This is a genomic window from Bradyrhizobium sp. USDA 4516 (genome assembly GCF_054055915.1).
This window is the reverse complement of sequence record NZ_JBSRXT010000001.1, coordinates 1-112,845: the sequence shown is the minus strand read 5'-3', so window position 1 is coordinate 112,845 and position 112,845 is coordinate 1. Positions and strand designations below refer to the sequence as shown.

The window sequence follows — 112,845 nt, the reverse complement described above, 5'->3', positions numbered from 1 at the left end:
CGGCTGGACCCGGAGGACTTGCGCTCGATAATCGGCGACTATCACGCCTGCATCGCTGAGGTTATCGCCCGGAGTGAGGGCGTTATCGCGCGCTACATGGGGGATGGCGTGCTTGCCTATTTCGGCTACCCCCTGGCGCACGAGGACGATGCCGAGCAGGCGACACGTGCGGGGCTGTCACTGGTCGATGCCGTGGCCAACCTTCAGACAGATATCGGCACCAAGCTGCAGGTTCGCGTTGGCATCGCTACCGGTATGGTCGTCGTGGGCGATCTGATCGGCGAAGGCGCCGCCAAGGAGCAGGCGGTGATCGGTGAGACACCGAATCTGGCTGCTCGTCTGCAGCAGTTCGCCGAGCCCGGTACGGTGCTGATCTCCGAGAGTACGCGCCAGCTCACCGAAGGATATTTCGAATACTGCGATCTTGGCTCGATCGCGCTGAAAGGATGGGCGGAGCCAATACCTGCCTGGCAGGTGCTCGGGACGACTGGAGTCGAAAGCCGCTTTGAGGCTCAGCACAGGACTCGATTGACGCCCTTGATCGGGCGAGACGAGGAGATCGAGCTGCTGTTGCGGCGCTGGCAGCACGCCTCTTCGGGCGAAGGTTGCGTAGTGGTTCTAACTGGAGAGCCAGGTATCGGTAAGTCGCACATCGCGCTGGCGCTTCAAGAACGGCTCCAAGCCGAACCACACATTACGGTCCGCCATTTCTGCTCGGCGCACCATACCAACAGTGCGTTGTATCCGTTCATCGACAATCTCGAACGTGCTGCCCGTTTCGAAAGAGGTGAAGCGCCGACGGAGAAGTTTGCCAAGCTTGAAGCTCTGCTGTTGCGGTCTGGCGCCGACGCAGATCGTGTGGTGCCGGCTCTAGCAAACCTTCTGTCGCTACCGGTCAGTGACCGCTACCAGCTGCCCGAGCTCAGTCCGCAGAAACGCAAGGAGATGACGTTGGCGGCATTCTCGGCTCAGCTCGAAGCGTTGGCGGCGCGGCAGCCAGTGTTCATCATCTTTGAGGATGCCCATTGGTCGGACCCGACTTCGATGGAGCTGCTCACGATTACACTGGAAAAGGTACCACGACTCCGAGTGCTGCTGCTCATCACCGCGAGACCAGAGTTCACGCCGCCCTGGCCTGGTCATGCACATGTGACGACCGTCTCGCTTACACGGCTGAACCGGCGCAACGGGGCGGCCTTGATCGAGCGCGTCACGGCAGGCAAGACGCTCCCGGAGGAGGTCTTGGACCAAATCCTCGCTCGCACCGACGGCGTGCCCCTGTTCGTCGAGGAACTGACCAAGGCGGTGCTCGAAACCGGCTTGCTGCAGGAGCGAGACGACCATTACGTGGTCAGCGGTCCGCTACCCTCGTTGGCGATTCCAACGACATTGAACGCATCGCTGATGGCTAGGCTCGACCGATTGGCCCCCGTGAAGGAAGTTGCTCAGATCGGCGCCGTTGTGGGGCGCGAGTTCTCGTACGAACTGCTGAGCGTGGTCGCCAAGCTGCCAAGGCAACGGCTTGAGGAGGCGCTTGCCCAGTTGGTTCAGGCGGAGTTGATATTCTGCCGAGGCGAGATACCCCGGGCGGTCTACACCTTCAAGCATGCGCTCGTGCGGGACGCTGCCGAAGCGGGACTTCTGAAGAGCCGACGTGCAGCGCTGCATGCCGCCGTCGCCAACGCTTTCGAGCAACGATTCCCGGAAATTGTGGAGTCTCAACCCGAGACTCTCGCACTCCACCTTACCGAGGCGGGATTGTTCGAAAAGGCGGGAGAATATTGGCTCCAGGCAGGCAAGAAAGCGGCCATGCGCTCCGCCAACCTCGAAGCGATCGCACACTTGCGCAAAGGCATTGAGGTCTCGGCCCATTTGGCCGACGGTGCGCTTAAAGACCGGCTGGAGCTTGATTTCCAGTACGCGCTCGGGCCCTGCCTCATTGCCACCCAGGGGCCGGCCTCGCCCCAGGCGGTGGCGACCTTTGCGCGAGCGCGCGAGCTGTGCCAGCGGCTCGGAGATCCCCCCGAGCGACTACAAATCATGTTTTGGTTGACCACCGCGAGCGTCATTCGCGGCGAGTTGCCGGTCGCCGAGGAAATGATCTCGGTGTTGCTCGATCTTGCGGAGGGTCGGGGTGATCGACCAACGTTGCTCAACGCGATGCGTGGGCAAGGGATGATACGCCTTTTCATGGGAAATCTCGTAGGTGCCCAGGAGGTGATCGAACGGGCCTTCGAAGCGTTCGAAGCGAGCAGCGAGCATGATAGATTGGCGGCGCGTGCTGCCGGCCAGGATGCGGGTGTGGCCGACCTGGCTCTGATGTCATGGGCGCTCTGGCTGCAGGGCCGTGCTGATACGGCACTCGCGCGTGTAAATGCCGCCCTTCAGCGTGCCGACGTCATCAGTCATCCGCATTCGCAGGCCTATGGATGCTATTATGCATCCATTCTCCACGCTCTTCGGGGTGACTTCCGAAAGGCACACCGTTATGCCGATCGTTGTCTCGCCTTGTCGGAAGAACTCGGATTCCGGCAGTGGCGAGGATTGGCTCGCGCCATCCGGGGGATAAGCGCCACCTTCCTTGATCCTTCGTTCGCCGCGCTCGAGGAAATCCGTACGGCGATGAACGAATATCGCGGCGCGGGCTATCAGCTTGGCATCACAGCACTGTATGTGCTCCTGAGTGCCGCTCTGTTGTCGAGCCATCAAAGCGAAGCCGCGCTCGAACTGATTGAGCAGGGTCTCGCTACAACCGGCCGCAATAGCGAACGGATATTTGAGGCCGAGCTGTATCGATTGAAGGCACGCGTATTGCTCGTCCGCGATGCACCGGAGGCCAGCACCGATGCACGATCACTGCTCGATCACGCATTGACAACTGCGAAAAGTCAGCGCGCCAAGGCCCTTGAACTTCGAGTAGCAGTTGACCTCGCCAACTTGTGGATCGATCAGGGCAGAACCAGCGAAGCGCTCGACCAGCTCGTGCCCATCTACGGCTGGTTCGTCGAGGGTCTTGAAACGCAGGATCTGAAGCAGGCAAAGGCATTACTCGACCGACTGCAGTAATTGCGCCTCGACTGCGGATATTGGAGCTTGGCTCAGCAGGTCGGCCTCAAGGCTGCTTTACCTTGCCGTTACGCAGCCCGCCTTCGACATTCGTGATATGCCTCCTTAACCTCTCGCCATCCCGCCTCATCGCTTTCCGCAGGATTCTCATTTATGAAATGTGGCCCGTCATGCGGCGGACGTTTTTCGTGTTCGTAGTATGCCTTGATTGCTTGTTCAGCAGCGATCCTTCCCAACTGTCTCCCGCTGTCCAGGTTGCTGTGGTTCCATTTGAAACTGATGTGCCCCGGCACATGAATCTCGACGATTGTGCCCTTCCACGGATGCTCTCCGGATTTTGGCTTGTCGTACCGCACGTGGTATTTGAAGAGCTTGACGTCATCTTCGCCAACGGTCGCTGCGAACAATTGGCAGAGATTGGCCAGGGCATCGTGAAGGTTTTCCGGTTTGCGGACTTGCTTTGAATCGACGATCCTGCTCACCCATATCTCGTCCAGCTCATCGCCCGGCTTATGATGCTCCTGGAGCAAGCTCTCGAAGTTGACCGTATCGACCAGTGCTCCTTCGCAGTAGGTAACTCCGTCGATCTCTACGGTTTCTTCCACGAAGGGAAGGGCTGAACACGCACATAAGCTGGATGCGCTGATAGGCACTTTGTACTCTTTCCCGTCGACCTTCTTGTTCTCATCGACCTTCTTGGGCATCGGGCGGTTGGAAAATAACGCGAGTTTATGCTCATCGAGATTCCAGGCGTTGTGGAATATGAATGGCTTTTCGGGTCTTCCCAGCGCGTCGAAATTTATGCTCTTCATAAACTGGCTGTGTGGATAGTTGATCCTGGAGAGGCCGGTGACTTGGGACAGATACATCATTGACGTGAGATAACGAACGAAAGGATTTGGGGCCAGCACCTGATTAAGAACCCATCTGTTTACGTCTCCCTCATCCGGGCTCGTGAACTTCTTCCCGCCGTCCGTGTCGGGCTGTTGAGCGAACCAGAGCGACATGGATTCCCTGAAGGCATTCGCGACCCTGTTTGGGTCCCACAAATCCTTATAGGTATTGGGATCTGCGACGAAGTTGGTCAGAGCCTTGCCGATGCTTTCCCAATCCGGGCCGAACACCGTGTTTATGGGAAAGCGCCTATAGCTTTCGTCGTCTCGAAACACGCCATTCTTGAAGAATTGATGGGTCTGTTTCGCCCTGTCTTTATTGTCAACGTTGTCAAACTGATTGTAGACGATCCCAACCCAGGCGCCGATGCAGGACAATGCCCACACGTCAAAGGTTATACCTGCGTTGGCAAGAGCTTCCAGAACTCCAATGTGCAGCCCTGCCGCCGGACCACCACCGCCGAGCGTAATCGCCCTCTTCACCATTGGTTCCTCCATCAAATTTTTTGCATGGCTTATTCTCTGATCAAGTTTCTGAACCGCGTAAAACTAAAAGACTGGTCGTTTGCTGGGTCCGCGGGCTTTCGGCCGCACCGAATGCCGTTGAATCCAACTCGACAACTCATTGATCGCAGCGTTGCGAAACACGATACGTGCGACGGAACGGTGGACGTCGAGGTTCGGCGCCTTCTCGAGCCTGCTGATCGCGCTGGGCGCACGCCGGCCGAGAGCTCGAGCAAGCATATCGCGGTCTGGCCCGCCCATTTGTGAACCAATTCACGGAAGATATTTATCGCCGATGTTAGTAGGGGAGATGTTGTCCAATTGTGGCTTCCGCTTCTGGCCCATCGCGACATATTGCGCTGCCGCACGAACCTGGTCGCTATAGGAGCAAAGCGGACGTAGTCACCAGTCACATGAGGCCGTCGGATCTATAGGCCACTCTATACGATGGGCAGGCCGAATGCGCCGCATGGCAAGCTCCATCTCTTCAGACAGACGGGTCGTGTTCGGCGTAGCAAGCAATGGTCGGTTGGTTCGACGCCAGGGGAAAAAGAGATACCTCCCTTATCTGCCGTGTTTGGGATCCTGTCCCGCCGAGGTGAAAGCTCAAGTATGACGACCGGGTTCCGGCTTACTTCTTTGGCCGAGGGGCCGCGCGGAAGATATAGCACGTCCAGCCTGTCGTAGACGTTGGCCAGACTGTTCCCGGTGACTCCGAATTCCTCGGCCGGCCGGATGATTCACCTAGCCATTGATGTAGAAGCAATAAAACATCAGCGCCAAGGCGTGGCGAGATCCCCCCTAACCTTCGCGGATCAGCCGCCTTCGCTTCTGGCAGATGCCCAGCTCGATACGTGTATAGGCCTGACGAACAAAATAAGCCGGGATTTCGAGAGGAAATCCCTGCCTAGACTAGAGCAACGTGACACCTGAAGTGCGTAGCCAAGGCAAATGGCGATCCAAGCGCCGTCGGCGAGCTCGCAGCGATGCTGATTTGACAATAGCAGAGCAAGATCTTGCCGATGGAGAAACGTCAATTCTGTGTCCTGGTTTCGGACAGCAGCCAGTCGCGGAATGCAGCAATCTCCGGCCTGCCAACGTCGGTTTCGCGGCCGACGAGGTGGTAACTGTCGGCGGTTCGTACCACCAGCGGATGGATCGCCAATAGTCGTCCCGCTTTGAGATCGTCCTGGACCAGTTCCAGATGCGCCACCGCGATGCCGAGCCCGTCGATCGCCGCTTGATAGGCTAGCGAGGAATTGCCGAACGACAGTCCTTCGCGAAAGCTCCCGGGTGTGACGTCCGCCGCCTCAAACCAGATCCGCCAATCGTGCGGGCGCTTCATTGAATGAAGTAACGTGCGGTCGAGCAGCTCTCGTGAATCGTGCACGGGTGGATGCTTGTTGAATTCGGCGGGGCTACAAACCGGCAGCAGCTCGATCGGAAACAGCGTGTCGTAACGCACGCCGGGCTTTGGAATGGCGGGAGTCTGAATGGTGAAGTCCACCTCGCCAGCGCTCACATCGACGAGATCGTTGGCGATCGTGACCTGCACATTGATGCTTGGGTAAAGGGTATGGAAGCGCGCGAGCCGCTTGACCAGCCATTTCATCGCCACCGTGGGAAACAGCCGTATCCGCACCACGCGATTCTGCTTGTCCCGGCGGCTGACCTGGGTCGCGAGTTCGATGCGATCAAAGGCTTCGGCAATGGCCTGCGCGTACTGTTCGCCCTGCGTCGTCAGCTTGACGTCGCGTTGATTACGGACGAACAGGCGCAGGCCAAGGAAGGCTTCGAGTTGGGCGATATGCCGGCTGACGGCGCCCTGCGAGACGTTGAGTATTTTGGCGGCGTGGGTGAAGTTCTCGGAGCGGGAGGCGACCTCGAAGACGCGAAGTGCATTCAGCGGGGGCAATTTTCGGGCCATCAGCGCCTCCCACTGAGGGCTGATCGCGTCCGCGCCGCATTCTCTGTGTTGCTCTGAAGATAAGTCATCGTCGTGATGAGTAAATTAGCATACTCGGCCCAAAGCATTCCGCTTATTTTGCCCGCATAAGCGGCGCTGAACGCCGCTACTTGCGGGAGAAACGCTTTCTATGACCACCCCCGTTAACGCCGCGGGCCGGCTTGACCGGCTCCCGATGGGCGCATTCCAGTGGCGGATTCTCAGCCTGATCGGCCTCGGGATGTTCTTCGACGGTTTCGACAACCAGATGGCCGCCGGCGTGTTGGGCGCCCTCGTTAAGGAGGGCTGGTCGAACATGGAGACCAATGCCCACTACATTTCCATCACCTTTGCCGGCCTCGCCATTGGCGCGCTGATGACGGGGTTGGTCGGTGACCGGTTCGGCCGGCGTTTTGCCTATCAGTTCAATCTTCTGATTTTCGGCAGCATGTGTCTGCTCTCGATGCTCGCGCCCTCGATGACCTGGCTGATGGCGATGCGTTTCTTCATGGGAGTAGGGATCGGCGCAGAATATGTCTGCGGTTACGGCATGGTCAGCGAGTTTGTGCCGCCGCAACGGCGCGGATGGGCGCTTGGCCTGATCAGCGTGGTGTCGATGGCATCGACATTCGCTGTGAATTTTACCGGACTATTCGTCATTCCGGCACTTGGATGGCGGCCGATGTATCTGATCGGCGGTTGCGGCGCATTATGGGTCTGGTTCCTGCGCCGCAAGCTTCCGGAGTCGCCGCGCTGGCTCGAAGCGCGCGGCCGTTATGAAGAAGCCGAAAAGATCATGCAGGATATCGAAGCTGAGGCCTCGAAGGCGGGGCCTCTCCCGCCGGTGATATCAGTGGCCGCGCCTGCGCCGGCCTGGGTACTGATCTCCATCCTGTTCTCGCGCGGCGTCGTCACCCGCACCTTGCTCGCGATGGCGGTTTGCATCACCTGCCTGGTCGGTTCCTACAGCTTCTCCTATTGGGTGCCGACCTTCTTCGTCAAACAGGGACTGAGTGTCACGAAGTCGCTCAGCTTTGCGACCGTCATGGCGCTGGGCAGTTCGCTCGGGCCGCTGGTCGGCATGCTGACCTCCGACTGGATTGGACGCCGTCGCGGCACCATGTTTGCGGCCTTATGGTGTGGCGTGTTCGCGCTGGCGTATTCCCAGCAGACCGATCCCGCCTGGGTGCTGATCTTTGGCTTCCTGTTGCAGGGCGGCATGAGCCTGATGATCGGCTTCGGTCTCGGCGGCTACACGCCGGAGTTGTTTGCAACCGAATATCGCTTCCGCGGCTCTGGCATCGCCCAAATGACGGGGCGGATTGCCGTCATCGCATCGCCCTACATGGTTGTGTCGCTCTATGACAATTATGGTCTCCCATCAGTGCTCTACGCCATTGCGTCGCTTTATCTGCTGTTAGCGCTTGGTATTCTCTTGTTCGGTATCGAAACCAACCAGCGCTCCCTGGAATCGATCGCGCCAGCGCGCGATGGCGAAGCGGCGGTGACAACATCGCGCTCCGCTGAAAGCGCGGCCTGATCTGGTCGCAATCCCGACACCCACACCAGAGCTCACGAAAAAGGAACTGCACATGGATCAAACGCTGCTCATCTTGGGCGATACCAACATCCAGAACCGCGAAGATCCTTTCAGCGCATTCGTCAATGTGCGTGACATGCTGACATCGGCCGATGTCTTGTTCGGACAGCTGGAAGGCCCGCTTGCCGAGCCCTCGATCGATCCCGCGCGGCCCGATATCCCGCACAAAAAGGGTTGGCGCCATTCGGGCGCCAAGGTAGGTCCGGCGCTCAAGAAGGCGGGCTATGTCGGCGTGAGCTGCGCCAGCAACGTCGCCTATCCCGCGCGCGCCGCCGTCGCCAGCGTCAAGGCGCTGGATTCGGCGGGGATCCTCCACTGTGGCGTTGGCGAAACGCTGGCCGAGGCCAGGAAGCCGGTAATCATCGAGAAGAACGGGGTTCGTTTCGGCTTCTTGAGCTACACATCGGTGTTCTGGCCGAGCAATCACGCCGCGTCAGCCAACAGCCCCGGATGCGCCACCATCAAGGCCCACGCCGCCTATGAGCCGGGCCCGCGCGCGCTGGAGATGCCGGGTGCTGAGCCGATCACGCATACATTCGCAGACGCCGACGAACTCGAGGCCATGCGGGACGATGTCCGCGTTCTGCGGACCAAGGTCGACCTTGTGATCCTTTCATGCCATTGGGGCGTGTCGTCCAAAGAGGAGCCAGTCGCATATCAGCGCGAAATAGCCCGAGCCGCCATCGACGTGGGGGCAGACATGGTGTTCGGCCACCATCCGCATGTGGTCCAGGCCGGCGAAATCTATCAGGGTAAGCCGATCTTCTACAGCCTTGGCAATTTTGCGTTCGACTGGGACGTTATGCGCGGCCGTCATCTCGATGGTCTGGCGCTGCGGTGCTTGATCGCGGGGAAGAAGATCACCGAAATTGAATTACTACCGGTCCGTCGCAACGAGCACAACGATATCTGCGTACATAGTGCAGACACCGGCGCGGGCAAGGACATTCTCGGCCGTTTCGAGCAGCTGAGCAGGAAACTCGGAGACTCAATCGTCTTGTCGAGGGCCACTCACCTGCGGCTTGAGGGTATGTAAGGTTAACGCGGCTGCTGACTCCCCCGAGCCGTTGTTTTGCCGAGCGATATCCAATCAGGGGAGCAAGAGGCCAGAAAGCGCCTGCCGCCAGTCAGACATTCTCCTTGGGCGGAAAAGCCCTGGATCTTCCATGTACCACCGTATCGCACTCACCATGCGATGCTAGTCGCCTTTGTGAACTTGCGCGCGAACGAAAAAGAAGCACGTATCTGTGCGGTCGCCGCGCTGGGGGACAACGAGTATCCAGTAAGATGTTGATCTTCTTGCACTCAATCCTGCAACCAGAACGTATGAGTGGCCGAACGAGGATCGTTGACCTTTCGTTTCAGGGGCGAAGTCGCACTGACGGTCTCATGCTCCGAGCACCGGCTCCTTGCCGGTGAAGGCCCTGAGTATATTCGCCGTCAGGCGCGAAAGACCGTTGTCGCAGCCGTTCCAGGCCAGGGCGCCGGCATAGGCGATGGAGCCGACCGAAAATACCCAGCCGCCTCCATCGATCGGAAACAGGACCATGTCCGATCTCACCACGTCAGGCCGCTGTGCGCCTCCCTGATCCGGGAGCGAAAGAGTGAGATCCTCGATGACGAGCTGATACTCGTTGCCAAGCCCGGTCGAAGTCCCGAGCACATAGGCATGCTCGGGACTTCCGAGCGTAACGTCGTACCTGTCGACCTCGTCTCCCACCGCTCCACCCAGCACATAGCCGTAATCGCCGACGATTTCCTCAGTGATGCCGTCGAACAATTTCGCGGCGGGCGAATTGTAGCTCGCCTCCAGACGCCGATAGCCGCAGCCCTTCGACCATCCCTCCGATGCGAAGCCCACGCCCAGCATCTTGTTCGGGGCGCGGCCGCGCGTGCGCCAGATGCCGCCGGCTTCAGTCGTCGCAACATGGGTCCGTTCGCCATAGGGGGCATCCCAGCAGCGCGTGCCGCTGTTGTCGCGGCGCACCTCGATGACCCAGGGCTTTGCACCGAGCCGGCTCGTTACCCAGTAGAAGCCGTTGCCGCCAAGATACATGACCCGTCCGCCGTCATGCAGGTATCCGTCGAGGATATCGAGGCCGGTTCGTGTCCAGTATTCCGGGTGCGAGCCCGTGACGATCGCCGCGTACCGGTCGGCCAGGTTGCGGCCGCCACGTTCGAAATCCTCGTCGGTTGCGACATGATATTCGATGCCGAGGTGCTCCAGCCATTCGACGATGTACATGTCGACGGGAAAGTGACGGTATGAGCCCGTTAGCCAGTTCGGAAAACCAGGGCGGACGTTGAACAGCGGTCGTCTGCGGCCCGAATAGCGAACCGGCGTTCCGTCGGCATGGGTATCGTAGCAGGAGCGGCCCGGCTCGGGATGTGAGAACAGGTACTGTTCGTCCTCGGGCACCACCTTGTCATGAGGCATCACCGATGAGAAATCGAGCGAAGCCAGGTGGTCGTTCGCATAGGCCAGATAGGTGTTGGTCGGCACCAGGAACAGCACGGGTGCCGAGGTGCCCAGGACCGGTCTGACAAACAGCGGAAAATGATTGCGGCGTCCGCCGGCCTCGAGCCGAACTGCGTAGACTCCGCTTTGAAGGTCCTCCGGCAGGCGGAATTCGAGATTATACCTCCAGCCGGCATCCACCATGTCGTCGTCGTGGAATTGCAGCGCACAGTACTGCTCGGGAACTTCGACGAAGGAGTCGCTTCGCCCGTCCCAGTTGCGTCCGGTCACACCGCGCTCGACGCCGTTGACAAGGTGCCCCTGTTCGCCTCCAGCGTCCGGCTCAATCGTCTCCGACGCGAAGTCCCTGCCGAGTTTCCATGCTGCCCATGCCGGCTGCGTGGGAGTCTTCCCCGCGTTCCATGCGGCGATCATCTCGGCGGATGGCTTCGCGAGGTGCAGCGTTGGCGAGTCGATCTTGCCATTATATGGCTCCAGCGGCGACCCGGACCGGCCGATGCCGGCCGCCGCGAGCAGGAGCGTTGCCGCATTTGCCGTCGCGCCGGTTGCCGCGCGGAGCGTGCGTTGTGCCCCAACCTTGGCATCAAGACGCCTGAGGTCGATGCAGACCTCGCCGTCGCCGATGGTAGTCAGGATCGAATACCAGTGTTTGGCGATGATCGCATCCGGCAAGACTGCGAGCGTTGCGCTGCCCATTCGAAGCGCAAGACCGCCTGAGATGATGACGAGCGCGACGTCGCCAATCGACCAGATGGCCTGGGGCGCGCTCCGCTCGGGGACAGTCGGCCATGCCCAGCAATGGACGCTGATCGCCGCATCGTTGATCGGTGAGGGAAGCGGAAATTCGGCGTGCGAGCCGACTACCGTGGATTGCACGCCGCCGGAAACGGTGCGGTCGAGCACCGACGAGAAATCGACCACCTTGCCCTCGATCGCTTCGTCGCGCCCGGGACCCGAGACCAGTCGCACGAGGCTTGCGCGGACGGTGGCGTGCGGCGTGCTGATCGCGAGCCGGACGACATCGCCGGGCTCGCAGGACCACTCCTCGAAATAAGCCTGGATATCCATCTGACGCCGCCCACGCTCGCTGGTTAAGTCCGCTTCGGACGCGCAATGTCCGAGCGCGCGCCCATCATTCGCGGATCAAAGCCGGCGGGGAAACATCTGTTGCGGCATTCTGGAGTCCGGGAGCAACAACACTGGAGAAACGGACAGGCGCGCCGCGGCTGGTCCCGAAAGTCCGCGTCACAATCCGCGCAGGAACCGGTCGCCGAGCGCGACCGTTCCGTCGGTGTAGCCCGTACCCAGGCGTCGTGCGGTTTCGGTGTCCGAATGCGAAGCGAGCCAGGCCGTCAGCAGCATGCGCCTGAGCATCACGAACGCAGGCAGCATGGCCTCGTCGTCGCGCGAGACCGGTGCGACGGTCCGGTATCCCGCAAGCCACGACTGCTGGAGCAGGTCCATCACCGGCTCGTGCTCGATGAAGCTGACGGCCGCGGCGAAGTCATAGAAGAACCACGAGAAGCCGCAATCGTCGAAGTCGATGACGCCGAGCCGGTCGCCTTCGACGAGCAGGTTGGCGAGGCGGAGGTCGGCGTGAACGAGGCCAAACCGCTGCTCGCCCCGTCCGTAAGCCTCGACGCGCCGTTCAAGTTCGTCGGCGACCCTCTGCAGCAGCCTGCGGCCATCGTCGCGCAGGCCAAGACCGGCGCGCCAGTCACCCCATAGTGGCCGGCGGCCCAGCATGGCATCGAAATCCCAGACCTTGCGCTGGAACGTTGATGGCAATGTCCATCGGCGGCTGTGCGCGTGAAGCCGCGCGCTGGTCGCGCCGAGCTTGCCGAACCAGGTGGCCAGATCGTCCGAGGCGTCCGGCTCCTTGCCGCTGAGGAATTCGAATGCAACGACGTGTCGTGTCGCACCACTCAGGGGAATGGGGCATAACAGGTGTCCCTCCCGATCGGCGACCGGGCGCGGCGTGAGCACCACGTTGTCTGCGATCACGGCGTCGATCCAGGCGAGCTCGGACGCAATCTCGTCAGGTGAGTGATAGCCGGGCCGCTGCACGCGCAACACGAGTTTTTGCCGAGCGGCCGGATCTTGCGCGAGAAAGGTGGTGTTCTCGGAATGGCTGAGAAAGGCGAGCGTCGATTGCGATGATAGTCCCCAGCGCGGCAGGCTAGCGGCAAGAGAGGCCTGCATGCTCTCGATGAGGCCGGGAGTCATCATCGCGGCCAACCGACCGTCTCGGGCTCCGCGAGGTCAAGAAGGCTCGCGATGATGCGATCGGGAACGACGTCCGCCACCGCATTGAAAGGGACGTCGCTGGCGAGCAGGATCGACCGCATGCCGGCGGCCTTTCCTGCTGCGATATCGGTGCCGATCTGGTCGCCGACCATGACGGTCTCATGCCGGGCGGTGCCGAGATGCGCCAGCGCCTGTTCGATCAGGAACGGTTGCGGCTTGCCTAGCACGATCGGCTTCGTATTGGGAACGGCCGCTGCAACCGCGGCCGTGATCACGCCGACGCAGGGATCGTAGCCGTCATGAACCGGCGTCAGGACATCGGGATTGGTGGCGATGACGGTTGCGCCGGCGAGTGCGGCCCTGACCGCGGTGCGCAGCTTGGCGTAGTCGAGCGTGGCATCGAAGCCGAGCACGACGATCTTGGGCTTGACGTCGGTCAGGTGATAGCCAATGTCCTCGATCGCCTCGAGCAGTGGTCGTTCGCCGATCGCAAACACGGGCGTGGTGCGCGGCCAGCGCCGTTCGAGCAGGGACGTGACCGCCGAAATCGTCGTGAAGACCTGTGACGGTTCGGCCGGAATGCCGATGCGGCTCAGCTTGGCGGCAAATTGCGCGGCGGATTTCGTCGAATTGTTGGTGACGAACGCATAGGGCAGGCCCCGCTCGCTCCATCCGCGAAACGCCTTGACGGAGTCGTCGATCGGAGTGTCACCGCGATAGGCGACGCCGTCGAGATCCGAGATGACGCCGCGAATGGGATGGTTGGCCGGAGCAACGCGCTGTTCCAATGCTGGGATTCCGTTCAGTTCCGCGAGCGTGATCATATGGTTGTCTGCATGGCGTTGCTGCTCTGTGCATCCATGATTTGTGTGCTGCACATTGGAAAGGCGTCCTTGCCTTGCCGGTGTGCGCCATGCTTCCGGGAGCGGAAAATCTCCGTGCGCGAACTGCGGCGCCCCGGGAGTGTCAGCAACGGAATCGTGGAGCAGCAGGAATCGGGCGATTGCGGCCTTTGGTCTAGGCTTTGCAGGCGTGAAAGCCACGATTTGTGCAAGACGATCGAAACGGCTGAGTGCCTTGCGGCCTCGAGAGCAGTTTCAGCGTTGCCGAAATCATCGAGGGATTACCATATGATCAACCGCAGAGACTTGATGTTAGGGGGATTGGCCGGGGTCGCGGCGTTCGGCTTCGGGCGGGTCAATCCCGACTTTCTTGTGAATTCCGCCTTTGCCGCCGAAGGCAAGACACTGCGCTTTCTCGGCGCGGAAGCGCTGACCGGCAACTGGGACCCAACCACCCATACCAATCTCGGCCAGCTCATCGTCGAGGGCTTCGTGTTCGGCTACCTGACGCGGGCGCCGATGCGGCCGGAGAAGCCGGACGAGCTGATCTTCGAGCTGGCTGAATCGATGAAGCCCATCGACACCTATACGATGGAGGTGAAACTCAGGAAGGGCGTCAAATTTCATGACGGAACCCCGTTCACATCGGCCGACGTCAAGGCGACCTATGAATATGGCTGCCAACCCGATCGTCCGGCGCAGTGGTACCCCGGTCTCGTCACCGTCGACGTCGTCGACGACTACACCTGCCACATCAACACGAAGGTGCAGGGCTATCCGGCGACGCTCTACTACTACCTGTCGTCCTTCCTGCCGATCATGTCGGCCAAGGACGTTGCCAATAAGGCGCAGCTCTCGGCGCGGATGAACGGCACGGGCCCCTACAAATATGTCGAGCAGAAAGGCGACACCACCGTTCTCGCCGCCAATCCCGACTTCTTCCTCGGCGCAGCGAAGATCCCGGGTGTCGAGTATCACTTCGTCGGTGACACCACGACGCGCACGCTGTCGCTGTTGAACGGCGAGGCCGACATCATCGAGCGGCTCGAGCAGGAGCAGGTCGAGACCATCTCGAAGGATGCCCGCTTCAGCATCCACAAGGCGGTTTCGGTCGAGAACAAATACCTGTTCTTCCGCTGCTCGAAGAAGCCGTTCGACGATCCGCGCATTCGCCTCGCCGCATGCTACTCGATCGACCGCAAGCAGGTGCTCGACGTGCTCGGCGTCTCCGGCATCTATTCCAAGGCGCACATCTCGCCGGTCAAGTTCGGCTATGCCGAGGTGGCCGACTATCCTGAATTCGATCCGGACAAGGCGCAGAAGCTGCTCGCGGAGGCCGGCTTCCCCAAAGGCCAGGGCCTGCCCGAGCTCACCTATTACACGTCGGTCGGCTTCTATCCGAAGACGAAGGAATATGCCGAGTTGATTACCGGCATGCTCCAGGAGCAGGGGTTTAAGGTCAATCTGCAGACGCTCGAAGTCGCGGCGTGGGGTAATTTGCTTTACGACAAGCCCGGCGGCGGTGAGGGCAACATGATCGACTGCGGCTGGTGCACCGGCTCGCCCGAGCCGGATCTCGTCCTGCGCACCCACTTCCACTCCTCCTCCAAGCGCATCACCGGCATCGTCGACAAGGACATCGACGCGGTGCTGGACAAGGAGCGCAACGCCACGACAATCGAGGAGCGCAAGAAGATCCTGCAGACCGAGACGCTGCCGACCATCGCCAAGAAGGCCCCGGCGCTCGCGTTGTTCACCTCGGTCTTCATCCATGCCTACAGCAAGAAGCTGGATGGTCTGTACATCTATCCGAACGGCATGCAGGACATGACCAAGGCAACATTGGCATGATGATTGCTCGGCAGGCCGGGTACGCCCGGCCTGCCGGTTCGCGAACGCAGGCCGGATTGGTCGGGTCTGGTCCTCATGAATTGCAAGGGTAGCTCTTCTCGATGTTGATCCTGGAATTCCTGGTCAAGCGGATCGCGCAGGGCATCCTGATCGTCTTCATCACGTCGTTGATCATCTTCACGCTGCTGCGCGTGGTGCCGGGCGATCCCGTGCGCCTGATCGTCGGCGGCATGGCGCCGGCCGACGTGGTCGAGAAGGTCGCGACCAAGATGGGGCTGCGCGACCCCATCATCGTGCAATATGGTCGGTACATGCGCGGGCTGGTACAGGGCGATCTCGGGCAATCCTATTTGCGGCCGCGCAGCGGCATGATCGCGACCGGCGGGCAGTATGTTGACCCGACCAAGTCGGATATGGCGCCGGTGATCGATCTCATCCTCGAACGCCTGCCGTTCACGCTGCAACTGGGCGGAATGGCGCTCGTGTTCGCGCTGCTGCTGTCGTTTCCGATCGGCATCGCGGGCGGGCTGCACCAGCATCGCTGGCAGAATGCGTTGGCGTTCGGAATGCAGTCGCTGTTCGTCTCGATTCCGAATTTCTGGCTCGCGATCGTTCTGATCCTGTTTCTGTCGGTGAAGCTGAAGCTGCTGCCGGCGCTCGGTTACCAGGGGTTTTCCTATGTCATCCTGCCGGCCTTCGTGCTCGCGGTGGAGATCGCCCCCTTCATCATCCGCACGCTGACGACCTCGCTCGGCGAGGTCATGCAAGCGCCGTTCATCGATGAGGCGCGGGTGCGCGGCCTGTCTCGCCGCCGCATCGTCTATTCGCACGCCCTGCGCAACGCGGCAGTGCCGCTAGTCAACCTGCTCGGGATCCAGCTTTCGACGCTGATCGGCGGCGTTCTCGTAATTGAATACATTTTCGACTATCCTGGCCTCGGCAATCTGACCGTGGTCTCTGTCGTCGGGCGCGACTTTCCGGTCATCCAGGGCATCGCCATCACGACCAGCGCCGTCTTTGTCTTCATCAATATCATCGTGGATTTGGTCGCCTATCTGGTCGATCCCCGCGTGGAGATCTGAGCATGACGGCCACCACGATCATCGCCGAGGAGCCCGCCTTGCCGGCGGCCCCAATCCGTTCCGTCAACCGCCGCATCATGGCCGCCGCCTGGCGCATGCCGAGCTTCAAGATCGGTTTCTTCATCTTCATGGCGCTGGTGCTGGCCTCGGCCATCTATCCCGAGGTGTCCTCGATCAGTGCGACCAAGATGGTGGTGAAGGACAAGTTCATGTCGCCGGTCTTTCTCGGCGACAAATGGACCTGGGATCATCCGCTGGGTACGGATCAGCTCGGCCGCGACATGCTGATGCGCAGCCTGATCGGCCTGCGCTATTCGCTGCTGGTCGGCGTCGTCACGGTCCTGCTCATCTTTGTCATCGGCTGCGGCCTTGGCCTGTTCGCCGGCTTCAAGGGCAAATGGTGGGACACCGTCATCATGCGGATCACCGATGCCCAATTGTCGATTCCGATGATCATCCTGGCGATCACCATTCTCGGCGTGTCGCGGCCGACGGTGCCGACCATCATAATCGTGCTGGCGCTGTCCGGCTGGCCGCTCTACGCGCGCGTGGCGCGCAGCGCCGCGGTCACCGAGCGCGGCAAGGAATATGTCCGCGGCCTGCGCGTGCTCGGCGCCGGGGACTGGCGGATCCTGTTTCTGTTCGCCGCGCCGAACATCCTGCCGCCGATCGCATTCGTCGCCGTGCTCGACGTCGCACGCATGATGATCTTCGAAGCGATCCTCGGCTTCCTGGGGCTTGGCATCCAGCCGCCGACGCCGAGCTTCGGCAGCATCATCGCCGACTCCCGCAAATACCTGATCAATGCCTGGTGGATCGCGACCACGCCGGGCGTGTTCCTGGCTATCGCGCTTACCTCGATCAACCTGATGGGGTCGGCGCTCGAGAAGGCGCGCAACCGCATCTATGGGGGTCTCTGAGATGGATCTCTCGCTCATTCTGGAGGTTGACGACCTCACGGTCGGCGCTTCGGCGTCGGGCGCCGCGCCGATCCTCGATCACATCTCCTTCCGCCTCAACACGTCGGAGATCTTCGGCATCTATGGCGAAAGCGGCGCCGGCAAAACCGTGCTCAGCCGCGCATTGGCGAACTGGCTGCCGGAAAGTCTGGCGTATCGCTCCGGACGGGTCACGTTCGCCGGCCACGACATTCTCGGCGCCGGGGCGCGCGAGGTGCGGATCGGCCGCGACATCGCCTATATCGGCTCCAAGCCGCAAAGCTCGCTCGATCCGACGATACCGGTCGGGACCCAGATCGCGGAAAAGCTGCACAGCGTCAGGCCCGAATGGAATCCGCGCGAATGCCGCGAGCGGGTCGTGCAGCTCCTCGGCGAGGTCCGGATTCCATCGCCGAAGGAGCGCTATTGGGACTATCCGGCAAAATTTTCCGGCGGCATGATGCAGCGCGCGATGATCGTGGACGCGATCTGCGCCGAGCCCGCCGTCCTGATCGCCGACAACATTACCCAGCCGCTCGATGTCACCATCGCGGCACAGATCGTGGCGCTGCTCCACGACCTGTGCCTGCGCCACAGGATGGCGACAATCTATCTGTCGTCTTCCTTGCCCACGCTCGGCCAGTTCGGCGACCGCACGGCCGTGCTCCATCAGGGCCGGTTCGTCGAGCAGCAAGCGTTTGCCGGCCTGCTCGCCTCGCCACAGACCGACTACACGCGCAAGGCCATTGCCAGTGTGCCGCGCATGTGGGCGACCACCGAGGGCCCGCTGGCCCGCCGCAAGGCGCAAGACGAAGTGCCGCTGATGAAGGTGGAGCACGTTGTTCGGACCTATCGCGCGCGCAAGCGGGGGACGTTCAATACCTACAGCAACGTGCAGGCGGTGCGCGGCGTAACGCTCGACATCATGCCGCGCGAGAATTTCGGCATCGTCGGGGAATCCGGCTGCGGCAAGTCGACCCTCACGCGCCTGCTGGCCTGGCTGGAGGTTCCCGACAACGGCAGCATCGTCCTCAACGGCACGTCGCTCGGGGCGTTGTCGCCGCGCGAGCTGATCCGCACCCGCAGCGAATTCCAGCTGCTGCTGCAGGATCCGTACAACGCGCTGCCGCCGCGCACCACCGTCGGCCGCATGATCGAGGAGAGCCTGCTGATCCGCGGCAATGTCGCCCGCGCGGACCTGCGCAGCCGGGTCATCGCAGCGATGGCCGAGGTCGGTCTTGCCGCCGAGCTCTATGACCAGCTCCCGAACACGCTCTCCACCGGCGAGCGCCAGCGCATCTCGATCGCGCGTGCCCTGATCCTCGATCCCAAGCTGCTGATCCTCGACGAAACCTTGTCCGCGCTGGATCAACGCGAGCAGTCAAGGCTGATCGACCTGTTCTCGAAGCTGCAGGAGAAGAACGACCTCACCTATGTCTTCATCTCCCATGATCTCGCAATGGTGCGCAGGGTCTGCACGCGCATTGCCGTGATGTATCTCGGTGAGATGGTCGAGATCGCCGACAACCGCGAGCTGTTCTTCGATCCCCAGCATCCCTACACCAAGGCATTGCTCTCGGCCGCCCCGACGCTGGAGGAGAAGCCGTTCAACCCGGCGGACTTCTTGCTGGAGGGCGAGCCGCCGAGCCCGATCGATATCCCGGCGGGATGCAGCTTTGCCTCGCGCTGTCCGAAGGCGTTCGGCCGCTGCCGGCTGGAGACGCCGAAGCTGGTCGAACACGCGCCGGGGCGCTTCGCCGCCTGCCACCTTCTCGACGGCGACCCGGCGCAGGCCGCGGCCTGAGCGCTCAGGGCCGTGGCTTGAAGGGCCAGTCCATCGCGAACGAGCGCATGTCCTCCAGCGCCTTGGTCACCTGCAGGACGCCGAGATCGTCGAAGCGGTGCCCGGTCACTTGGACGCCGATCGGCAGATGGCGGGAATCGAATGCCATGCAGACGGTGGAGGCGGGCTGGCAGGTCTGGTTGAACATGGCGGTGAACAGCGTGTGCGCGAGCGGCATCTCACGCGACACGCCGGGCTCCTCGGCCGGGAAATTCACCACCGGCAGCGTCGGGGCGATGACATAGTCCCAGCCCTCGAAGGCCGCGAGCAGCGCCGCCTTCATCTTGGCGATCCGGCCCAGCGCCCGGTAGAGGTCGGCGCCCGAATGTTTCGCCCCGCCAAGGCACCATGCGCGAACGTAGGGATTGATGTCGCGTGCGGTGTCGCCATGCGGCGGCAGCGATGCATATTCGAGATAGCCGCGCACCTGGAGGAACAGGTCGATCGGCGCATAGGCGTCGTCGGTGAGCGGAGAGGTGAACGGCTCGACGATCGCGCCGGCGCCGGCGAGCAGCTTGCCGGCCGCATCGACCGCGCTGCGAACCGTAGCTTCGGCCTTCATGCCGAAGCCCATGTCGGTGAGGACGCCGATCTTCAGTCCCTTCACGTCGCGCTTCAGATGCTCGTGATAGCGCACGCCATCGGCGGGCAGGCTCCAGGTGTCGCGCTCGTCCTGCCGCGTCAGCACGGTCAGCAGGCGCGCGATATCATCCACACTGCGACCCATCGGGCCTGCCATGCGCATGGTGTCGGCCGGCAAATGCGGCACACGGCCATGGGTCGGCTTCAGTCCGGCCAGTCCGCAATGGGCGGCCGGAAGGCGGACCGAGCCCGCGATATCCGTGCCGACGGAAACATAGCCGGCGCCAGCGGCGACGGAGGCGCCTGCGCCGGCCGACGAGCCGCCGGTATTCCAGGCGAGCCCCCAGGGGTTGCGGGTAACGCCGTGCAGCGAGCTGATGCCCGACGCCATCAGGCCGCAATCCGGCATCGTGGTCTTGGCAAAGATCACCGCGCCGGCCTCGCGGAGCGCGATCGCCGGCGGCGAATCGTAGTTGGACGGCGGCAGGGCACGGTTGGCGCCGATGCCGTGAAAATAGGGCCAGCCGATCATGGCGACGCTGTCCTTGACCGTCATGGGGACGCCGTCGAGCGGACCCAGCGCGGTTCCCGCCTTCCATCGCGCTTCCGAGCCTTGCGCGCTTGCGATGGCTTGCTCCGGACGGAAGCAGAACAGCGCATTGATCGCGGGATTGGCCGCCTCGGCATGGCCGAGCACGGTTCGCAACACCTCCACCGGCGACAATGCGCGCGATGCGTAGGCCTCCGTCAGCCCCGCAAGGCTCATCCCGATCAGTTCCGCAGCAGACATCTTGGCCTCGACAAATGGCGTTCTGGATCAGTGTCCGGATAGCGAAAGTCGCCCCTGTCGGGGTAGTGCCGCTGCCGTAAGGGCATGATTTGGTGGAGTGCGAGGCATCCCTTTTGCATCTGTCTTGATCGAATTTGTCATCAAACCGGGAGGCCCGCGACAGGCGGGCCGAACGACACCCGCGAGAGATCAGAAGTCGTCATGAGCCAATCTGGAACGCAAATCGCCACGGTCCGGAACTACATTGCCGGGCTCCCGGGATGGGGGACGGGCGATATCGTGATCGAGCCCGCCATTCCGGTCCTCGCCTCGCCAAGCTGGCGCGGGGTCGACGGCGCTCCCTGGCGCGCCACCAGGAACGGAAGCGGCGAGAGCATCTTCATCAAGAACATGGATGTGGATGCCAAGCTCTACATCGACGTTGCCTGCGCGTTCGAAGCGGCCCGGCGCGCATCCGATCTCGGTATCGGTCCCAAGGTGCTTGCGGCGGATCCGGACGCGGGACTTCTGGTCATGGAAGATCTCAACCGTGGCTGGCGGGTCGGCACGCTGGAGCGGATGCTGGAGCCGAAGATCGTCGACGCGGTCATCGCGGCGCGGCGCCTGTTCCAGGCAGGGGCGCCTCTGCCGCGGCGCATGGGAGTCTTCGACGAGATCGAGCACTTCTACGAGGCGGCAAAGGCCGCGAAGGCGCAACTGCCGTCTGATGCGGAATGGCTGGTCAAGGAGCTGCGTTTTGCGGCCGATGCCTTGAGGAAACTCGACATCAAACCGGTGCCAATCCATGGCGATGGCAATGTTTCGAACATCCTGATCAGCGACACCGGCGAGGTTCGCCTGATCGATTGGGATCGCGCCACGACGGCGGACCCGCTGGAGGACCTCGGCAGCTTCCTCGTCGAAGCCTTCGCGCAGGAGCCGGAGGCGCGCGACGCCTTCAGCCGCAACGCCGGCGGATTCGACGAGCGCGCATTCAACCGCGCCCGCATCTACGGCATGGCGGATGATCTGCGCTGGGGCCTGATCGGCGCCGTGCTCGCCGCGCGGTCGGCGCGCAACACCTTTGAGTTTTACAAGTTCGCCAGCTGGCGCTTCGTACGTTGCCGCATGACGGTCCGGGAGCCGCGCTTTGGCGAGATGCTTCGGAGGATCGCATGACTGTCCGCAGGAAGCTCGGCGAGGGAGCGACAGTCCACGAGCGCAATATCGAGGCAGCGATCGCCCGCGTGCCGCAATGGCACGGCAAGGGGGCGGCCTATACCCCGCTGGTCGGCGGCCTCATGAATCAGAACTGGCTGGTCGAGATATCCGGCGATGGACGGCGCTACTTCATCAAGGTGCCCGGCGAGGGCTCGGAGATGTTCATCGATCGCGTGACCGCCAACGAGGCTGCGCGCAATGCCCACGCCATGGGCGTTGCGCCCGAGGTGATCTTTTTCGACGCCACGGACGGGCTCGAGATCAGCGAGTTCCTCGAAGGCTATCGCGCCTGCACCAATGCCGATTTCGGCGATGCCGCCATCCAGGCCGACGTTCTCGACCTTTACCGCCGCCTGCATGCCGGCCCGAAGCTCGGCCAGACCAAGACCATCTTCGACATGATCGAGGAACATATCGAGCAGGGCAGGGGGCTCGGCGCGCATTTCCCGCAGGACATGCCCTGGCTGATGCATCGCTACAATCAGGCCAAGTCGGCGTTCCTGGCGTCGGGTCTCGATCTCGTGCCGTGCTTCAACGATCCGATGCCGGGCAATTTCCTGATCTCGGCGGAATCAGGCGCCCCAAGGCCGATGAAGCTGATCGACTATGAGTTCGCTTCCAACAACGAGCGTAGCTATGAGCTCGGCGTCCTGTTCGCCGAGATGTTCTTCGACGAGCATCTGACGGAGGCCCTGATCGAGCAATATCTGGGCGAGGTGCGGCCGCAGATGGTCGCGCGCGTGATACTCAACCGGGCGCTCGCCGACCTGAAATGGGCGTCATGGGCGGTCGTGAACAGGAAGCTCAAGGACTGGGATTTCGACTATCAGAAGTACGGCGTCTGGAAATACATGCGTGCCCGCGACGTGATGTACGATCCCCGCTGGGATGGCTGGTTGCGGCTCGTCTGAGCCGCGCGACAGAAGGGTTTCCGCAGTTATTGATTGAGGATCGCGAGCGCCTGCTCGAGCAGGCTGTCGTTCGCGGCCGCGATGATCCGGCCATCGGATTCCGGCGACAGCGGCCGCCCCTGCCAGTCGCGGACGATGCCGCCAGCGCCCTCGACCACCGGAATCAGCGGCATGAAGTCGAACGACTTGAGGGAGGTTTCGACCACGAGATCGCAGTGGCCGGATGCGAGCAGGCCATATTGGTAGCAGTCGCCGCCAAATCGCCGGAACATGGCCTTCTGGCTGAGCGCATCGTAGCGGGCCCAGTCGCTGGGCGTGAAGAAGTCCGGCGATGACGTGTAGATCTGCGCGTCTTCCAGTCGCGTGGTGCGGCTCACCCTTGCCAGCTTGCCGTTGAAGGTGGTGCCTTGCCGGGTGCCGTACCACCGCTCGGCCAGCGCGGGCATATCGATCATGCCGGCGGTGATCGATCCATCTCTCTCGTCGGCGAGCGCGACGAGCGTGCCGAAAAGCGGCATGCCGGAGATAAAGCTCTTCGTTCCGTCGATCGGATCGAGATACCACGTGTAGCGGTCCCCGGCCGTCGATCCCATCTCCTCGCCGAGGATGCCGTGATCGGGGAAGCGCGAACCGATCAGCTGCCGTAGCTCCATTTCGATCGCACGATCGGCGATCGTGACCGGCGTCAGGTCCGGCTTGCGCTCGAAATCGACGCGGGAACGGAAGTGCGTCACGGCGATCCGTCCGGCCACGTCGGCAAGCTCGTTGAAGAACGAAGCGAGCTCGCTTGCGGATAATCTGTCTTGAATGTCGTCCAATGGTCGCTCCGGGCGGGAGGCGCGCCGACGTCGCGGGACGCACGACGCCTTGCCTTGGGATCGGGCGTTACGCGGTCTCGTGGACCGACTGCTTGTCGATCTCCCAATAGGGGGAGTCGAATCCGTTGCGCCGCGCCACTCGGGCGGCAGGGCTCCTCGGCTGCGGCGAGCGCACGCCAGCGGCCGGCTGCGGCGCCGACACGGGCGCCTGGCGAACGTCGCGCGGTGCCACCTTGAAGTGCCGGCTGAAGCAGCGGGAGAAATGCGACACGTTCTTGAAGCCGACTTCGTAGGCGACCTCCGAGACGGTCCGCCGGCCCTTCGGATCGGCGACTAGGATTTCATACGCCCGCTGCAGCCGCTTGGTCTGGACGAACTGGCTGACCGTGGTCTCGTTGTCGTTGAACAGGCTGTACAAATAACTGAGCGAGATGCGGCTCGACGCCGCGATCTTCTTCGGCGACAACGACTGGTCACCGAGATGGCTCTCGATGAAGTCGACGATCCGGCGGCGCAGGTGATAGCGCGCGTTGCGCACATCGGTTGCGGCGCCGCGATCTTCCGATCCGATGGTCAGCGCGACGAAGCTGATCATTTCGGTCGCGAGCGCCTGGGGGTTCGGCGGCGGCGAGGCGACGAACAGTTCGGCCACGCTGCGGATCATGCCCGCCAGCAGGTGCGTCATCTGTTCGTTTGGCTTGAAGCGGCGACTGATGTGATCTTCAACCGAGACGAGCCGGCCGCGCAGCTCGGCGGCCGGAATCCGCAACATCAGGAAGCGCGCGGTCTTGTCAGACGACAATTCGTAGAAGGCGAGCTCGCTGAGCAGGACATATTCGCCGGGACGTGCGATCCCGATGCGGCTGTCCTGGCTGAATGCGACGCATCCAGTCTGCGGAAACACCAGCACATAGGCGGCATCGTGGATGCAGGCAACGCGTTCCCAGTTGCGGGCAAAGGCGTGGTCCGGCCCGACGAGTTCGAGATCGAGGCGTCCGATCCGGGTCCGCCAATCCTGCGTGGGACCGGGGCCCTTGTCGTTGCCAGCATGAAGGCCGGTGTGTTCCTCGCGGGAGGCAACAGATGTCAGGCGTGCCATGGCTGGGCCTTTCTCAGGGTTGCGCAACGATGATCTCCGTTCCGGCTTCACGGAGAGCGGTTGCCAGAGCTCCCTCTGGCTGCCGATCGGTAACCAGGCGATCGATATCGGTCCAATGTGCGAAGACGGTGAGCGCACGCTGGTCGAATTTGCCGTGATCGGCTACCAGGATGGCTTCTGCGGCGCGCTTGGCCATCGCGCCATAGATGGCACCGGCCTCATCGTCGGCATCATTCGCGCCGCGCGCGCTGATGCCGGTCGCGCTCACGATGGCGCGGTTGGCCTCATAGCTGTTGATGTTCGCGATCGTCTGCGTGCCGAACACATAACCTTCGGTGGGGTGATAGCGGCCGGGACAGCAGAGCACGCGGATCGACGGATTGACGGCTAGCGCGGCCGCAATGGCGTAATCATGGGTGATCACGGTGATGTCTTGCGCGCGTGAGGCCAGCCGTCGCGCGATGTGAAACGTGGTCGCGCCCGCGCCAAGCATCAACACCTCGTTCGGCAGGATCAGGTCGGCGATCACCGCGGCCATCGCCTCGCGCTCGGCGATCATGATCGCCTTGCGATCGGTCAGCGCCGGCTCGAGCGCGAAGGGACGGGACGCCCCGCCATAGGTGCGGTTGATGAGCTTCTGCTCCTGAAGCTCCATCAGATCGCGCCGGATGGTCTCGCCGGAGACGCCGAGCACGGCGGCGAGCTCGGAAGCCCGCAGCGTCGGCGCGGCGGTGAGTTGCGAGATGATGTGCTTGTGGCGCGCGAGCTTCGAGAGGCGGTCGCCGTCGGCCTTTCGTGGCCGCTTGTCGGCCGCAGCAGGGGCGTCACTCGTCATTCGCTGTCTCTCCGGCTGCAAACCTCTCCAGCGTCCGTGCCATGATCGTTCCCCAAGTGATGTTGTGAGTCCACATCAATTGTGTGGCATATTCCTCATTTTTTGGGCGCCGTGCTGCCTATGGAATTCGCAAAGGAATCATGGCGATCACATAAGGCACTGAAACATATGAAGTATGGCTTTGGAATGCGGAGCGCATGTCTGGCATTCTGGTGTCTCTTGCCTGCAATCTGCTTTTCAGTTGTGGGGATTCGCACATAGATCCAAGGTCGCAGTGGAACGGCTGGGGAATGATCGCCGCAGGGGACGGCTTTGGTCCGCGCAGGCCGCGGGCCAAAGGAAAGGCAGGCGATGCAGCAGGAAAAAGGGATTCTGGCGTTGAACGCCTTCGATCAGAGTCGGGTGTCGTCAATCGACCCAGCGCTCGGCGAGGCGGTGCAACGACGCCTGCGTTCGTTCGGAAAAGCCTCGGTGCTGTTCTATCAGGAGCCGATCAGGATGGCGCGCGCCGAAGGCGTCTATATGTTCGACGTCGATGGTCGGCGCTATCTCGATCTCTACAACAACGTGCCGTCGGTCGGGCATTCGCATCCGCGCGTTGTCGAGGCGATAAGCCGTCAGGCCGGCCTGCTCAGCACGCACACACGCTATCTCAACGACGTCGTCGATGGCTATGCGGAGCGTCTCCTGGCGACGTTTCCGCGCGGGATCGATCATCTGGTCCTGACTTGCACCGGCAGCGAGGCGAATGACCTTGCGCTACGGGTCGCGAAAGTGACAACCGGGCGGATGGGCTTCATTGTCACGGAGACCGCCTATCACGGCAATAGCGCCGCAGTGACCGATGTCTCGCCGTCCTCGCGTCCCGGTCAGCCGCTGCCGCCCCACGTGCGGGCAGTTCCCGCACCCGAGATGTATCGCAATCCGGTCGGCGATCCCGGCCAGCGCTTTGCCGACAGCGTTGCCGCAGCGATCACCGATCTTGAGCGAAGCGGCTTCGGCTTTGCTGCGCTGCTGGTGGACACGATCTTTTCGAGCGATGGCATCCATGCCGACCCTGCCGGCTTCCTGGCCCCCACCGTGAAGCTCGTGCACGAACGTCAGGGACTGTTCATCGCCGACGAGGTGCAGCCAGGCTTCGGACGAACCGGGGCGGCGATGTGGGGCTTCGCGCGCCATGGCGTCGTCCCCGACATCGTCACGATGGGCAAGCCCATGGGCAACGGCTTTCCGATGGGAGGCGTCGCCATGCGCGCCGCGCTGCTCGATCGCTTTGCCGCGGAAGTGAAGTACTTCAACACCTTCGGCGGCAACCCGGTGGCCGCGGCCGCAGGCCTTGCCGTGCTCGACGTCATCGAGGACGAGGGCTTGATGCAGAATGCGCGCGAGGTCAGCCGTCACCTGATGGATGGATTGCGCGAGATCGGCAATCGCCACATGACCATCGGAGACGTTCGTGGTGCCGGCCTGTTCATCGGGCTCGAGCTGGTGCGCGACCGCGACAGCAAGGAGCCCGCACCGGAGCTCGCTAGCCTGCTGATCAATCGCCTGCGCCGGCGCGGCATCCTGATCGGTGCTGCCGGTCCGTTCGGCAGCACGCTCAAGATTCGTCCGCCGCTGTGCTTCGGCAAGGACCACGCCGACATGTTCATCACCGCGTGCGACGAGGAGTTGCGCGAGGTGGCCGCGTCGTGACGCGATCGCCGATAGCCCGCGATGCCACAGAAGCCGAAGATTTGAAGATCATGGATGCAAGAAGCGTACGAACTATCGCCGAGGCGAAGGCCCTTGTCGAGGAGCGGGGCCTCTCCCACGTCAAGCTCGGCATCGTCGATCTCGACGGCGTCATTCGCGGAAAATATCTCGCGCGCGACAAGTTCGTCGGCGCGCTGGAGGCCGGCTTCAGCTTCTGTGACATCGTGTTCGGCTGGGACTCCAACGACCAGATGTACGACAATTGTGCATTCACCGGCTGGCATACGGCCTTTCCCGACGCGACCGCGCGCATCGATCCTTCGACCTGCCGCAATGTGCCGACGGAAGAGAACATGCTGTTCTTCCTCGGTGAATTCGAGGGCGCCGCGGCGGGGGTGTGTCCGCGCCGGCTGCTGCGGCGCGTCATTGACCGCGCCGAGGGCATGGGATTCTCGCCGTCCGTGGCCGCGGAGTTCGAGTTCTTCGTGTTCGACGAGACGCCGCACAGCGTGCGCGAGAAGGGCTTTCGCGGCTTGAAGAATCTCACGCCGGGCTGGTTCGGCTATTCTATGCTGCGCGCCTCCGTCGAGTCCGAATTTCATCGCTCGCTGCTCAAGCTCTGCAACGAGATGGACATGCCGGTCGAAGGCCTGCACACCGAGACCGGACCCGGCGTGCTGGAGGCCGCGATCCAATACACCGATGCGCTCGCGGCCGCCGACCGCGCCGTGCTGTTCAAGACCTTCTCCAAGGTCTGGGCCGAGCGTCAGGGCAAGATGCTCACCTTCATGGCCAAATGGTCGAACGCCTATCCCGGACAATCCGGGCATCTGCATCTGTCGCTGCGCGACCGGGACGGCAAGCCGGTGTTTCACCAGGGCGGCAGGCCCGGCGACATGTCCGACATCATGCGCTGGTTCGTCGGCGGCCAGCAGGCGCTGCTTCCGGAGCTGCTCGCGATGGTGGCCTCGACCGTGAACAGCTACTCGCGCCTGATCCCCGGCTTCTGGGCACCGACCGACGCGACCTGGGGAATCGAGAACCGGACCTGCGCGTTGCGCGTCATTCCCGGCAAGCCGGCCAGCCAGCGCGTCGAGTACCGCGTCGCTGCCGCCGACATCAATCCGTATCTGGCGATCGCGGCCGCGCTCGGATCGGGCCTCTGGGGAATCGAGCACAGGATCGAACCGGACGAGCCGATCATCGGCAACGCCTATGAGCGCAGGCATCCGCCCGAGCGCGCGTTTCCGCGCACGTTGTCGGAGGCGGCCGACCGGCTGGTCGCCTCGCAGGCGGCGCGCAACCTGTTTGGCGACGTCTTCGTCGATCACTACGCGATGACGCGGCAGTGGGAGGAGCGCGAGTTCCGCAAGGCCATCACCGACTGGGAGCTCGCTCGCTACTTCGAGATCATTTGAGACGGATCCTCCCTTCCAAAAACGAGTGACATCACGTGAACGATATCGTCTGCATTTCGCCGGTCGACGGCAGCGAGGTTGCCCGGCGGCCCGTCGCAACGGGTGCCGAGGTCGCCGCGGCTCTCGCGCAAGCACGGAAAGCGCAGCAGGAATGGTCGAGCATATCGCTCGCCGAGCGCAAGGCCATGATGCTCGCCTTTCTGCACGAGATGCGGGCGCAGAACGACGAGGTCGTTCCGGAGCTCGCGATGCAGATGGGCCGGCCGGTGCGCTATGGCGGCGAACTGCGCAGCCTGGAGGAGCGCGTCCGCGTGCTGGTCGAGCTCAGCGATGAAGCGCTGGCGCCGATCGTGCCGACCGGGCAGCCCGGCTTCCGCCGCATGATCAAGCGCATTCCTGCCGGCATCGTGCTGGTGATCGCGCCCTGGAACTATCCCTATCTCACCGCGGCCAACACCATCGTGCCGGCGCTGCTGGCCGGCAACGCCGTGATCCTGAAGCATGCCGCGCAGACCCTGCTGGTCGGTGAGCGCTTCCAGGCGGCACTGGACCGGGTCGGCCTGCCCAAGGGGGTGTTCAGGACGCTCACGCTCGACCATGTCATGACCAGTGAGCTGATCTCATCGCGCTCGGTCGACCATGTGAACTTCACCGGTTCGGTCGCCGGCGGCCGGGCCGTCGAGCGAGCGGCGGCCGGGACATTCATCAGCCTCGGGCTAGAGCTCGGCGGCAAGGATCCGGCCTATGTGCGGCCGGATGCCGATTTCGATTTCGCGGTCGAGCAGCTCGTGGACGGCGCCTTCTACAACTCCGGCCAATGCTGCTGCGGCATCGAGCGGATTTACGTGCATGAGCGGATCTATGACTCCTTTGTAGACGCCTTTGCCGGCCTGACCGCGCGCTACCGGCTCGGCAACCCGCTGTCGCGGGACACGACGCTCGGCCCGATGGCGGCGACACGCTTTGCCGATACCGTCCGCGCCCACATCGGCGAGGCCGTCGCAAAAGGCGCGCAGCCTCTGATCGATCCGGCCCGGTTCCCAGCGGACAAGATCGGTACGGCCTATCTGATGCCTCAGGTCCTGGTCGGCGTCGATCACTCCATGCAGGTGATGATGGAGGAGAGCTTCGGCCTGCGGTCGGCCTCATGAAGGTCTCCTCCGATCAGGAGGCGGTTGGCCTAATGAACGACAGCCCCTATGGCCTGACTGCATCGGTCTGGACCGAGGACGCCGCCGCAGCCGAACGTATCGGTGACGGCATCGCAACGGGCACCGTATTCATGAACCGCTGCGATTATGTCGATCCCGCCCTGGCGTGGACCGGCCTCAAGGACACCGGACGTGGTGTCGGCATGTCGCGCCTCGGCTTCGAGGCGTTGACCCGCCCAAGATCGTTCCACCTTCGCATCGAGCATTGAGCATTGAGAGCAGCACATGGACGTTCAGATCACCGGCGCCTGGAATTTTCCGACGCGCGTCGTTACCGGCGCGGGCCGCATTGCCGAGCTTCCCGAGGCGTGCCAGACCAACGGCCTCACCAGGCCATTGCTGGTCACCGATCACGGGCTTGCCAAGACCGATCTCATCGCCAGCATCGTCGACCGTGTGCGCGAGGCGGGCATTCCGCTCGCCGTGTTTTCCGACGTGAAGACCAATCCGACCGAAACCAACCTGACGGCCGGCGTCGAAGCCTTCAAGGCCGGCGGTCATGACGGCGTGATTGCGGTGGGCGGAGGTTCGGCGCTGGACGTCGGCAAATGCGTGGCGTTCATGGTGGCGCAGTCGCGCCCGGTCTGGGATTTCGAGGACGTCGGCGATTGGTGGACGCGCGCCAACACCAAGGGCATCGCGCCGATCATTGCGGTGCCGACGACGGCAGGCACGGGGTCCGAGGTCGGCCGCGCCGGTGTGATCACTCGTGAGGATACCCATGAGAAGAAGATCATCTTCCATCCCATGATGATGCCCAGGATCGCAATCGAGGATCCCGAGCTCGCGGTCGGTCTCTCGCCGTTTCTCACCATGGCAACCGGCATGGATGCGCTGTCGCACTGCTTCGAGGCCTACTGCGTCAAGGCATTTCACCCGCTTGCCGACGGCATCGCACTGGAGGGGATGAAGATCGTCGATAACTATCTGTCGCGCGCGGTCGAGAACGGTCGCGACCTCGAAGCGCGCGCCTACATGTTCGCCGCGGCCTCGATGGGAGCCACCGCGTTCCAGAAGGGGTTGGGCGCGATCCACTCGATATCCCATCCGGTCGGCGCCCGATACGATACCCATCACGGGCTGACCAATGGTGTGGTCTTCCCTTATGTCCTGGTCTGCAACAAGGCTGCGATCGCCGACAAGATTCCGCACATTGCCCGCGCGCTCAACCTGCCGAGCCAAGACTTCGATGCCGTGCTGTCCTGGCTGCTGGCCTTCCGCAAGAAGCTCGGCGTGCCGCATACGCTCGCCGAGCTCGGGGTGAAGGAGACCGACGCCGGAACGATCGCGGCCGATGCCGTCAAGGATCCGACGGCGGGTGCCAATCCGCGGCCGTTGACCGAGCCGGAGTTCAAGCAGCTGACGCTGGCCGCCATTCGAGGCGATCTTGGAAGCTGAACCGTGCTGAGGCTGCTCGTTCTCGAGGGCAACACGCTGGCCGGCCGGCGACGGATCGCCGAGACGGCGGGCGCAATGCCTGCGGAGAGCTATGCGGCGGTCCTGCGGTCGCTTGCACCTCGCGTCGTCGTCGACATCGCGACACCGGCGGATGCGAGCTTCGCGCTGCCGCAACCGCTCGAAGCTTACCACGGCATCGCGATCACGGGGTCGGCCCTCAATATCTACCAGCGAGAGGTCGAAGCGCTGCGGCAGATCGACCTCGTGCGCGAGATCTTCGTTCGCGGAGTGCCAATGTTCGGCTCGTGCTGGGGCTTGCAGCTCGCCACGGTCGCAGCGGGCGGCGAGGTCGGTCTCAACCCGGCGGGGCGCGAGGTCGGATTCGCGCGAAGGATCATGCTGACGGCTGAAGGCCGCGCTCATCCCATGCATGCTGGCCGTGCGGCGGTGTTCGACGCGCCGGCCATCCACAGCGATATTGTCACCCGCCTTCCGCAGTCCGCAACCGTCACCGCCTGGAATACCATGTGCGAGGTTCAGGCGGCGGAGATCCGTTTCGGTCGCGGGCTATTCTGGGGCGTGCAGTATCATCCCGAATATCGCCTGCACGACGTCGTCGCCGTCATCCAGCGCTACGGACAGCTCCTGGTTGACGAGGGTTTCTTTGCCGATCTGGACGCGCTCGCGCGTTATGCCGCCGACCTCTCGGCGCTCGAGGCGGACGAACGGCGTGGCGATCTCGCCTGGAAACTGGCACTTCACCGCGACATTCTGAGCCATGATTGCCGTCAGACCGAGCTGAGGAACTGGATCGCATCGCTGGAGCAAACATGACCGCATTGCATGACCTCATCGCGCGCTTTGCCAGGATCGGTGCGACCGACGACGGTGGCGTGTGTCGGCTGGCTGGAACGGCGCGCGACAAGCAGGCGAGGGACCTCTTCTTGCACGAGATCGCCGATCGCGGCCTTGTTCCGAGGATCGACGCGATCGGCAATCTATTTGGCGTGGCGATGCTGGCGCCGGCGTCCACGGACGTCGTCATGACCGGCTCGCACCTCGATTCCCAGCCGACCGGAGGACGATATGACGGGGTCTTCGGCGTGCTCGCCGGAATCCTCGCGGTCGAGGCCGTCAGGGAGCGTTGCCGTGCCAATCCCGGCGCCGCGCGACGCAACCTCGCCGTCGTGAACTGGACCAATGAGGAGGGTGCCCGCTTCCAGCCCAGCCTGACCGGCAGCTCGGTTTTCGCCGGCGCCCTGAGCCTGAAGGATGCGTATGCGTGCAGCGACGCAGAGGGCGTCACCCTGGGCGAGGCGCTGGCCGCGATCGGCTATTGCGGGACGACGCCCCTCGAACACAATCCGGTGCGCTATGTCGAGTTGCATGTGGAGCAGGGCGATCGCCTGGAGCAGGCGGCTGGCGACATTGCCGCAGTGTCCGGCGCGTGGATGACGCGCAAGATATCGGTGATGTTCGAAGGCGACTACTCGCACACCGGACCGATGCCGATGGCGCTCCGCCGCGACGCACTGCGCGCAGCGGCCCGGGCTATCGAGGCGCTGTACCAGGAGGTCGCGAGGGAGACTGCGGGCGCCCATGCCTCCGCGGGGCGCATCAGCGTTTATCCCAACTCGCCGAATGTCGTGGCGGGCCGTGTTCGGGTCTGGTTCGAGATCCGGCATGAGGCCGAAGCCGTGGTCTCGGCGATCAGCGATCGCTTTCTGAAGCGAATCGCGCGTGAGTCGGGCGAGATCGGCGTTGGTATCTCGATCGCTGCCGACGAGAGGCGAGCGGGGACCGTGCTTGACCCCGGCGGCGTGGCACTGGTTCTTTCTGTCGCCGCGGATCTCGGTTTCAAGGCCATGACGTTCAAGACCATCACCGGCCACGACGCGCTGGCCATCCAGAAATCTGTTCCGTCCTCGCTGATCTTCGTCCCGAGCGAGGGCGGGCTCAGCCACAATCCGCGCGAGTTCACGGCGCCCGCGGCCCTCGACAAGGGCTACGCGGTGCTGACCGAGGTGCTGTGGAGAATGGTTACCGCGAAGGCGTGAGGCATTTCGGGTGGATGATCCTAAATGGGCGATGAAGGGACACCACCCGACAAGTAATTGATTTGCTGGTGGGTCCGGCGGGACTCGAATCTGCAACCCGAGATCGGCTTGGACCCATATAGCGGACCTCGTGCGCATTGAGCCCAGTTACGGAACCAATATCGCAATCGATAAACTTCGATTTGCTCTGCAAGCCTTTCTTTTGAACGAGCCGATAAACGCTTCGGGCACGAAGGATTATTTCGGGATGATGTTGAGCAGGAATTCGGCGATGGTCTGCTCTTTGGCTTTGCCGGCGTAGACTGCAACGGCTGGCCACGGCGATGCCGCAGAAGAAGCCATAGCCGCGGCGGGCGGATAACGGTAGTCATCCCTTAATGATGAGGCGCCCTAGGAACGCATTGCAGGCCCGCTCGGCTTCAGCGAACGAACTGAAGGGAGACCCGGATACGTGAGCCGCTGGCATATTCAGAAAGTCAGGGCGATATGATGCAACAAAGCCCGGCTCTCCATGCAATCCAGGTCCACTCCGGCTCTCGTTGCTGATGACGAATGAATAGTCGTCGCTGCTTGCGATCCATATCTCCAGTTCAGTATCGACTCGGCGGAAGTGCAGGGCCATTTCACCCTCACAAACTTTGGTCCTCCGTGATCATCCACATGGGACGCTTAGCCTGCTTTTGTGCGGTTGGCCGCTTCTGCCTCCCGCGCCAGCCGTTCGGCCTTTAGGCGCTCTCGATTATCATGGACCGCTTTTTGCGCTTTGGCGTAATCCGTCATAGCATCCTTCGGCCTGACAGTTTTGAATGCCTTGTTTGCTTCGCGTTCCGCAGCCGTCGGCGCCCGTCGGTCTCGCTCTTTAATCATTGTTGACCTCCCATTTGGGCTGACTAATTCAACGCGCGAAGCAAGCTTTCGATCCTATTATGGGGCAATGATCTTGAGGCTGTGATCATTTTAGATTTCTGTCGCGGCGCACCTTGTGAAACTCCTCCGGCCCTTTGATGAGCTTGCGCTTGCGGCCGGCCTGATCGTCTTGGCTGGCTGTACTGTCGGTCACCTTGTGGATTGCGTCGCCTGCCAATTCGCGGGCGCGCTCCCTGGGGCTGTGCCGTTCAGCGCGCAGCGCCGTGGGCGATACAGTTAGCTCGAACTCGATGAGCCGGCGGACGTCCTCAGAGCGGCCGGGAGTATCGTCCTGCTTAGCCGCCCAGGCATCGACGACAGCCCGTAGGTCGGCTGACAGGCGAATTACGACTGTCCGGCTTGTGCATCGTCGCGGGATGTCGAGACAGGTGATGGCGCGACAATCGCGGCGCGCCCAGCATGGCATGAAATCACCCGGAGTTTGGCAGGATATCACCTTGCCGGATGCGGTCCGGATTCTAATGCTCCGAGCCTGGAGAGGAGACACCCCGAGCCTTGATTCTCTGCGGCGCAACGCACGCGGATGGGCACGGCGATCAGCAAAATGTCTACGAGGGAGGAATCGGATGCCGCAACTGTCGCCGGACCGCACGCGAGAAATCCTTGCGACGCCGCGTTCAGGGAACTGGTCTCGGGACGCGCGCGGCTGCGATGGGGTCTGTCCATCCTGACACTGGTCATGTTCTTCGGCTTCATTGCGCTGATCTCGACCGCGAAAGCCGCGCTCGGCGCGAGTTTCGCCGGCAGCGCGATGCCGCTCGGCTTCGCGCTCGCCCTTCTCATGGTTGCGGCGATCATCGCTTTCACCGCCTTCTATGTTCAGCGCTCGAACACGCGCTTCGACGAACTCGCGCGCAGAGTCAATCGGGAGCTCGTCCGATGATCGCCAGATGGCTGCTGATCGCACTTTGCGTGGTGTTTCCATTTGCGGCGATGGCCCAGGGCGCGCCCGCCGCGGCGGCGCGTGGGCCCGACTGGATCGCGATCGGAATGTTCCTGATTATCGTCGCCGTCACGCTCGTCATCACCTGGTGCTCGGCCGGCAGCACCGGATCGAAGGCGGGCTTCTACACCGCCGGACACGCAATCACGCCGGTGCAGAACGGTCTGGCGACCGCTGGCGATTTCCTGTCGGCGGCCGCATTTCTCGGCATATCCGCGCTGGTCTACGCCAACGGCTTCGACGGCTTCATTTACGCGCTCGGCTTTCTCACGGGATGGCCGATAGTGCTGTTCCTGATGTCGGAGCGCATGCGCAATCTGGGCAGCTACACCTTCGCGGATGCCGCCGCGTTTCGCCTGCAGCGGACGCCGGTCCGGCTCGTCGCCGCGACCGGAAGTCTCGTCGTTGTGCTGTTCTACCTGATCGCGCAGCTGATCGGCGCGGGCAAGGTGATCCAGCTGCTTTTCGGCATCAACTACATCTTCGCCGTGCTCGGCGTCGGCGTGCTGATGATCCTTTATGTGATCGTGGGCGGCATGCAGGCGACCACTTGGGTTCAGATCACCAAGGCGGTGCTGCTGCTGTGCGGCGGAACGCTGCTCGCGCTGGCTGCCCTGTGGCATTTCGAGTTCAGCCTCGGACGGCTGCTGGAGGCCGCAAGCCACGTCCATCCCAAGGGAGCCGCTATTCTGGTCCCCGGCGGACTGTTCGCCGAACCGGTGTCCGCCATCTCGCTCGGCCTTGCGCTAGTGTTCGGCACCGCCGGCCTGCCGCATATCCTTATGCGGTTCTTCACGGTGAAGGACGCCGCCGCGGCCCGCAAATCGGTGTTCTATGCGACGGCCTGCGTCGCGTATTTCTGCTGGATCATTCCGGTGCTGGGCTTTGCCGCCGCAGCGATCCTTATGACGGATCCGAGCTATTTCAATGTCGCGGCATCCGGGCAGTTCAACAAGATCGCCGATCTGGTTGGCGGGCCGAACATGGCGTCGATCCATCTCGCCCACGCGATGGGCGGTCCGCTGCTGCTCGGATTCATCTCCGCGGTGGCATTCGCGACCATCCTTGCCGTCGTCGCCGGCCTGACGCTCGCCGGCGCCTCCGCCGTCAGTCATGACATTTACGGCCAGGTGCTGGCCGGCGGCAAGGCATCCGAAGCGCGCGAACTGCTGGTCTCGAAGGTCTCGGCTGTGGCCATCGGCGTCGTTGCGGTTCTGCTGGCCTACGCCTTCGAGAACCAGAACGTGGCGTTCATGGTCGGACTTGCGTTGTCGGTGGCCGCGAGCTGCAATTTTCCGGTGCTGGCGATGGCGATGTTCTGGCGTGGTACCACGACGCGCGGCGCCGTCGCCGGCGGTCTCGCGGGCCTCGTCGCGTCGGTCGTGCTGGTCGTGCTGAGCAAGACGGTCTGGGTCGCCGTCCTCGGCTTTCCGACGGCGCTGTTCCCCTACGACAATCCGGCTCTGGTCTCGATGCCGCTCGCCTTCCTGTTCGTCTGGCTGTTATCGGTAACGGATCGCAGCGAGCGCGCTGCGCGCGAACGCGAGGCGTTTGCGGCGCAGTTCATCCAATCCGAGATCGGAGCGGCTTTGGCCAGCGAGCGGCCGGCTCTCGCAGCCGCAGCCTCGTGACAATGGACGGCACGGATCGAGGAACCTGGAAGGCAGCATGACCAACGCAGTTCAACTCGACGAGACCCACGACCCGGCACGGCGGAGTTTTGTCGAGACGGCAAACGGCAGCGCGACCGACTTCCCGATCCAGAATCTGCCGCTTGGCATCTTCAGCACCGCGGCCGATACGCAGCCGCGGATCGGCACCGCGATCGGAGATTTCGTCTTCGACCTGAAGCAAGCGCTCGGTTCCGATGAGCACCTCGCGGCGCCGATCCGCCAGGCGCTCCAGCAAGGCACGCTCAATGCGCTGTTCGCGCTCGGACCTATGGCGATGCGGGAGCTGCGCCGCCGCGCCGCCGATCTGCTGGGGCAGGGCAGCGCGGCCGATGACACCAGGCGCCGTGCGTCCGAACTGCTGACGCCGATCGCGGATGCAACGTTGCACCTGCCCACACGCATCTCGAACTACACGGACTTCTACGCCGGCATCTATCATGCGCGGGCGGCGGGCGCGCTGCTGACGCCGGAAAATCCGCTTCCCGCGAACTACAAATGGGTGCCCATCGCCTATCACGGCCGTGCCTCGTCGGTGCAAGTGGGGCGCGGGATGGTGCGACGGCCACTCGGGCAACGCCCGCCCACGGTGGCGGGCGCAGCGCCGGGCTTTGGCCCGTGCGAACGGCTGGATTTCGAGCTCGAGATGGGCTTCTACCTCGCTGCCGGCAACCGGCTCGGCAATCCCGTCCCGATCGCCGAAGCATCGCAGCAGATCGTCGGCTATTCGCTGCTGAACGACTGGTCGGCGCGCGACATCCAGCGCTGGGAGATGTTTCCGCTTGGACCGTTCCTCAGCAAGAGTTTTGCTACCTCGGTGTCACCGTGGGTCGTCACGTCGGATGCGCTGGCGCCGTTCCGCGTCGCGGCGCTGGCGCGGCCGGACGGCGATCCGCGTCCGCTCGACTATCTGTTCGACGCGGCCGATCAATCGCACGGCGGACTCGATGTCCACCTCGAGGTCCTGCTCTTGACCGCGCAGATGCGCGCCGCGAACCAGCCCGCCGCGGCGATTCTCACATCCAATGCCAAATACCTGTACTGGACCCCGGCGCAGATGATCGCGCATCACAGCATCAATGGCTGCAATCTGCTGCCGGGCGACCTGATCGGCACTGGCACCATTTCGGGGCCTAGCCCGGCGCAGCTTTCGAGCATGCTCGAGTTCACCGCCGCCGGATCACGGCCGGCCGTGCTTCCGAGCGGCGAGAGCCGCAGTTTCCTCGAGGACGGCGACGAGGTCACCTTCCGCGGCCGCTGCAGCCTGGAAGGTTTTGCGGGCATCGGCTTCGGCTCATGCGTCGGCAGGATCGGGCCCGCCGATGCCGTGATTGCCGAAAACAACCATGCCTGATGGCGGGAGGGTGATATGGAGTGTCAGTCGCTGCTAACCTACGCACAGCTCCAGAACGCGGCGCTCGATCCAGACGACTTCCGCTTCGGACAGCTCCTGACATTGGCGGTCGGGTTATCGCTGCTGCTGGTCACGCGTCTGGCGACGCTGCTGGCCGCTGCGCTGTAGGGTGACGGAAGGCCGACGGCGAGCGGTTGGTCCACTTCTTGAACGCCTTGCGGAAGCTGGTAGCGTCGGCAAAGCCGACACGCTCGGCGACCTGATCGATTGCCAGATGGGTGTTCTCGAGCAACTCCGTCGCAATCGACTGCCGCATCCCGTCGACGATCGACTGGAACGACTGCCCGTCCTCCGCCAGCCTGCGGTGGAACGTTCGCAGCGACAGCCCGAGCTTGGATGCGATCTCCGGCGCGCCCGCAAATCGGCTGGGGCTGTTGAGGCAGGCGGCTCTGATCCGCCTTACTAGCTCGGATTCGCCGGGATGCTCGGTCAAGACGACGTCACAGAGCTGCTGGCAGACTTTCGCGGTGATCGGGTTTGCATTGGGGCAGGCCAGATCGAGCACCTTGGCATCGAAATGCCATTCCATGCGATCGGCGCCGAAGTCGATCGGGCAGTTGAACATCCGCTCGTAGTTGCGCCAGTGCACGGGTGCGGCAAACGGAAAGATCATCCTCTTGCTCGGGAACGGCGACTCGAGGATGCGGCTGAACACCGCGGTCATCGAGCTGCGCCAGAATTCCGCGGCGAACGGCAGCAGCTCGCCGAGCGGGTCGAGCCCATGGCTGCGAAGGATCGCGGTCGTCCCGTGCTCGATCCGGAAGCTGATCTGCCTTACCGCCGGCCCGGCCATGGTGATGTGATCGAGCGAGAACATCAGCGCTTCGCCGAATGTCCGGCTCGACACCAGCGCATAGCCGTAAATGCCATAATCGCTGATGCGCTGCCGAGCGCCTGCGAGCAACCCTATATCGGAGCGCTTCGCCAGCCGCATCGCGTTGCGGTAGATCGCCAGCCGCTGGCGGTGTGAAATCCGGGCATGGGGATCCTCGAGCTGGGAAGCGTCGAGGCCGGTCCGTGCAAACAGCTCGCGCACCGACACGCCCTCCGCCGCCAGCTCGGCGGCCAGCGCGCCGAGTCCGAGCAGGCTCTGCGTCGGCGCATCGGGGTCGCTCGAGATCGGCATCACGATCTTGATCGGCTTCATGGCACTTCCTCCACGTCCGGCTGGCACAGATTGACAAGCCGACGAACGGCTCTTCCGGCCGTTTGGCAATCTTCGACATCATAATTGGCAGAGCTTGACGTTGTCACGTTTGTTATGACGGACGACATTCAAATCATCAGAGCAGCGGGATCTGCGCCGGGCAGGCCCGCAGCGAGGAGACGTCTGACCGCCGTGACGCTGCGTCGAAAGCGCTGCCGGCCGGCTTCTGTATCGAGCGGAGGGAACCTGATGACGACAGTACTTCACGAGATGGACGGCAAGGTTGGCGTGGTGACGCTGGCGAAGCCGCCGCACAATTTGCTCGACGACCAGCTCATCAACGATGTGGTCGGCGCCTACCACGCGGTGGTTGCGGCCGGCTGCCGCGCTATCCTGCTGCGTAGCTCGATGCGGCACTTCTGCGCCGGCGCGGAGATGGCGTCCTGGGGAATCGGCACCAAGCTGCACACCGATCAGGCGGGCCTCGAAAAAATCTGGCGTAGTCTCGAGGATGTACCGGTTCCCACGGTTGCCGCCGTCAATGGCGGCGTGCTTGGCGGCGGGCTTGAGCTCGCGCTGACCTGCGACATGATTATCGCAGCGAACACCGCGTTCCTCGGCCAGGTCGAGGTTGCGGTCGGGTTGCTGCCGCTGCTCGGCGGCACGCAGCGCATCGCGCAACGCGCCGGCATCGCGCGGGCCAAGGAGATCGCGATGCTCGGCCGCCGTCACACGCCCGAGGCGTTCGAACGCTGGGGCATCATCAACCTCGTCGTCCCGGAAGCCGAATTGGGCGCTTCATCGATGACCATGGCCCGACAGCTCGCCGCCGGCCCGACCAAGGTCATCGCGGGCATCAAGATGCAGGCGAACCTGCAGGCGCGCGGCGGCGTCGCCGCTGCCGACGCGCGACAGGTCGAGATCAACGACATGATCTGGAAGGCCAGGGACCGCCAGCGCGGCGCCGACGCCTTCTTCGCGTCGGGCCCGGCAACAGCTGTCTTCGAGGGAGACTGACGATGTCGGCTGCGCCTCTTCAGGGATTGCGGGTGGTCGATTTCACTCGCGTGCTGGCCGGTCCGCATTGCACCAAGGCGCTGCGCGACCTCGGCGCCGAGGTCACCAAGATCGAGCCGCCGTCCGGCGACATTGGCCGCGCCGGACTGCCTTACGTCGGTGGTATGGGTCTCTATTTCGTGCAGCAGAACGCTGGCAAGCGGAATCTCAGCATCGATCTGAACTATGTTGAGGGACGCGAGATAGTCACCCGCCTGTGTAGGGGGGCCGACGTCATCGTCGAGAATTTCCGTCCCGGCACCTTGGCGCGGTTCGGCTTCAGCTACGACGACGTCCGTGCCTTCAACCCCGGCATCATCTATGTCTCGCTGAGCGGCTACGGGCAGTCGACCTCCTGGCGCAACCGGCCGGCCTTTGCGCCTACGGTGCAGGCCGAGACCGGCCTGACCTCGATCGTGCAGGACCATTTCGGTGCGGCATTGTCGGAGCCACGCGGCGATTCATGCAGCCATGCCGATGTCTATACCGGGCTGCAGGGCGTGATCGCCGTGCTCGCCGCGCTCCAGCATCGCAACCGCACCGGCGAGGGACAGCACGTCGACGTGTCGATGGCTGCGACGATGCTGTCGGTCAACGAGCGCGCCGGCGCGATGATGTCGGGGATCGACACCGACGGCGAGCCTATCGCGCTGTCGGCTAATGAGTCGCACATCTTCGAGATGTCCGACGGCACCCGCCTGACGATCGCCGCCAGCCCGATCTATTCACCGATGTTCACGCGATACTGCGCGATGATGCGGCGAAGCGATTTGCTGGCCGATGCCCGCTACGCCACCGCTAGCCTGCGCCGGCAGAACCTCGCGCCGTTGCTCGCCGAAATCCGCGCCTGGATTACGACGTTCGAGAATCTCGAGCAGTTGCAGGCGCAAGTCAGTGAAGCCGGGCTCGCGGTTGGGCGCGTGCGCACCGTCAACGAGTTCGTGGAGACCGATTGGGCCAAGGAGTGGAATGCCGTGGTCGAGGTCGATGACCGGGCCGGCGGATTGGTCCGAATGCCGGGCAATCCCTGGATCTTCAGCCGCTCGGAACTGCCGTCGCCCGGCATGCCGGCCTATCAGGGCGAGCACAATGAAGACGTCCTTGGCCAGCTCGACTTTGCGCCCGAGAGGATCAAGGATCTGCAGCACCGCAACATCCTGCTCAGCCGGCGATAGGCGGAGCTTGTCCGGGCATGGCAAAAAGATCGCTTCAATTGGATGGAGGAGGAATCCGACGACATCGAGCGATCCGCTCCGACCTTCTCGGCACTTTCCGCGACGGACATTTCGCGACGCGAGCCTCCCGAGGCCGGCACCTAACTGGTTCCAACCCTCTCGCAGTGGAATTGCGGGCGAAAGGAGGCCTTTGACGGGGTATCAGGAGGCGACCCCGCGAGTTTGCCTGCCCGTAGGTAGAAAAGAAGGCTTCGAGAATAGTGGGCTTAGCGATGCAGCGGACCAGTGCCTCGAATTCCCGACGCCTTATCGTTAGTTGGTCCGGGCTCGCTCGAAATTTGCCTTGCCCCATTCCGACAAGAGGAAATCAAACTGGAGGTTCAATGCACGCTCTACGAGCGATTTGTCGGAATGGCCGTTGATTTTGCTAACAAATCATACGCCTCTTAATCAGCGGGTCCCAGGTTCGAGCCCTGGTGCGGCCACCAAGCTTTCATAGCTTAAGTCCGCCCTCGTAACGGTCATCCCGGCCAGCGGTCGCGTCTGTTCCGGCAACCGCTATCGCCTGCTTCCTCACGCCGCTTCGCCCTCAATTGCTTGCGCCTGCGTTTCGCACCGGCCGGCAAATCGTCGGGGCATGTCCGCCATCGCGCGCGGAATTTCGATCGCCGTTCGGCAGCGGTCTGAATCTGACGAAGTTTATCACGACAGGTCCGCGATCACTGCGCTGACAGGCGTTGGGGTGAAGGTGCGGGCTGAGCGCGGGGCGCCCTGCGGCGAGGGCGGTTGACAGGGGAGAGCGCCCACTTTAATCACCTGACTAATTAATCAATTAATTAAAGCCCAAAACCCTAGGGAAAGAATCCGCCTGATGCTGGCCGGCCAGAGACATCCGAAGCTGCTTGCCCCGCGCGGCCGCGGCCTCACTTGGCTGGAAAACAAGGTGCTCGTGCATTCCGTGCGCAGCGGCCTCGAACAGGCTGAGAATGACCTTGCCGAGCCCGCCGCACGCTTTGCCGAGCGCAACGTCAGTGTGATCACCGCGGGCAGACCGAACGCCGGAGCGACCGGCCATCGCGTCAGACCGTCGATCCCGGAAAAACCCGTGCAGCACCGCTGCAGCCGCCCACGCGGAGCGCGCCGCGGACCCCTGCCGCCAAATCCCGCACATCAGTTCGGGCGCGCGAGCGATGCGCGCCCCGGCAGTGATGTCGCGGATCGGCGTCTGCCGCCCGAAGCAGAGTGGGCTTCGTTCACCCGTATGAAAAATGAGGAGTGAGGCGTAAACGATGGGACGTCGATCTGAGGTACTGATGGCGCAAGAGACCGCCGGCACGGACAACCGGCGCGTGATCCAGGTGGTGTCGCGCGCATTCGACATCGTGCGTTGCTTCGAAGGTCGAAGCATACGTTTGGGAAATCGCGAAATCGCCGACCGCTGTGGTCTTCCCCGATCGACGGTGTCGCGTCTTACCTTGACGCTTACCCAGATCGGCCAGCTAATCTATCTGCCGCAAGAGCAGAAATATGCTCTCGGTCCCCACGCCGCCGCGCCCGGCGCGCCGTTGTTTGCGCATGGTTGCGACAAGCCTGCCTGCGCCGACGAGCAGCAACTCCGCCAAGTGCCGCGCTTCGGGTACTTCGAAGATCAGCGCAACTCGATTGCCGAGCCGCTTGCAGTGACGCCACACCGTTGACGCCTCGCGGAGACGGTTGGGACTATCGGTACGAGCGCAAGCTAACGAAACATCCGAAGCAAAGGGAAACGCATGTCTGAAGCATACATCATTGACGCTGTTCGCACGCCGCGGGGCATCGGCAAGCCGGGCAAGGGGGCGCTGTCGCACCTGCATCCGCAGCATCTGGCCGCGACGGTGCTCGGCGCGCTCAAGGAGCGCAACAAGCTCGACACGTCGACCGTCGATGACATCATCTGGTCGACTTCGACTCAGGAAGGCAAGCAGGGCGGCGATCTCGGACGCATGTCGGCGCTCGCGGCGGGCTACGATATCAACGCCAGCGGTACGACGCTGGATCGTTTCTGCGGCGGCGGCATCACCTCGGTGAACCTCGCGGCAGCGTCCGTGATGTCGGGGATGGAAGATTGCGTCATCGCCGGCGGCACCGAGATGATGAGCTACCAACAGACCCTGGCAGCCGAGCGCTCCAAGGCCGGGCAGCCGGCGCGGATGATGGGTTCGGGCAATCCGGCGCTCGACGAGATTCACCCGCAGTCGCACCAGGGCGTGTGCGGCGACGCCATCGCCACGCGGGAGGGAATCAGCCGTGAGGCCTGCGATGCACTGGCGCTGACGAGCCAGCAGCGCGCCAAGCGGGCCATCGATGAAGGCCGCTTCGCCAAGTCGGTGATCCCCGTCCTCAACGACGACGGCAGCGTTGCCCTCAATCGCGAAGAATTCCCGCGCCCGGAAACCACTGCCGAAGGACTGGCTTCGCTGAAGCCGAGCTTCGAGCAGCTTGCCGATTTCGACCTCGGTAACGGCACGACGTTCAAGAAGCAGATCCAGCGCCGTTACCCGAACCTCGACTGGAAGGGCGTGCATCATGCCGGCAACAGCTCGGGCGTGGTGGACGGCGCCGCCGCGGTGCTGATCACGTCGAAGGAATATGCCGAGAAGCACGGCCTCAAGCCGCGCGGCCGCATCGTGGCCTATGCCAACCAGGGTGACGACCCGACCCTGATGCTCAACGCGCCGGTTCCGGCGGCCAAGAAGGTTCTGGCCAAGGCCGGCCTGACCAAGAACGACATCGACGTCTGGGAGATCAACGAGGCTTTCGCGGTCGTTGCCGAGAAGTTCATCCGCGACCTCGAGCTGGACCGCGAGAAGGTCAACATCAACGGCGGCTCGATCGCACTCGGCCACCCGATCGGCGCGACCGGATCGATCCTGATCGGCACGGCGCTCGACGAGCTCGAGCGCAGCGGCGGACGCTATGGCCTGGTCACCATGTGTGCCGCCGGCGGCATGGCACCGGCCATCATCATCGAACGCATGTGATCGCGAAGGGATATTGCCATGAAACTTGACTCATCGGTCGCCGCCGTCGTCACCGGCGGCGCTTCCGGCCTTGGTGCTGCCACCTCGCGCGCGCTGGCTGCGCAAGGCGTGAAAGTCGCGATCTTCGACTTCAACGAAGAGAAGGGTGAAGCCATCGCCAAGGAAATCGGCGGTGTGTTCTGCAAGGTCGATGTCACCTCGGACGAGCAGGTCGATGCGGGCTTTGCCAAGGCCCGCGCGGCGCATGGCCAGGAGCGCATCCTGGTAAACTGCGCCGGCACCGGCAACGCGGTGAAGACCGCCGGCCGCGACAAGAAGACCGGCGAGCCCACCCACTTCCCGATCGACGCCTTCAACCGCATCATCCAGATCAACCTTGTCGGCACCTTCCGCTGCATCGCCAAGTCGGCGCAGGGCATGCTGTCGCTGGCTCCGCTGGAGCACGGCGAGCGTGGTGCGGTCGTCAATACAGCCTCCGTCGCGGCCGAGGATGGCCAGATGGGGCAGGCGGCTTATTCTGCCTCGAAGGCCGGCGTGGTCGGCATGACCCTGCCGATCGCGCGCGACCTGATGGCCGAAGGCATCCGCGTCAACACCATCCTGCCGGGCATCTTCAACACCCCGCTGCTGCAGGGCGCCCCGGAAAACGTCAAGGCCGCGCTCAGCGCGTCGGTGCCGTTCCCCAAGCGTCTCGGCATGCCGGAGGAATATGCGCATCTGGCGCTGACCATGATCACCAATGGCTACTTCAACGGTGAAGACGTCCGTCTCGACGGCGCCATCCGCATGGCTCCGCGTTAAGCGATCAGGAGACCAAAGCGATGTCCGAAGAAACCCCGGTCCTCACTGAAGTCCGCGGACCGATACTGATCATCACCCTGAACCGGCCGGAAGCCAAGAACGCGGCCAACCTCGCCCTCTCCAAGGGCGTGGCCGCGGCGATCGACCGGCTCGACGCCGACGATTCCCTGAGCGTCGGCATCATCACCGGCGCCGGCGGCACATTCTGCTCGGGCATGGACCTCAAGGGGTTCCTGAAAGGCGAGCGGCCGTCGATCCCCGGCCGCGGCTTCGCCGGCCTGACCGAGGCCCCGCCGAAGAAGCCGCTGATCGCGGCTGTCGACGGCTACGCGCTCGCCGGCGGGATGGAGATCGCGCTGTCGTGCGACATGATCGTCGCCAACCGCAACGCGAAGTTCGGGATCCCCGAGGTGAAGCGCGGACTTGCGGCAGCGGCCGGCGGGCTGATCCGCATGCCGCGCCAGATGCCGTTCCGTGTGGCGATGGAGTTCGCATTGACGGGCGAGTTCTTCGGCGCCGAGCGCGCCCATCAACTCGGCATCATCAATCGCGTGACCGACGGCCCGGCGCTCGACGCCGCGCTTGAGCTCGCGGCAGCGATCGGCGCCAACGGCCCGCTCGCCGTCAAGGCATCCAAGCAGGTGATCGTCGAATCCCGGCTCTGGCCGGAAGATGAGATGTGGAAGAGGCAGCAGGAGATCGTCGGTCCTGTCTTCGTATCCGAGGATGCCCGCGAGGGCGCGGCTGCCTTTGCCGAAAAGCGCGCGCCGAACTGGAAGGGCAAGTAGGGCATCGCCTGTTTCGATGACGGAGCGTCGGTTTTGATCGAAGCAGAACCGGCGCTCTAAACTTTTTACGATGCCTCGCCGCACGCCGGCGGGGTTCCATGAGAGCGCTATTGGGTGATTGATGCGCAGCTTTACCGAAGACCAGGTTATTTTCCGCGACTCCTACCGCAAGTTCCTCGCCAGCGAGATCACGCCTCACATGGAGGAGTGGCGGGAAGCCGGCATCGTCGACCGCGGCGCGTTTAAGAAGGCCGGTGACCTCGGCTTCCTGATGATCTGGCCCGAGGAAAAATACGGCGGAATGGGCGACGAGGACTTCCGTTACGAGCAGATCATCATCGAGGAGACCGCGCGCTCGGGCTGCAAGGGCTGGTTCAACACGCTGCACAGCCGACTGGTCGGTTCTTACTTCAAACGCTTCGGCACCGAGGAGCAGCGCGACCGGTTCCTGCCGAAATGCGTCAGCGGCGAGACCATCCTGGCCATCGCGATGACCGAACCCGGCGCGGGCTCGGACCTCGCCGGCATGCGGACCACGGCGGAAGACAAGGGCGATCATTTCCTGCTCAATGGCTCGAAGACCTATATTTCCAACGGAATCAATTCCGACGTGGTGCTCGTGGCGGCCAAGCTCGCGGGCGCCGAGAAGAAGCATGCCATGGTGCTCCTGATCGTCGAGCGCGGCATGGAAGGTTTTGAGCGCGGCCGCAATCTCAAGAAGATGGGCATGCCGGCGCAGGACACTGCCGAACTGTTCTTCAACAATGTGAAGGTGCCCAAGGCCAACGTGCTCGGAGAACCCGGCAGGGGCTTCTACTATCTGATGGAAGGCCTTGCCGAGGAGCGGCTGATCTCCGCGGTCGGATCGATCGCCAACGGCCGCAAGGCGTTCGACATCACGCGCGCTTACGTGATGGACCGCAAATTGTTCGGCCGGCCGCTCGCCGAACAGCAGAATACCCAGTTCCGCATGGCGGAGATGGATGCCGAAATCGATCTCGTGCAGGTCTATGTCGATCACTGCGTGGCCGAGCACAATGCCGGACGCCTGACCAGCAACATGGGCGCCAAGGCCAAGATGATGTCGTCGGAGGTCGAGTGGAAGATGCTCGATCTTGGCGTCCAGTTGCACGGCGGCGCGGGATACATGGACGAATATCCGATCAGCCGCATGTTCACCGATGCACGCGTCAATCGAATCCTCGCTGGAAGCTCCGAAGTGATGCGGCTGATCATCGGCCGCGATGTCTTCTCGGAGCACTACAAGAGCATTCTGGACTAGCCGGTCACCATCACCGCCTAGCTGCCTCCGCTCCGCGTCAGCCGCGGGCCTGCCGCAGTGGTTCGCGCGCATGCTCCTTCGAGCGCAGCAATGCATCGACGAAGATCGGCTCCCAGGAGCGGATGTGAGTGCGCAGCAGGGTGGTCAGCGCCTCGGTCTCGCCGGCGAGCGCGAGCTCGATCAACCGGTAGTGCTCGGGCACTGACGCTTGCTGCCGCTCGTGGCCGGCGCGGGAGCTGATGCCGTAAAGCCGCATCTTGTCGCGCAGGCCCATCACCGTGTCGGTCAGCAGGTCGTTGCCGGCGGCCGCGATGAACTCGCGATGATAGTTGCGGTCGGCTTCCAGATAGAGCTGGACGTCGTCGGTCTCCACGGCCCTGGCGATCTGGTCGGCCCAGCCGCGTACGATTGTTAGATCCTTCGGTGGATTGGCGGCGACCAGCACGGCGGCGTGCAGCTCGAGCACTTCGCGCATGTCGAACAAGTTGCGCAGTTCGGTCAGCGTCGGCTCCACCACCTTGAAGCCGCGGTTGCGCATCGGCTCGACCAGGCCGCCGCGGCTGAGCTCGAGCAGCGCCTCGCGCACCGGCGTTGAGGAGACGCCGAGGCTCGCCGCGAGACTCGGCACCGAATACATCGTGCCCGGAAGGCTCTGCCCGGAAATGATCTCGGCCCGCACCCGCTGCAGCACCTGTTCTCGCAAATTCTGGTCCATCGGTGGTCGTGGCCGCCTCTCGCTGGGAACTCCGATTCGTCGCTGATTATTACTTAGCCTTGACGCCGCCGGTAGCGTATGACGTAAATGTGTAACGCATTACAAAAATGCGTCCAAGGGGCGATCGGATAGTGAGACGGCGGTGAAACAGCGGCTACCCGGCTATTGCACGCTTTGTCGCTCGCGCTGCGGTGCCGTCACCGTAGTCGAGGATGGGCGTCTTGTCGGTGTAGAGGTATTAAATAACCACCCGACCGGCGGCGCCCTATGCGCCAAGGGCCGCGCGGCCCCAGAAATCGTCGCCAGCCCGCGCCGGCTGACCGTCCCGCTCAAGCGGACCCAGCCGCGCGGTGCTGCCGATCCGGGCTGGGTCGAGGTGTCGTGGGACGAGGCGTTGACCGAGATCGCCGAGAAGCTCGGTGCGATCCGCGCCGAGAGCGGCGCCGAAGCGGTGGCGTTCGGCGTTACCACGCCGAGCGGCACGCCGATGGTCGACAGTTTCGAGTGGGTCGAGCGCTTCATCCGCGGCTTCGGCAGCCCCAATCTGATCTATGCGGTCGAGATCTGCGGCTGGCACAAGGACTATGCGCACGCGCTGACCTTCGGCCGCGGCATCGGCTTTCCCGATTACGACAATGCCGATGCGATTATCCTGTGGGGCCACAATCCGGCGCGGACCTGGCTTGCCCAGGCAACGCGGATCGCCGATGCGCGGCGGCGCGGCGCCAAGGTCGTGGTGATCGATCCCAAGCCGAACGGCTCGGGGCAGCAGGCCGATCTGTGGCTGCGCATTCGCCCGGGCGCCGATGGCGCGCTCGCGATGGGGGCGATCCGTCACCTCATCGCGACCGGCGGCTTCGATGCGGATTTCGTCAACGCATGGACCAATGGATCGCTGCTGGTCGATCGTGCGACGGGACGCTTCCTGCGCGCCGACGCATTGTGGCCGGATGGCGCGCCGGAGGCTTTCGTTCGTCTCGATGCGTCGGGCGCGCCCGTGCCTTGCGACACCCGCTACGCGCCGGAGAGCTGTGGCCAGCTGCGTGGCGCGCTGCAGGTCCGCACACGCGACGGCCGGCTGATAGCGGCGGCTACCGCGTTCGAACTGCTCGTCGAGCGAGCTGCGCCATACACGCCGGCGCGCGTCGCGGAGCTGACCTGGCTTCCTGTCGAGGACGTCGACGCGTTCAACACGCTGCTCGCTCGCCGGCCGCGGCTCGCCTACCATTCCTGGACCGGCGTCGGCCAGCACACCAACGCGACCGCGATCGAGCGCACGATTGCAACGTTGTATGCGCTGACCGGCGCTTGCGATCGGCCCGGCGGCAATCGCTGGCCGGTGCCGCCGCCGACCCGTGCCCTCAACGACTACAACATTCTGTCGCCGGAGCAGCAGGCTAAGGCGCTGGGCATTACTGAGCTGCCGCTCGGCCCGCCGGCCAAGGGCTGGATCACGGCGCGCGACTTCAGCCGGGCCGTGCTTGACGGCGAGCCCTACCGGGTGCGCGCGCTGGTCGCCTTCGGCACCAACTTCGTCGTCTCGCAGGGCCATTCCGAGCGCAACCGCGCCGCGCTGAACGCGCTGGAATTCCAGGTTCATATCGACATGTTCATGAACCCGACCGCGGAGAGCGCCGATTTCGTGCTGCCGGCCAGCACGCCGTGGGAGCGCGATGCGCTCAAGATCGGATTTGAGATCACGCAGGAAGCTGTCGAGACCGTGCAGTTTCGCCCGCGCATGGTCGAGCCGGTCGGTGAGGTGAAGGCCGATTACGAGATCGCCGCCGCGCTCGCGCTCAAGCTCGGGATGGGCGACTTGTTCTTCGGCGGCGACATCAAGGCCGGGTGGAACTATCAGCTGGCGCCGCTCGGCATCGGTGTCGAGGATCTGCGCGACCATCCGGAAGGACGCCGTTTCCCGCAAGTCTTCCGCGACGAAAAATACGCCGTGGCGCGCGAGAACCGAACGGTTGCCGGATTCTCAACGCCGACGCGCCGCGTCGAGCTTTATTCCGAGCTGATGCTGGGGCACGGGTATGATCCCTTGCCCGACCACGTCGAGCCGGTCGGCAGCCCGCTCGCGGCAGCGCCGGACGCACGCTTTCCGCTCGCGCTCTCCACCGCCAAGAGCGGCTGGTTCGTTCACTCCTCTTATCGGCACGTCGCCTCGCTGCGGCGCAAGTCGCCCGATCCGGCCGTCGAGATCAATCCGCAGCTCGCCAAGCGGCGTGGCCTTGCCGAAGGCGACTGGGCCGTGGTGGAGACGCATGGCGGTGCCGTGCGCCTGAAGGTACGCATCAATGCGGCGCTCGACGATCGCGTCGTCGTCGCCGAATTCGGCTGGTGGGAAGACTGTCCGCCGCTCGGCCGCGAGCGTTCCGCGACGGCAGGCATCCACACCCGCAACATCAACGCCGTGCTGCATGACGATGCGCGCGATCCGGTCAGCGGCTCCGTCCCGCTGCGCGCGATCGTCTGCGATATCAGGCGCGACGGCGTCGCCAGTCGCGGCCTGTGGAGCGGTCAGCGGCGTTTCACGGTCGGCGCGCGTCGCGCCGAGGCGGATAATGTCATCGCGCTCAACCTGCTGCCGCTTGACGATGGTCCGCTGCCCGACTTCCTGCCGGGCCAGCACGTGATGGTCTCGCTGCCCGGCGCAACGCAGGCACGGGCCTATTCGCTGACCGGATCGGGCGATCGGCCGGATGTGCTCTCGATAGCGGTGAAGGGGCGCTTCTTCAATGAGGCGCCGAGTGGCGATGCGCCGTTCTTCATGCCGGATCGTCTGCACCATCTTGCCGTCGGAGACGAGGTCGTGCTGGAGCCGCCGGGCGGCATCTTCACGCCGCCATTGAAGGGGCAGCGGCCGCTGATCTTCCTCGCCGCCGGCATCGGCATCACGCCGTTCATCAGCCATCTCGAAACGCTGCAACGGATCGCACCACGAGATCGCGTTGGCGAAATCTTGCTGCTCCACGGCTGCCGCAGCAGTCGGGAGCATCCGTTTGCCGAGCGGCTTGCGGAGCTGGAAGCCGGTATTCCGGGGCTGAAGCGTGTGACGTTCTATTCCGCGCAGTTCGCGCAGGACCCGATCGACTCGCATGCGTTGCGCAAGGGGAGGGTTGATCTCGGACAGGTCAAGCCGCTGTTGCCGCGCCGGCCGCTGGTCTACATCTGCGGCTCGCCGGAATTCGTTGCGGCACAGATCGAGGCCGTGACGGCGCTTGGCGTGCCGCGCTTCGACATTTTCGCCGAAAGCTTCGTGTCGCCGCCGTCGGTACCGAGCAATCTTGCGCCGCGCACCGTCCGGCTTGCGGGCAGCAAGCAGAGTTTTTCCTGGGGGCCGGAGCAGGGGACGCTGCTTGATGCGGCGGGTGCGGCGGGCGTCGCGCTGCCGAGCGGCTGCCGTGTCGGGCAATGCGAAAGCTGCGCGGTTCAGGTCGTCGATGGCGAGTTCACCCATCTCGGCGCTGTCGATGGCAGTGAGGGACAGTGCCTTGCCTGCCAGGCCGTGCCGCTGACCGATCTCACGCTCGCGCTTTGATGACGAAACCCGATTGAAGGCAGTAACCGAATTACCGGAAGGGGATCAGATTGATGACGAATGCAACGCACGATCAAACCGTGAGCTTACGAAAACCTGTCGCGGACAACGTCATCGCGCAATTTTCGCAAGCCCTGGTGGCATTCGCGGAGCGCTGGTTTCCGGATGCCTACGTCTTCGTCCTGATCGCGGTGATTGCGGTCGCAATCGGCGCGATCCTGCATGGCGGTTCGCCGCTCGCCGTCAGCCGCGCGTTTGGTGACGGGTTCTGGAACCTGATTCCCTTCACGATGCAGATGGCGCTGGTCGCGATCGGCGGCTATGTCGTGGCGATGTCGCCGCCGGTGGCGGCCGTGCTGGCGCGGCTCGCCAGCGTGCCGAAGACCGGGCGCGGCGCCGTGGTCTTTGTCGGTGTGCTCAGCATCTTCCTGTCGCTGCTGAACTGGGGCCTGAGCCTGATCTTCTCCGGCCTTCTGGTGCGCGAGATCGCACGGCGCACCGACATCAGGCTCGACTACCGGGCGGCCGGCGCCGCCGGCTATCTCGGGCTCGGCTGCGGCTTCACCCTCGGCATCACCTCCTCGGCCGCGCAGCTGCAGGCCAATGCCGGCAGCATTCCGGCGTCGCTCCTGCCGATCACCGGCGTGATCGGTTTCTCCGAAACCATCTTGACTTGGCAGAATATGGTCACCGTCGTGATGGTGACCGTCGTGTCCGCGGCGATCTGCTATTTCACGACGCCGGCGCCCGATCAGGCCAGGACGGCAGAAGACCTCGGCGTAGCGCTCGGCGATGATCGCATCGAGGCCAGGAAGCCGGCGCGTCCGGGCGACTGGCTCGAGTTCAGCCCGCTGCTGACGATCCTGATCGCCGTGCTTGCCGCCGGCTGGTTGTGGCAGACATTCCAGTCGGGCAATCCGTTGATCACGCTGTCGGGCCTCAACACCTATAATTTCGTCTTTCTCATCCTCGGCATCGTGCTGCACTGGCGACCGCGCAGCCTCATCGAGTCGTTCTCGAAGGCGATGCCGAGTGTCTCCGGCGTGCTGTTGCAGTTTCCGTTCTACGCCGGTATTGCGCAGATCCTGACCAAGGTCCCGAACAGCAGCGGCACGACGCTGTCGGACACGATCGCACACTGGTTCGTCGGTGCCTCCAGCAATTCCACCGTGTTTTCGTTCCTGGTCGGAATCTATTCGGCGCTGCTCGGCTTCTTCGTGCCATCGGCCGGCGGAAAGTGGATCATCGAGGCGCCCTACATCATGAAGGCGGCCAACGACATCGGCGCGCATCTCGGCTGGACGGTGATGGTCTACAACATCGCCGAGACGCTGCCGAACTTCATCAACCCATTCTGGATGCTGCCGCTGCTCGGCATCCTCGGCTTGAAGTCGAAGGACCTGATCGGCTACACCTCGGTGCAGTTCTTCATCCATTTCCCGATCGTGATGCTGCTGGCGGCGATCCTGATGGCGACCTTCACCTATCACCCGCCGATCCTGCCCTGAGCGACCATGGCCGGGCACCGGGATGCACGGTGTCCGGCCAATTCAGCGCTCCATGACCGTCACCACCAAAACTGTGCTGTTTTTCCGCTGGCCGTGAATGAGGCGTCGCGCCGGGCTCTTATCTTTGGTCAGCCATTTCATTGACCGCCGCGCGGTTCGGCCGGATATTGATGCGCGATATCCGTGTCGTCCAAGGCCCCCGCAATGAGACATGACCACCGCAGCTTGATGTGCGACATGCGAAGCCGCATGCAGCATCGCTGCGTCTCAGCGGCGACCGGCGTCTGTTGTTGTTGATCGCTTCGACAAATCCAAAGCATCCGACAATCTGACTGGAGCGCCGTCATTCGGCGATCGAACACGCATGTCCCAAACCCAAATGTCCCAAGCCTATGTCATCGAAGTATCGGATCGCACCGCTGGCATCGTCGTCAGCGATAGCCGCGGCTTCTGCTTCTTCTCCTCCGACCGCGCCTTTGACGTCCTCGACGGCGGCTATTTCGGCTCCGCGCGCGCCGCGGAGCGTGCTGTGAGGGCGCACTTGCAGCAGCGCCGCGAGGTTCGGGGCCGTGCGACGCGCGGTTGAGGCCGTGTCTCAGGAGGCCGCGGCGAGCGGCGGCGAGACCACCTGCGGCGCCCCGAGCGCCTGCGTGGTAGTCGTTGCCAGCTGGAAGCGGATGCCGTGCAGCGAGCAGGTCAGCGGGATGTCGCGAAAGTCGTCGTGGAAGGCGCGGATCCGGCGCGCCAGCTCGCCGGCGCTGATGCCGGCGGGAAGCTCGCACATCTCGCGGTACATCCGCCGCGTGCTCTTGATTCCGCACCAGGCGATCTCCAGTTCCGCCAGCGGCATGGGATTGCAGCCGAGATCGCGCGACATCCGCCAGAACAGATGGGCAAGCCGCACATAGGCGATCTGTTCGAGCCCGCGCACGCTGATCTTGTCGGGAATGATGAAGGTCTCGACCCCGACGATCGGGCCGGAATCGACGCGCGCGGCCATCACATGGGCCGTCGCGCCGAAGGTGCGGGCACCGTCATAGAGCGCGAAATGCGCCGGCGCCCAGCCGGGATATTGCGGCGGGCCGGGATGGAAATTGTAGGCGCCATGGCCGAGCGTCGCCAGAATGTGCTCCGGCACGATGACGCTGGTGGTGAAGGCCAGCAGCCGGGCCTCGCGCAAGACCTCCGGCTCGATCGCGGCGAGCTCGTCGGCCGTTACCGCGCAGCGGAATGACAGCGCCGGATTGTGTGCCTTCAACAGCTCGGTAAGCGCGAATTGCTGGTTCGCGACGCCGGTAAGAAGGATGATTGTCTTCACGTGTCGATGTCCTTCCCTTGCTCCGTCTTTCCGGCGTTCATCAGCCGCGCTGCCCGGCCATCACGACGACGCTCCCGGCATCGCGGGATTGGCCCACGGTGCGGAACAGGTCGGCCGGCAACGTCTGCCACGGCGCGATCTCGATGATGCGGTTGTTTGCGCTTTTCGCGGCCGATTTCGCCGCGCGGATATCGTCCTGCCAGGGGCAGAGTGCGAGCTCGAGCCGGCCGAACCCGCCGCAATCGGCCGCGAACGCGCCGGTGACCGCCTCGATGCTGGCAGCCATTTCGCGCGCGTCGCTGGTCGCGATATCGCGCATGATCACGGTGATCGCATCATTTGAAGCCGCCTGCGACCGGATCACGATCATGGCGTCACGGCCGCCGCTGCGGCTGGCGCGCCGCGCGGCCCGCATCGCGACGCCGAATTCGGCATCCGGTCCAAGATCGCTGCTGTCGGTGGGCAGGTCGTGAACGACCGTGGTGTGGCGGGGCGTGCCGGCGTCTTCGGCCGGAGCGTGATATGAGCGCGGCAGCCAGACGGTGTCGAGCGCCATCTGTGACGATGTCAGGCTCCAGGCCTGGTCGAGCAGATAGCCTTCCCAGACCGCGGGATAGGCGCTCGCGATGTGATGCCAGTTGCGCAGCACCGCTTCGGCGGCAGGCGAACGGGCGAGATAGAGGGTGCGCGCCGACATTTCCCACCGGTTCCATTTGTGAAGCGCGATGTCGCATGCGAGGGACGACGGCAGCATTGGCGGCTCGCTGAGGACTGCGTCGGCCTCGATGAACAGCAGCGGCTCGCGATGCTGCTCCCACATCCGCAGCAAGAAGGCGGATTTCTCGGCTGCGCGCATGTGCTCGCCGTCTGCGGTGTCGATCGGTGCGATATCGCAGGGGATCCGAAATTCGGCCAGCTTGTCGCGGAGAGCGCGGGCATGGTCGTCGCCGCAAGCGCGGGGATAGCAGGAGACCACGCGCAGCGATGCCTCGGACCTTGAGCCTTGCTCGGGCGCGATCGGGCGCCAATTGAGGCCGCCCCACCACATCTCATGCGGGCCATCGAAGCTCGGCCCGATTGTTCCGAAGTCGGTCAACTTGGATTTCAGGAAGTCGAAGGCGGGATTCTCGCCGAAGGGGACGACGACCGCGCAGTCGGTGCGAAGCGACCGGTAAAGCATCTCGGCGGCGGGGCCGCTCGGCGGCTCGACGAGGATGATGACGCCATGGTCCCTCGCCGGCGCCGAGCCGGCCTGATGGACGACCGCGGGTCCGAGCCGCTCCGACAACCATGCGAGCCGCCGGCGCTGCGCCGCGCTCATCCGGATGCCGTTCGCCGCCAGCAATTGGTCGAAATTCGTCTGCAAGCCGTCCGCTTGCGCCGTGTCAACAGACATCATGCCCGCACTACCCCTCGTTAACCTTCTACGTGCGGGGCGGCCGGATCAGGCGGACAAATCAGCTGTCGTTGTTCGTTGTCGGCATGCCTCTGGCGCTGCGCCAGGTCAGTGTGGCCGAAGCGGCGCCGTTGCCGTCGCGGTCCGCGACCGCAAGGATGCGGTCATGGTCGAGGGCAGTCAGCGCGACCGTGTAGATGGCGACGTCGTCTTCGAAGCCGTCGACGGGGATGAGCAGCATGCCGTCGTCACTGGTGGCGCGGAAGTGACGGCCGCGCCGTTCGAGGCCGACATCGATGAGCCGTCCCTCGGCGATCGCTGTCACGTTCGAACCCTCGGCGGCTTTCGCGGCGCTCTCGCCATATTGGACCGTGATGCCGTGGAGCATCCCGTCGCGGGTGAGCTTGGCCAGCGGCAGCACGATAGTCGCGATTGCCATCCGGCGCGACAGCGGGATCCGCAGGCGAAGATCGCCGAGCCCGCTGTGATAGACGCTGATCGCCTCCAGCGACGCCTGGCCGTTCCGCTCGAACAGACCGACCTGCAGCGTCCCGCACAGTGCTTCGCCGAACACATTCGCGGGCAGGCGACTGGCGCCGAACAGCGTGTAGAGATAGGCATGGGACGGCGACAGGGCGGCAAAGCTGCCCGCCAGCCACATCGGGGGCGCCGGAGCCGTGCAGGCGGTCATGAGGCCGCGGGCGATGATGCTATCATTGACGAAGTCGGCATCGAGCAATGGCGCCAGCGCCGGGGTGCCGAGATTAACGTCATGCTTGATGCCGCCGAGCAGCGCGAGCTCATCATCGTCCGGCAGCAGCAGGAGGCGGCCGAGCACGGCGGCGGTCCAGCGCGCCGCGACCGCGGGGGCGGCATCGGGCTGCAATCCGTAGCGTGGTGCCAGCTCGCGGGCGCGCGAAACATAGGCCAGCGTTCCGGATTGCACCTCGGTCGCCAGCGCCAGCTGGGCGGCCGGGCGCTGATCACCCTCGCGCAATACCTCATCGTCGCGATAGTCCCGCGCCGATCCTTCGGTCGAACAGCACAGCTGCTCCAGCAAGGCGACGTTGCGGATCAGCACGCGCTTGACGTGCGGCGTGACGACGCGATCAGAGACCAGGCCCTCCGCGGTGTCGTCATCGGAGATGCCGTCGAAGGCATCGTCAAGCGTCAGCAGATAGGCGCCGTGCAGGCGGATGCGGATGCCCTCGCGATCGAAAATTCGCCGCAACGACTTCTGCACGCTTGCGGAATAGCCGAGGTCGACCAGGATCAGATCGGTGCAGCCATCGAAATCCCGGATATGCGCGCGAAGATAGGTCAGCAAACGGGTCCGGACACCGGCAGCGATATCGGTGATCTCGCGCGGGTCCATCAGATCGGGCAGGGCGTCGGCGAGTTCGCGGCCGCTGGCAATGCCGTCGGGATACTGCGCGAAGAACTTCATCACGGCGGGCGGCTGCACCTTGACGATGTCGATAAAGGTCGCCGCGTCGATCTTGACGACCCGGCCCAGCAGCTCACAGAGTGGTTCGAGCGTATCGGCAGACCCGACCAGGCTGACGCGACGATTGATCTCGATATAGGCGCCGGTCTCGCCGTGGTTTGCCTGCCAGACGCGATGCGGCAGCAGGCCGTCGCGGCCGAGGAATCCGACCGCAACGCGCGCGCCCTCGCGAGCAAGCGTGCTGCGCCGCGCAGAAATGAATGCGTCGAACGCCGCCATCACGGGGCCGAGCACGGTCACGCCGAGGTTGAAGGCGGGAGAATGCTCCGCGCTCTTCGCCGTCACCGCGCGCCGCAGCGTGCGGGCGCCGCAGTCGAGCCGCGACGGCTGATCGGGGCACAGCAATTCAAAGATCGATGTCTCGCGTTGAAACTTGGAAGCCAGCGCCGCGCCGGCCTGCGGGTAGTAGCGCGGACGGATGCCGTGACGGCGCGCGCCCTTGATATCGGCGGTGTGGTTGTCGCCGACATGGAACGAGCTTGCCGCGTCGATGCCTTGCTCGGCGAGATAGGCCTCAAACAGCGCCTCGCTCTTGCTGCTGCCGTGATCGCAGGACGCATAAAGGAAATCCCAGCTCAGCCCGGGACTGCAGGAACGCAGCAGCTGCGCGAGTTGGTCGGTGCTCCAGTAGGTGTCGGAAATGAAGCCGACGCGAAAGCCGCCGCGCTTCATGTCCAGATATTGCTTGAGCATTTCGGGATTGACGCGGCACAGCTCGAGTTCGGTCTCGAACTCGATCTGCGCAAGATCCTGCAACGCATCGCGGCTCAGACCGAACAGCCTGAACGGAAAGTATTTGTAGATGTCGGCGATGTGCACTTCAGTTGAGCCGCGCCGCTCTAGCGCTACCTTGCGCGCCCGCGCCTCCGCCTGGATTCGATGCTGAACGAAACTGGCGGACATGTTCGGAAATTTTTCAGCAATGCAGGAACGCTGAAAAACCCTTTCAAATACGCCATCCGCCGTCGTGCAGGCGCGCAACAGAAATGTATCGAAAACATCGAATGAACATGCAGAAACATTCTGCGCTCGACGCGTCGCGTCGACCGTCATGATTGTCATGCGCAAAATTCCCGCCAGTCCTCATGCGTTGAACGCGCGCGTGAGACAAATCAGGCGCGACAGTTCAAAAAAGTTGATGCGGGATTCGAAAACGCGCGCTTCGCGACTGACAGATTCAAAAAATCCGATAACGTCGAAACAGTGATTCGGAAAAAATTGCCTAGTCGCAATCGTCGAATGCAAGATGGCGACCAACGGCGGTGAGTCACTCGCATGCTCGGCGCATGCATGGGTTCGCGTGGCGTTAGTTGGTGTGACAACAGCGTTTTCCGACGCGACGATCTCTTCCGCGGAAATGCGAGGCGATGCTGAACGACTGCTCCAAACTCCGTCGCATTTTTCCCTGCGCCTACGCGCAGCGGCAGCTTTTGCCGGGCGGTCGGCAAAAACATCCAGCTAAGCGTTTGAAAAATAACGAAAAAAGTTCGCCTGGTTTGCTGGACCCCTCCGTTCAACGCTCAGAAGCCGCATGGAATGTGTGCCAGCGGCGTTGGTTGGAGAGCGGCGGATGAGTTACGCGCTTGATATGAGGGCACCGGCCGAAGTGGAGGCCACGCCGGCCGCGGTTGCACCGGCCGAAGCGGCTGCTCCGTGGAGCAACGTCCCCACCGTTGCCGATGCGGGCCCGCTCGACACCGTCGAGATCCACGACGAAGACAATGACTTGCTCGACCGTCTCGCCGCCGGCGACGAGACGGCATTTCGTGCTCTGGTCGAACGCCACGTCGATCGCGCCTACGCGATCGCGCTGCGCATCGTCGGCAACGCCGCCGACGCCGAAGACGTCGTGCAGGACACGATGCTGAAAGTGTGGACCCATCGCGGCCGCTGGCAGCATGGCCGCGCAAAGTTCTCGACCTGGCTCTATCGCGTCGTCAGCAACCGCTGCATCGATCTGCGCCGCAAGCCGCGCACCGAGAATGTCGATGTCGTGCCCGAGGTCGCAGACACCCAGCTCGATGCCTCCGCCGTGATCGAGCGCAACGAGATCGGCAATCTGCTGGAGGTCGCGATGCAGCGCCTGCCCGAGCAGCAGCGCGTCGCAGTGATCCTGTCGTATCACGAGAACATGAGCAACGGCGAGATCGCCGAGGTCATGGACACGACCGTGGCCGCGGTGGAGTCGCTGTTGAAGCGAGGACGGCAGCAGCTGCGCGAGATGCTGAAGCGGCACGAGCGCGACCTGCGCGGCGCTTTTACCGACTGCTAACCATAAATTCCAGCTTCTGAAGATTTTGCGCCTGACCACCGGCGGCCGGCCCGTTTGATCGGCGGACGGGGGCTGGATCCGCGTCACCTCTCTTTTTCACGATGCGGCATGCCATGCCCCATCAGCACAGGAGCTACTCATGCCGGCAATCTCCACCAACACCGCCGCGAACTCCGCGGTCCGTTACCTCAACATCAACTCGCAGCAGGAAACCAGCGCGCTGTCGAAGCTGTCGAGCGGCTCGCGCATCACCTCGGCTTCCGACGACGCGGCCGGTCTTGCGATCTCGACCCGCATCTCCTCCGACATCACGACGCTGCAGCAGGCCGCCACCAACGCGGCGCAGGCGACCTCGATCCTGCAGACCGCCGACGGCGGCGCCTCCAACATCTCGGATATCCTAGCCCGCATGAAGTCGCTGGCTTCCGAGTCCGCCTCGGGCACCGTGGCCGATTCCAGCCGCGCCTACATCAACTCGGAATTCACGCAGCTCAAGGGCGAAATCGACTCGATCGCCAGCGGAACCCGCTACAGCAGCCAGAGCTTGCTCGACGGTTCGAGCGTGTTCTCCTCGGGCGTCTCGGTGCTGGTCGGTTCGACCTCGGCCGACACCATCACGATCACGCTGACGAGCCTCACGGCCTCGTCGCTGTCCGTGACGTCGCTCGATGTGTCCAGCCTGTCGAGCGCCACCAGCGCGATGACGGCTCTCGACACCGCGATCGATAAGGTTTCGTCCGCACGCGCCGAGATCGGTGCTCAGGAATCCCGCTTCAACTTCAGCGCCGACTCGATCTCGACCCAGACCCAGAACCTGCAGTCGGCCAACTCGGCGATCAAAGACGTCGATATCGCTTCCGAGCAGGCGACGCTGTCTTCGGCCGAGGTGAAGACCCAGGCCGCGGTCTCCGCTGAAACCGCGGCGAACCAGATGCCGCAGTACCTGCTGAAGCTGCTCGGCTAATTCGAAAGATCGATCGGGCCGGCATGATGCCGGCCCGGTTCCTATCGCGGCGGAAGTGTCGACATGACGGTTAGCAGCGCCACCTCGAGCACATCAAACACGACGTCGACCAGTTCTGCCAGCACGGTGACAACGACCGGCACGACCAATTCGACCAGCATCGATTGGGATGCCCTGATCGAGGCCGAGGTCAATGCCAAGCTCGCAGCGGCGACCTCGATCACCACGACGATCACCGCGAACCAGGCCAAGATCACGGCCTATCAATCGCTGCAGACCGAGCTGTCGACGCTGGCAACCGGGTTGTCGTCGCTCAGCACCTCGATCATCAATTCGATCGCCACCAACGCGTTCGCCACCCGGGCGGCGACGATCTCGTCCACCGGTGACGTCAGCGCCTCGTCGGCACTGAACATGAGCGTCAACAGCGGCTCGGCGACCGGCGATCACACGCTTCAGATCACCCAGCTCGCGACCGCGCAGAAGGTGATCGGCTCCTCGCAGCCGAGCAGCTCGACGGCGCTAGGCCTCTCCGGCACTTTCTCGCTCGGCCTGTCCGGCGGCACCGGCACGGCGATCTCGATCACCAGCGGCATGTCGATGCAGGATATCGTCGACACCATCAACGCCCAGACCTCGACCACCAATGTCCAGGCCTCCATCGTCCAGGTGTCGAGCGGGTCCTACGAGATGGTGCTGACGGGGACGCAGGACGCCGCTGACATCGCCTATTCGTCGACGTCGGGCGATGACATCCTGAACAAGCTCGGCGTCACCGACACGTCCGGGGCGTTCACCGACGTGCTGCAGAAGTCGCAGTCCGCGGAGTTCACCCTCGACGGCATCGCGCTCACGCGTAACACCAACGACATTTCCGACGTCCTGTCCGGTGTCACGTTCGACCTGCTGCAGCCGACGCCGAGCGGCACCAGCCTCAACATCAGCATCGAGACCGACACCAGCCAGATCACGTCAGCGCTGCAGACCTTCGTCACCAACTACAACGCATTTCGCGACCAGGTGATCGCGCAGTCGGCGCAGAATTCCGACGGCACGGCCGCGTCGAGCGCGGTGCTGTTCGGCGACAGCACGATGCGCGATCTCATGACCCAGCTGCAGCAGGTGCTCAGCGGGACGGTCGGCGGCATGACGATGGCCGATCTCGGCCTGTCCTTCAATGAGAACAACGAGCTCCAGCTCGATACCGGAACGCTGTCGACGGTGCTGACGCAAAATCTCGCCGGCGTCACCCAGCTGCTGTCGGCGCAGACCGCCACTTCGTCCAGCCAGCTCAGTGTGGTCAATACCGGCACATCGCCGCAATCCTTCACGCTCGACCTCACGGTGGACTCCACCGGTACGCTGACCGGAGCCTCGGTCGGCGGCGACAGCTCCGGCTTTTCGGTGGTCGGCAACACCATCATCGGCAATTCAGGAACGATCTACGCCGGTATGGCCTTCACCTATACGGGCTCGACCTCGCAGTCGATCACGGTGACATCGTCGTCCGGTTTGGCGACGCAGCTCTACCAGCTCGCGCACACCAGTTCCGGAACCAGCGGTCAACTCCAGACCATGATCACCAACTTGCAGTCGCGCGACACCGACCTGCAGTCCCAGGTCAGCGACATTCAGAGCAATGCGGCGACGTTCAAGGCTCAGCTGCAGGTTCAATACGCCAATTACCAGGCGGCCATCGAAAGCGCGAACAACACGTTGGGCTACCTGAAAGCACTCCTAGACGCAGCATCGAGTAACTGATGACACAGAATGCCACGGCCTACCAAGCCAACAATGCCTATCGATCCGCAGCGGTGGCGGTTCCGCCGCTGAAGGCGGTGGTGATGCTGTGCGACGGCGCGATCACGCTGTTGCAGAAGGCGCTGGAAGCGCACGAGACGAAGCGCTTCGAGGAAGGGCACATCTATCTGACGCGGGCGACCGCGATCCTGCGCGGGCTGAGCCACAATCTCGACTTCACCCGTGGCGGTGCGATGGCCGATCGTCTCTACCGCACCTATAACGCCCTGATCATGGCGTGCCTGCGCTCCTATGGCCGGCCGCAGGCCAGGGAGAATTTCCGGCGCATCATCGCGAGCCTGGCGGAACTGCGCGACGCCTGGAAGATCGTCGAGGCGACCGCCGGCAAGGCCGCCAAGGCCAGGGCACTCGACATGACGCTCGAATCAGCCGCCGGCCGCTGAGCCCGGAGAGGGCCGCGAATCACCCGGCGAGGGCGCTTAGCCGGCGCAGCAAGGGCCTGGGCGGGCGCTCCCGGTTAGGGAAAATAGCCGTGCGGCAAGCACCATGCTGGACCTGATGCGGCAGCGGCGGAAATTGATTTCCGCCGTCCCGCGAATGCTTTATGACAGCCTTGGCGACGAGGCTGGATCTGCGCGCGCGATGGACGTTGCGACATTCGAAGACCTGATCGACCGGCTGGGGGAGGATCTGTCCCGCTGGCCCGACGATCAACGTCTTGCCGCCGTCCAGCTCCTGGCATCTTCGGCCGAGGCGCGGACGCTCTACGAGGAGGCGAGTGCGGTACGCGGCGGGCTCGCGGCGCCGCCGGTTCGCGCACCCAAGGGTCTTGCCGACCGCATCGTGACCGCGGCGGCGAAGTTGCCCCAGAAGCCCGCTTCGGGGCCGGCCTCGGTTGACGATCAGCCGAACGATGCACAAGCACCGGACCAATCCGCACAGCAAGGCAAGGTGCTGCCGGCGCTGCTGCTGGCCCTCTGCCTGTTGCCCGCATTGACGCCGCCGGCATTGATGCTCGGCGAGCCGGATCTGCCGATCAGCCTCTCGCTCTAAGACCTTCCGCATTGCCATTGCAGCTGTCCGCGTGCCTTCGCGGCGAGATGCTTGCGCACGCCTGCGAGCCGCGAACCCGCCATGGACACGGCAAATTCTGCCGATTCATCAAGTGATTCCGGGTGGATGAATCCGCGCCTGAAATCGGCGCGTCATCCGTTTTATCTGCGAACGACATCACGACCCCAATGTTCCACCGCGTTCCGTCGCGCATCCCGCGGCGAAGAGAGCCTTGTCATGACCGTCTCCTCGGCAACCTCTGCTGCAACCTCCACCACGTCGAGCTCGTCGTCGAGCGCGTCGATAGGGATGAGCTCGACCGATTTCCTCAACCTTCTCGTCAGCGAGCTGCAAAACCAGGATCCGCTGAACGCCACCAGCACGACCGACTTCATCAACCAGCTCACCTCCTACGCCAACTTCACCGAGCAGCAGTCGACCAACGCCAGCATGACATCGCTGGCGAGCTCGTTCTCGAGCCTCGTGACGCTCAACTCGGTCAACTATATCGGCCACACCGTCGAGGCGAAGACGAACACGGCGGAGCTGACCAACGGCTCGGCGACCTTCGGCTACTCGCTCACCTCGGCTGCGTCCAACGTCGCGATCACGATCCAGGACTCCTCGGGCAACACGGTGTGGAGCGGCAAGGGGACCGGAACCGCCGGCTCCAACACCTTTACCTGGAACGGTCAGACCTCCGACGGCACCCAGCTCAAGGACGGCGGCCAGTACACGGTTCAGGTGACTGCGACCGACTCCGCCGGAAACTCGCTGCTCAGCTACACCACGATGACGGGAACGGTGACCGGCATCGATGCCTTCGGCTCGACGCCGTCGCTGCTCGTGAACGGCGTCCCCGTCAGCGCCGCCAACATCATCGGCGTCACGTCCTGATTGCCTCCGGAGTCATATCATGAGTCTCACTGGTGCTCTTTCCTCGGCGATCTCGGCGCTCAATGCGCAGAGCCAGTCGCTGGCAATGATTTCCGACAACATTTCCAACGCCGATACCACGGGCTACAAGACCACGTCGGCGATGTTCCAGGATCTGGTGACCGCGTCGAACAGCGCCACCTCATACACGTCCGGCGGCGTCACGGTGTCCGGCCGCGCCAACATCACCCAGCAGGGCTTGCTGTCCGCGACCACCAACGCCACCGACGTCGCGATCCAGGGCAGCGGCTTCTTCGTCACCACCAACGCGACGTCCGGCGGCACCACTTCCTATACGCGCAACGGCGCGTTCACCACCGACAATCTGGGCTATCTCGTCAACAACGGCAACTACCTCGAGGGCTGGCGCACCGACGCTGACGGCAACATCGTCGGCAATGCCTCTGCCGCGAGCCTCGGACCGATCAACACGCAGGTGGCGTCCACCAGCGGCAGCGCCACCACCAAAACCACGGTCGCGGCGAACCTGCCGGCCGATGCCGCCGTCGGTGCGACCTTCAATAGCTCGATGACGGTCTACGATTCGCTTGGCACGGCGAGCACGATCCAGATCGACTGGAAAAAGACCGCCGACAACAGCTGGCAGGCCAGTTTCGAGACGCCAAAGCTCGCGTCGGACTCCACGACAGACAGTGCCAGCGCGATCACCGATACGGTGGATATCACCTTCAACAGCGACGGCTCGCTCGCCTCGACCAGCCCGAGCCCTCCCGTCATCTCGGTGACGGGTTGGAAGGATGGGGCGGCCGACAGTTCTGCCGCCAACGGCACGGCCATCACGCTCAATCTCGGTACGGCCGGCAAGACCGACGGCCTCACGCAGTATTCATCGGGCGAGACCACGCCAGCCGTCGATCTCACCAGCATCACGTCGGACGGTCTGCCCTATGGCAAGCTGAGCAGCATTTCGATCGGCAAGGGGGGCGTGGTCGACGCCACCTACTCCAACGGGCAGACGATCGCGATCTACAAGATTGCGGTCGCGACCTTCAGCGACCCCAACGGATTGAGCGCGGCTAGCGACGGCATGTACTCCGCGACGGCAGCTTCCGGCAACGCCACGCTGCAGACCTCGGGCACCAACGGCGCCGGCACGATCTACGGCAGCGAGCTGGAGTCGAGCACCACCGATACCAGCGGCCAGTTCTCCAACATGATCTCGGCGCAGCAGGCCTATTCGGCGGCCTCGCAGGTGATCACCACAGTCGACAAGATGTTCGATACGCTGATCTCGGCGGTGTCGCGATGATGACCGAAAAGCAAAATGACCGCTTGCTGGTCAGGCTTCAGCGGCTGAAGGCGAAGGCCGCTGCGGTCCGGCCGAACGATCGCGCGCAGCTTCGTGCGTTGCTCGACGATGTCGGAACGTTGCGGGACCAGCTAATGCGCGAATGCGCGCGGCTCGACCATGAACTCAACCGGGCCGCGGTCCGGGTAACGGCAATCACCGCGTACGGGCGCAGCGCACAATCGGTTCGCGCCCTGCGTCGCGGACACTAGCTTGAACGGGAGCGATGACATGACACCGGAACGCAACATCAAGATCAATCCCGCGGGAAATGACGAGCGCGCAAGGTCGTTGATCGCGCTGATCGACAATCTGATCGCGATCGTGAACGAGGAGAATGTCGAGCTCGCCAAGGGCTTGCCGGCCTCGCGGCTGAAGCAGGTCGACGAGAAGCATCGACTTGCCACCCTGTTCGAGCAGTGTGTGGCGGAAGCGGTCGGCAAGACGGCAAATCTCAACGTCCAGGACCGCGTGCTGCGCGAGCAGCTGATGGACCGGATCCTGAAGCTGCGCATGGCGATGGACGAGAATGTGATGCGGCTACGCGCTGCGATCGATGCCAGCAATCGTAGGATCGAGGCGATCATGCAGGCGATCCGCGAGCAGATCGCCAACGTATCGCCTTATGGCGCCGGCGGTCGTCGCGTCACGCCGGCGATGTCCTATGGCACCAACGTGCGGGCCTGATCGGGCCGGCGCCGGAGGGAGTTGGTCGTGTCGTCGCTCGATATCGCACGAAGCATCGCATTCAGCGGGCTGTCAGCCACGCAGGTGCAGATCAGCGTAGCTTCGGCCAATATCTCCAATGCCGACACCAAGGGCTATACCGCGAAGACCGCCAACCAGAGCAGCAGCGTCACTTCCGGTGTCGGTACCGGCGTCACGATCACGGGGATCAGCAGCGCGGTCGACGAGCTGCTCCTGAAGTCGCTGGTCGGGGCCGATTCTGATCTCGGCGCCGCCGATACCACCAACAGTTTTCTGACCGAGCTCCAGCAGCTCTATGGCAGCACCTCGAGCTCGGACAGCTCCACAACGGGCACCTCGCTGGCCAACACGATCGCGGCATTCGAGTCGGCGTTGTCGTCGCTGGCGAGCACGCCGAGCAGCGCGTCGCTGCAATCGAACGCCGTCAGCGCGCTTGCGGCGATAACGACGCAGCTGCAGCAGACCTCGAACGGCATCCAGACGCTGCGCTCCAATGCCGACCAGGACATCGAGTCGTCGGTCACCGATATCAATTCCGACCTGCAGCAGATCTCCGACCTCAACAAGCAGATCAAGCAGCAGGCGGCAGCCGGGCAGTCGACGGCCGATCTGGAGGACCAGCGCAACAGCGCGCTGCAGGATCTCGCGTCGATGATGAATGTGAGCTATTTCACCACGTCGACCGGCGATCTGCAGGTCTATACCGGATCGGGACAGGCGCTGGTCGATAGCACGGCGCATCCGCTGAGCTATACGGCGCTGCCCAGCGTCACGGCGTCGACGACGTACAGCGCGGGATCGTCAAGCGGTTTCAGCGGCATCACCGTCAATGGCGTCGACATCACCTCGCAGATCTCCTCGGGCAAGGTCAGCGCGCTGATCACGCTGCGCGACCAGACGCTGCCGGCCGCGCAGTCGCAGCTCGACGAGCTGGCCCGGCAGCTGACCGCGACCGTCAACGCGGTATCGAACCAGGGCACGTCGGTGCCGCCGCCGGCCAGCCTGACCGGAACTGCCACTGTGAGCAGCACGACGCCGTTCTCGGCGACCGGCACGGTGCGAATCGCCGTTGCGGACAAGAGCGGCAATCTGGTGTCCTACCAGGACCTCGATCTGTCGTCCTACGCCACGGTCGGTGATCTCGCCACCGCGATCAACGGTATCTCGGGGCTGTCAGCTTCGGTCGATGCTAACGGACACTTGTCGATCTCGACGACCACATCCAGCAACGGCGTTGCGATCAACGAGATGACGAGCTCGGTCGGCAGTTCGGGCGAGGGCTTTTCGGATTACTTCGGGTTCAACGACCTGATCACCGGGACCGGCGCGTCCGACATCGCCGTTCGCAGCGACATCCTCAACGGCACGGCGGCGCTGCCGACGGCGACGCTCGATGCGTCGTCCACGATGACGGCCGGAAACTCGGTGCTGTCACCGGGCTCGGCGACGGTGGTGAACGCGCTCTCGAGCGCGCTGACGGGGTCGACCAATTTCGGCATGGCCGGCGGCCTCGGGGCGACCACCGGCTCTTTCACGGACTACGCGGCCGCCATCGTCGCCAACGTCGCCGGCAAGGCGACCCAGGCGTCGGCGGCCTACACCGCCAAGCAAACCGCGCAGTCGACTTATGCGAATTCGCTGTCGTCGCAGTCCGGCGTCAACATTGACGAGGAATCCGCAAATCTGAGTGCGTTGCAGAACAAATACGCCGCCGCGTCCCAGATCATTACCGCCGTCAACGCCATGTTCTCGGCGCTGATGACCGCGATGAGCGCCAGCTGAGCCCGAGGCCGTCGTTATGATGATGCGTGTTGCCACCTTTGCTCAGTCGGACCAGATGATATCGAACGCGCTGCGGGTGCAGGCGGTGATGGCCAACGAGCAGGTGCAGGAGTCCTCCGGGCTGCAATCCGAGGATTTCGGCGGCTATGGTTCCGGCGCCGGGCGCGTGATCAATTTGCAGGTGTCGGTGACGCGCGCGCAGTCCTATATCGATGCCAGCCAACTCGCCGACAACAAGGTGCAGGTGATGTATTCGGCGGTCGGCTCGGTGACCGACATCATCACGCAGTTGCGGACCCAGCTCAGCGCGGCCACCACTGGCAGCAGCACGGCGACGGCATCGGTCATCAACTACGCCCAGCAGGCCATGGCGCAGATGCAGGGGCTGCTCAACACCCAGTATGACGGCGAATATGTCTTCAGCGGCGCCCGCACCGACACCGCGCCGGCGGACCCGTCGAGCTATGGGACGGGCACCGGATCGCTGACGACATCAGACACCAGCTACTACAAGGGCGACGGCGAGATCGCGTCCGTGCGCGTGTCGGACAGCCAGTCGATCTCGTACGGCGTCACCGCCGACAATCCAGCATTCGAGCAGGTCATGCGGTTGCTGAAATACGTCGGCAACAGCAGGACGCTGTCGTCGAGCGACATCACGCAGGCGCTCGACCTCGCGAGCAATGCGCTGGATGCCACATCCACCGTGCAGGCAAAGTTGTCGGCCGCGGCGTCGCAGATCGAGACCGCCAGCACAAACCAGAGCGATTACCAGAATTTTGCGAAGACGCTGTCGACGGACCTCACCAGCGTCGATGTCGCGGCCGTGACGGCACAGCTTTCGACCTATCAGGCGCAGCTGACGGCGTCCTATTCGGCGATCTCCAAGATCCAGAGCATGAATCTGGCGAGCTATTTGCGATAGTTATCGCCGGCATCACCGGTTCAGAATCTTCAGCCAGACATCGCCGAGAATGATCGGCTCGCGCGGCGGAAGCCAGGTGAGGCCGGCAGCCTTGCCGAGCTCCGCGATGGTGCCCTTGGCCTGCAGGTCGGTGAGGACCTTGTTGACCGATTCCAGCAGGACCTTGTCGGTTTCGAGCGCAACGTAACCGCGGTTGGCGCCGATCGGATAATAGTAGCCCGAGGCCGTGATCCTGGTGTCGGGATGTTCAGCGCGGTAGGCGTCGAAGCGGCGCAGGTCGAGCAATGTGGCGTCGAATTCGCCGCGTTCCAACTCTCCGAGTAGGTCGCTGCGCCCCGGAACGAGGTGCGTGATGTCGTCGATCAGCTTTCCCTTGTCGAAGGTCATCAGGATGGCGTCGCCCAGCGTGCCGCTTTCGATCGTCAGGCGAAGGCCGGCGAGATCGCCGATATCGCTGATCTTGCGCTCCTTGATCTTGTCTTTGGCCTTGGGACCGAGCACGACGGTCATCGGCGAATAGATGTAGGGCTGGCTCGGCGCCAGCACGCCGATCGGGATCCGCCGGCGGCGATCCTCGCGGGTGGCGCCGTCGAAGTCCGGCAGCTTGGCCGTCGTGACGCCGGGCGCCTTCAGCGAGTCCGTGGTAAGCGCGTAGCCGCCGACCAACGAGCAGCGCCCGTCCGACAGCAGCGCATTGGCTTCGAGCGCCGGGCTTGCGGTGTCATCGAGCTTGCTTTCGAACCACTGGATCTCGAGCTTGCGGCCGAGCCGCCCGGTTATTGCCTGCGCGAGCGCAACGTCGAAGCCCGAGGCGGGCTTGCCGCGATGATGCACGGAAAACGGCGGCAGGTCCTCGTCGAGACAGACTCGGAGCGGCTCGTCGGCCGCGCGTGCCGCGGTCACGCCGGCAAGCGTCGAGATCAGTGCGAAGCCGAGAGCGGCGGCTAGCGCCGCGGTCCAGGCCCTCATGGCTTTCTCCGGCTTGCGACGAAGGCCCAGAGATCCGATATCTCCTCGTCGCTCAGGATGTCGCCCCACGGCGGCATCTTGCCGTTCTTGCCCTGCTTCACCGTGGTGACGAACCGTGTCTTGTCATCGGGATGGGTACGAAGGTCCGGCGTGACCGTGCCCGAATTGACCATGTTCGGACCATGGCAGTGCGAACACTTCTGGGCGTACGTGACTTTGCCCTTGTCGATCGTGGCCTGATCGCCGTCGGCATTTGCTTGCTGTGCGATGGCAGGCATCGTCATAGTCGCGATGCCCGTCATCGCGGCGGCGGTGAACACCGCCGCCGTCCAGATCGATACTGTCTTCACGTGCGATCCGCGCTCACTGCTTGACGGCGAAGACCCAAAGGGACCCGCCCGTCGGCACTTTCGCAAGGCGCTCGTCGCCGGAGAAGATCGAGTACACTCCGCCGTAGCCGCTGGTAACGGCGATATACTGAACGCCATCTTGCTGCCAGGTCACCGGCTGGCCTTCGATGCCGGAGCCGGTCTGGAAGCTCCACAGCTTCTTGCCGTTCTCGGCGTCGAACGCATCGAATTCACCGGTCAGCTGGCCGGAGAACACGACGCCGCCGGCGGTCGAGAGCACACCCGAGAAGCGCGGGATGTCGCTCGCCACCTCCCACTTGCTCTTTCCAGTCATGGGCTCGATGGCCTTGAGATAGCCGCGCGCTCCGTTGGGCCAAGCCCAGGGATCGGTGAGGTCCATGCCGAGATACCATTCGCCCTGCTTGTAGGTCGCGGGCTCGGCCTTGTAGTTGCCGCCGATATTGAGCGTATTGGCGTAGGCTAGGCCGGTCTGCGGATTGTACGACATCGGCTCCCAGTTCTTGCCGCCAAGGATCGACGGTTGCACCAGGACTTTCTTGCCGTCGCGCGCATCCTTGGAGATGTCGGTCTCAATCGGACGGCCGGTTTTCAGATCGATGCCGCTCGCCCAGTTGACCGTCACGTAAGGATTGGCCGCGAGCAGCTTTCCATTGGTGCGATCGAGCACGTAGAAGAAGCCGTTGCGGTTGGCGTCCATCAGCACCTTGGTCGGCTTGCCCTCGACGGTCATGTCGGCGAGCACCATCTCGGCAACCGAGTCATAGTCGAACGGGTTGTTCGGCGAGAACTGGTAGTGCCACTTGATCTTGCCGGTCTTTGGATCCAGCGCGAGCACCGAGCAGGTGTAGAGGTTGTCGCCGGGACGTACCGCCGAATTGAACGGTCCGGGGTTGCCAATACCCCAATAGACGGTGTTCAGCTCGGCATCGTAGGAGCCGGTGATCCAGGTCGATCCGCCGCCGAGCTTCCAGGTGTCGCCCTTCCAGGTGTCGCCACCGGGTTCGTCCGGGGACGGGATGGTATGGGTGCGCCATAGATGCTTGCCGGTTGCGGGATCCCAGCCGTCGATGAAGCCGCGGGTGCCGAACTCGGCGCCCGAGATGCCGGTGATCACGACGCCGTCGGCGACCAGCGGGGCCACCGTCATCGAGTAGCCTTCCTTGATATCCGCGGCCTTCTGGCGCCACAGCTCCTTGCCGGTCTTGGCATCGAGCGCGATCACATTGGCGTCGAGCGTGGTGCGGAACACCTTGCCATCGAACAGCGCCGCGCCGCGGTTGATGATGCCGCAGCAGACGATGCGCGGTGTTTCGGCGGGATATTCGACCTTGGTCTTCCACACCTGCTTGCCGGATTTGGCGTCAATCGCCATCGTGGCGTTGTGCGTGGTGAGATAGATGGTGCCCTGGTAGATCAACGGCTGCGATTGCTCGCTGCGATCGTCGGCGAGACTGTAATTCCAAACGGGAACGAGATTCTTGACCGTGTCCTTGTTGATCTGGTTCAGCGTCGAGAAGCGCTGAAGATTGTAACCCATGCCGTAATTGAGAACGTTCGAAGTATCAGTCGCCCCCTTGACCAACTGCTCGTTGGTCTGGGCGCTTGCACCATACGATGCAAGAATCACGAGGCTTGCGGCCAGCGCAATGCGTCTCATCCTATCCTCCCAATGAACCTTTTTCGCACGCCTATTCCTGACGTTGCGGACGGAACCATCCGCCTGAAACCAAAACGGGTCAATACGAAAACGTGAACGAGCGCCCGCTAACCGCAAGAGACTGATCGAAAGCGTCAGGTCTTTCGCAGATGCGTTCGTGGCTTGCCGCGTGGAATACGCTACACCAGCGCGGCCCGCCGTGATGCCGCGGCGCGAACGGTCAGCTGGACGGCGTCGGAGGACAGACACTCGGCCGCGGTTTCGCGCCCCGCTTGTCCGGCGGCACATTGCAATTATCGATACGCTGCTCGTCGGTCCATTTGCGGCCGAGCCGTTCCTTGCCGGTGAGAACGCGCTGCTGGACCGCCTCCGCCGATGGGGCAGGGTGCCGGGTCTGCGCGGACACGGGCGCGATAAGACCGAATGCAATGAGGCAGCCCAATGCGTTCTTGCAAATGCTGGTCATGGGTCACCTCGCTCGTTGTGGTGCAATCGAGAGCGCCACAGATGGCCCGTGAGGCAACCGCTTTCCACCCGAATCCCGACAGGATTTCGCCGCATACACGAACCGTGGGAAGCCCCGCTGAAGCTGCTATGGTAGGGTAGGGTCGGATCGCAGGCGCTCCGTGTCTTCGCCGGAGCGGCACTTACGGGAGACGAACGATGATTTCGCGCCGATCGCTTGCTCTGACTTTGGCCATGGCCGTCCTGTCGGCGCCCGCCCTGGCGGCCGGCCGCAAGGGCGCGCTGAAGATGCTCGACCCCGATAATGACGGCACGGTCGACCTTGCCGAAGCCAAGAAGGCTGCCGCCAATCTGTTCGCGAAGCTCGATCCCGACCATGACGGCACGCTCGACGCGCGCGAATTGCGTGGACGGCTGACCGCGAAAGAACTGGCCGCTGCCGATCCCGATCACGACGGCACCCTGACGCTCGACGAATATCTCGCGGTCGTCGAGCAGCGCTTCAAGGCCGCAGATCCCGACAATGACGGAACGCTGGATGCGAAGGAGTTGAACTCGCGCGCCGGCCGGGCCCTGCTGCGCCTGCTCAAATAAGTTGCCAGCCGGCGAACTTTGCCGGGCGGATTTGCCGGATATTGACGCAGAATTCCGCGCATAACAAAAAAAGTTGCGATTTCGCTCTTGGGCAAGACGCGGCTGGATGAATCGGGTCTCCTTACCCACGCGTCGCCGCCCGGCAGCCGGAAAATGCCCGACAGATCAGTGTCGGAGTTCCCAATGCCGGGCAGATGTCAGCGAGCCGTCGTCCGCTTCGGCATGTCCAGCAGCGAAGTCGGGTCCTTACCCGGCCGGCTTGCGCCCTGGAAAAGGCAGCCCTAGCTTGCCGCGCGGCGCGAGGCTTGCGCCAACTTATGACTTGGGAGAAGCAAATGGCCTGGAAAACACCGAAGATCGTCGAAGTGCCGGTGGGCATGGAAATCAACATGTACGCCTGCGCAGCGCGCAAGTAATCTTAAGACAAGTAACGCGAGACAGCCTGCCCGGCTCGTGCAGCGCGCTGCATCGAGCCGGGCAGGCGTCTTTTGTCGAACGTGTCTTTCTCGGGCGCTGCGGCCGCTCGGACAGCTTCTCTCATACCCTTCCCACAAGACCTTGAGACCGACACCACCTGCGCGATTGGCGGGCCTAGCTGCTTTGTCCTACAGTGTGGCCTGAGGCGGTGGTGCGGGGGCGATGAATCCAAAACTCAAGACCGGGCGTTGGGCGGGGATGCTGTGCGCGGCGATTGCCGGCATCGCGGCGGTGTTGCCGCCTGGCGCATATGCCGAGGACTTTGATACCGAGCACATCTTCGGCTTCATGATCGGCTCCGACGTGGGCAATGTCGGTGAGCGCGAATTCCAGAGCCAGACCACAGGGCGCTTCGCCAAGGACGGCGGCCGGTATCGCACGCTCAATCAGGAAATGGAGCTCGAGCTTGTGCCCGCGCAGAATTTTCGTGTCGAGCTCGGAACGTCATTCGGCGCATACGACATCAACCGCGTTCCGGGCCTTGACGATCGGCGCCAGCTGTCGTGGCAGAGCGTCTCGGTCGATTTCCGCTATCGCTTTCTGAATCGCGAGACGGCGCCCTTTGGCATGACGGTCGCGCTGGAGACGCGTGCCGATCGCGTCGACGAGGCGACGGCCGCAGCCGTCCGTAGTTATGGCACCGAACTCACGGTCGCGTTCGACCGCGAGGTGATCCCGAATTTTGTCATCGCGGCCCTCAACCTAAGCTATGAGCCCGAATGGACGCGCACGCCGCGCACCGGCGCTGCGGATCAGGATGCCACCATCGGTGCCGCATTCGGCCTCATGGCCAGGGTGAAGCCGGATATCCTGATCGGCGGCGAAGCGCGCTATTTCAGGAAGTACGAGGGAATCGGCCTGGATGAACTGTCCGGGCAGGCGCTGTTCATCGGACCGACCGCCTATTTCCAGCTCTCCGAACGTTCACGCCTGACCGCGACCTGGAGCGTCCAGGCCTGGGGGCAGCGGGCCGGAAGCAATGCCGCCCTCGACCTCGTCAATTTCGAGCGCCATCAGGCGCGGCTGGTGTACGGTTTGAACTTCTAGAGCGTGAAGCCTCCCGGACCGGGTTCCCCAACCTCTCACGGGGCTGTGAAACCCGGACGTGGCTGATTACGTATTTCGCCGTGTTATCTATTGCATGAGCACGCTTAGGGATCGCGCATGAACCCGATTGATCTGATCGTCACTGTATGTGCCGTGCTGTCTCCCGCCACCTGCGAGGAGCAGCATCTGGTGTTCAACTGGAACGGCTCACTGCAGCAATGCGCCATGGCCGCGCCGCCCTACATCGCGCAATGGGTCGGCGATCATCCGAAATGGACCGCGGTGCGCTGGCGTTGCGAATATCCGCACAGCAACGATCGGGCCGGCACGGGCGGCGAGCTGCCGGCGGGTTAGCCTTCCTATTTGTTGCAGTCCTTCAAGTCCTTGTCGGATACCGAAAACACGGCGTCGGCCTTGATCTCGATGTCGCGAACGAAGCACTGCCTGGCGCCGCTGTAGCCGACCTTGGCGTCGTAGCGGCCGGGCTCGACGCCGGTGATCCGCAGGCGCTCGTCATGGTCGACTTCCTTGTCCTTGTCGTTGAGCGTCTGGTTCGGACCCCACTCGTTCTTGCCTGCCGGCGACAGCGCGAAGCTCGAAATCGTGGCGCTGGTCAGATTCCACAGCCGAATGCCTTTGCCCTTGCTTTGGGCGAGCACCGTCGCCGGCAGCACAAGCGACGCAACACCAACAGCGATCAACGCGCGCGACATCCAGCCTCTCCTTTATGCTTCGTCCAAGGATGACGGCGTCTCACATATTTGCAAGGTCCAACTGTGAGAGTTGCCGCTTGATTTCGTCGATCTCGGGTTCGCCGCGCGTCGCGCGTGGTGTGGCAATGGTCTCGACGTGGAGGATTCGGGCCGGCCGCGATGACAGGAAGAACAGGCGATCGCCGAGGCGAACGGCGTCGTCGAGATCGTGGGTGACGAGCAAGGTCATCATTTTCCGGCTCGCCACCAGCGTCGCGACCTGGTCGCGCAGCCGCCCCGCGAGCGCATTGTCGAGCGAGGCCAGCGGCTCATCGAGGATCAGGAAATCGGGCTCGATGGCGAAGGCGCGGGCCAGCGCGACGCGGCGGGCGAGGCCGAGCGACAGCTCCGCGGGAAAATGGTTGCGGTGCGCGCCCAGTTCGAGCACCTCGAACAGCGCAGAGAGCGTGCTGTCGTCGACATGCGGCGCGGCCAGCCGCACATTTTCCTCGACCGTGCGCCAGGGCAACAGCCGCGGCTCCTGGAAGACCATGCCAAGGCGCATGCCCGGCGACCGCGCGACATGGCCCCGGTAGTTGGCGTCGAGCCCGGCGAGGATCCGGAGCAAGGTGCTCTTGCCGCAGCCTGACGGGCCGAACAGCACGCCGACCTCGCCAGCGTTCAGCGTGAAGGTGACGTTGTCGAGCACGTCGTGCCGCTTCCCGGCCGCGCTCTCAAAACTCTTGCCGGTGATATTGACTTCAAGCTGCACGGAGCCGCCACCGCGTTAGCCTGGTTTCAAACGGCTGCACCAGCAGGGTTTCGATGATGAGCACGACACCCGCAAAGCTCAGCGAATAGGCAAGCAGCAAGGGGATGTCGAACAGCTGGAAGGCAACCCCGATCTCGAAGCCGACGCCGTTCGGCCGGCCGAGATATTCGGCGACCAGCACGATCTTCCAGACTAGCGAGAGCCCGGAGCGCGCAGCGGCCGCGATGTAGGGCGCAAGCTGCGGCAGGATCACATGACGGAAGGCGCGGCCGCGCGGAAAAGAAAACGCTGTCGCCATTTCGTCGAGCGCAGGGTCGAGCGCGCGGGCGCCCTCGCGCAGGGTGACGACGGCGGTCGGCAGCTTGTTGATGGCGATGGCGGCGATCGCAGCGACCTCGGTCAGCCCGGCCCAGATGTAAGCGAGCACGATGACGACGAGCGCCGGCAGGTTGAGCAGCAGGATCAGCCAGGGATCGCCAAGGCGATTGGCAAGCGAGACACGGCCCATCAAATAGCCGATCGCCGAGCCGAGCGCCATGGCAAGCGTGAAGGCCAGCGCGACCCGGGCCAGGGTTGCGCCGAGATTGACGAACAGCGCGCCCGATCGGGCTTCGGCGACGAGCACCGACAGCACCGCCGGCGGCGCCGGCAGCTTCGCATCGCCGATCAGCAGCGAGGCGATCCACCAGGTCGCGATGAACAGCGTGAATGAGAGGAGACGCAGCACCGCTAGTCTCCCGGGATCGCTTGGTAGAAGGTGCCGGGATCGAGCTCGGTTGCCGTGCCGACCAGATCGCGGCCGCCGAGCTGCGCCAGCACCCGGTAGAGCACGCGCGCATCGGCCTCTTCGTCCGCGATCGGACGGCGCGGGATGCCTTCGCGGTAGCGCTCACGATAGGCATGCAGGGTTGCGGGATCCTGCGCGCCGGTGAGCGGCGCGATCGCGTCCCATTCGGCATCCGAGGTCGCCAGAATCTCTTTCGCCGCGCGGGTCACCGCGATGAAGCGGGCCACCAGATCCTTGTTGGCATTGGCCCAGGCTTCGTCGAACACGTAGCCGATCATGGCGATGCGGCCCTTGCTGCCGAGCTTTTGCAGGATCTCTTCCAGCCCGGCGAGCCGGCGAAAGCCCTTGGCTTCGAGCGCGGCGCAGAAATTCCAGTAATTGAGCGTCGCGTCCATCTCGCCGCCGAGCGTCTTGGCGGCGAGCAGCGGCGGCGCGCCGTAGACGATGGTCGCCTGCGACTTCAGGTCGACGCCGTCCTGCTTCGATGCGGCTTGCAGCAGCAGCCAGTTCTTGTCGATCGCCCCGCCGGCAATAGCAAGCTTCCGCCCCTTGAGGTCCGCGAGCGTCTTGACCGGCGAGGAGGCCGGGACCATCACGGCGCCCAGCGCGCTCGAATAGGGATAGAATTGCAGCTTGGCGCCGAGCGACCGCTCGCGCGACACCCAGGGCCAGTCCGATACCATCACGTCGGCCGTGCCGGCGCGCAGCGCGATCTTGCCGGCCTCGGGGCTGGCCAACTCGACGACGTCGATCGACAGATTGGCCTTCTTGTCGAGACCATGGGAGCGAATGACGGCCAGTTCCCAGGCCAGCGTTCCGGTCTTCTGCGCTGCAACGCGGATGGTCTGCGCGTAGCACGAGGTGCCGAACTGCATGACCGCCAGAACTGCCGCAGCCAACACCGTGCGTACAGAGATGATCATCGTTTCTTGAGCCACTTCCCCGAATGTTTTCTTTTCTGATCAACATCCATAGCATAGCTTGCGGAAAGAGAAGAGGAAGCAGGACCATGGCAGGAGCTGGCATGCTACGACCGATTGTCGCCATCCTGGTGCTGGCCGGGGCGGCGGTCAGCGTGCGGGCCCAGGAGATCAACGACTATCCGACCTCGGCGCGGGCGGAATATGTGTTCGGCTGCATGAAGGCCAATGGCGAATCCCGGCAGTCGATCGAGCAATGTTCCTGCTCGATCGACGTCGTCGCCTCGATCATCCCCTACGATCGCTATGTCACCGCCGAGACCGTGCTGAGCATGGCGCAGGTGCGGGGCAATCTGGGCGGCCAGTTCCGCTCGTCCGAGCAGGCCGCGAACGCGCTCAACGACCTCAGGCGCGCCCAGGCCGAAGCCGAAGTCAGGTGCTTCTAGAGCATGATCCGGAAAAGTGCGAAGCGGTTTTCCGGAAAGATCATGCTTAAATACCGTGCTAAAGCGCGATAGCGATCCAACCTGATCTCATCGCATATTTTGCGTCCGTCGTGAGATCGCGGCGCGTCAGGTGCCGGGATTCTCGACCTTCCATTCGTGCTCGAAGATATGCCCTTCGGTGTCCTTGGCTTCGGCACGGAAGCGCTTGGCGCCGTTCGAGACGTAGGTGAAGCGGATATTGGGATCCTCGGAAATCGAGATTCCTCCCTCCATCGCCAGTACCGGACTGTCGTCCTGCCAGATGTGCAGCTCGTTGACGAAGAAGGCCGGGATATAGAGCTGCGTGACCTGGTCCATCTGCAGGCCTGAATTATTCGGATGCCCGATCATGATCTGGGCTTCCCGCGTGCCGGTCGCTGGTCCCTGTTCGGACTTGGTAAATTGCCGGTAGCGCATCTGGCCGAGGCGGTTCTTGGCTTCCTCGACGTTCTTGCCGGCCGGCGCCGAGCAGCCGCCGGAGGCTTTGACATAGACCTTGCTCACATAGAGCTTGCCGTCGCTGAGCTCCGCGACGGCGTGCACATTGGTGTAGTTGTTGACGCGGACGCGGGTCGAGATCTCGGTGACGTTGGCAGCCGGCCCCAGCGTGAACTTCGCGGCCATTGGCGCCGGGTTCTCGTCGATCACAAGTGTGATCGCGACGACGCGGCGGCTGTCGCTCGGCTGCAGTTTGGTGCGCAGCGTCACCGGCACGATCGCGGCGTCTTCCGCGCGCATCGGCATCTCGATGCCGATGACGTCATTGCCGTCATTCATCGGACGGTTGCTGAAGATGTCCTGGACGAGGCCGGGCCAGGGATCATAGGCCTCCGCCGCGGGCGCAGCCGGTGTGCCCAGCGCGATCATGAGCAGGCTTGCGATGCAAAGCAGGCGGGCGCGATGTCCGGTCATGTTCGAGAAATCCTATGTAGCCGCGTCATCATAGGACGAACAGCTATTCCCATTCAATTTCCGAGAATGCTGCAGTTGCGTTGCGGGCGTTGTAGTCGTCGAACAATTGCCAGCGCGGCCGCTCGGCGGCTGCCGCGTGCTCCGCCGCGGCCGTGATCGGCTTGCCGCTTGCGACCAGTGCGCGCACGTCCGCGGCCAGCACCCCAAGATAACGCCGCTCGTCGGCAAGCGCGGCCGGCCACGCGCTCACGGGCCCGTGACCGGGAACCACGCGCTCGGCGGAGATCGCCATGAGTTCGTCGAGCGCACGCAGCCAGCCCTTGAGGCTGCCGTCGACCACGGGAATATGGATGAGAAACACCATGTCGCCGGCGAACAGGGTGCTGGTTTGCTCGTCGAGGACCGTGAGGTCGTTATCGCTATGGGCGGGCGGCCACGCCTTCAGGGTGAGGTCCCGGCCGCCGAGGTCGAGCCTCAGCGTGTCCGCGACGAGCACGGTCGGGGGGATGATCTTCACCTCGTCGATCAACGCGTCGCCCATGCTCCGGCGAAACCCGTCGAGGTAGAATTGTCCGCGCGCGGCCAGCGCGCGTGGCAGGGACTTATGGCCGACGAAGCTGGTCCCGTCGCCGACGAAAGCCGCATTGCCGAAGCTGTGGTCCGGATGCGCGTGGGTGTTGATCACATAGCGGATCGGCTTGTCGGTACGGCTGCGGACCGCGGCGAGCAGCTGTCGTCCTTCGCGGACGCTGCCGCCGGTGTCGATGACGGCGACGGCGCTGTCGCCGATCACGAATCCCACATTGGCGATGGCGCCTTCGTTCTCGCGCGTCATCAATGCGGTGACCCCGGTGTGAACGAATATTCCGGGAGCGACTTCGCTTACAGGCAATTCCACCTCTTGCGCCCGCGCTATGGTCGGCGCCCAAAGCATCAGGAGCAGCGCAAGCACCGAACCGCCATGAGCCATGTTTCCGCCTCAGTTACACCGCGACGCGCGATCGATGTCGTCGCGTTCCAGTTTGCGCTGCAGCAAGCAACGCGGCGTGGTCGCGATCATTATTCCTGTTGCACGTCATGGTACGCCGGGCAATTGCTGGATGGCGGCGATCGATCCGATCAAGAGGAGACCGCGTAATGAGAATTGTCGGATGCCGTCCTGTTCTGCTCGCGCTTGTCGGTTTCATCGCCTGTCTGGCCGGCCGCGACATCGCACGCGCGCAGGTCAACGATCAGGGCGAACTGTCCATCGAGCTCATCGATGCCCGCGTGCTGCGCATCTGTGCCGATCCCCGCAACCTGCCGTTCTCTAACGACAAGGGCGAGGGGTTTGAGAACAAGATCGGCGAACTGCTGGCCGGAAAGCTGCAAAAGAAGCTCGACTACATGTTCTTTCCGCAGGCGACCGGCTTCGTGCGGATGACGCTCGGCGCGCATCGCTGCGACGTGATCATGGGCTTTCCGCAGGGCGATGACCTCGCGCAGGGCACCAATCCCTATTACCGCACAGCCTATGCGATCGTCGCCAAGCCGGGCAGCGGGCTCGATGAGGTCACGACGCTCGAGGACCAGCGGCTGAAGGGCAAGCATATCGGCATCGTGGCGGGAACGCCGCCCGCGACCAACATGGCCATCAACGGCCTGATGACCAATGCGAAGCCTTATCCGCTGATGATCGATACGCGGTACGATTCATCGGCCGAGGCGATGATGAACGATCTCGCCAAGGGCGAGATCGACGCCGGCATCCTGTGGGGGCCGATGGCGGGCTTTTACGCCAAGAAGGCCAACCCGCCGCTGCGCATCACGCCGCTGGTCAAGGAGACCACGGGACCGAAGCTGATTTATCGCATCGGCATGGGCGTGCGGGCGTCCGACCAGAACTGGAAGCGCCAGCTCAATCGCCTGATCCAGGAGAACCAGCCCGAGATCAACAAGATCCTGCTCGACTACGGCGTCCCGCTGCTCGACGAGAACGACCGTCCAATCGGGCCGGAGACCGCGACCAAATCACCATGATCAGGCTCGCGGCCACGCTTGCGGTGATGTTCGTCGCCGCTTCGCCTGTCCGCGCGCAGGACCCACCCGCAGAGCCGGAGGGCTATCGCACCGAGGACTACCGCGCTCCGGTGCCGGTGACGCTTGCCGGCGCACGGGTGCTCACCACCGCGGAAGCGGAAGCGATCTGGCGCGACAAGTCCGCCGCCTTCGTCGACGTGCTGCCGCGTGCGCCGAAGCCAAATCTGCCCGCCGGCACGGTGTGGCGCGAACGGCCGCACCTCAACATTCCCGGCAGCATCTGGCTGCCTGACGCCGGCTACGGCAAGCTCGCCGCGCCCACGGAGGACTACCTGCGCCGCGGGCTCGTCCGCGCCTCAGGCGGTGACGCGACCAGATTGCTCGTGATCTACTGCCAGGAGAATTGCTGGATGTCGTGGAACGCGGCCAAGCGCGTGCTGTCCTACGGCTACCGCAACGTGGCGTGGTATCCGGAGGGAACTGACGGATGGGAGCGTGCCAAATTGCCGCTGGCGGATGCCGAGCCCGAGCCGCGCGAGGGAGAGCAGTAAGCCCGTCCTCGCGCGCCACGCGGGCCGTTACTTCTGCTTGTCGAGCTTGTTGATGGTCTTGCCGCCGTCGCTGTCCGTTGTGGTGAACGAGACCTTGTCACCGGCGTGGAAGGCCTCCAGCGATTGTCCCTTCGGCACCTTGTATTCCTGGATCGCGCCGCCGGACGCGCCCACTGTGCCGCCTTGCGTCTGCTGGATCGAGATGGTTCCACTCAGTCGGTCAATCTTGGTGACCATTCCCGACATGGATTGCTGGGCCAAAGCCGCTGTGGTGACCAGGCTCGCGGCGGCAAGGCTGGTCATGACGATCTTGGCTGCTTTCATGGAGGTCTCCCAAGTTCAGATATAGTTGGAGACAACGAGCGGGCAGTGCAGTTTGTTCCGGATCGGCGTGGCCCAACAGACTGTTACCCAAAAGACCGTCAAAACGGCGCGTTGACGATCCCGGGGCGTTCGGTCGCAGTCTCAATCGAGCTCCTGCTGGATGGTGCGGCCGAGCGCGAACAGGCGCTGATCGATCGCGGTCGGCACCTCGCAGACGAATTTCACCACGCGCCCGCGGTCCTCGAAGATGCGGGTTTCCCAGACCAGTTGATTGCCGAGCTCGTCGACCTTGGTCTGGTCCGGCGGTGTCGCGTCCTGCAGCGCCTGCAGCTTGAGCGTATCGTCGCGGATCTTCTCCGCGGCCTCGCGCTGCTTGCGCATCACGCGCTCGAGCCCGTTCATGACCGAGGCGCGCTGTCCGTTCAGCGTATCGAACAGACCGGCAAACAGCAGTTTTCCCGCATTCGCCTTGTCGGCCGCGGCAGCTGACAGGAATTCGGTGATTTCCTTCTGCGCTTCTTCGAGCGGAACGCGGCGCGCCGCGAGCTTGATTGCGAGCGCGCTGACTTTCGGGTCGTCCTTCCACTTGGTCTCGGCATCGCCGAGCGGCGGCCCGGCCCAGACTGCGGCGAGCGAGATCTCGGGCACCTTGGCCTGTTGGCAGGGCCAGTCCGGATAGCGCGGGTCGGCAGCCGATGCGGCCTGGTTCGACAGAACCATCGCGAGCAGCGCGCCCAGTCCTGTTCGCCAGCCTGTCATGCCTCGCCTCCGCCGGGTCCGCGGCGCACCAGGCCGCGCGATGGATCGTAAGCCAGGATCGCGCCGATCATGAAGACGACGGTACAGCCGCCGACCACCGCGAGCGAAACCCAGTTCATCTTGCCGTACAGTGCAAACCGGATCAGCTCCACCGCATGCGTGAACGGATTGCACTGGCAGATATAATACAGCATCGGGCTGCCTTCCTGCACGCGCCACAGCGGGTAGAGGGCCGACGATGCGAAGAACATCGGGAAGATCACAAAGTTCATCACGCCGGCGAAATTTTCCAGCTGCTTGATGCTGGCCGAGATCAGCATGCCCAGCGCGCCGAGCATCAGGCCCGACAGCACCAGCGCCGGAAGTACGGTGAGGTAGCCGATGGTCGGCGGCGCGATGTCCCAGAACCAAGCGATGACGAGGAAGGCATAGACCTGGAGCAGCGACACCGCCGTGCCGGCGAGCAGCTTGCAGAACAGGAGATAGCTGCGCGGCAGCGGGCTGACCAGCAACGTGCGCATATTGCCCATCTCGCGGTCGTAGACCATCGACAGCGAGGATTGCATGCCGTTGAACAGCTGGATCATCGCCATCAGCCCGGGCGCGATATAGACCTCGTAGAGGATGTAGGTCTCGTAGGGCGGGATGATCGAGATACCGAGCACCTGCCGGAAGCCGGCCGCGAAGATGAACAGCCAGACCAGCGGCCTGACCAGCGCCGACACGAAGCGCTCGCGCTGATGCAGGAAGCGCAGCGCCTCGCGCCACACGATGCCGTTCAGGCAGACGATGTATTCCGACAGCGAGAAGCCGCTTCGCTCAGGCGTAACCGTCGTGCTGGTCATGACGGCGGTCTCCCCGCGAGTGTTGCCGTTCCGGTCAGGCGCATGAACGCGGTGTTGACGTCCTGGGCGCCTGCGTCCGCGATCACCCGTGACATCAGGCCGTGCGCCAGCATTCGGCCCTGATGCAGCACGACGAGGTCGTCGTTTGGCATGATCTCGTCGAACAGATGCGTCGCCCAGAGCACGCCGATGCCCTGCTCGGCGACGAGCTGCCGGACATGGTCGAGAATGTCGGCGCGCGCCTTGACGTCGAGCCCGACCGTGGCCTCGTCGAGCAGCAGCAGCCGGGGCCGGTGCAGCAGCGCGCGGGCGATCTCAAGCCTTCGCATCTGGCCGCCCGAGAGATCGCGCACCTTGCTGGCGGCGCGGTCGGCAAGCCCGATGCGGCCGAGCACCTCGGCGCTGCGCAGCCGCGCCTCGCGCCGCGAGATGCCGTGCAGCGCGGCGTGATACAGCAGGTTCTGCGTCAGCGAGAGGTCGAGATCGAGCGTGCGCGGCTGGAACACCACGCCCATCAGCCGCAGCGCTTCACCCGGCGTCCGGCTGATGTCGTGGCCGAATATCTTGATCTGGCCGTTCTGGATGCCGAACAGCCGCGTCACCAGCGAGAACAGCGTGCTCTTGCCGGCGCCATTGAGACCCAGCAGCGCGGTGAAGCTCGCAGGCTGGACCGTGAAACTGACATCGATCAAAGCGCGGCGCGGACCGTAGCTGTGGCTGACATTGCCGATCGACAGGGCCGGCTGCACGGCCGCGGCTGTTCCAGGGCCTGCATCCGGCGAGAGCTGGTTCGCGATATGGGCGTCGGTTGAGGTCATGGCTGCGCGATCGTGATCCCCCAGGGCAGTTCGCCGACCTGAATGGTCTTGATCACCTTCTGGGCCGAGACGTCGATGACCGAGACGTCGTTGGAGACGCCGTTGGTGACCAGCAAATATTTTTCGTCCGGGGTGAAATCCATGTGCCAGACCCGCTGGCCGACCAGCAGATATTTGAGGACCTTGTGGGTCACACCGTCGACGACAGCGACGCGGTTGGCGGGGCCGAGCGCAATGAATGCGGTCTTGCCGTCCTTAGTCATGCCGATGCCGACGGGCTGGATCGCCTCGTTGCGCAGGCCCGGAATTTCGAAGGTGATCTTGCCGGTCACCTCGCGCTTGACCGGATCGATGATCGACACGGTGCCGCCAATCTCGGAGGAGACCCACAATTCGGAGCCGTCACGCTTGAACTGGGCGAAGCGCGGTCGCGAATCGACCAGCACATTGGCGACGATCTGGCGCGTCGACGTGTCGATGAAATGCGCCATGTTGGTGGTCTCGGAGGTGTTGATCAGGATCTTGCCGTCCGGGCTGATCGTCATGCCCTCAGGCTCGACGCCGACCTGGATGTCGCCAATCCGGGCGCGCTTTTCGAGGTCGATCACGGTGACCGTGTTGTCGTTCTCGTTGGCGACATACATGGTCTTGCCGGCGGCATCCTGGGTGAACAATTCAGGGTCGGGACCGGAGGGCAGGGTGTCGACGATCTCCTGGGTCTTGGTATCGATCACCTGGATCGTGTCGTCGTCGCCAACCGCAACCATCACGAACTTGCCGTCGCGCGAGAACTCGATGCCGCGCGGCCGCTGGCCGACCTTGATGGTTTTGGTCACCGTCCAGCTGCTGGTGTCGATCACCGTGACGGTGTTGCCCTTCTCGTTGGAGACGTAGGCAACGAAGGCGGACGCCGGTGTCGCGGCAAGCCAAACGAGCATCCCGGTCAACAGACAGCGGCGCCACATGCGTTTCATCTCCCTCACTGCAGCTTGCACTTCGTTTCAGGCCGGTCAACTCCGAGCGTGTCGAGTTCGGAGACCTGATGCAGGAAACCTTCCTGCGGCGAGACCGAAACGACCATACGACCATCGGCCAGCAGGATCGGCTGGCGGAGCTGCAGATTCCAGTCTCGCAGGGTCAATCGTGTGCCCTTGAAGGCGGCAATCGAGAAATCCTTGCCCTTGAGGAAGGCGATGACCTTCTTGGGGTCCCCCGAATTGGTGCGGGATGTGGCTTCCCCGATCATGCGCGCGGCGGTCCAGGCCTGCATGTCGAGTGCGGTCATGCGGCGCATGTTCAGCTTGACAAAGCGGTTCTGGATCTGGACCGCGCCCCACTGGTCATGCGCCGCGTCCCAGCTGGTCGGCACGAGGCCCGCCGAGCCCGCCACCGGACGCGGGTCCCAGGTGCGATACGGCAGATAGTTCGCGAACACCTCGCTCTCGTCGGCGGCGACCAGCACGTCGTAAGCCGGCGCCTGCTGGGTGAACACCGGCATCTGGCGCTGGATCAAGGTCACGCCGCTGTCGGTGCGGCGCGCGCCGCCAGTGTCCTCGAAGGTCCGTTCCTGGACGATCTTGGCGCCGAAGCGGGTCGCGGCGCGGCGCAGCGCGTCGGCGTAAAGCTTGTCCTGATCATGCGAGCCGACCACCAGCAGCCAGCGTTTCCACTGCTTCCACACCAGATATTGGCCAAGCGCATCCGCCAGCATCGAGCGGGTGGGTGCGATGTGGATGACATTGGCGCGGCAGTCCTGCTCGCGCAGCCGATCGTCGATCGCGCCGGCATTGAGCAGCACGGTGCCGCGGTCGCGCAGCGCGTCGGCGACCTTGAGCAAGGCGTCGGCGGGCAGGTCGGTGATGATATAGTCGTTGCGTCCGGCGAGGTCGGTCGCGACCTTGGCGACATCGTCGCTATCCTTGACCTTGACCTTGTCGAGCACGAAGCGCTGGTTGAGGAATTTGCCGGTCGTGTTGTTGTCCTCGATCGCAAGGCTCGCGCCTGCGATGCCGTCATTGTCGGCGGGCTGCTCGACCAGCGAGAGCGTCGATTTGACGCCGGCATGACCGAGATAGCCGATATGAACCTCGACGGGATCAGCCGCCAGCGCGCCGGTCGCCACCATGCTGAGCGCGATCGTGCCGATCAGCCATCGCAACATAACTCCTCCCGCAGTCTTTTTTCACTCGGCATGGCGTTCGGAAATCCGGCCTCCATGCTGTTGACTTGCAAGATGCCGGAATTGGCCTAGCTTGCAACCCCGCTTTTTGTCGTTGCGACGTTACAAATTACGATTGGTTCACAATCATGAGATCAGCGTTTGCCTTCGCCGTTTCTTTGCTGGTGGTGTCTGCGGCGGCAGCGCGCGCCGAGCCGCCCAAGCTCGCGGTGTTCGACCTCGAGATGATCGACACCAGCCTGCAGGGGGAAGTGAGCGGGCCACGCAGTGATGAGCAGGCGCGGCTGCTCCGGGCCGGCGATCGGGTGCGCAAGGAGCTCGCGGACTCCGGCAAGTTCCGCGTGCTCGACATCGCGCCGGTCAATGCTGCGGCGCATGGCAGCAATCTTCAGGCCTGCGGCGGCTGCGATGTGAAGCTGGCCGGCGAGCTGGGCGCTGATCTCGTGATGACGGGCGTGGTGCAGAAGGTCTCCAACCTCATCCTCAACATCAATCTCTATTTGCGCGACGTGCACAGCGGGCAATTGTTGGCAGCGGCGAGCGCCGACATGCGCGGCAACACCGACGAATCCTGGTCGCGCGCCACCGATTACCTCGTGCGCAACCGCCTGCTCGCGCCGAACTACGGCGCGCCGCAAGCGCGGTAGCCTGCGCTCACGAATGGACCTCCGTTATCCTGAGGTGCGAGCCTTGCGGCGCAATTGCGCCGCTGGGCGAGCCTCGAAGGATGAATCGGCCCGGTCACAGGCCACGTAGAAATTCGGGACGTGCATCCTTCGAGACGGCCGCTTCGCGGCCTCCTCAGGATGACGGGATGAACGGACTGCGTGACGCTCAGGCCTTCAGCCGCGCGGCGTGCCAGCGCAGATGATCGGCCATGAAGGTCGAGATGAAATAGTAGCTGTGGTCATAGCCCGGTTGACGGCGCAGGGTGAGGGAGATGTTGGCCTTCTCGCATGCCGCCTTCAGCAATTCGGGCCGCAACTGCTCGGTGAGAAAGCCGTCGGCATCGCCGTAGTCGACCAGCAGATCGGAGAAGCGGGCACCATCCTCGATCAGGGCAACGGCGTCGTGCTTGCGCCACGCCTGCTTGTTGCTGCCGAGATAGCCGCCGAGCGCCTTGTTGCCCCATGGCACCTGCGACGGCGCCACGATCGGCGCAAACGCGCTCGCCGCGCGATAACGATCGGGATAGCGCAGCGCGACCGTCAGCGCGCCATGGCCGCCCATGGAATGACCGAGGATGGACTGCCGCGTCGTGTCGACCGGGAACTGCTCGGCGATCAGCTTGGGCAATTCCTCGGTGACGTAGCTCCACATCCGGTAATTGGTCGCGAAAGGCTGCTCCGTCGCATCGACATAGAAGCCGGCGCCGAGCCCGAAATCGTATGAGTTGGCGGGATCGCCGGGGACGCCTTCGCCGCGCGGGCTGGTGTCGGGCGCGACGAAGATCAGGCCGAGCTCGGCGCATGCCTGGCGGAATTCGCCCTTCTCGGTGACGTTGGCGTGGGTGCAGGTCAGGCCCGACAGGTAGGTGACGACGGGCAGCTTGGCGCCGGCCGCATGCTCAGGGACGAACACCGAAAAGGTCATGTCGGTCTTGGTCTCGCAGCTTGGATGCCGATAGACGCCTTGCGTGCCGCCATGCGACTTGTTCTGGGAAACCGTCTGCATTGTCGTATTCCTCTTGGTTGGAGCGCTGCGTCAGGCGACGCCGCTCTCGATCGCCAGCCGCACCAGCTCTGCCGAAGTGCGCACGCCAAGCTTCTGGCGCATGATCGATGACGTGTTTGCGACCGTCTTGTATGATGAATGCACCAGCCAGGCGATCTCCGACAGGCTCTTGCCTGAGCTGAGCAGGCGCAGGATCTCCATCTCGCGTGAAGTGAGCTTAGAGAGCGGATTTTGCGCAAAGCCCGGCCGCGCAAACGCCACGTTGCGCGCGATCGCTGGCGGCAGATAGACGCCGCCATTGCCGACCTCGCGCACTGCTTCCACCAGATCGTCGGGATCGCCGGTCTTCGAAACGTAACCCTTGGCGCCGATGTCGATGGCGCGGGCGGCGAACACCGGGTCATCGTTCATGCTGAACATGATGAGGCGCGCAGACGCATCATGCGTCAGGATGCGGCGCGCCAGCTCGAAGCCGGAGACCGTCGGCAGGTTGATGTCGATCACGCAGAGATCGGGCTTCTCCGCGACGAACGCCCGTTCGCCGCTTTCGGCATCCGCCGCTTCCAGCAGCGTGATCTCGGGATCGTCGGCGAACACGGTGCGGCAACCGGAGGCAACGATGGGATGATCATCAACGATCAGAATGCGCATGGCGTTGTTCCGGCGACCTGCTTCGATTCACTCATCATCACGTCGGTTTGCGCGAAGGACAGGTCGGTTCCGACCGGTTGTGCACCTCGTGCGGGATTGCGATAGGGTGCGATTAGATAGCCGGGCAAATTTGGCTGTCAACGATCCTCTCGGAGGAGGGATCGCGGTCGGGGGCAACGTCATGTGGCAAAAGCTATCCTTGCGCGCGCGGATCAACCTGCTGCTGGCGCTGATCCTGGCGCTTGGCCTCGGCATCAATATTGCGCGGCTCGTGCTGGAAGCGGGGCCGCGTGTCCAGGCCGAGGACCAGAGCGTGATCCGCCTGGCGCGTGAATTCGTTGCGACGATCGTGGCCGGTCTCGACGAGGCGCCGGATCCCGATGCGCGGCTCGACCAGATCGTCCAGGACCTGAGCCGGCTGCGTCACGTCAGCATCACGCGGCAGGATGGCGCGACCGCAAAATCTCCTGATCGCCCCGAGGACGTCGGCGATCAACGCGCTCCGCCGCAGTGGTTCGTCGCGCTGGTTCATCCCGAGCAGACCTCGGTGCGGGTGCCGATCTCGGTGCACGGCAAGCCGCAATCGCTGGTCATCACCTCGCATCCCGACGACGAAATCGCCGAGATCTGGGACGGCATCGTCACCCAGCTCGAGGTCGGCTCCGCGATCGCGGTAGCGCTGCTTCTGGTCACCATGCTGGTGGTCGGCCGCGCGCTGGCGCCACTGGAGGCACTGTCGCAGGCCATGACCGGCATCGAGGCCGGGGATTACGATGCCCGCGTCGAGCCCGGCGGATCGCCGGAATTGGCCGCCATCTGTGCCAAACTGAACCATCTGGCGGCGACCCTTGGCGATGCCGTCGAGGGCAAGCGGCAGCTCGCCGAGCGCGCGGTCTCGCTGCAGGATTCCGAGCGCAAGGAGATCGCGCGCGAATTGCACGATGAGTTCGGGCCCTATCTGTTTGCCTTGCGCGCGCATGCCGGCGCGCTGACCCGGCTGGCGGAAGTCGAAAAGCCGGACCCTGCGGCATTTCGCAAGCACGGCAACGTCATCCTCGAGCAGGTCAACGCGCTCCAGCAGTTCACGCGCCGGATTCTTGAGCGATTGCGGCCGGTCGGCCTGGCCGAGCTCGGGCTTGCGGAAGCGCTCGGCGCGCTGGTGCGGCTATGGAGCGAAACGCACCCGGAGGTGGAGATCGAGAGCCGCATCTCGCCGGCGCTCGGCGATACCGGCGAGATGGCCGACCTGACGATCTATCGCATCGTCCAGGAAGCGCTCACCAACGTATTCCGCCATGCCGGCGCGACGGCGGTCGATATCACGATCGAACCGGTTGACCGGCAGGCCGGCCTACGCGGCAGCCGCGACTGCGCGTTGGTGCGGGTTCGCGACAATGGCCGTGGCTTGCTGAGGGATCACAGGCTTGGCCGCGGATTGACCGGGATGCAGGAACGAATCCTCGCGCTTGGCGGCACGCTTAGCATCAATTCCAGCGATGATGGCGTGACGGTCGAGGCGCTCGTGCCAAAGGCCGCACAGTCCTAGACGATTGGCTGTCGCCAATATCTGAAAGCCGCGCAAGCCAGCGCCGCCGCGCCGGCGATCCAGAGCACGACGATCGCGATCATTCCCGCCCGGCTGGTCGGACGCTGCAAGACGGCGCCGGCCTTGGCACGGCATTCCGCCATCACCTCGTCCGGCACGAGCGAGATCGCAAGCCAGATGCCGAGCGGCAGCAGGATCAGATCGTCGAGATAGCCGATCACCGGAATGAAATCCGGGATCAGATCGATGGGAGACAGCGCATAGGCCGCGACGGCGACGGCAAGGGCCTTGGCATACCAGGGCACGCGCGGATCACGCGATGCGAGATACAACGCAACGCTGTCCCGCTTGAGGTTGCGTGCCCAAACCCTGATCGAGGACAGCTTGATTGAGGACAACTTGGTTGGAGAAAGTCTGTCGGCGGACGGCATGGCGCAACGCCTGCGCGTCGGATGGAACCGCTATTCGAGCACCACATCCGCCGGCATACCGCCGTGCAGGCCCTTGTGGACGGAGGAGGGCGCGATGCCGAAATACTTCCGGAAGACGCGGCTGAAATGCGACGAGCTCGAGAAGCCCCAGGAGAACGCGACGTCCGTGATGGTCTTGCCGTTCTGGGACTCCAGCTCCTGCCGGCAGTTCTGCAGCCGGGCCTTCCAGATGTAGTCGCTGACCGTCATGCCGCGATCGCTGAACAGCATGTGCAGATAGCGCTTCGAGCAACCGAGCGCCGCGGAAATGCGGTCGATGCAGAGATCCGGATCGCGCAGATGCTCGCGGATGAAGCCTTGGGCCCGCACATAGGTGGCCTCGGCGCTGCCGCGGTCGAACATGGCGCCGGTCTCGCGCAGCGGCAACAGCAGCAAGTCGATCAGCGCATCAGCCACGCCGACGGCGTTGACCGGCGTCAGCGTCGGTGCCTCGCCGAAGGCGGCATGGACGAAATCATAGGCGATGCGGCCGGTGCCGTTGCGCGCCGACAGCTTGCACGGCGCCATCTTGGAGAGCTGGAAGCCGCGCTCCTTGAGCAGGTCCTTTGGAACGATGACAACCTCGTGCCGCGTCAGCGACGGGCTGATGATGGTGTGCGGACACGACACGTCGTAGGCGAAGCAGTCGCCCGGCATGATGTCGAAGTGCAGGCCGTCTTGCTCGAAATGCGAGACGCCGTGGGTCTGGAACACGATCTTGATATAGGGGTGCTCGCTCAGCTTGATGCGCGAGATGGTATGCGCGATCCGGTGCTGGCTTGCCTCGATCTGACACAGCTTCAGGCGCGATACCGTCGTGAAATTGACCCGGGCTTCGAGCGAGGATCCTTCCAGCGCATCGACGTCGAACTGGCCGCAAAGGTCAGTGAGCGCATCCGACCAGCGCTGAATCTGCCGCTTGGGCGTCAATCCGTTCGTGCTGAGAGAATGGACTGTATCGGACATCTTTCCAGCCACCGATTCGATCCCCACGTGACTGCTCACCGAGCTTAAGTCTGGCCCGGGATGATGCGCCTTCTCCCTGATTCTGAATAGCTTAGGGAGGCGGCGGGATTTCTTCCCGGTTAATGTCGGGTGATCCTCCGACTTAGTTCTGGGCTCGTCAAGCGCAACCTTAGCACGCGTCAATCTGGCATCCGGATCGCGCCGGCCGCGATTGATGCCTTGCAACATGAAGCAAGCTTTCCAGCCAATTCAGGGCCGGGCGACAAAAATCTGACGAAGCTTCGCTTTTGAGCAAACGGCTCTTCTCTTTTGGGCAAGTCAGCGCGCTTCGAGAGGACTACGACTGGGGCACCAAAATGGAAGAAGTGGGGCCGTTTCGGCGGAAACCCTTGAGCTCTTGAACCTGGGAGGAAATCCACGATGCGCAAGATGCTTTACGCGACCGGCCTTGGGGCAATGGCGGTATTTGCCGCCGGAGCGGCCAACGCCAATGACGAACTCCACAAGATGTCGCAGAACCCGAAAGACTGGGTGATGCCGGCCGGAGACTACGCCAATCAGCGTTACTCCAAGCTGAATCAAATCAACGCCTCGAACGTCGGAAAGTTGCAGGTCGCCTGGACGTTTTCGACCGGCGTGCTGCGCGGCCACGAGGGTGGCCCGCTGATCATCGGCAACATCATGTACGTCCACACCCCGTTCCCGAACAAGGTCTATGCTCTTGACCTTTCGCAGGACAACAAGATCGTCTGGAAGTACGAACCGAAGCAGGATCCGAACGTCATTCCGGTGATGTGCTGCGACACGGTCAACCGTGGCGTTGCCTATGGCGACGGCAAGATCTTCCTGCACCAGGCCGACACCACACTGGTGGCGCTCGATGCCAAGACCGGCAAGGTGGAATGGACGGTGAAGAACGGCGATCCCAGCAAGGGCTCGACCGGCACCTCCGCGCCGCTGGTGGTCAAGGACAAGGTGCTGCTCGGCATCTCCGGCGGCGAGTTCGGCGTCCAGGCTCATGTGACCGCTTACGACATCAAGACCGGCAAGCAGGTCTGGCGCGGCTTCTCGGAAGGCCCGGATGACCAGCTCCTGGTCGACGACAAGACCACCGAGCTCGGCAAGCCGATCGGCAAGGATTCGAGCTTGAAGACCTGGCAGGGCGATCAGTGGAAGATCGGCGGCGGCGCGACCTGGGGCTGGATCTCCTACGATCCCGAACTGAACCTCGTCTACTATGGGTCGGGCAATCCCTCGACCTGGAATCCGAAGCAGCGTCCCGGCGACAACAAGTGGTCGATGACGATCTGGGCGCGTAACCCGGATACCGGCGTCGCCAAGTGGGTCTACCAGATGACGCCCCATGACGAATGGGACTATGACGGCGTCAACGAGATGATCCTCTCGGATCAGACGATCGACGGCAAGGCGCGCAAGCTGCTGACGCATTTCGATCGCAACGGCCTCGGCTACACGCTCGATCGCGCCACCGGCGAACTGCTGGTCGCCGAGAAGTATGATCCGAAGGTGAACTGGACCTCCGGCGTCGACATGAAGAAGGACTCGCCGACCTATGGTCGTCCGAAGGTTCTTGATGCCGCGTCGACCGACAAGGCCGGCGAGGACGTCAACGTGAAGGGCATCTGCCCGGCAGCGCTCGGCTCGAAGGACGAGCAGCCGGCAGCCTACTCGCCGGACACGCAGCTGTTCTACGTGCCGACCAACCACGTCTGCATGGACTACGAGCCGTTCAAAGTGAGCTACACCGCAGGTCAGCCCTATGTCGGCGCGACGCTGTCGATGTATCCGCCTCCCGGTGAGACCAACATGGGCAACTTCATCGCCTGGGACGGCAAGACCGGCAAGATCGTGTGGTCGAACAAGGAGCAGTTCTCGGTCTGGTCGGGTGCGCTCGCGACCGCCGGCGGCGTGGTCTTCTACGGCACGCTGGAAGGCTACCTGAAGGCTGTCGACGCCAAGACGGGCAAGGAGCTCTACAAGTTCAAGACCCCGTCCGGCATCATAGGCAACGTCACCACCTATGAGCATGGCGGCAAGCAGTACGTCGCCATTCTGTCGGGTGTTGGCGGTTGGGCAGGCATCGGCCTCGCGGCTGGTCTGACTGATCCGACGGCCGGTCTCGGTGCAGTCGGCGGCTATGCCGCGCTGAGCAACTACACTGCGCTCGGCGGAACGCTCACCGTGTTCTCGCTGCCGCAGCAGTGAGCTGAGCAACCTCGTTCCGGCGCATGGAGCGATCTCCATGCGCCGGTCCGTCTTCAATCTGCACGCGAGGATATGCTTTTGCGTAAGATCTGGTTTGTGAGTGCTGCGATCTTTGTCGTGGCAATGGGTGGAGTTGCCTCCGCCGAGGACGCTGGCGACCCGACCGCCGTCAAGTCCGAGGACGGCAAGTATCTCGACAAGGATGGAAACCCGACGTTCAAGGTTACGGCCGACGGCACGACGGACTGGTACACCTACTCCGGCTATCGCCGCTATCATTCGGAGTGCCATGTCTGCCACGGCCCCGACGGCATGGGATCGACCTATGCGCCGGCGCTGGCGAATTCGCTGAAGACCATGAGCTACGCGGATTTCATGGGCGTGGTCGCGAGCGGACGCAAGAACGTTTCCACGGCGCAGGAGAACGTGATGCCGGCGTTCGGCGATAACCCCAACGTTGCCTGCTACATGGACGACCTCTATGTCTACCTGCGCGCCCGCGCCAATGACGCGGTTGGGCGTGTTCGGCCGGCCAAGCACGAAGACAAGTCGGAAGCCTATGGAAAGGCGGAAGACGCCTGCATGGGGCACAACGACAAGAAGTGAGCCCGTCCGTGCGAACGAGAAACCTGTTTGACGTTTTGTGGAGACCAAGATGAAGACCCGCGCCGCAGTCGCATTTGAAGCAAAGAAGCCGCTTGAGATCGTCGAGCTCGATCTGGAGGGTCCCAAGGCCGGCGAGGTCCTGGTCGAGATCAAGGCGACGGGCATCTGTCACACCGATGCCTACACGCTCGACGGCTTCGACAGCGAGGGCATCTTTCCCTCGATCCTCGGGCACGAAGGTGCGGGCATCGTTCGCGAGGTCGGCGCCGGCGTGACGTCGGTCAAGCCGGGCGATCATGTGATCCCGCTCTACACGCCGGAATGCCGGCAGTGCAAAAGCTGCCTGAGCCAGAAGACCAATCTCTGCACCGCGATCCGCGCCACCCAGGGCAAGGGCGTGATGCCCGACGGCACCTCGCGCTTCAGCTACAAGGGCAAGACGGTCTTCCACTATATGGGCTGCTCGACCTTCTCGAACTTCACCGTGCTGCCCGAGATCGCGGTGGCCAAGATTCGCGAGGACGCGCCGTTCGACAAGAGCTGCTACATCGGCTGCGGCGTCACCACCGGTGTCGGCGCGGTCGTCAACACCGCCAAGGTGACGCCGGGCTCCAACGTGGTCGTGTTCGGCCTCGGCGGCATCGGCCTCAACGTGATCCAGGGCGCCAAGATGGTCGGCGCCGACAAGATCATCGGCGTCGATATCAATGACTCCAAGGAGGCTTGGGGCAAGCAGTTCGGCATGACGCATTTCGTCAACCCGACCAAGGTGGGCGGCGACATCGTCCAGCACCTGGTGGGCCTGACCGATGGCGGTGCCGACTACACCTTCGACTGCACCGGCAACACCAACGTGATGCGGCAGGCGCTGGAAGCCTGCCATCGCGGCTGGGGCGTCTCGGTGGTGATCGGTGTCGCGGAGTCCGGCAAGGAGATCGCGACCCGGCCGTTCCAGCTCGTCACCGGACGGGTCTGGAAGGGCACGGCCTTCGGCGGCGCGCGCGGCCGCACCGACGTGCCGAAGATCGTCGACTGGTACATGGGCGGAAAGATCCAGATCGATCCGATGATCACCCACGTGCTGAAACTCGACGAGATCAACAAGGGCTTCGACCTGATGCACGAGGGAAAATCGATCCGTTCGGTCGTCGTATTCTGAAATCAAAACACCAAGCACTAGGAGGATAGGTCAATGACTGTTCATATCCACCCGTCGGTCGACAATGGCGTCAAGCAAGGCTCCGGCAGTTTTGCCGGCGGTACGCTGGTCTGCAAATGCGCGGACAAGCCGGTCAAGGTCGGCATCAAGGGCGACGTCGCCCACAACCACGCCTGCGGCTGCACCAAGTGCTGGAAGCCTTCGGGCGCCACCTTCTCGGTGGTCGCGGTGGTGCCGCGCGAGAACGTCACCGTGTTGGAGAACGGCGACAAGCTGAAGATCGTCGATGCCGCGGCGGTGATCCAGCGCCATGCCTGCACCGGATGCGGCACCCACATGTACGGCCGGATCGAGAACAAGGGCCATCCGTTCTATGGCCTCGACTTCATCCATCCCGAGCTGTTCCAGGAGTCCGGCTCGGCAGCGCCCGGATTTGCCGCCTTCGTGTCGTCGGTGATCGAGTCCGGCGTCAAGCCGGCCGATATGGCCGGGATCAGGTCGCGGCTCAAGGAGCTTGGGCTCGAGCCCTATGACTGCTTGTCGCCGCCGCTGATGGATGCGATCGCTACCCACGTGGCGAAGTCCAAGGCGGCCTGACGACGGCACCGTGACAAAGGCGGCCTGACCGGCTCGCCTTGACGAGATCCTGCGCCGGCAGAGGGTTTGCCGGCGAGGGATATGCTGGTAGTACCCGTGACCTTGAACCTTGCATGCCCTGCGGACGACCACAGGGCATGCATTTTATTTTCCGCTTTGCCCTCGTCCTTTCCCCGATCCTGCTGCTTTCGCCGGCCCGCGCCGCGTCACCGGAAGACCGCTATATCGCCGCGCGTGACGCTGCGATCGCCAAATTCGCCAAGCTGTCGAACGACAACAAGATCAATGAGGCCGTCGACAAGGCCGAGGTGGCCGCGCGCGACGAGCTGAAGGGGCAGCTGACGGCCATCCTGTCCCAGCCCGCCCGGCCGGGCTTTGCTCCGGCCCAGCTCAACCTCGACACTCTATATAAGGGCGATACGGGGTTCGGCATGCTGGACGGCCTGCGCTTCGATGCCGACACCGGCAGGGACGGGGCAAAGATCGGAGAAAAACGCGCCGACGGCAGCTTCGTCGAGCCGAAAGCCCATATCATCGTCACCACCGAGCCTCTGTTCACGCGCTGGCTGCACGAACACAAGACCTGGTGGGACAAGGGCAGCAAGAACGTGCCGCAGCAGGTCGATGCCGCCCTGAAGTTCGAGGGCCTCTACACCCAGGCGATCTCGACCGATGCCGCGGTGGTCAATTTCGACGACCTACCGATCGCCAAGCCGGCGTCGGCCGCCCTGGCTTACGGCTTCCTAGCCGGCCGCACCCAGGATTCGTTCCCCGACAAGGCCGACGAGGTGTTCGTGGCGGCGCTCGCCGGCGGCAAGATGTATGTCGCCTATGGCGAGATCGAGCCGGCGGTGCAAGTGCCGGCCTGCACCGCGATCCGAACCGACTACAACAAGAAGGCCGATGCGGCGGCCGAGAGGCTCGAGCGCAAGCAGATCACCAGGCAGGCTTATGACAAGCTCGGTGACCTGCGCCAGCAGGGCGAGGATGCGTTCAAGCGCTGCTTCACCGAGCGCGCGCCGCAACAGCCGGCCTTCGCCGCGGCCACCAGGCAGGCCCAGGCGCTGCTCGAGGTGGCGATCGGCAAATAGCTCGGCGAGCTATTGACCAGCGGCAATCCCAACTTCAGCACGGCATCTTGTCTGTCATGGATGCTAATCAGATAGATTGCCACAACAAGCTCCGTCCTCTGCGACATCAGCGCTTCGATCGCCTGCGCGTGATGTCGATCTATTGTGGCCGATGTCTTAGCAAGATCGCGGTGCCGATGATGGTTCTTGTCGTCAGATTTCGCGGCTAGTCGTGCAGGGTTCGTGCAGGCGGGGTTTGCGGCGCGGGGTTTGATCGGCGACCCGCGCCAGCCTATCTTCCCCGAAAGTTCAGCATCCCCGTGGAGACGCCATGACCGCCATCAGCCCGTTCCGCATCGCCGTCAGCGACGATGTCCTCGAGCATCTGCGTAATCGGCTGCGCCGGACCCGCTGGCCGGAAGCCGAACTGGTCGACGACTGGAGCCAGGGCGCGCCGCTGCAATGGATCAAGGACGTCTGCCACTATTGGGCCGAGACCTATGACTGGCGGCAGCGCGAGGCGCGGCTCAACCGCTTCAGCCAGTTCACCACCGAAATCGACGGGCTCGACATCCACTTCATCCATGTCCGCTCGAAGCATCCGGAGGCGCGGCCCTTGATCATCACCCATGGCTGGCCGGGATCGGTGGTCGAATTCCACAAGGTGATCGAGCCGCTGACCGATCCGACCGCGCATGGCGGCCGCGCCGCCGATGCCTTCCACGTGGTGTGCCCGTCATTGCCGGGCTTCGGCTTCTCGGCCAAGCCTATAGCGACGGGCTGGGGCGTCGACCGGATCGCGACGGCCTGGGCCGTCCTGATGGAGCGGCTCGGCTACGCCAGCTATTTCGCGCAAGGCGGCGACTGGGGCTCCGCGGTGACGACCGCGATCGGCGGACAGGATGCTGCGCATTGCGCCGGCATTCACATCACGCTTGCGATGTCGACCCGGCCCAATGTCGAGGGGCAGCCGACGCCGGAGGAGACGAGGGCGCTCAACGGCATCAAATATTATGCCGACTGGGATTCCGGCTATTCCAAGCAGCAGTCCACGCGGCCGCAGACGCTCGGCTATGGCCTGACGGATTCGCCCTGCGGGCAGGCGGCCTGGATTCTCGAAAAGTTCTGGGCCTGGACCGATTGCGACGGCCATCCGGAAAACATCCTCAGCCGAGACGAACTGCTCGACAACGTCATGCTGTACTGGGTCACCGCGACGGCTGCGTCATCGGCGCGGCTCTATTGGGAAAGTTTTGGGCCGGGCAAGCGAACCCCGCACAAGGTGAGCGTGCCGACCGGCGTTGCCGTGTTCCCCAAGGAGATCGTCACGCCGGTCCGCAAATGGATGGAGACAAACTTCACCAACATCCAGCACTGGAGCGAGATGCCGAAAGGCGGACATTTCTCGGCATTCGAGCAACCCGAGCTGTTCATCGGCGAGGTGCGCGAGTTCTTCGGGAAGCTGCGCTAAGCCTGACGCGTATGTTGGTCTGAAGCGGTTTGTGACAGAATGCGCCGTGCAACGGAGGACGTCGGCGTGCTGCTTGATCCCCGCCTCGGCGACTTTGAGGACAATGCCGCCAGCCCGGAACAGCGTTCGTTGTTCGCGATCTTGGGTAGCCTTCTGGTTGAGATAAGCCCGGCGAAACTGTTGTTCGCCTGGACGGTTTCGCTTCTGCTTCCGGGCGTACTGCTCGGCCTTGCGCCACTTGTCGCATCCGCCTGGATTTCGAGCCTTTCGCAACACGCTCTTGCCCTGTCCGAAGTGGGCGCCGTGCTGGCGCTGGTTGTGATCGCGGCGTTGGGATGGCTCGGCGGACGACCGCTGCTTCAAATCGCGGAAACAAGCTTCTGGTCGCTGAACGCGCTCGCGGTCCAACCGAGTTATGCCTTCACGCGCGAGGCGCTGGGCCATCTGGCGGAGCTGCTTTGGCGCACCGGCGCAACTCCTGCTTCTCGCACGAGGCTGCGCCGCGGTTGCTCGGTCGGCGCCGGCATACTGCTCTCCGCGGGGGCGTCATTGATCGCGGCCCTGGCCTGGCCTGCCTCGCAATGGACTGCGACCGTCAATGACCTTGTTCTGATCCATTGTCTGGTGTTGCCGACGTTCGCGAACGCCGTAGTGCTGGTGTCCTGCTATCTTGCGGTCGCATCACTGGCCTGGAGCGTGGCCGACGCCAGTATGGAACAACCGGCCGACCTGGCCGGATTCGACGCGACGCCGTCCGGAGGCCGCTGCTGGCGCGTTGCGCATCTGTCCGATCTTCACGTGGTCGGTGAGCGGTACGGCTTCCGCATCGAAAGCGGAACCGCCGGTCCGCAGGGAAACGAGCACTTCAATCGCGTGTTGGCTCGCCTTGCCGAAATTCACACCATTGATCCGCTCGACCACGTGCTGATCAGCGGCGATATGACGGACGCTGGTCGGCCCGGCGAATGGGCGGAATTTCTCGATGCATTGGCAGGTCATCCCGAGCTTGCAGCACGGACCATCATGCTCCCGGGCAATCATGACGTTAACGTCGTGGATCGTGCCAATCCTGCGCGCCTCGACCTGCCGTTCAGCCCAGGCAAGCGGCTACGGCAGATGCGTACCCTGTCGGCGATCGCGGCCGTCCAGGGCGATCGCGTGCGCGTCATCGACAGTTCCGGCAAACCGTCGGCCACGCTGAACCAGGCGCTTGCCCCTTATCATGATCGGATAACACAATTTGCGCAGCACGGGGGTGTGCGCCGCGCAGCGGCGCTCCGTGGCCTGTTTGATGATCAATTCCCAATGATCCTGCCGCCGGACCAGGACGGTGGCCTCGGGATCGCCATTCTCAACTCCAACGCCGAAACCCACTTCTCCTTCACCAACGCGCTCGGTTTGGTTTCGGAAGCGCAAACGCGGCGGTTGGAGGCTGCGATCCGTCATTTTCCGACGGCATGCTGGACCATCGCGCTACATCATCACGTCATGGAATACCCCATGCCGGTGAAGACATTTGCCGAGCGCATTGGGACAGCCTTGATCAACGGCAGCTGGTTTGTACGCAGGTTGCAAAGGTTTTCCGATCGCTCGGTGGTGATGCACGGTCACAGGCATATCGATTGGATCGGTACATGTGGTGCGTCGAGGATCGTCTCGGCCCCGTCGCCGGTGATGGGGGCCGACGATGCAGCCAGCTATTTCTATATCCACAAGATGATGGTCGGCCCGAACCGGAAGCTCTGCCTCGCAGAGCCCGAGCGGGTTGAGATTGCCGCAAGCTAGGACGCTTCCGGCTTGTCTTGGTGCGATCCGCCACACAGATCGGCTATCCATGCGGCCGACGGACTCTCGGCACAGAAGGTCAGAATAGCGAGCGTGATCGGTACGCCGATGAAGGTCCCGAACAAGCCCCAAAGAGAGCTCCAGAAGAAGATCGCAAACAGCACCAGAAACGGCGAGATCGACAATGTCGAACCGGCCACCCGCGGTTCGATATAGCTGCCGACCACGAACTGGATGACGTTGAGACAGGCGAACACGCCAAACACCGCGGGCCAGCTCTCGAACTGCGTCATAGCGAGCAGCGTGGGGAACAGCGTCGCGATGAAAGGACCGACGAAAGGAACGTAGTTGAGGACAAAGGCGATCACGCCCCATTCGAATGCGAATGGCAGCCCGGTCACAGCGGCGAACAGGCCGACCAAGAGACCCGTGACCGCGCTCATCTGCGTCCGCACCAGCATATATTTACGAAACTTGACGGCCGTCGCTTTGCTGCCCTTGAGCAGGACGCGGGCAGCTGTGCGATTCTCCAACCGCTGGATTCGTTGACCAGCGTCTTCGACCTCGAGAAGTCCCAGCACGACATAGACCAGCGCGATGAGCCAGAAACTCAACGTGGTGTTGACGCGCCCCGTGACGTATTGCGTGGTGCGCAGCAGCCAGCCGACATTGAAATGCTCCGCCCAGACGCCGGCGAACGAGACGCCATGGCCGTCGAGCCAGATCACCGCGGCATCGTAGAAGGCCTGATACCGCGCCGCATCCGCGATCAAGGAGCGCCCGACGCGGCCGAACCCCCATGCTGCCAGCGAGGCAAACGCGATGCAGGTGGCAACCGTAACAACGACGGTAATGGCGAGCGCGAGGAGTTTCGGCAGCCACGACTGCAGCCGTTGCTGAACGGGCCAGACGATCGCGATGATGAACAGGGCGGCCGCAAGCGGGGCGAGCACGCTGCGCGCCTGAGCCACCGCCGCAATGACTAGCACCGCGGCGGTGATGCCGGTCGTGATCTTCAACCCGCCAGCCATCCTTGGACTACCCGATCTCCGTGAACGCAGACATTGTCAGTCTGTCTCGTAGCGCGACAAGACGGAAATGGACTTGCGGCGCAGCTACAGCAATCCTCGATAGATCCCCGGCGCGGAGCCTTCGATGGCCACCGCGCCGACAGCTTTCGTATAGAATTCCGCCGGCCCGACGCCGCCGATGATGGCGTAACCGAAACCCTGGTGTTTCATGTCCTCGAGGCAGGCAAACAGCAGCGCCTTGCCGATTCCGCCCTGCTGCGCCTTCGGCGCGACACCGGTCGGACCGAAGAAGTTGCGACAGGCCGCGTCGTGGCAGGCGAATCCGAGGATCTTCTTTTGCTGGATCGCGATGAAGCAGGAGACAGGTTGGCGGCTGAACGCGACCTCGGTTTCGCTGGCCCACGCCTCGCTGAATGTCTCCCGCACCCAGGCCACAACCTTGTGCTTTTCCGGGGCGAGCGCGCGGCGCATGACAATTCCGGCCTTGAGCAATCGATCGTATGCGGGCCGGGAATCGGGTAGGGCGTAGAGCTTGACGAGCATGTCCATCCGGCGAGCTTAGTTGAAAACGCGCCCCGCGGGCAAATCACGGGAGCAAGGTGGCGGCGCCGGACTACCATTTGCGTTGTTGCTTGTTCGCGGTCCTGGCTTCACGTGCAATTGCCCAGAAATACCCGCCGCAGCAACAATCACACCGGCGGCGATCAGCTCTTGCAACTCCACGTAGACGTATCTCGTTCACGTGGGAATTATACCCACGAATGCGCCGACGAAGAGGCAAATCGGTTTCGGGACGTAACGAGGCGGAGTGAATGCAATGGTGACGGTCAGCGCAGCAGACAGGCGTCTTCGGGCGATCGTTGCTCTCGTCGTCATGGTCGGCGTCGGTTCGGCGCAAGCCGCCCGAACTCCCGATGTGTCGGATGCGAGTGGGAGCACCGTCTCCATGCCGATCGACACACGGAGCCAGACGTCCGCGATGGACGGCGTAGTCCGCGCCGTCCAACTTCCCAAAGGCGCTTCCGCGATCAGCGAGACCTACGGAGACTGGATCGTCAAATGCCAGCTCGACGGCGGGGCCAAGCTGTGTACCCTCGGGCAGACACAGCTCGCCAAGGAAACCAATCAGCAAATCTTCGCCATCGAACTGATTCCCAGGGACGGAAAGGCCGAAGGCAACATCTTGATGCCGTTCGGGCTGAAGTTCGACGCCGGGGCCGTCCTCAAGCTTGACGGCAAGGATCTCACACAGACGCGCTTCTCCACCTGCACGGCGCAAGGCTGCTTGCTGCCGGTATCCTTTCCCACGGCCGTGACCGACACCATCAGCAAGGCCAAAATGCTCACCGTTGCCGCACAGAGCATCAGCAACGGGCAGGCTGTCGTCTTTAACGTCCCCCTCAACGGCTTCGCCGCGGCGCTGGAGCGCACCATTCAGCTCGGAAGCTGAGCGGCACGACGCTCCGTGGTCCACCGCACGATGGCTGCGACAAATCACCCCGACGGGCAAAATCCCGCTTCCGTCGTCGGGCAAATCAGTGATCCAATTCCGCCCGTCTCACCCGATTGAGGGGCGCTTCGCGGTCGTCATGAACGCGGTGTGAGATGCGGTGGACGCCGAGCGTGGTACTGACGAGAGCACGCGAAGCGGACGGCGAAGTCGTGTGGTCCTGATGTCCAGCCATTTTTCTGGGCTATTGAGAACGATGGAAACGCCTGAAAACTAAGGCATTCTCCGGATTTTAGCGAAAGAACGGAAGGCCTGCCGAAACCCGCCGGGACCTATTAGGCCCTTGTCTCACATGTGCGCGCGGTCCCCGATTTCGCGACCCTTGGCCGCTCTCTCGCTCCGTCGCTCTCCGCTTTGGCTGCCCGTTTTGCCGCCGCGCGTGGCCGCCCGTGCGGGCGCGGGCCTTGGCCGGTATTCTGTTAGCCCCTTCCGCCGGGCCTCTCTACGGCCTTCCTACCCGATGCGCGGTCCGGTCGCTTATCTTTGCCGCGATGTGCTGCCCTGCGCCCTCGCCGCTGGCCTGATTGCTGCCGCCTGCTGCGGTTGCCTCACCCGGGTGTCCCTGCCGGGACTTGTGGGTATCTCGCAAAACAACCTTAGCCCGCAGCTGAATGGCGCTACCCTTCTCGCGTGGGGCGCTGGGGCATTGAAGAAGAAATGACGACTACATCTAATCCTGCTGGCGCTGTCGTGGGGGCCTCAATGACTGATCCATGGGCGTTTGGGTGGACGCCGCTGCTTACGATCATCGGCTTCTTCGTCACGATTGGTATCGCCTATTTCGGCTTCCGAACCTTCGAGCGGTGGAGGCGGGAAAAGATCGAAGAGAAGCGAATTGACATCGCCATCGAAGCTCTTGAGCTCGCCTATGAGTGCCAAGAGGTGTTCGAGATTATCCGTAACCCGGGAACACTCGGATCGGAGTACGCAGACATGCCGCGCCGGGACGGCGAAGGCGAACCCGAATGGAGCGGCCGTGGTCCATTCTATGCGATCTTGAAGAGAGTGCATGAACATGCGGGCATGTTCGAGCGGCTCGCGAAGTTGCGTCCGAGATACATGGCGCTATTTGGTGTGCCAGCAGCCGATAGCTTTAAACTGATCCGAGAGGCTCGCGCGTATGTCTTGGTTTCCGCGCAGCACCTCTGCTACCGCCCGTTTGTCGGGCCGGATGCCGATAACCGGCGGACGCGAATGGAGTGCGACGTGTGGGACGGTATGGCCGAGGTGTATCTGGCAGATTATCCCGGCGTGGATCGGGTGGATGTTCGCATAAAGGGCTTCGTCGAGGAGACCGAGCGACGATGCCGCCCGATCATCGACCGCACCTATGCGGCGCAGAAAAAGAAGCACTGGTGGAGCCGGAAATCTGCATAAGATGAGCGGCAATGCGGCGAGCATCGCAAAAGGTTGGGCGGTCGTTGTTAGGGATGACTGACGATGCCTGACAAGAAGAACAATCACTTTGTGCCGCGCTGCCACTTCAAGCCATTTTCCCTCAACGAAGAAGGTAAGGCGATAAACCTATATACGTCGGTCAAAAAACTCCTCATTCCGAATGCGCCGGTAAAAAGCCAGTGTGCCCGTGATTATTTCTATGGCACCGACGGCGTGCTTGAAACGGAGCTTGAGCAGATTGAGGGGGACTACGCCGCAGCCGTTCGCCGCGTTGTGGCCAAGCACGAGAGCGATGACGATTTGAGCCTGCTGCGGTTCTTCAGCTATTTGCAACTTCGGCGCACCGAGATCGCTATGAAGCGCATCAAGGAAGCTGAAGAAGCGATGCTAAATGACGTACCGGAGCATGTGATGCCGCAACCTACACTCGACGACATCATGTCGGTTTCGATGAAACTGTGCACCGAGGCTAAGCCGCTCCTCGCCGACCTGAGGGTCCGCATCGTTGAGAACAGGACTGATATCGATTTCGTTACATCGGACGACCCGGCGATAGCAACGAACAAGTGGATGAGCCAGAGGATGAATGCCGAGGGGTTCGGCGTCGCAACGTCGGGGTACATCTTGATAATGCCGTTGACGCCGCGTCTGGCGGTGCTGTGTTACGACAACCAAGTTTACACGATACCGTCGCTAGTAGCGGGTCGCGTCCTCCTAAAGAAGAGCAGCGACGCCGAGGCCTTGAACGAACTGCAATACCTGAAGGCCGCCGCAAACATATACTTTTCCTCATGGGAGATGGGGGAATACGTTCGCAGGCAATTTGAGGAGGCGAGACCTCGGCGCATCGAAGATTGGTTTGTGACACGCTATTACCTGATGGTGAGCGACGACGGCGAAAAGCGTGTGTTCAAGGAGGTTAAAGAGGAGGAGACCCGGGTTCCGAATTCGAGATCAATCGTCCATTCTGGGGTCCGTTATCCCGTTCCTTCGCGTTGGCTATCGCAGCTCAAGTATCGTGACCCCATCAAAACGTTCTCCAATGGTACAGGCGCGGGCCACGTTCGCAAAGAAGAGTGGCTCCAAGGCTAGGCCGCCCCCTTGGTGTCCGTTTGGATCGAACCTCATAAGCACGGCGGCCTTCCGAAAGCGGTCGCTAAGGTACTGTGAATAGGGAGGGGGCCTCGCGGGGGCCGCGCGACGCCGAGATATCTGGATATTTGCAATTTTTCATATCGCGCTAAATTATTGTACCGCTTTGCACACAATGGCGGGCGCGATGTGGACCATGTCGCCGGTCGAGGTTGCGACCTTCATCGCGGCGGTCGTCGTCGCCGTCGCGCTGCTTAGCGCTCGTATCGCGGTCGGAAGTCTCGACCGGCCACAGTCGTCGGTCTGTCTGTGAGGTAGTAGGTCTGCTCGTTGGGGCTGTCGACGCGGACGCGGTAGCGTCGTTCCGGTGTGATGTTCGCGATGAGCCATTCGTCAACGTCAGGCAGTCTGTCGAACGTGATGATGTCCTCGGCAGGCCATCCGTTGTGATAGCGGACGATGGTGTACCGTCGCTGCAATTGGCTTAGGCGCATGGGCTCGTCCCGATGGCTGAACGCCCCAAGTCTGGCATGGCTCGCTGGAGTTTGGGATCGCGCACTTGCCGGAGTTAACAGCTAATCGAGCCAGCCATCCAACCCGCCCTCAGACCTGGCATAGGTACGGGCCGGGGGCTCGGCGTCGCTGCCGACGATGCCGTGGCAGGATGACGGGCGGTAGCCGCGGGGCGGGAGCCGTGACCACGGCCTATTGATCTGCATCAAGTTCCAGCACGCCGCGCCAGTTTAGGGGTCGAGAGGAAGGAGGATCGGCCATGACATCGCGTATCACATTGCTCGTTCTGGGTCTGGCTGTCCTCCCTGTCGTGGCTCAGGGGCAGGAGAAGCCCAAACGGCTCATTGACCAGCATCGCCCCGGCGTGACCTTTGAAGATTGCGTCGAAAGGTGCCATGCATGCATGGGCCATCGAAACGAGGCATGCATCAAGAATTACTGCACTGGCTATGAGCGCAGAAAGCCCGGCGCAAAGCCGTTGCCTATCGAGTGCCCGAGCTACGGAGGTTAGGGAGGCATCGTAGCGGGTACGGACAGCACCCGACTGACAGTGCCGATGTCAGTCACCATTCGGCGGTCGCTTGATCGGGGGCGCGCTGACAAGGCTGTGGTCAGCGCCGCCTGCTGCGCTCCTGCTTCAGCTTCCACAACCGAAATGCCTCGTCCTCGTAGGCGTCGGTGCCGGTCGGCGGCGGGATCAGCTTCGCGCCCTCTTTGCGGAAGTGATCGAGGCCGCGCCCCAGCTTGCGCCCGGTGAGCGTGTGTTGATCGTTGGCCCAGTCGGGGATTGTCGGCGCGAAGTCTTCGAGCATGGACCGGAGCCCGACAGCCGCGCCGAAGTGGCACCCGGCGCGCGACTTCGGCGACCGGCACATGATGCGGATCGCGTTGCCGATCATCAGCCGGGCTTCACCGATGGACTTGCTGTAGCGCTCCTTGCTCTGCGCGATGGCGGTCGCGACGAACGGCACGACGTGCGGCGCGGCCAAGGTGTCGAGGTCTTCGTGCGATATGACCTCAAGGCGATTGCAGACCATGGTGTGGAAGGCTTTCGAGGTGTGCATGAGTTCGACCGCGAACTCCATGGCCTCGCGCTCCATGCCCCGGCGGATGCACTTCTGCATCGCGCTGACGCAGGCCATCGCGGGAAGGCCGTTCATGGTGTCGGGGATCATCGGCCCGCTCCCTTGACCGGGACGACGATTGTCTCGCCTGCGATCTTGGCGGCAGCGATCTGGCGGGCCGCTTCGAGGCTTTAGGCGTGAACGATAAACAGCGGCTTCGGGCTCTGGCCGGGTGCCGGTCGAAGGACCGTGAACGGTTTCGGGTTTTCTTGCACGCGCTTGCTCCGTTGGAAGCCCGGGCGAACCCCGAGCTTCCACTTTCAGCCAGCTCTTTGGCGCTTTGTAAAACATTGCTTTCATTTAGAAATCAGCTTTCCGACACTATTTCGGCCGCTGCCGCGCCTGCGGACCTTCGACCCGGGTCCGCCCGCTCTTGACCGGCCGGTTGTGCCCGCTGCGCGATTGGCCGCTAAACGTAGCGGCTTGCCGACCGGCTGACCTCTGAGCGATCTTTCGTCGATCGTGGGCACCAAATCTCGCGAGAGCATCTATGGCGCGTCCGTCCGCGCGGCGGCTGAGCAGGCGGCGGAAGCGCGCAAGCGAGCAGACCGGCTGGCCTGCGAGGCTTGGAACGCGCGCATGCTCGGCTTCAAGGGACCGGCCCAGCCGTCGCCGACGCTGGGCGACGCGCTCAACGCCGGGTACGGCTATCTCGAAGTGCGCTGCCTCGGCTGCAACACCAACCAGACCGTTGCGCTCGACATCGTGCGACGCCCGAAGTCGACGCCGGTTCATGAGCTGGAGCGCTACATGCGCTGCAAGGAATGCTCCCGGCTCCAGGGGCGACCGTTCAAGCGCAGCCATCTGATCGCGCTGCGAGCTACCAAGATTACGGCGAATGACCCGCCATCGACGTGGTTGCCGGGCGAACGCTGAGGACTACCATTCGACGGGAGGAGATGATGGTACAGTCTGCTGATACCAATCCGCTTGTGGGCACTTGGAAACTCATTTCATTTCAGGTCGAGACCGAAGGTAGTAACGAGCTACAGCCATGGTGGGATGAGCATCCTGTGGGGTTTGTTACTTTTACCGAACAAGGGCGATTGCTGGCCTTGTTGACAGCTGGTGATCGCATCGCTTCAGCAACAGCCGATCAACTCATCGGTAGTATGTGTGCGTACTCAGGCCGATACCGCGTCGAAGGTAACCGTCTCAGCACAATTGTGGACAGCGCATGGCTTCCGGCTTGGATTGGCACAGACCAGCTTCGGACCTTGAAGCGAGACGGTGATACTTTGTCGCTCATGACGGACTTCCAAGAGCGTCCGAAGTTTCCCGGACGGCGCACTCGCGGCGTATTGATGTGGCGAAAGGAATGATCCCGGATCGCAGTCGATGTGCAACCTCTACAGCATCACGACCAACCAAGAGGCGATCATTCGCCTCTTTCGCGTCGTCAACCGCTACGTCGGCAACCTTCCGCCGATGCCCGGCGTGTTTCCCGACTATCCCGCGCCGGTGATCCGCAACACCGACACGGGCACCGAGATGGTGACGATGCGCTGGGGCATGCCGCCACCGCCACGTACGGGTGGGCCGCCGGTCACCAACATGCAGCGCCCGCTGCCGGACGATGCGCTTAAGATCGTCATGCGTGGGGCCGACAAAGAGGATCGAGCGGCGGCAGCATAACTCACGGACGCGCGTTTGATGTCGCCCACAGCGTGCGCAGATGCTTCAGCACAGGGTCAATATCATCATGGATGAACCGGACCATGATCGGTATCAGTCGTGGCGCGTGGTGCCGGATGTGGTCCACCTGCGTCGGGCCGAAATCGTGGCCAAGCCGATTGCGGATTTCGCGGGCGGTGTCAGGCTGCTGCGTATCGTCATCACGGACAAACAACGTGTCGATGTCAGCATCAGAAATCTGAAGCCCCATAGACCGCGCCGCGAGCTTCATCTTGCCCGGGTTGACCGCTACGAAGTCAAACGCTTCATCCGCCGGTACCGATCCAAATATCCCGACGACTGCCTTTGCCAGTTTCTCGACCCCGAAATAGTAGGCAATGAACTGCGCCGGGGAGTTCGCCGGAAGCGCCGTCACCTCAAACTTGGCGAGAGCGCGAGGGATATCTTCCAGCCTTCGATAGTAGGACCCCTTCAATGCCGGGTCCGGCTCGAACGACCAATCAAGCGCCATCGGTGAACCTCACGGCCGGGCGAACGAAAGCGCGGATCACGACATCGCGGCGGCGCGCGGCATCTCGTCGAACGTGCGCCCACGATAGTGCCTGCCGGTGCTCTTTTTGCGAACGCCGCCCCACTGCTTGAAGAAGAACGCGGTCTTTGCTTTGCGACAGGCGACCTCGATCTCTGCGACCCACTGCTCGGCCATCGGACGCGCACGCGGGCCACTCTCGCCGCCGACAATTGCCCACTGGATGCCGGTCAGATCGGCCCCGTCTACCGAACCGAGAAGCGGCTCGAATGAGACAAACCTGACGGCAGCATCGACCTTGCGAAGGTCATCAATGCGCCCGAGATAGTCGGCGTTTTCGACGCTGGTGCCGAGCCACACGTTCGGCAGCCGTCGCAACGGCGCGGTGATCTCAGCCATTCGATCAGGCCGCTTCGTCAAAATCTGATAGGTGTGCTGCGGCGTTGCCGACATCGCGTCCCAGACAGCAGCGACGAACTTCGCCGGAACGGCATCGTGAAACAGGTCCGACATCGAGTTCACAAAAATGCGGCGCGGCTTTCGCCATCGTGCGGGGATGCCGAGCACGTCGTGATCAAGCCTGACCTTGCCGGTCCAGACGGCGCGCTTGCCGCTCTTGCGCGTCAGCCCCCGATATTTCGGCATGCCCATCGCGTCGAGCCGCGCCGCCATGCGCATCGCGTAGCAGTTCGTGCAGCCGGGCGAGAGCACCGTGCAGCCAGCGACCGGGTTCCATGTCGCGTCGGTCCACTCGATCAGGGTATCAGCCATCACAGTCCCTCTAATAGCGACCCTTGGCCGCCCAAGTTTTGTACGTCATTCCAGAGCTTGTGTCCGAGCGGATTTGAACTCACGAACACCAGCCAATACAGGCGCTGGTTCCTTTCGCCGACGATCAACGGAATACCTGTGGCGGGATGCGTGCCGAGCGAGCGAATGGACAGCAGCCAGTAATCGATAAACGCCGCCCGCAACGCAATGGTTGCTTGGTTCACGTCAACTGCATCGCGCCATCCCGGCGCAAACACGTCGAACGCTCCGCCGACACGGGAGTGCCTGTCAAGATTGCGCTGCAGGTCCTGCAGGCTGACGTGGATGATCATGTCCATTCGCTGCACCCGCAGCATCCGTTCGATGATCGAAAACGGGAGCTGCGCGAGATTGAAGGGGTCAAGGAAAGCGAGGTGGAGGCCATACGGATTGATCGCGCGCATCACCTGATCGACAACGACATTTGCCTCGCCGACATAGCTTGTCGGCGAGCCGCCGAGCGCTTTCAGGCGCTGGGCCAATGCGGATGAATTCTGCGCCTCCAGATCGGAAAGGTGCATTTGGGAAAATGGATGGCCGCTCTCACGCCCCGCCTTGAATGCGACCACGGCGCTGCCGTCGATGATCTGGTTTGTGCCCTTGATGAGTGACCGGCCAGCGCCGGAGTAGAGTTCGATGTAGGTCGCTCCGCCGTTCCCTTTCGGAGGCAAGAACTTCGCGCGAGCGCCGCGCGCCGCTTGAATGTACCTTCGCACCCTGTCGTGCTTCTCGACCGCCCACGGACCAACCTCGCCGATGATCAGTCCGTCGTCGAGATCGAGTTTAATCGTCTTTTTGGCCATCGAAACAGCCCCCCGGCGGAAAGCAGTATCACACCGCCAAAGGTTGAGGGTTAACGCGACGGCACTTTCTCGCAGATTGAGCCCGCCGGGCAACAGTCTGGCTCGCGCGTCGGAGGCGGGCCGGGATGCCATGCGCCAGCACACCACCCCGGCCCTGCGCGCCGTCACGGCGAAATGAGGCTCCAACCCGTGACGGCGCGGTTCGCAATTCATCGTGCCCCCGGGATGAGCAAGTCGAATGAAAGCCCCGGCGTGGTGCCCGGCGAGCCGCTTCCGCGCGGAGCCGTTACGAGTTCGCACTGCAGGATGGCCAACGGTGAGCAGTCCGCGCGGTGCGTCACGGGCAACTGCTCGCCCATCGCGCGCCAGACCAGCGCGCTTTCATCGCGCTCGACGGCCAGCAGGTCGCTCAGCACCTCGGCCTCGCGCTTCTGGCGTTCGGCGGGTGACAGCGCAGCCTTGTCGTCAGCCTCGCTGGCTAACTCGCGGTCAAATGCAGCGATCCATGCATCTTCGTTCTTCCACAAATCCGATCCGAGAGTGTCAGGTACTTCGGCAAACCCAACCGCTCCGGGTTGCGCGTTGTACACGTTCACCTGCACCTGCATCGTCGGCCACACTACTTCGCCGTCATGTTCAATGAGCGGCGAGACATCCGGCGCACGCTTGCGCGCCGCAACCTGCTCGCGGATGCGCTGCTTGCAGTAGCTCAACGGGAACGACGCGCTCCGGATGCGGTTCACGTCAGCCCGCAGCTCGCGACCGCGCCTGCGGGCTTTGTCCAGCGCGGAGAGGATGTCTTCTCCGGCGACGAGCTTCGGCTCCGGACCCTTGAAGTCCTTCAGCAGCGTGCCTTGCGGTCGACCGTCGCCAAGCCAAGCCTCGACCGCTGCCAGCGTCTGGGCCGCCTCACGCCACTCCTGCGACCGCATCTCATTGCGCGCGACGAGCCGCTGGTGGTCGTCGGTCAGCTTGTCGAGACGGGATTGTGCGGCAACGACGCGCGGGTCGTCGGCCTTCAGGTTGAAGCCGCCGTGTTGCTGATGATCGGTCAACCGCCGGTGCCGATTGGCCTCTTCGAGCTTCGCGGTGTTCGCCTCGGAAATCTCCTGAAACGGCACCGTCAGGGCGTGCCTGTCCTGAACATGCTGCCGAAATTGCCGGAGCCGGTCGGCAGCGCCGGGCGGCAGCAGGTCGAGCGGATCGAACGCTGGCTGGCCGTGGAAGCCAAAGCTGATTGGCGCTGGGTCTACAGGTCCAGGTTCAAAGCCTGCGGGCTCGGTCATAAACTTTGCCTCCATCATCTTGCGG

104 protein-coding genes and 3 pseudogenes (1 of these 107 only partly in view) are annotated in these 112,845 nt (G+C 63.4%); 64 read left to right on the top strand and 43 right to left on the bottom strand.

All coding sequences use genetic code 11. The features are described 5' to 3' along the window. A protein-coding gene (locus tag ACVI1L_RS00535; protein ID WP_456782034.1) for an AAA family ATPase crosses the window boundary here: on the top strand, positions 1–3,066 show its 3' portion. It extends 294 nt beyond the left edge of the window; 3,066 of the gene's 3,360 nt are visible here — the last part of the coding sequence; its start codon lies off the left edge, out of view; the stop codon is at positions 3,064–3,066. Between the two features lie 68 nt (positions 3,067–3,134). Here ACVI1L_RS00535 and ACVI1L_RS00530 read toward each other — a convergent pair whose 3' ends face one another. Next, entirely contained in the window at positions 3,135–4,445 is a 1,311-nt protein-coding gene (locus ACVI1L_RS00530; protein ID WP_245311789.1) for a patatin-like phospholipase family protein, read from the bottom strand. Positions 4,446–5,496: 1,051 nt separating this feature from the next. Next, positions 5,497–6,390, bottom strand: a complete 894-nt coding sequence (locus tag ACVI1L_RS00525; protein ID WP_229188756.1) for a LysR substrate-binding domain-containing protein — start codon at positions 6,388–6,390, stop codon at positions 5,497–5,499. 169 nt (positions 6,391–6,559) lie between these two features. Between ACVI1L_RS00525 and ACVI1L_RS00520 the strand changes: the two genes are divergently transcribed. Then, positions 6,560–7,948 (top strand): MFS transporter, encoded by a 1,389-nt coding sequence (locus ACVI1L_RS00520; protein ID WP_456782033.1) that lies wholly within the window; start codon positions 6,560–6,562, stop codon positions 7,946–7,948. 52 nt (positions 7,949–8,000) lie between these two features. Further along, the gene (locus tag ACVI1L_RS00515; protein WP_456782032.1) at positions 8,001–9,044 is read left to right on the top strand and encodes a CapA family protein; all 1,044 of its coding nucleotides are present in this window, start codon (positions 8,001–8,003) and stop codon (positions 9,042–9,044) included. A gap of 351 nt (positions 9,045–9,395) precedes the next feature. Here ACVI1L_RS00515 and ACVI1L_RS00510 read toward each other — a convergent pair whose 3' ends face one another. From ACVI1L_RS00510 to ACVI1L_RS00500, 3 genes are all read right to left on the bottom strand, one after another. Continuing rightward, the gene (locus ACVI1L_RS00510) at positions 9,396–11,555 is read right to left on the bottom strand and encodes a N,N-dimethylformamidase beta subunit family domain-containing protein (protein WP_456782031.1); all 2,160 of its coding nucleotides are present in this window, start codon (positions 11,553–11,555) and stop codon (positions 9,396–9,398) included. A 177-nt stretch (positions 11,556–11,732) separates the two neighbouring features. Further along, positions 11,733–12,716, bottom strand: a complete 984-nt coding sequence (locus tag ACVI1L_RS00505) for a phosphotransferase enzyme family protein (protein WP_456785494.1) — start codon at positions 12,714–12,716, stop codon at positions 11,733–11,735. Continuing rightward, positions 12,713–13,777, bottom strand: a complete 1,065-nt coding sequence (locus tag ACVI1L_RS00500; protein ID WP_456782030.1) for an HAD-IIA family hydrolase — start codon at positions 13,775–13,777, stop codon at positions 12,713–12,715. The genes ACVI1L_RS00505 and ACVI1L_RS00500 overlap by 4 nt, the downstream gene beginning before the upstream one ends. 87 nt (positions 13,778–13,864) lie before the next feature. Here ACVI1L_RS00500 and ACVI1L_RS00495 point away from each other — a divergent pair, with 87 nt between their 5' ends. From ACVI1L_RS00495 to ACVI1L_RS00480, 4 genes are all read left to right on the top strand, one after another. After that, positions 13,865–15,427 (top strand): ABC transporter substrate-binding protein, encoded by a 1,563-nt coding sequence (locus ACVI1L_RS00495; RefSeq protein WP_456782029.1) that lies wholly within the window; start codon positions 13,865–13,867, stop codon positions 15,425–15,427. Between the two features lie 101 nt (positions 15,428–15,528). After that, positions 15,529–16,509, top strand: a complete 981-nt coding sequence (locus ACVI1L_RS00490; RefSeq protein WP_092083050.1) for an ABC transporter permease — start codon at positions 15,529–15,531, stop codon at positions 16,507–16,509. 2 nt (positions 16,510–16,511) lie between these two features. Beyond that, positions 16,512–17,429 (top strand): ABC transporter permease, encoded by a 918-nt coding sequence (locus tag ACVI1L_RS00485; RefSeq protein WP_057020612.1) that lies wholly within the window; start codon positions 16,512–16,514, stop codon positions 17,427–17,429. 1 nt (position 17,430) lies between these two features. After that, entirely contained in the window at positions 17,431–19,251 is a 1,821-nt protein-coding gene (locus ACVI1L_RS00480) for an ABC transporter ATP-binding protein (protein WP_253589680.1), read from the top strand. A 4-nt stretch (positions 19,252–19,255) separates the two neighbouring features. Here the strand turns inward: ACVI1L_RS00480 and ACVI1L_RS00475 are convergent, their stop codons facing one another. Next, entirely contained in the window at positions 19,256–20,662 is a 1,407-nt protein-coding gene (locus tag ACVI1L_RS00475) for an amidase (protein WP_456782028.1), read from the bottom strand. 201 nt (positions 20,663–20,863) lie between these two features. Here ACVI1L_RS00475 and ACVI1L_RS00470 point away from each other — a divergent pair, with 201 nt between their 5' ends. Beyond that, a complete protein-coding gene (locus ACVI1L_RS00470; RefSeq protein WP_456782027.1) occupies positions 20,864–21,820 on the top strand; it encodes a phosphotransferase family protein in 957 nt (318 codons plus the stop codon). After that, positions 21,817–22,773 (top strand): choline/ethanolamine kinase family protein, encoded by a 957-nt coding sequence (locus ACVI1L_RS00465; protein WP_076834241.1) that lies wholly within the window; start codon positions 21,817–21,819, stop codon positions 22,771–22,773. The genes ACVI1L_RS00470 and ACVI1L_RS00465 overlap by 4 nt, the downstream gene beginning before the upstream one ends. Before the next feature lie 26 nt (positions 22,774–22,799). Here ACVI1L_RS00465 and ACVI1L_RS00460 read toward each other — a convergent pair whose 3' ends face one another. From ACVI1L_RS00460 to ACVI1L_RS00450, 3 genes are all read right to left on the bottom strand, one after another. Next, positions 22,800–23,591: an inositol monophosphatase family protein gene (locus ACVI1L_RS00460; RefSeq protein WP_168856097.1), complete on the bottom strand. Its 792-nt coding sequence runs from the start codon at positions 23,589–23,591 to the stop codon at positions 22,800–22,802. Between the two features lie 67 nt (positions 23,592–23,658). Next, positions 23,659–24,690, bottom strand: a complete 1,032-nt coding sequence (locus ACVI1L_RS00455; protein ID WP_057020606.1) for a helix-turn-helix domain-containing protein — start codon at positions 24,688–24,690, stop codon at positions 23,659–23,661. A gap of 13 nt (positions 24,691–24,703) precedes the next feature. Then, positions 24,704–25,525 (bottom strand): DeoR/GlpR family DNA-binding transcription regulator, encoded by an 822-nt coding sequence (locus ACVI1L_RS00450; RefSeq protein ID WP_253589681.1) that lies wholly within the window; start codon positions 25,523–25,525, stop codon positions 24,704–24,706. 351 nt (positions 25,526–25,876) lie between these two features. Between ACVI1L_RS00450 and ACVI1L_RS00445 the strand changes: the two genes are divergently transcribed. The 6 genes and pseudogenes from ACVI1L_RS00445 (at position 25,877) to ACVI1L_RS00420 (ending at position 33,304) form a co-directional block, all read left to right on the top strand. After that, on the top strand, positions 25,877–27,220 hold the full coding sequence (locus ACVI1L_RS00445) for an aspartate aminotransferase family protein (protein WP_253589682.1): 1,344 nt from the start codon (positions 25,877–25,879) through the stop codon (positions 27,218–27,220). A gap of 50 nt (positions 27,221–27,270) precedes the next feature. Continuing rightward, on the top strand, positions 27,271–28,638 hold the full coding sequence (locus ACVI1L_RS00440; RefSeq protein WP_057020645.1) for a glutamine synthetase family protein: 1,368 nt from the start codon (positions 27,271–27,273) through the stop codon (positions 28,636–28,638). A gap of 35 nt (positions 28,639–28,673) precedes the next feature. Continuing rightward, positions 28,674–30,058, top strand: a pseudogene (locus tag ACVI1L_RS00435) (aldehyde dehydrogenase family protein). Between the two features lie 16 nt (positions 30,059–30,074). After that, entirely contained in the window at positions 30,075–31,247 is a 1,173-nt protein-coding gene (locus ACVI1L_RS00430) for an iron-containing alcohol dehydrogenase (RefSeq protein WP_057020603.1), read from the top strand. A gap of 3 nt (positions 31,248–31,250) precedes the next feature. Then, on the top strand, positions 31,251–32,081 hold the full coding sequence (locus ACVI1L_RS00425; protein WP_057020602.1) for a type 1 glutamine amidotransferase: 831 nt from the start codon (positions 31,251–31,253) through the stop codon (positions 32,079–32,081). Next, positions 32,078–33,304 (top strand): Zn-dependent hydrolase, encoded by a 1,227-nt coding sequence (locus ACVI1L_RS00420; RefSeq protein ID WP_057020601.1) that lies wholly within the window; start codon positions 32,078–32,080, stop codon positions 33,302–33,304. The genes ACVI1L_RS00425 and ACVI1L_RS00420 overlap by 4 nt, the downstream gene beginning before the upstream one ends. A 669-nt stretch (positions 33,305–33,973) precedes the next feature. Here ACVI1L_RS00420 and ACVI1L_RS00415 read toward each other — a convergent pair. Both ACVI1L_RS00415 and ACVI1L_RS00410 read right to left on the bottom strand, forming a co-directional pair. After that, the gene (locus ACVI1L_RS00415; RefSeq protein WP_229188770.1) at positions 33,974–34,171 is read right to left on the bottom strand and encodes a hypothetical protein; all 198 of its coding nucleotides are present in this window, start codon (positions 34,169–34,171) and stop codon (positions 33,974–33,976) included. Between the two features lie 85 nt (positions 34,172–34,256). After that, positions 34,257–34,388, bottom strand: coding sequence for a hypothetical protein (locus ACVI1L_RS00410; RefSeq protein ID WP_456782026.1), 132 nt, complete (start codon positions 34,386–34,388; stop codon positions 34,257–34,259). A 366-nt stretch (positions 34,389–34,754) separates the two neighbouring features. On the opposite strand from ACVI1L_RS00410, the gene ACVI1L_RS00405 reads away from it, so the two are divergent. From ACVI1L_RS00405 to ACVI1L_RS00390, 4 genes are read left to right on the top strand one after another with little or no spacing between them, the layout of a single operon-like run. Continuing rightward, positions 34,755–35,114, top strand: a complete 360-nt coding sequence (locus tag ACVI1L_RS00405) for a DUF485 domain-containing protein (RefSeq protein ID WP_456782025.1) — start codon at positions 34,755–34,757, stop codon at positions 35,112–35,114. Then, positions 35,111–36,805 carry a cation/acetate symporter ActP gene (gene actP / locus ACVI1L_RS00400; RefSeq protein WP_456782024.1) on the top strand — a complete coding sequence of 565 codons (1,695 nt, stop codon included), beginning with the start codon at positions 35,111–35,113 and terminating at the stop codon, positions 36,803–36,805. The genes ACVI1L_RS00405 and actP overlap by 4 nt, the downstream gene beginning before the upstream one ends. Before the next feature lie 37 nt (positions 36,806–36,842). After that, positions 36,843–38,198 carry a fumarylacetoacetase gene (fahA, locus tag ACVI1L_RS00395; protein ID WP_456782023.1) on the top strand — a complete coding sequence of 452 codons (1,356 nt, stop codon included), beginning with the start codon at positions 36,843–36,845 and terminating at the stop codon, positions 38,196–38,198. Positions 38,199–38,213: 15 nt separating this feature from the next. After that, positions 38,214–38,366 (top strand): hypothetical protein, encoded by a 153-nt coding sequence (locus ACVI1L_RS00390; protein WP_158074242.1) that lies wholly within the window; start codon positions 38,214–38,216, stop codon positions 38,364–38,366. Here ACVI1L_RS00390 and ACVI1L_RS00385 read toward each other — a convergent pair. Continuing rightward, positions 38,329–39,405, bottom strand: a complete 1,077-nt coding sequence (locus ACVI1L_RS00385; RefSeq protein WP_057020597.1) for an AraC family transcriptional regulator — start codon at positions 39,403–39,405, stop codon at positions 38,329–38,331. The genes ACVI1L_RS00390 and ACVI1L_RS00385 overlap by 38 nt on opposite strands. A gap of 249 nt (positions 39,406–39,654) precedes the next feature. On the opposite strand from ACVI1L_RS00385, the gene ACVI1L_RS00380 reads away from it, so the two are divergent. From ACVI1L_RS00380 to ACVI1L_RS00345, 8 genes and pseudogenes are all read left to right on the top strand, one after another. Beyond that, positions 39,655–40,422: an enoyl-CoA hydratase/isomerase family protein gene (locus tag ACVI1L_RS00380; RefSeq protein ID WP_092083035.1), complete on the top strand. Its 768-nt coding sequence runs from the start codon at positions 39,655–39,657 to the stop codon at positions 40,420–40,422. Between the two features lie 2 nt (positions 40,423–40,424). Next, positions 40,425–41,636, top strand: coding sequence for a CaiB/BaiF CoA transferase family protein (locus ACVI1L_RS00375; RefSeq protein WP_076834220.1), 1,212 nt, complete (start codon positions 40,425–40,427; stop codon positions 41,634–41,636). Positions 41,637–42,507: 871 nt separating this feature from the next. Next, positions 42,508–42,915: a hypothetical protein gene (locus ACVI1L_RS00370; RefSeq protein ID WP_456782022.1), complete on the top strand. Its 408-nt coding sequence runs from the start codon at positions 42,508–42,510 to the stop codon at positions 42,913–42,915. A gap of 10 nt (positions 42,916–42,925) precedes the next feature. Continuing rightward, positions 42,926–43,189, top strand: a pseudogene (locus ACVI1L_RS00365) (helix-turn-helix domain-containing protein); the annotation flags it as partial. Between the two features lie 216 nt (positions 43,190–43,405). Continuing rightward, positions 43,406–44,656 (top strand): acetyl-CoA C-acetyltransferase, encoded by a 1,251-nt coding sequence (locus ACVI1L_RS00360; RefSeq protein WP_253639294.1) that lies wholly within the window; start codon positions 43,406–43,408, stop codon positions 44,654–44,656. An 18-nt stretch (positions 44,657–44,674) separates the two neighbouring features. Continuing rightward, on the top strand, positions 44,675–45,457 hold the full coding sequence (locus tag ACVI1L_RS00355) for an SDR family NAD(P)-dependent oxidoreductase (RefSeq protein ID WP_028336964.1): 783 nt from the start codon (positions 44,675–44,677) through the stop codon (positions 45,455–45,457). A gap of 20 nt (positions 45,458–45,477) precedes the next feature. After that, complete coding sequence (locus tag ACVI1L_RS00350; protein WP_057020591.1) at positions 45,478–46,245, top strand: crotonase/enoyl-CoA hydratase family protein; 768 nt, start codon at positions 45,478–45,480, stop codon at positions 46,243–46,245. 121 nt (positions 46,246–46,366) lie between these two features. Beyond that, positions 46,367–47,527 (top strand): acyl-CoA dehydrogenase family protein, encoded by a 1,161-nt coding sequence (locus ACVI1L_RS00345; protein WP_253625911.1) that lies wholly within the window; start codon positions 46,367–46,369, stop codon positions 47,525–47,527. 37 nt (positions 47,528–47,564) lie between these two features. Here ACVI1L_RS00345 and ACVI1L_RS00340 read toward each other — a convergent pair whose 3' ends face one another. Continuing rightward, positions 47,565–48,242 carry a GntR family transcriptional regulator gene (locus ACVI1L_RS00340; RefSeq protein ID WP_229193290.1) on the bottom strand — a complete coding sequence of 226 codons (678 nt, stop codon included), beginning with the start codon at positions 48,240–48,242 and terminating at the stop codon, positions 47,565–47,567. 142 nt (positions 48,243–48,384) lie between these two features. Between ACVI1L_RS00340 and ACVI1L_RS00335 the strand changes: the two genes are divergently transcribed. The 3 genes from ACVI1L_RS00335 (at position 48,385) to ACVI1L_RS00325 (ending at position 53,880) form a co-directional block, all read left to right on the top strand. Beyond that, entirely contained in the window at positions 48,385–51,786 is a 3,402-nt protein-coding gene (locus tag ACVI1L_RS00335) for a molybdopterin-dependent oxidoreductase (protein ID WP_456782021.1), read from the top strand. Between the two features lie 53 nt (positions 51,787–51,839). Beyond that, complete coding sequence (locus tag ACVI1L_RS00330) at positions 51,840–53,294, top strand: short-chain fatty acid transporter (protein ID WP_057020588.1); 1,455 nt, start codon at positions 51,840–51,842, stop codon at positions 53,292–53,294. A gap of 364 nt (positions 53,295–53,658) precedes the next feature. Further along, positions 53,659–53,880 (top strand): hypothetical protein, encoded by a 222-nt coding sequence (locus ACVI1L_RS00325; RefSeq protein ID WP_168856081.1) that lies wholly within the window; start codon positions 53,659–53,661, stop codon positions 53,878–53,880. Positions 53,881–53,889: 9 nt separating this feature from the next. On the opposite strand, the gene ACVI1L_RS00320 is transcribed toward ACVI1L_RS00325, so the two are convergent. Genes ACVI1L_RS00320 through ACVI1L_RS00310 form a run of 3 tightly spaced genes read right to left on the bottom strand, consistent with a single transcriptional unit; the run spans position 53,890 to position 58,418 of the window. Beyond that, positions 53,890–54,612: a formyltransferase family protein gene (locus ACVI1L_RS00320; RefSeq protein WP_456782020.1), complete on the bottom strand. Its 723-nt coding sequence runs from the start codon at positions 54,610–54,612 to the stop codon at positions 53,890–53,892. A 40-nt stretch (positions 54,613–54,652) separates the two neighbouring features. Then, positions 54,653–56,011 (bottom strand): hypothetical protein, encoded by a 1,359-nt coding sequence (locus ACVI1L_RS00315; protein WP_168856079.1) that lies wholly within the window; start codon positions 56,009–56,011, stop codon positions 54,653–54,655. Positions 56,012–56,069: 58 nt separating this feature from the next. Next, a complete protein-coding gene (locus ACVI1L_RS00310) occupies positions 56,070–58,418 on the bottom strand; it encodes a hypothetical protein (protein WP_456782019.1) in 2,349 nt (782 codons plus the stop codon). 667 nt (positions 58,419–59,085) lie between these two features. On the opposite strand from ACVI1L_RS00310, the gene ACVI1L_RS00305 reads away from it, so the two are divergent. The 11 genes from ACVI1L_RS00305 (at position 59,086) to ACVI1L_RS00255 (ending at position 69,225) form a co-directional block, all read left to right on the top strand. Beyond that, positions 59,086–59,787, top strand: a complete 702-nt coding sequence (locus ACVI1L_RS00305) for an RNA polymerase sigma factor (RefSeq protein WP_456782018.1) — start codon at positions 59,086–59,088, stop codon at positions 59,785–59,787. Between the two features lie 139 nt (positions 59,788–59,926). After that, entirely contained in the window at positions 59,927–60,751 is an 825-nt protein-coding gene (locus ACVI1L_RS00300; protein ID WP_028336954.1) for a flagellin, read from the top strand. A gap of 63 nt (positions 60,752–60,814) precedes the next feature. Further along, a complete protein-coding gene (gene fliD, locus ACVI1L_RS00295; RefSeq protein WP_456782017.1) occupies positions 60,815–62,512 on the top strand; it encodes a flagellar filament capping protein FliD in 1,698 nt (565 codons plus the stop codon). Then, positions 62,512–62,955 (top strand): flagellar export chaperone FliS, encoded by a 444-nt coding sequence (locus ACVI1L_RS00290; protein ID WP_456782016.1) that lies wholly within the window; start codon positions 62,512–62,514, stop codon positions 62,953–62,955. Before fliD ends, ACVI1L_RS00290 begins: the two co-directional genes overlap by 1 nt. Positions 62,956–63,058: 103 nt before the next feature. Then, the gene (locus ACVI1L_RS00285) at positions 63,059–63,565 is read left to right on the top strand and encodes a hypothetical protein (RefSeq protein WP_456782015.1); all 507 of its coding nucleotides are present in this window, start codon (positions 63,059–63,061) and stop codon (positions 63,563–63,565) included. A 237-nt stretch (positions 63,566–63,802) separates the two neighbouring features. Next, positions 63,803–64,462, top strand: coding sequence for a flagellar hook assembly protein FlgD (locus ACVI1L_RS00280; RefSeq protein ID WP_456782014.1), 660 nt, complete (start codon positions 63,803–63,805; stop codon positions 64,460–64,462). Between the two features lie 19 nt (positions 64,463–64,481). After that, a complete protein-coding gene (flgE, locus tag ACVI1L_RS00275) occupies positions 64,482–65,771 on the top strand; it encodes a flagellar hook protein FlgE (protein WP_141339833.1) in 1,290 nt (429 codons plus the stop codon). After that, entirely contained in the window at positions 65,768–66,022 is a 255-nt protein-coding gene (locus tag ACVI1L_RS00270; protein ID WP_456782013.1) for a hypothetical protein, read from the top strand. The genes flgE and ACVI1L_RS00270 overlap by 4 nt, the downstream gene beginning before the upstream one ends. A 19-nt stretch (positions 66,023–66,041) precedes the next feature. Further along, positions 66,042–66,497: a hypothetical protein gene (locus ACVI1L_RS00265; RefSeq protein ID WP_038379117.1), complete on the top strand. Its 456-nt coding sequence runs from the start codon at positions 66,042–66,044 to the stop codon at positions 66,495–66,497. A 27-nt stretch (positions 66,498–66,524) separates the two neighbouring features. Continuing rightward, positions 66,525–68,300 (top strand): flagellar hook-associated protein FlgK, encoded by a 1,776-nt coding sequence (gene flgK / locus ACVI1L_RS00260; protein ID WP_456782012.1) that lies wholly within the window; start codon positions 66,525–66,527, stop codon positions 68,298–68,300. Positions 68,301–68,316: 16 nt separating this feature from the next. Then, complete coding sequence (locus ACVI1L_RS00255; RefSeq protein ID WP_456782011.1) at positions 68,317–69,225, top strand: flagellin; 909 nt, start codon at positions 68,317–68,319, stop codon at positions 69,223–69,225. A gap of 12 nt (positions 69,226–69,237) precedes the next feature. Here ACVI1L_RS00255 and ACVI1L_RS00250 read toward each other — a convergent pair whose 3' ends face one another. From ACVI1L_RS00250 to ACVI1L_RS00235, 4 genes are all read right to left on the bottom strand, one after another. Beyond that, positions 69,238–70,194, bottom strand: coding sequence for a substrate-binding periplasmic protein (locus ACVI1L_RS00250; protein ID WP_057020577.1), 957 nt, complete (start codon positions 70,192–70,194; stop codon positions 69,238–69,240). Beyond that, the gene (locus ACVI1L_RS00245) at positions 70,191–70,478 is read right to left on the bottom strand and encodes a c-type cytochrome (RefSeq protein ID WP_229188856.1); all 288 of its coding nucleotides are present in this window, start codon (positions 70,476–70,478) and stop codon (positions 70,191–70,193) included. Before ACVI1L_RS00245 ends, ACVI1L_RS00250 begins: the two co-directional genes overlap by 4 nt. 79 nt (positions 70,479–70,557) lie before the next feature. Further along, a complete protein-coding gene (locus ACVI1L_RS00240; protein ID WP_057020576.1) occupies positions 70,558–72,222 on the bottom strand; it encodes a methanol/ethanol family PQQ-dependent dehydrogenase in 1,665 nt (554 codons plus the stop codon). Positions 72,223–72,442: 220 nt separating this feature from the next. After that, a complete protein-coding gene (locus tag ACVI1L_RS00235; protein ID WP_229188785.1) occupies positions 72,443–72,688 on the bottom strand; it encodes a hypothetical protein in 246 nt (81 codons plus the stop codon). A 197-nt stretch (positions 72,689–72,885) separates the two neighbouring features. Between ACVI1L_RS00235 and ACVI1L_RS00230 the strand changes: the two genes are divergently transcribed. From ACVI1L_RS00230 to ACVI1L_RS00215, 4 genes are all read left to right on the top strand, one after another. Continuing rightward, positions 72,886–73,281, top strand: a complete 396-nt coding sequence (locus ACVI1L_RS00230) for an EF-hand domain-containing protein (protein WP_057020575.1) — start codon at positions 72,886–72,888, stop codon at positions 73,279–73,281. A 335-nt stretch (positions 73,282–73,616) separates the two neighbouring features. Continuing rightward, positions 73,617–73,697, top strand: coding sequence for a pyrroloquinoline quinone precursor peptide PqqA (gene pqqA, locus ACVI1L_RS00225; RefSeq protein WP_009031067.1), 81 nt, complete (start codon positions 73,617–73,619; stop codon positions 73,695–73,697). A 223-nt stretch (positions 73,698–73,920) separates the two neighbouring features. After that, on the top strand, positions 73,921–74,805 hold the full coding sequence (locus ACVI1L_RS00220; RefSeq protein WP_456782010.1) for a hypothetical protein: 885 nt from the start codon (positions 73,921–73,923) through the stop codon (positions 74,803–74,805). Positions 74,806–74,922: 117 nt separating this feature from the next. Then, positions 74,923–75,159, top strand: coding sequence for a hypothetical protein (locus ACVI1L_RS00215; RefSeq protein WP_456782009.1), 237 nt, complete (start codon positions 74,923–74,925; stop codon positions 75,157–75,159). A gap of 5 nt (positions 75,160–75,164) precedes the next feature. On the opposite strand, the gene ACVI1L_RS00210 is transcribed toward ACVI1L_RS00215, so the two are convergent. The 4 genes from ACVI1L_RS00210 to ACVI1L_RS00195 are packed head-to-tail and all read right to left on the bottom strand — an operon-like array spanning position 75,165 to position 77,931. Beyond that, a complete protein-coding gene (locus ACVI1L_RS00210) occupies positions 75,165–75,518 on the bottom strand; it encodes a hypothetical protein (protein ID WP_057020572.1) in 354 nt (117 codons plus the stop codon). 40 nt (positions 75,519–75,558) lie between these two features. Then, complete coding sequence (locus ACVI1L_RS00205; protein ID WP_076834171.1) at positions 75,559–76,269, bottom strand: ABC transporter ATP-binding protein; 711 nt, start codon at positions 76,267–76,269, stop codon at positions 75,559–75,561. Beyond that, a complete protein-coding gene (locus ACVI1L_RS00200) occupies positions 76,259–76,996 on the bottom strand; it encodes an ABC transporter permease (protein WP_057020570.1) in 738 nt (245 codons plus the stop codon). Before ACVI1L_RS00200 ends, ACVI1L_RS00205 begins: the two co-directional genes overlap by 11 nt. Before the next feature lie 2 nt (positions 76,997–76,998). Then, on the bottom strand, positions 76,999–77,931 hold the full coding sequence (locus ACVI1L_RS00195) for an ABC transporter substrate-binding protein (protein ID WP_456785493.1): 933 nt from the start codon (positions 77,929–77,931) through the stop codon (positions 76,999–77,001). Between the two features lie 149 nt (positions 77,932–78,080). On the opposite strand from ACVI1L_RS00195, the gene ACVI1L_RS00190 reads away from it, so the two are divergent. After that, positions 78,081–78,422: a hypothetical protein gene (locus ACVI1L_RS00190; protein WP_370176133.1), complete on the top strand. Its 342-nt coding sequence runs from the start codon at positions 78,081–78,083 to the stop codon at positions 78,420–78,422. 126 nt (positions 78,423–78,548) lie between these two features. Here the strand turns inward: ACVI1L_RS00190 and ACVI1L_RS00185 are convergent, their stop codons facing one another. Both ACVI1L_RS00185 and ACVI1L_RS00180 read right to left on the bottom strand, forming a co-directional pair. Then, entirely contained in the window at positions 78,549–79,373 is an 825-nt protein-coding gene (locus tag ACVI1L_RS00185; RefSeq protein WP_456782008.1) for a quinoprotein dehydrogenase-associated SoxYZ-like carrier, read from the bottom strand. Positions 79,374–79,416: 43 nt separating this feature from the next. Continuing rightward, on the bottom strand, positions 79,417–80,343 hold the full coding sequence (locus tag ACVI1L_RS00180) for a quinoprotein relay system zinc metallohydrolase 2 (protein ID WP_456782007.1): 927 nt from the start codon (positions 80,341–80,343) through the stop codon (positions 79,417–79,419). Positions 80,344–80,510: 167 nt separating this feature from the next. Between ACVI1L_RS00180 and ACVI1L_RS00175 the strand changes: the two genes are divergently transcribed. Together ACVI1L_RS00175 and ACVI1L_RS00170 are read left to right on the top strand one after the other, a co-directional pair. Then, positions 80,511–81,392 carry a substrate-binding domain-containing protein gene (locus tag ACVI1L_RS00175; RefSeq protein WP_057020566.1) on the top strand — a complete coding sequence of 294 codons (882 nt, stop codon included), beginning with the start codon at positions 80,511–80,513 and terminating at the stop codon, positions 81,390–81,392. Next, positions 81,389–81,943 (top strand): PQQ-dependent catabolism-associated CXXCW motif protein, encoded by a 555-nt coding sequence (locus ACVI1L_RS00170; RefSeq protein WP_168856065.1) that lies wholly within the window; start codon positions 81,389–81,391, stop codon positions 81,941–81,943. Before ACVI1L_RS00175 ends, ACVI1L_RS00170 begins: the two co-directional genes overlap by 4 nt. 27 nt (positions 81,944–81,970) lie before the next feature. On the opposite strand, the gene ACVI1L_RS00165 is transcribed toward ACVI1L_RS00170, so the two are convergent. The 6 genes from ACVI1L_RS00165 to ACVI1L_RS00140 all read right to left on the bottom strand — a co-directional run bounded on the left by ACVI1L_RS00165 (position 81,971) and on the right by ACVI1L_RS00140 (position 86,850). Further along, on the bottom strand, positions 81,971–82,267 hold the full coding sequence (locus tag ACVI1L_RS00165; RefSeq protein ID WP_016847793.1) for a copper-binding protein: 297 nt from the start codon (positions 82,265–82,267) through the stop codon (positions 81,971–81,973). Between the two features lie 141 nt (positions 82,268–82,408). After that, entirely contained in the window at positions 82,409–83,026 is a 618-nt protein-coding gene (locus ACVI1L_RS00160) for a hypothetical protein (RefSeq protein ID WP_057020564.1), read from the bottom strand. Next, a complete protein-coding gene (locus ACVI1L_RS00155) occupies positions 83,023–83,871 on the bottom strand; it encodes an ABC transporter permease (protein ID WP_057020563.1) in 849 nt (282 codons plus the stop codon). The genes ACVI1L_RS00160 and ACVI1L_RS00155 overlap by 4 nt, the downstream gene beginning before the upstream one ends. Continuing rightward, on the bottom strand, positions 83,868–84,689 hold the full coding sequence (locus tag ACVI1L_RS00150) for an ABC transporter ATP-binding protein (RefSeq protein ID WP_456782006.1): 822 nt from the start codon (positions 84,687–84,689) through the stop codon (positions 83,868–83,870). Before ACVI1L_RS00150 ends, ACVI1L_RS00155 begins: the two co-directional genes overlap by 4 nt. Further along, a complete protein-coding gene (locus ACVI1L_RS00145) occupies positions 84,686–85,663 on the bottom strand; it encodes a YVTN family beta-propeller repeat protein (protein WP_076834157.1) in 978 nt (325 codons plus the stop codon). The genes ACVI1L_RS00150 and ACVI1L_RS00145 overlap by 4 nt, the downstream gene beginning before the upstream one ends. Before the next feature lie 5 nt (positions 85,664–85,668). Beyond that, entirely contained in the window at positions 85,669–86,850 is a 1,182-nt protein-coding gene (locus ACVI1L_RS00140) for an ABC transporter substrate-binding protein (RefSeq protein ID WP_229188794.1), read from the bottom strand. 146 nt (positions 86,851–86,996) lie between these two features. On the opposite strand from ACVI1L_RS00140, the gene ACVI1L_RS00135 reads away from it, so the two are divergent. After that, positions 86,997–87,515 carry a DUF3280 domain-containing protein gene (locus ACVI1L_RS00135; protein ID WP_229188795.1) on the top strand — a complete coding sequence of 173 codons (519 nt, stop codon included), beginning with the start codon at positions 86,997–86,999 and terminating at the stop codon, positions 87,513–87,515. A 187-nt stretch (positions 87,516–87,702) separates the two neighbouring features. Here ACVI1L_RS00135 and fghA read toward each other — a convergent pair whose 3' ends face one another. Together fghA and ACVI1L_RS00125 are read right to left on the bottom strand one after the other, a co-directional pair. Further along, the gene (gene fghA / locus ACVI1L_RS00130) at positions 87,703–88,542 is read right to left on the bottom strand and encodes an S-formylglutathione hydrolase (RefSeq protein ID WP_456782005.1); all 840 of its coding nucleotides are present in this window, start codon (positions 88,540–88,542) and stop codon (positions 87,703–87,705) included. 30 nt (positions 88,543–88,572) lie between these two features. Then, positions 88,573–89,193: a response regulator gene (locus tag ACVI1L_RS00125; RefSeq protein WP_456782004.1), complete on the bottom strand. Its 621-nt coding sequence runs from the start codon at positions 89,191–89,193 to the stop codon at positions 88,573–88,575. A gap of 181 nt (positions 89,194–89,374) precedes the next feature. Between ACVI1L_RS00125 and ACVI1L_RS00120 the strand changes: the two genes are divergently transcribed. Continuing rightward, the gene (locus ACVI1L_RS00120; RefSeq protein WP_456782003.1) at positions 89,375–90,739 is read left to right on the top strand and encodes a histidine kinase; all 1,365 of its coding nucleotides are present in this window, start codon (positions 89,375–89,377) and stop codon (positions 90,737–90,739) included. Here the strand turns inward: ACVI1L_RS00120 and ACVI1L_RS00115 are convergent. Both ACVI1L_RS00115 and ACVI1L_RS00110 read right to left on the bottom strand, forming a co-directional pair. After that, positions 90,736–91,170, bottom strand: coding sequence for a YkvA family protein (locus tag ACVI1L_RS00115; RefSeq protein ID WP_057020559.1), 435 nt, complete (start codon positions 91,168–91,170; stop codon positions 90,736–90,738). The genes ACVI1L_RS00120 and ACVI1L_RS00115 overlap by 4 nt on opposite strands. Positions 91,171–91,200: 30 nt before the next feature. Continuing rightward, complete coding sequence (locus tag ACVI1L_RS00110; RefSeq protein WP_016847804.1) at positions 91,201–92,175, bottom strand: helix-turn-helix domain-containing protein; 975 nt, start codon at positions 92,173–92,175, stop codon at positions 91,201–91,203. 420 nt (positions 92,176–92,595) lie between these two features. Between ACVI1L_RS00110 and xoxF5 the strand changes: the two genes are divergently transcribed. The 7 genes from xoxF5 (at position 92,596) to ACVI1L_RS00075 (ending at position 101,089) form a co-directional block, all read left to right on the top strand. Further along, positions 92,596–94,401, top strand: coding sequence for a lanthanide-dependent methanol dehydrogenase XoxF5 (gene xoxF5, locus ACVI1L_RS00105; protein WP_028336921.1), 1,806 nt, complete (start codon positions 92,596–92,598; stop codon positions 94,399–94,401). 123 nt (positions 94,402–94,524) lie between these two features. Then, positions 94,525–95,007 carry a c-type cytochrome, methanol metabolism-related gene (locus tag ACVI1L_RS00100; protein WP_038376554.1) on the top strand — a complete coding sequence of 161 codons (483 nt, stop codon included), beginning with the start codon at positions 94,525–94,527 and terminating at the stop codon, positions 95,005–95,007. Between the two features lie 49 nt (positions 95,008–95,056). Next, positions 95,057–96,166 carry an S-(hydroxymethyl)glutathione dehydrogenase/class III alcohol dehydrogenase gene (locus ACVI1L_RS00095; protein WP_024580243.1) on the top strand — a complete coding sequence of 370 codons (1,110 nt, stop codon included), beginning with the start codon at positions 95,057–95,059 and terminating at the stop codon, positions 96,164–96,166. Positions 96,167–96,199: 33 nt separating this feature from the next. Next, entirely contained in the window at positions 96,200–96,763 is a 564-nt protein-coding gene (gene gfa, locus ACVI1L_RS00090; RefSeq protein WP_016847312.1) for an S-(hydroxymethyl)glutathione synthase, read from the top strand. Positions 96,764–96,900: 137 nt separating this feature from the next. After that, a complete protein-coding gene (locus ACVI1L_RS00085; protein ID WP_229188799.1) occupies positions 96,901–97,854 on the top strand; it encodes a hypothetical protein in 954 nt (317 codons plus the stop codon). Between the two features lie 310 nt (positions 97,855–98,164). Continuing rightward, a complete protein-coding gene (locus ACVI1L_RS00080) occupies positions 98,165–99,304 on the top strand; it encodes an epoxide hydrolase family protein (RefSeq protein WP_456782002.1) in 1,140 nt (379 codons plus the stop codon). Positions 99,305–99,370: 66 nt separating this feature from the next. Further along, positions 99,371–101,089 (top strand): metallophosphoesterase family protein, encoded by a 1,719-nt coding sequence (locus ACVI1L_RS00075; RefSeq protein WP_349535944.1) that lies wholly within the window; start codon positions 99,371–99,373, stop codon positions 101,087–101,089. Here the strand turns inward: ACVI1L_RS00075 and ACVI1L_RS00070 are convergent. Both ACVI1L_RS00070 and ACVI1L_RS00065 read right to left on the bottom strand, forming a co-directional pair. Further along, positions 101,086–102,120: an AI-2E family transporter gene (locus ACVI1L_RS00070; RefSeq protein ID WP_456782001.1), complete on the bottom strand. Its 1,035-nt coding sequence runs from the start codon at positions 102,118–102,120 to the stop codon at positions 101,086–101,088. The genes ACVI1L_RS00075 and ACVI1L_RS00070 overlap by 4 nt on opposite strands. A gap of 84 nt (positions 102,121–102,204) precedes the next feature. Then, on the bottom strand, positions 102,205–102,669 hold the full coding sequence (locus ACVI1L_RS00065; protein WP_057020554.1) for a GNAT family N-acetyltransferase: 465 nt from the start codon (positions 102,667–102,669) through the stop codon (positions 102,205–102,207). A 268-nt stretch (positions 102,670–102,937) separates the two neighbouring features. Here ACVI1L_RS00065 and ACVI1L_RS00060 point away from each other — a divergent pair, with 268 nt between their 5' ends. The 4 genes from ACVI1L_RS00060 to ACVI1L_RS00045 all read left to right on the top strand — a co-directional run bounded on the left by ACVI1L_RS00060 (position 102,938) and on the right by ACVI1L_RS00045 (position 106,433). After that, a complete protein-coding gene (locus ACVI1L_RS00060; RefSeq protein WP_057020553.1) occupies positions 102,938–103,570 on the top strand; it encodes an invasion associated locus B family protein in 633 nt (210 codons plus the stop codon). A gap of 762 nt (positions 103,571–104,332) precedes the next feature. Further along, positions 104,333–105,007, top strand: coding sequence for a hypothetical protein (locus ACVI1L_RS00055; RefSeq protein ID WP_456782000.1), 675 nt, complete (start codon positions 104,333–104,335; stop codon positions 105,005–105,007). A gap of 63 nt (positions 105,008–105,070) precedes the next feature. Continuing rightward, the gene (locus tag ACVI1L_RS00050) at positions 105,071–106,120 is read left to right on the top strand and encodes a DUF4238 domain-containing protein (protein WP_456781999.1); all 1,050 of its coding nucleotides are present in this window, start codon (positions 105,071–105,073) and stop codon (positions 106,118–106,120) included. A gap of 187 nt (positions 106,121–106,307) precedes the next feature. Beyond that, positions 106,308–106,433 carry a hypothetical protein gene (locus tag ACVI1L_RS00045; RefSeq protein WP_456781998.1) on the top strand — a complete coding sequence of 42 codons (126 nt, stop codon included), beginning with the start codon at positions 106,308–106,310 and terminating at the stop codon, positions 106,431–106,433. Between the two features lie 811 nt (positions 106,434–107,244). Here ACVI1L_RS00045 and ACVI1L_RS00040 read toward each other — a convergent pair. Further along, positions 107,245–107,808, bottom strand: coding sequence for a hypothetical protein (locus ACVI1L_RS00040; protein ID WP_456781997.1), 564 nt, complete (start codon positions 107,806–107,808; stop codon positions 107,245–107,247). A gap of 411 nt (positions 107,809–108,219) precedes the next feature. Between ACVI1L_RS00040 and ACVI1L_RS00035 the strand changes: the two genes are divergently transcribed. The 3 genes and pseudogenes from ACVI1L_RS00035 to ACVI1L_RS00025 form a co-directional block, all read left to right on the top strand. Continuing rightward, on the top strand, positions 108,220–108,633 hold the full coding sequence (locus ACVI1L_RS00035) for a hypothetical protein (RefSeq protein ID WP_456781996.1): 414 nt from the start codon (positions 108,220–108,222) through the stop codon (positions 108,631–108,633). 26 nt (positions 108,634–108,659) lie between these two features. Beyond that, a complete protein-coding gene (locus ACVI1L_RS00030; RefSeq protein ID WP_456781995.1) occupies positions 108,660–109,079 on the top strand; it encodes a lipocalin-like domain-containing protein in 420 nt (139 codons plus the stop codon). A gap of 16 nt (positions 109,080–109,095) precedes the next feature. After that, a pseudogene (locus ACVI1L_RS00025) lies at positions 109,096–109,317 on the top strand (SOS response-associated peptidase); the annotation flags it as partial. 76 nt (positions 109,318–109,393) lie between these two features. On the opposite strand, the gene ACVI1L_RS00020 reads toward ACVI1L_RS00025, so the two are convergent. The 4 genes from ACVI1L_RS00020 to ACVI1L_RS00005 all read right to left on the bottom strand — a co-directional run. Beyond that, on the bottom strand, positions 109,394–109,903 hold the full coding sequence (locus ACVI1L_RS00020; protein WP_456781994.1) for a hypothetical protein: 510 nt from the start codon (positions 109,901–109,903) through the stop codon (positions 109,394–109,396). A gap of 36 nt (positions 109,904–109,939) precedes the next feature. Continuing rightward, on the bottom strand, positions 109,940–110,692 hold the full coding sequence (locus ACVI1L_RS00015; protein ID WP_456781993.1) for a DUF5131 family protein: 753 nt from the start codon (positions 110,690–110,692) through the stop codon (positions 109,940–109,942). Then, positions 110,692–111,534 (bottom strand): three-Cys-motif partner protein TcmP, encoded by an 843-nt coding sequence (gene tcmP, locus ACVI1L_RS00010; protein ID WP_456781992.1) that lies wholly within the window; start codon positions 111,532–111,534, stop codon positions 110,692–110,694. Before tcmP ends, ACVI1L_RS00015 begins: the two co-directional genes overlap by 1 nt. A 209-nt stretch (positions 111,535–111,743) precedes the next feature. Beyond that, positions 111,744–112,845: hypothetical protein (locus tag ACVI1L_RS00005; RefSeq protein ID WP_456781991.1), on the bottom strand; the 1,102-nt coding region annotated here is incomplete at its 5' end.

What these genes read in the sequence shown, in the direction of transcription:
- ACVI1L_RS00530 (WP_245311789.1), bottom strand. Translation starts at nt 4,445, where the DNA reads ATGGTGAAGAGGGCGATTACGCTCGGCGGTGGTGGTCCGGCGGCAGGG.
- ACVI1L_RS00525 (WP_229188756.1), bottom strand. Translation starts at nt 6,390, where the DNA reads ATGGCCCGAAAATTGCCCCCGCTGAATGCACTTCGCGTCTTCGAGGTC.
- ACVI1L_RS00520 (WP_456782033.1), top strand. Translation starts at nt 6,560, where the DNA reads ATGACCACCCCCGTTAACGCCGCGGGCCGGCTTGACCGGCTCCCGATG.
- ACVI1L_RS00515 (WP_456782032.1), top strand. Translation starts at nt 8,001, where the DNA reads ATGGATCAAACGCTGCTCATCTTGGGCGATACCAACATCCAGAACCGC.
- ACVI1L_RS00510 (WP_456782031.1), bottom strand. Translation starts at nt 11,555, where the DNA reads ATGGATATCCAGGCTTATTTCGAGGAGTGGTCCTGCGAGCCCGGCGAT.
- ACVI1L_RS00505 (WP_456785494.1), bottom strand. Translation starts at nt 12,716, where the DNA reads ATGATGACTCCCGGCCTCATCGAGAGCATGCAGGCCTCTCTTGCCGCT.
- ACVI1L_RS00495 (WP_456782029.1), top strand. Translation starts at nt 13,865, where the DNA reads ATGATCAACCGCAGAGACTTGATGTTAGGGGGATTGGCCGGGGTCGCG.
- ACVI1L_RS00490 (WP_092083050.1), top strand. Translation starts at nt 15,529, where the DNA reads ATGTTGATCCTGGAATTCCTGGTCAAGCGGATCGCGCAGGGCATCCTG.
- ACVI1L_RS00485 (WP_057020612.1), top strand. Translation starts at nt 16,512, where the DNA reads ATGACGGCCACCACGATCATCGCCGAGGAGCCCGCCTTGCCGGCGGCC.
- ACVI1L_RS00480 (WP_253589680.1), top strand. Translation starts at nt 17,431, where the DNA reads ATGGATCTCTCGCTCATTCTGGAGGTTGACGACCTCACGGTCGGCGCT.
- ACVI1L_RS00475 (WP_456782028.1), bottom strand. Translation starts at nt 20,662, where the DNA reads ATGTCTGCTGCGGAACTGATCGGGATGAGCCTTGCGGGGCTGACGGAG.
- ACVI1L_RS00470 (WP_456782027.1), top strand. Translation starts at nt 20,864, where the DNA reads ATGAGCCAATCTGGAACGCAAATCGCCACGGTCCGGAACTACATTGCC.
- ACVI1L_RS00465 (WP_076834241.1), top strand. Translation starts at nt 21,817, where the DNA reads ATGACTGTCCGCAGGAAGCTCGGCGAGGGAGCGACAGTCCACGAGCGC.
- ACVI1L_RS00455 (WP_057020606.1), bottom strand. Translation starts at nt 24,690, where the DNA reads ATGGCACGCCTGACATCTGTTGCCTCCCGCGAGGAACACACCGGCCTT.
- ACVI1L_RS00450 (WP_253589681.1), bottom strand. Translation starts at nt 25,525, where the DNA reads ATGACGAGTGACGCCCCTGCTGCGGCCGACAAGCGGCCACGAAAGGCC.
- ACVI1L_RS00445 (WP_253589682.1), top strand. Translation starts at nt 25,877, where the DNA reads ATGCAGCAGGAAAAAGGGATTCTGGCGTTGAACGCCTTCGATCAGAGT.
- ACVI1L_RS00440 (WP_057020645.1), top strand. Translation starts at nt 27,271, where the DNA reads ATGGATGCAAGAAGCGTACGAACTATCGCCGAGGCGAAGGCCCTTGTC.
- ACVI1L_RS00430 (WP_057020603.1), top strand. Translation starts at nt 30,075, where the DNA reads ATGGACGTTCAGATCACCGGCGCCTGGAATTTTCCGACGCGCGTCGTT.
- ACVI1L_RS00420 (WP_057020601.1), top strand. Translation starts at nt 32,078, where the DNA reads ATGACCGCATTGCATGACCTCATCGCGCGCTTTGCCAGGATCGGTGCG.
- ACVI1L_RS00415 (WP_229188770.1), bottom strand. Translation starts at nt 34,171, where the DNA reads ATGATTAAAGAGCGAGACCGACGGGCGCCGACGGCTGCGGAACGCGAA.
- ACVI1L_RS00405 (WP_456782025.1), top strand. Translation starts at nt 34,755, where the DNA reads ATGGGCACGGCGATCAGCAAAATGTCTACGAGGGAGGAATCGGATGCC.
- actP (WP_456782024.1), top strand. Translation starts at nt 35,111, where the DNA reads ATGATCGCCAGATGGCTGCTGATCGCACTTTGCGTGGTGTTTCCATTT.
- fahA (WP_456782023.1), top strand. Translation starts at nt 36,843, where the DNA reads ATGACCAACGCAGTTCAACTCGACGAGACCCACGACCCGGCACGGCGG.
- ACVI1L_RS00390 (WP_158074242.1), top strand. Translation starts at nt 38,214, where the DNA reads ATGGAGTGTCAGTCGCTGCTAACCTACGCACAGCTCCAGAACGCGGCG.
- ACVI1L_RS00385 (WP_057020597.1), bottom strand. Translation starts at nt 39,405, where the DNA reads ATGAAGCCGATCAAGATCGTGATGCCGATCTCGAGCGACCCCGATGCG.
- ACVI1L_RS00380 (WP_092083035.1), top strand. Translation starts at nt 39,655, where the DNA reads ATGACGACAGTACTTCACGAGATGGACGGCAAGGTTGGCGTGGTGACG.
- ACVI1L_RS00375 (WP_076834220.1), top strand. Translation starts at nt 40,425, where the DNA reads ATGTCGGCTGCGCCTCTTCAGGGATTGCGGGTGGTCGATTTCACTCGC.
- ACVI1L_RS00370 (WP_456782022.1), top strand. Translation starts at nt 42,508, where the DNA reads ATGCTGGCCGGCCAGAGACATCCGAAGCTGCTTGCCCCGCGCGGCCGC.
- ACVI1L_RS00360 (WP_253639294.1), top strand. Translation starts at nt 43,406, where the DNA reads ATGTCTGAAGCATACATCATTGACGCTGTTCGCACGCCGCGGGGCATC.
- ACVI1L_RS00355 (WP_028336964.1), top strand. Translation starts at nt 44,675, where the DNA reads ATGAAACTTGACTCATCGGTCGCCGCCGTCGTCACCGGCGGCGCTTCC.
- ACVI1L_RS00350 (WP_057020591.1), top strand. Translation starts at nt 45,478, where the DNA reads ATGTCCGAAGAAACCCCGGTCCTCACTGAAGTCCGCGGACCGATACTG.
- ACVI1L_RS00345 (WP_253625911.1), top strand. Translation starts at nt 46,367, where the DNA reads ATGCGCAGCTTTACCGAAGACCAGGTTATTTTCCGCGACTCCTACCGC.
- ACVI1L_RS00340 (WP_229193290.1), bottom strand. Translation starts at nt 48,242, where the DNA reads ATGGACCAGAATTTGCGAGAACAGGTGCTGCAGCGGGTGCGGGCCGAG.
- ACVI1L_RS00330 (WP_057020588.1), top strand. Translation starts at nt 51,840, where the DNA reads ATGACGAATGCAACGCACGATCAAACCGTGAGCTTACGAAAACCTGTC.
- ACVI1L_RS00325 (WP_168856081.1), top strand. Translation starts at nt 53,659, where the DNA reads ATGTCCCAAACCCAAATGTCCCAAGCCTATGTCATCGAAGTATCGGAT.
- ACVI1L_RS00315 (WP_168856079.1), bottom strand. Translation starts at nt 56,011, where the DNA reads ATGATGTCTGTTGACACGGCGCAAGCGGACGGCTTGCAGACGAATTTC.
- ACVI1L_RS00310 (WP_456782019.1), bottom strand. Translation starts at nt 58,418, where the DNA reads ATGTCCGCCAGTTTCGTTCAGCATCGAATCCAGGCGGAGGCGCGGGCG.
- ACVI1L_RS00305 (WP_456782018.1), top strand. Translation starts at nt 59,086, where the DNA reads ATGAGTTACGCGCTTGATATGAGGGCACCGGCCGAAGTGGAGGCCACG.
- ACVI1L_RS00300 (WP_028336954.1), top strand. Translation starts at nt 59,927, where the DNA reads ATGCCGGCAATCTCCACCAACACCGCCGCGAACTCCGCGGTCCGTTAC.
- fliD (WP_456782017.1), top strand. Translation starts at nt 60,815, where the DNA reads ATGACGGTTAGCAGCGCCACCTCGAGCACATCAAACACGACGTCGACC.
- ACVI1L_RS00290 (WP_456782016.1), top strand. Translation starts at nt 62,512, where the DNA reads ATGACACAGAATGCCACGGCCTACCAAGCCAACAATGCCTATCGATCC.
- ACVI1L_RS00285 (WP_456782015.1), top strand. Translation starts at nt 63,059, where the DNA reads ATGCTGGACCTGATGCGGCAGCGGCGGAAATTGATTTCCGCCGTCCCG.
- ACVI1L_RS00280 (WP_456782014.1), top strand. Translation starts at nt 63,803, where the DNA reads ATGACCGTCTCCTCGGCAACCTCTGCTGCAACCTCCACCACGTCGAGC.
- flgE (WP_141339833.1), top strand. Translation starts at nt 64,482, where the DNA reads ATGAGTCTCACTGGTGCTCTTTCCTCGGCGATCTCGGCGCTCAATGCG.
- ACVI1L_RS00270 (WP_456782013.1), top strand. Translation starts at nt 65,768, where the DNA reads ATGATGACCGAAAAGCAAAATGACCGCTTGCTGGTCAGGCTTCAGCGG.
- ACVI1L_RS00265 (WP_038379117.1), top strand. Translation starts at nt 66,042, where the DNA reads ATGACACCGGAACGCAACATCAAGATCAATCCCGCGGGAAATGACGAG.
- ACVI1L_RS00255 (WP_456782011.1), top strand. Translation starts at nt 68,317, where the DNA reads ATGATGATGCGTGTTGCCACCTTTGCTCAGTCGGACCAGATGATATCG.
- ACVI1L_RS00250 (WP_057020577.1), bottom strand. Translation starts at nt 70,194, where the DNA reads ATGAGGGCCTGGACCGCGGCGCTAGCCGCCGCTCTCGGCTTCGCACTG.
- ACVI1L_RS00245 (WP_229188856.1), bottom strand. Translation starts at nt 70,478, where the DNA reads ATGACGATGCCTGCCATCGCACAGCAAGCAAATGCCGACGGCGATCAG.
- ACVI1L_RS00240 (WP_057020576.1), bottom strand. Translation starts at nt 72,222, where the DNA reads ATGAGACGCATTGCGCTGGCCGCAAGCCTCGTGATTCTTGCATCGTAT.
- ACVI1L_RS00235 (WP_229188785.1), bottom strand. Translation starts at nt 72,688, where the DNA reads ATGACCAGCATTTGCAAGAACGCATTGGGCTGCCTCATTGCATTCGGT.
- ACVI1L_RS00230 (WP_057020575.1), top strand. Translation starts at nt 72,886, where the DNA reads ATGATTTCGCGCCGATCGCTTGCTCTGACTTTGGCCATGGCCGTCCTG.
- pqqA (WP_009031067.1), top strand. Translation starts at nt 73,617, where the DNA reads ATGGCCTGGAAAACACCGAAGATCGTCGAAGTGCCGGTGGGCATGGAA.
- ACVI1L_RS00220 (WP_456782010.1), top strand. Translation starts at nt 73,921, where the DNA reads ATGAATCCAAAACTCAAGACCGGGCGTTGGGCGGGGATGCTGTGCGCG.
- ACVI1L_RS00215 (WP_456782009.1), top strand. Translation starts at nt 74,923, where the DNA reads ATGAACCCGATTGATCTGATCGTCACTGTATGTGCCGTGCTGTCTCCC.
- ACVI1L_RS00210 (WP_057020572.1), bottom strand. Translation starts at nt 75,518, where the DNA reads ATGTCGCGCGCGTTGATCGCTGTTGGTGTTGCGTCGCTTGTGCTGCCG.
- ACVI1L_RS00195 (WP_456785493.1), bottom strand. Translation starts at nt 77,931, where the DNA reads ATGCAGTTCGGCACCTCGTGCTACGCGCAGACCATCCGCGTTGCAGCG.
- ACVI1L_RS00190 (WP_370176133.1), top strand. Translation starts at nt 78,081, where the DNA reads ATGCTACGACCGATTGTCGCCATCCTGGTGCTGGCCGGGGCGGCGGTC.
- ACVI1L_RS00185 (WP_456782008.1), bottom strand. Translation starts at nt 79,373, where the DNA reads ATGACCGGACATCGCGCCCGCCTGCTTTGCATCGCAAGCCTGCTCATG.
- ACVI1L_RS00180 (WP_456782007.1), bottom strand. Translation starts at nt 80,343, where the DNA reads ATGGCTCATGGCGGTTCGGTGCTTGCGCTGCTCCTGATGCTTTGGGCG.
- ACVI1L_RS00175 (WP_057020566.1), top strand. Translation starts at nt 80,511, where the DNA reads ATGAGAATTGTCGGATGCCGTCCTGTTCTGCTCGCGCTTGTCGGTTTC.
- ACVI1L_RS00170 (WP_168856065.1), top strand. Translation starts at nt 81,389, where the DNA reads ATGATCAGGCTCGCGGCCACGCTTGCGGTGATGTTCGTCGCCGCTTCG.
- ACVI1L_RS00165 (WP_016847793.1), bottom strand. Translation starts at nt 82,267, where the DNA reads ATGAAAGCAGCCAAGATCGTCATGACCAGCCTTGCCGCCGCGAGCCTG.
- ACVI1L_RS00160 (WP_057020564.1), bottom strand. Translation starts at nt 83,026, where the DNA reads ATGACAGGCTGGCGAACAGGACTGGGCGCGCTGCTCGCGATGGTTCTG.
- ACVI1L_RS00155 (WP_057020563.1), bottom strand. Translation starts at nt 83,871, where the DNA reads ATGACCAGCACGACGGTTACGCCTGAGCGAAGCGGCTTCTCGCTGTCG.
- ACVI1L_RS00150 (WP_456782006.1), bottom strand. Translation starts at nt 84,689, where the DNA reads ATGACCTCAACCGACGCCCATATCGCGAACCAGCTCTCGCCGGATGCA.
- ACVI1L_RS00145 (WP_076834157.1), bottom strand. Translation starts at nt 85,663, where the DNA reads ATGAAACGCATGTGGCGCCGCTGTCTGTTGACCGGGATGCTCGTTTGG.
- ACVI1L_RS00140 (WP_229188794.1), bottom strand. Translation starts at nt 86,850, where the DNA reads ATGTTGCGATGGCTGATCGGCACGATCGCGCTCAGCATGGTGGCGACC.
- ACVI1L_RS00135 (WP_229188795.1), top strand. Translation starts at nt 86,997, where the DNA reads ATGAGATCAGCGTTTGCCTTCGCCGTTTCTTTGCTGGTGGTGTCTGCG.
- fghA (WP_456782005.1), bottom strand. Translation starts at nt 88,542, where the DNA reads ATGCAGACGGTTTCCCAGAACAAGTCGCATGGCGGCACGCAAGGCGTC.
- ACVI1L_RS00125 (WP_456782004.1), bottom strand. Translation starts at nt 89,193, where the DNA reads ATGCGCATTCTGATCGTTGATGATCATCCCATCGTTGCCTCCGGTTGC.
- ACVI1L_RS00120 (WP_456782003.1), top strand. Translation starts at nt 89,375, where the DNA reads ATGTGGCAAAAGCTATCCTTGCGCGCGCGGATCAACCTGCTGCTGGCG.
- ACVI1L_RS00115 (WP_057020559.1), bottom strand. Translation starts at nt 91,170, where the DNA reads ATGCCGTCCGCCGACAGACTTTCTCCAACCAAGTTGTCCTCAATCAAG.
- ACVI1L_RS00110 (WP_016847804.1), bottom strand. Translation starts at nt 92,175, where the DNA reads ATGTCCGATACAGTCCATTCTCTCAGCACGAACGGATTGACGCCCAAG.
- xoxF5 (WP_028336921.1), top strand. Translation starts at nt 92,596, where the DNA reads ATGCGCAAGATGCTTTACGCGACCGGCCTTGGGGCAATGGCGGTATTT.
- ACVI1L_RS00100 (WP_038376554.1), top strand. Translation starts at nt 94,525, where the DNA reads ATGGGTGGAGTTGCCTCCGCCGAGGACGCTGGCGACCCGACCGCCGTC.
- ACVI1L_RS00095 (WP_024580243.1), top strand. Translation starts at nt 95,057, where the DNA reads ATGAAGACCCGCGCCGCAGTCGCATTTGAAGCAAAGAAGCCGCTTGAG.
- gfa (WP_016847312.1), top strand. Translation starts at nt 96,200, where the DNA reads ATGACTGTTCATATCCACCCGTCGGTCGACAATGGCGTCAAGCAAGGC.
- ACVI1L_RS00085 (WP_229188799.1), top strand. Translation starts at nt 96,901, where the DNA reads ATGCATTTTATTTTCCGCTTTGCCCTCGTCCTTTCCCCGATCCTGCTG.
- ACVI1L_RS00080 (WP_456782002.1), top strand. Translation starts at nt 98,165, where the DNA reads ATGACCGCCATCAGCCCGTTCCGCATCGCCGTCAGCGACGATGTCCTC.
- ACVI1L_RS00070 (WP_456782001.1), bottom strand. Translation starts at nt 102,120, where the DNA reads ATGGCTGGCGGGTTGAAGATCACGACCGGCATCACCGCCGCGGTGCTA.
- ACVI1L_RS00065 (WP_057020554.1), bottom strand. Translation starts at nt 102,669, where the DNA reads ATGGACATGCTCGTCAAGCTCTACGCCCTACCCGATTCCCGGCCCGCA.
- ACVI1L_RS00060 (WP_057020553.1), top strand. Translation starts at nt 102,938, where the DNA reads ATGGTGACGGTCAGCGCAGCAGACAGGCGTCTTCGGGCGATCGTTGCT.
- ACVI1L_RS00055 (WP_456782000.1), top strand. Translation starts at nt 104,333, where the DNA reads ATGACTGATCCATGGGCGTTTGGGTGGACGCCGCTGCTTACGATCATC.
- ACVI1L_RS00050 (WP_456781999.1), top strand. Translation starts at nt 105,071, where the DNA reads ATGCCTGACAAGAAGAACAATCACTTTGTGCCGCGCTGCCACTTCAAG.
- ACVI1L_RS00045 (WP_456781998.1), top strand. Translation starts at nt 106,308, where the DNA reads ATGTGGACCATGTCGCCGGTCGAGGTTGCGACCTTCATCGCGGCGGTC.
- ACVI1L_RS00040 (WP_456781997.1), bottom strand. Translation starts at nt 107,808, where the DNA reads ATGATCCCCGACACCATGAACGGCCTTCCCGCGATGGCCTGCGTCAGC.
- ACVI1L_RS00030 (WP_456781995.1), top strand. Translation starts at nt 108,660, where the DNA reads ATGGTACAGTCTGCTGATACCAATCCGCTTGTGGGCACTTGGAAACTC.
- ACVI1L_RS00020 (WP_456781994.1), bottom strand. Translation starts at nt 109,903, where the DNA reads ATGGCGCTTGATTGGTCGTTCGAGCCGGACCCGGCATTGAAGGGGTCC.
- ACVI1L_RS00015 (WP_456781993.1), bottom strand. Translation starts at nt 110,692, where the DNA reads ATGGCTGATACCCTGATCGAGTGGACCGACGCGACATGGAACCCGGTC.
- tcmP (WP_456781992.1), bottom strand. Translation starts at nt 111,534, where the DNA reads ATGGCCAAAAAGACGATTAAACTCGATCTCGACGACGGACTGATCATC.